The organism is Novosphingobium sp. DS6-6 (assembly GCF_057784975.1).
Window position 1 is genome coordinate 1 of sequence record NZ_JBYNTS010000011.1, and the last position, 114,354, is coordinate 114,354.

A 114,354-nucleotide genomic window follows, 5' to 3' on the forward strand; every position below is an offset into this window, starting at 1 on the left:
CGGACTGTCCCCGAACTCTGGGATGCCATTCGCGATGCGCTGCCACGCTTCACACCCCACGAATGCACAAATTACTTTATCGCAGCAGGTTATGAGCCAGAGTGATCGGAATCTGCTCTAGCCGTGTTCGGGCATGTCCGCACCACCTGCCGCGTCTTTGCGGTCGCGGCGGCTGGTCTCGATCTTGGCGGCACGGTCGGCAATGGCTTGCCATGCCTTTGCGGAAAGCAGATGACGTTCGCGCACGTTGGCCAGAAGGCTAACTTCGGCATCGCGCAGGCTCTGCTCGGCACAAGCTTGATAAAAGGCGCTGGTAGCAGTCATCGTTGTTCCTGTCGTCCTGGCGCCCGGTTTGGGAATGTGAAAAAGTCTGTTCAGTCCACCATATCGGCAACCAACCGGCGCATCTCGGCGGCGGGAAGGATCCCTGCCGGCAACGGTGCCGGAAACGGATGCTGACTGATCGAAGACTTGAAGGAAAGACGAAGTGATTTGAAAAACGTAAGCATAGTGGTCGTAAATTAACTCGAACGGTTGGCAGCCGTCTGGCTGCGATTGATGATATCAGATGAACACGGCCGCGCGTGACTGCACCGCGAAAGCGCGATCGAGCCCGGCGGCGCCCGCAGCCACATGACGTGGATCGGGCAGCCCGCTGGGCCCGTCATACGAAAGAACGTTTTCCTTCGCGGCGCAATTCCGGCGCCTTGCGAGCGCCGGAACTATCGGATCAGGCAGAAACGAGGTTGATCGCGGATTGCTTGCCACGACGATCGGTTTCGACCTCGTAGCTCACCCGCTGGTCCTTGTTGAGCGTAGTCATGCCGGCCTGCTGAACCGCGCTGATGTGCACGAAGCTGTCGTTGCCGCCGTTTTCGGGCGCAATGAAGCCATAGCCTTTGTCGGTATTGAAAAACTTGACGGTGCCGATGGGCATGGGATGTTTCCTTTCACGAAAACAAGAGAAACCACCCGCAAAAGCACGGATGGTGCCGGTAGCATGTGAAAGGAAGAATAACCGACCAGGTCGGAGTCAAATTCCGTTGCAGGCGACGTTAGCATTTATCCATATGGGCCAGCCCTGTGGAAAAGTCAATTTGAGACCATGATTTTTCTCGTGATGTCGATTGTTATGGCGACGCCCCACAATTTCGCCTAGCAGCCGGTTCATCCGATCTGCCCGGATCGGGATTTGCGCTGCCCAGGCGCTCGACACCCGGCAAAGTTCGCGACGTTTCGTGGATCGACCCGCGTTTCCGGTCGGAGTTCCATGCCATTCCCGCGACTTTTTCCCATCCCGTGACGACGGAATACGACCTTGTAGACCGTGCCCAGGTGCCCGATGGCGTCGAACTGCAACTGCTGCGCAGCGGCGACGACTTTGCCATCGTCTTTGGCCAGAACGAATTGATGAGCAGCGACGCTTTCGCTTCGGAAGAAGCGCTGGCGACGTTGACTTGCGCCAGAATCACCGGGCAGGCCGCCCCGCAGGTGCTGATCGGTGGTTATGGCATGGGGTTCACTCTGCGAGCCACGCTGGCGGCTTTGGGCAGGGATGCGGGCATCGTGGTGGCCGAGCTGGTGCCGCAGATCGTGGCCTGGGCGCGGGGCCCGATGCAACGGCTTACCGCCGGGTGCCTCGACGATCCGCGCGTGACGCTGGTGATCGACGATGTCGGCCTGCTGATCCATTCCGCGACGGATGGCTATGACGCCATTCTGCTGGACGTGGACAATGGCCCGGAAGGGGTAACGCGCCGCCGCAACGATGTGCTTTATTCACCCGCCGGGCTGGAGGCCAGCCACAAGGCCCTGCGCCGCGGCGGTGTGCTGGCCGTGTGGTCGTCCGATGGTGACGAGGCGTTTACCCGGCGCCTGGAACGTGCCGGTTTTGCCGTTACCGAGGCGGATGTCTGTGCCTTTCCTGACGGAAAAGGCACCAGCCACCATATCTGGTTCGCCCGGCGCCTATAACCGGAAGCGGACGGAATAGGCGGCGCCGATAGTGAACGTCAGACGCTGCCCGCGCGATTGGATGAGCGAAGTGCGCGCGGGGCGGTCTCCCAGCCGGTCGACGCCGCCGAACACCACCACCGCCTTGCGCCGGCTGAGCGGATGGATGACGTTGCCACCCAGACCCAGCGACACAAGCCCGCCGCCGGGACGCGACACGGCCAGGCCGGTGCGAGCCGATTGCGCGGCGTCGACGCCGAAATAGGTCTGCATGAAATCCCGGCTGGCAAACGTCGCGCGCGGCCCGATGGCGTAGAACGTGCGTCCCACGCGCCCGGCATAAGTCAGGGCGACATCGCCCACCACGCCTTCGTGGGCGCCGACGCCCTGGCGCACTTCGACTCGCGTGCGCCATTGCTGGCTTTGGCCGAATCGCTTTTCGATAAAGCCGCCCGCTTCGCCGGCTATTCCGATATTGCCCATACCGCGCAGTTCGGAACTGCTGCCCAGCACCTGGAAAGGCGAACCTCCGTCGTTTTCGTTCCGGCCGAAGCGGGGCTTGATCACCGGGCCGGCTCTCCAACCGTCGGCGTTCAGCGCATTCCATCCCAACCCGTCGGGTACCGAGAAGAACACGCTGTCGTTGTAATTCAGGCGAACGTCGGGAACCACGGCCAGCGCCGTGCCGCGCGATCCTGCCCAGGGCGATCCGAACAAGGTGCCGATACCAAGGGTAAGCACCAGGCCTTGCGGGGGCGGGAGGGCAGCCTGCAGCCCGGCGGGCGCGCCGGCCGGTGGCGGATTCGCCGCCTGGGCCATCGCCGCTTGCGGCATGGCCAGGGCAGCCATGACGGAAAGCCAGGCAGCTCTTGAAAGCACACCCGGCCGGTCCGAAACCTGGGTCCCGCGGCAAAAGCGCTCTGAATAGCTCATCGTTCGTTCACCTTCCTGCAGTGTTGGTCCGGCAAGACCTTAACGACGGCGATCAACCGAGATATCTGACGAAAAATTTTTCCGTTTGGTAAGTTGCGGTTTGGCGATTGCGAAACGAATGACGCTGGTCTTAGGTGGTCAGATCGTGATGTGGCAAGTGTCGATACCCGATGGTGCAGCGATAGTCGGCCGATTTTGCAGATCATTACCCCTGACCGGCAACGCCCGATGGTGGCTTTAGCCTTGCTGGGGATATAACATTCCGGCCTTCGCCCTCGCAATGATGCATCGACGCCTGAACGCGGCGCGCTGTGCGCACGCTGCCGCCCCGCACGAAATCGGTGATCGCGCCTTCGGGTGGGGTCAATCCGAGCAGTATCTTGCCGGTGCAAACCGCCTTTGTGGTGTTATCGATCCTGCCGGGCTTTCTGTTTTCGACAGCCAGGCCGAACCTGGCGAACAACCCTTCGACACCGGCACGTGAACGGGCAGGAAGTTGAACCCACCCGCGCCAGCGCCGATAACGATATGTTCGATCGTCAAGCTCTCGCCATGCGCCTGCTGCCGCAAAGAACCATTATGTGTTAATCTACTATCATATGAATGTTGGCGGAGCGCTCCGTGTCGCTACGATCGCTAATCCTGCTTTCGTATCTGCCCGACGATATTCTGGGCGCGCCCGTTACCGCCGGCAGGGGCAAGATCCATTATCCGATGTTCTTTCGGCTGATCGAGGAACTCGCCATGGGCGATCGCATCGAACCACCCGTGCCACGGCGCATGATGCGATCGTCATGCGGCCGCTGTGGGTGCTGATGAGCTGTCTGTTGCGCAGCGCCCTGCCACATAAACCTAAAGAGCCACGCAAACCTGAAAAGGCGCCGGCATCGGTGCTTTAGCCATGCGAACGGCAGCGCTTTTCAAGGATATTGGCCCAAAGCCGGAAATCGCATGCCCACACGGGACGGCGCGTGGTTCGATAATCTTGTTTGCGGATCAGGGCGTCGAGGGTTTGTCTGCCCGAAGTCCCTTGAGCACGACATCGATGATGAACTTCCGCAGTGCCGGCCGCCCCGGCGTATGCCCGGGAAGCACGGCCAGCATGCTGAGCACCAGAACGTCGCTTGCCCTGGCATCCTCGCGCAAGGTGCCTTCGCTCTGGGCTCTGACGATGAGCGTCTGCAGGTGCTTGGGCACGTCCTGGTTGATCTGCGGAACAGGATGAAACTGCCGAGACCATATCCTGCGCAGGATTTCGCGGTCTTCGTCGGCCTGTTGCGATGTCGCCGTGATGAAATAGGCGATCCCTTCGAACGGGTCGGGTGCCGTCGCCGCTTTGGCGGCAATGACTTCGATCTTGTTCATGCTTTCGACGATCAATGCCGATATCAGATGGTCCCGGCTGGGGAAGTGGCGGAACAGCGTGGGAAGACTGACCTCGGCTTTTGCAGCCACTTCGTCGAGCGGAACATCGGTGCCCGATTGACGGAAAAGCTCGCGAGCGGCACGAAGCATTGCCTCGCGGTTGTGCAGACGGTCAGAGCGTATGGCCCGCTTGCGCGGCTTGGCCGCGGGCGCTTCCTGTGCTTTCTGCGTGTCGTCGATCTTCGCTTTGCTCATGCCGTCGCTGTGACATCATCTGGCATCGATGGCCAGACCTTAACGACGCCGCCATGGGGTATCGGGAAAGCACCCGCATAATGCCGTTGACCAAGCCATTGGCTGAAAAGGAACTGGTCGGCCTTGTCGCCGGATTGATGGCGATGCTGGCCTTGTCCATCGATCTGATGCTGCCCGCGCTCAGCTTCATCCAACAGGAGATGGGCGTTCGACCGGAAAGCCGCGTGGCGCTTGTCATCGGCCTGTTTTCCATTGCCAATGGCAGTGCGCAAATCGTCTTCGGCCCGCTGGCCGATCGGTACGGGCGAAGACCCGTCCTGCTGGCGGGACTGGCCCTGGGCATGCTGACCGACCTGCTGGCCGCCGCCGCTCCGAGTTTTCTCGTCCTGCTGGCGGGGCGGCTGGCGGGCGGCATTGCTGTCGCATCGTTCCGGGTCTGCGCCAATGCCATGGTGCGCGATCGATTCAGCGGTGCGGCGATGGCCCGCATCGCCAGCCTTTCGATGTCGGTGATGATGATCGTCCCGATGATTGCCCCGGCGATCGGGCAACTCATTCTGTTTATCGGACCCTGGCGCCTGGCTTTCGGCCTGCTCGCCATTGCCAAACTGGGCCTGTTTCTCTGGGTCTGGTTCCGGGTGGCCGAAACGCTCGCGCCCGAACGGAAACGCCCGTTGTCGTTCGCCGGCATCCGCAGCGGATTGTCGGTCGTCCTGAGCAACAAGGTCACGACCCGGTATGTCGTGGCGACGGCCACGCTGCAGGGCGCCATGTTCAGCTATCTCAATTCCGTGGAGCCGATCTACGTCAAGATGTTCAAGGTCGGCCCATGGTTTTCGGTGCTTTTCGGGGTCACCGCCGTCTTCATGGCCGGTGCGGCCTGGATGAATGCACGCATCGTGATGCGCTTCGGCCCTCACAGGATTTCGCGGCTTGCGCTGGGCACGTTTATCGCATTGTCCCTCGTCCGCGCCGTCATGGTTCTGCTGGACATGGAAACGGTCGTCTCGTTCGTGCTGACGCAGTCGGCAACGATGGCCTGTTCGTCGTTGATAGGGGGTAATTTCTCGGCCATCGCCATGGAGAAAATGGGCCCGGTCGCGGGTACGGCGGCCGGCGTGCAGGGAACCATCCAGGCGGCCGGCGGCGCCCTGATCGGGGCGGTCGTTGGCCAACTCGCATCCGGCACGACCTGGCCACTGACCTTGGCATACCTCGGTTGCGGCACGATCGCCTGGCTGCTGACGCAGACCGGATACGCACGGCGCGAGCAGCAGCCCGAGAAACGCCATGGGGCACCCCCGCCCAGGGCCGGCGTGGACATCGGCGATATCGACACGTGATCCGGAATGTGAACTTCTCCGCACCAGCAAGAACGCCAAGCCGTTTCGCAGGCCAGTGATAAGCCCATTTCGCAACGGCCCGGCAGAGGCGAGCCATGCCTGGCAGACGCTGATGCGGTACATGGAGGCCCTGGTCACAACCTTACCGCGGCGCTTATACGGGCCTGTCGATCGCAGGTATCGCGCCGCTGCGCTGGCTTTCCAGGCCTTCAACCGGCTGGCGCCCTTGCCGGCAATGGCGTATTCGTTCCCGCGCCGCTTCCGGGAACAAGGATGATGCTCGGCGGGCCAGGCACTTGCGTTGACCGACGCTCAGTTCCCGGGCTGCGCGGCTGCACGGACGGTAAGGGTTCGCGACAGGATCAGGCCTGATGTTACGGCGACCACGCTGATCATCACTCCTGGCGTGGCCGCGGAATGCAACCAGCCTTGAAGCAGATAGGCGGCATAAGGCGCCGCGCCGCCGAATATCGCCGTTGCCGTGGTCGCGCCCAGCGCCAGACCGGAAAGGCGGATGTGCGCGGGAAACTGCTCCGCCGTGGCAACGGTGCCAACCGCCGAAACGCCCCCGGCGAGGGCAGCCAGCACGATGACGGCAAACAGCGAAACGTCCCTGTCACCGCCCGCGATCCCCACGAACATTGCCGCTGGCAGCACCGTGCCCAGCCCGCAGAGAACGAGCAGCACGCTTTTGCGGCCGATCCTGTCCGACAGCCAGCCGACGAATGGCGTCACCAGGATCACGACCACCGCCGCCACGGTCGACAGGTCAAGCGCCGCTGCATCCGTGGCCGAGCCGACAAGGCGGATGAAAGACGGCACGTAAGTGATGCCGACATAGTACGAGATCGAGCCCAGTGCGGAGATGGCGAAGCCGGTGCCGATGCCGCGCCGGGCGCGGAGCAGCGCTTCGCGCGTTGGCGAAACGGCCGGGCGCGCGTCCGGCCGTTCGCCGACGAAGCCGGGTGGCTCGGCAATGATCAACCGCAAGAGCCAGATCGCGGCGGCCAGCGCGGCACCGAACAGGAAGGGGATGCGCCAGCCCCAGCTATCGAGCGCCGCGGTAGGCAGCGTGGCGGTGAGCCACGAACAAAGCCCGACGGCCATAAGCCCGCCGATTTCGCTGGCCGCCGCGGCGCTGGAGGTGACGAGGCCGCGCCGATGGGCGGGTGCCGTCTCGAACAGATAGGCGACCACCGCCGGATACTCGCCGCCGACGCTGAAGCCCATCAGACAGCGCATGAGAACCAGCAGCCATCCGGCGATCGCACCCACCTGGCTGTACGTCGGCAAAGCCGCCAGCACCAGCATGGCGAGGGACATCAGCGTCATCGACAAAAGCAGCGTGGGCTTGCGCCCGTGACGGTCTCCGAACGCACCCAGGGCGATCGCACCGACCGGGCGCATCAGATAGGCGATTGCAAACCCCGCCAGGGTCTTGCCCAGGCTTTCCCCGTTCGTGCCGAAAAACACCCGCGACAGCGTCGGCGCGAAATAGAGGCACAGCGTGAAATCGTACCATTCCACAACCGTCGAAAAGCCAACGGCAATCATCGACCGCCATGATCGCGCAGGGGCAAGCGCGTTCATGCGCTGCCCCGCGCCAGCCCCAAGCCGTTGCACGGCCAACCCTGCCGGGGGGAGAGGCCGGGATAGCTCGCTCGCCCGTCTGTCACCGAAAGATGCATAGCGCAATGTGTCCGATGCCGCACAACGTCATTCGTTGCCGCCGGCCCGGCTTACCGTTTCGGACCCCGAACGTCGAGCGCGCATCGGGCAGGCCGGCTCGATCCGGAGCCTGACCGGCTTATCCCCAGATCGAATCGACCGTGCGTCGCTTGAACTTCCAGGCGCCGTCCACTTCGACCACGATATCGTCGATACGGCTGTTCTGCACGATTTCGGCAGGTTTTTCCGGCCCCGTCGCACTTTTCATGGTCAGCAGATAGCCCCGCACCCGGATGCCTTCCTCGCAGCGATCGAAAAAGAGATTGGTGAAATGATGCAGGTTGCGATCCTCGGCCATGTCGTTTGCCTGCACGATCATCGCGGCAAGCTGTTCCGGCCCCGAGATGCTCATGCCGGGAAAGCCGCCGGCCGGATGCGGCAGGAAATCGAAAACGCCGTCATGCGTCCAGCATTCCACCCACGCCGGGTCCCGTTTGTCGAACATCCAGATGGCGCGTGCATAGAGATCGCGCAGCAGGCGCTCTTCCTCGCTCGAAACGGGCATACCTTTCCTCTCCAAAGCTTGACGCATGCGCGGACGCGTACCATTACCGCTAATCAACTGTCATTTAATACGCCACAGGTCAACGCAAAGGAGGATGCGATGGAGGTGATTCACGGCAACCAGCGGCAGTGGGCGACCAGCGGCAAAGGACATCGCGCCGGCGGCGTCCTGTTCAAGCCGTTGTTTGCCGGGCGCCCGGGCGCCGGCAACTACTGGCTGACGCTGGTCCACGTCGACACCTATTCCACCCCGGCGCACAGACACAATTTCGATCAGGTCCGGCTCATGCTGGAGGGCGGCTTCAATTTCGGGCCGATGGACCAGCCGGAAGGCTCGATCGGTTTCTTCAGTGCCGGCACCGAATACGCGCAGCACGCGATCGGCCATAACGTGCACCTGCTTTTGCAGTCCGAAGGACCGGATGGCGGCCGCTATCTCTCGCAAAGCGAAGTGGAAGCGACGACCGAGGAACTCAAGAAGACCGGCACGTTCGCTGACGGCAGATATACGCCTCACGGGCCTGACGGCGTTACCAAGGACGGGTTCGAAGCTGTGTGGGAAGCGGCGTGCGGCGAGGACATCCAATACTCCGAAGGGCGTTTCGATGGCGCCGTCATCATGCATCCCGAGCGTTTCCGGTACAAACCGCTTGAGGGATCGAACGGCGCCTACACCAAGCCCATCGGCCAGTTTTCCGAAGAATGCCTGGCCATCCGCTATGTGAAAATCGATCCGCAAGGCCATGCGACATTGTCGAACAACGCCGGATTGCGGTTCGTTTTCGTGCTGAGAGGGCAGGGCGTGGCGGAGGCTGCGGACCAGACCGCGCCCTGGGAAGCCTACTCCGCGTTTCGTCTTGGCGAACACGAACAGCTTACGCTCTGCGCCCAAGAGGAAAGCGAATTTTGCATTCTGGACCTTGCCGAGAAGTTCCTGCAACGCGAGATCGGCTAGAAGTCGCACCGCAAGCCAAGGTTTTTGCCGGCACCTGTGGCGGCGATCCGGCCCGCCCGCTCAACTGCACGGAAGAAACAATAAATTGTCGGGCTCCGGCACGGCCCGCACGGCACGCCGGGTGACGATCTCGCTTCAATCCGAAACAAGCGCCGAAGAAACGAGCCGGTCTCCTTCGCCCGCAGGATCGTGTCGCAAAGGCGTGTGCGCCGCGGCCGTACCTGTCAGCGAGGGGTCCCTGTCAGCGAGGGATGCCTGTCAGCGAGGGATGCCCGTCGGTCGTTTCACCCGCCGCAGAACCAGCCTTTGCAAACTGCGGGGTTTCATCGCCACTACTGCCCCTTTCTGCATCGGCAGATCGTTGGTGGTGTGGATTTCCTCGATCATCTCATCCTTTTCGACGCGTAGCAAACTGATCAGGATAAGCGCGTCGTATTTGAACGGCGACACCAGAACGCCGCCCATCAGCCGCGCCGGCAGCCGGATCGCACCTCCTTCGGCAACATCGCCTTCGTCGACAAAGAGATCGTCGCCACCCGTTCCGCGGCAAAGCTTGTAGTCCTTGGTCGATTTGAGCACATCGCCTTCGAAATAGCGGGTGCGAAACGGGGTGCACGCGCCATCGCTGTCCGGCCATGACCCGATATCGCGCACCACTTTGATCTGCGGAGCGCCGGGGCGGGACGGGAAGTTCTCAAGCGTACCTTCCCATTGCCCCGCCCAGTCCGGCGAAGGCGGGGCCGCCTGCGCTGCCGATGCCGCCGCGACCAGCGCGATGGTCATCATCGTGGGGGCAACCGCCGCGCGTCTCACAGCCGTGTCCGCATGCCGGTATAGAAATAGCGGCCTATGCTGTCGAACTGAGCCCCGACCGAACCGGCGCCGTAAATGCTGAAAGGTGGCGTGACGTCACCCACGTTATCCACGCCGATGTAGAATTCGCGGCCTTTGCCGAACGATATGGCAAAGCGTAAATCGTTGTAAAAGCTGTCGCTCGTCTTGGTATATTCCTTGGGCCGGCGGTTGGGGTTGAGCGGCGCGATGCCGTTGACGGTTTCGTAGAACGCGACATCGTCATTCTTGTAATAGACGCCGCTAAAATAGCGGAGAGTATGTTCGAGCCGCACAGGGCCGACGCGCAAAGCCGTGTTGAAATTCGCCTGCCATCGCGGATTGCTTGGCGTTTCCACCACCTGGGTACGGAAATCGGGCTGGCTGGGCGAGCGGTAATCGTCGCGCCTGATCACGTAAGTGGCGATCGCGCGCAGATCGACGTGCGAGTCCTTGCCCACATCGAACCCGTAACGCGCGTCGAAATCCAGCCCGGATGCGACGAGGCGCGACAGGTTGATCGGATATTGCGAAACCTGGGTGATCAGGTTGTTGGCATTGCGCACCACCAGCCCGCAGAACGGATTGTCGATTGTCGGCGCATCGACGCACTGCGACGGGACGCGCGAAGGGTTGATGATGTTGCCGTTCGCCTGTGCGATCGCGCCTTTCAGATCGATATGGTAATAATCGACCGAGAAAGTGAACGCCCGCAGGAAGCCGGGATTGAATGTCGCGCCGAACGTGTAGGTATTGCCGCGTTCGACATCCAGGTTCGGGTTGCCGCTGGTGACGGTATTGATCGTCGTCGGGATCGTCGGCGCCCGGTAATTGGCCGGAATGCCCAAAGCCGCGCAATTCGCCCGTCGTGTCGAGGTGCCGTTGTTGATGAAACGGGCGTCGCATGGGTCGATGATCGACGTCTGCCCCGTCGTCCGCGGCGCGAAAAGCTCGCTGATGTTGGGCGCGCGCACGGCACGCTGATACGAGCCGCGCAAGGTAAGGGCACGCTGAGGACGATACATCAGGCCCAGCCCCCACGAATCCTTCGTTCCGACGCGCTGGAGGTTGTAGTGGCTCAGCCGGCCCGAAGCACTCAGCTCCAGCCTGTTGACGAACGGGAGATCGGCAAGCAAGGGCAACTTCAGCTCGCCATAGCCTTCGAACACTTCGACCGACCCGCTGGTCCGCTCGCCGCCCGCCAGCGTATTGCCGACCGTATCCCGCGGATCCGGGACGTAATTGGTGCTTTCCCGACGGAATTCGGTGCCGAGAACGAAGGCTACCGGCCCGCCCGGCAACATCAGGAAGCCCGAACTGTCGCCGGTGAGGAAGCCGCCCGCGAGATGCTGTTCGATGCGACCGCGCGACCGGGTGGTCAGGGTGATGTATTCACGTGCAGCCGCGCTGATATTGCCCACTCCGAAGTAGTTGGCCGGCTGGCACTGGGCAACATCGGGATCGGTGCTGGCGGGCGCGGCAAGCCGTGACGCGCACACGATAGCGCCGGGGGTGCCGAGCACGCCTGCCGTGTCGCGCACGGCATCCGATGCCAGGTCCGCCCGCCGCAGGTTCACATTGTTGACGAAATCGGTGGTGATGCTGGTGCGACCATAGCTGTAAGACACCTCGTAACGCAGATGGTCGTTGATCCTGCCTTTCCCGCCGATGACGCCCCGTATCGTTTCCCGCTTGTCGCGCTCGGCAAACACGCCAAGGTCGGGGAGCGACCGTTCGATGACGAAATTGGAGGAAGATGCGGTCGGACCATAGCTGTTGAGCACGTCCAGTGCCTGGGAAGACAGATAGGGATTGGACTTGCTGACGACGAATTCGCCCAGATATGAGGAGCCATAGGCCATCGAACGCTGGTTGATGTAGTCTACCTGACCGAACAGGGTGAGCGCGTCGTTGACATCGAAATGGCCGAGCAGGGTTGCCGACCAGCGGCTGTTTTCCGGCAGCAGCGATCCTTCCGCGATCGGGCTGAGACCGTCGCCACCATCGCTTATCCCCAGATTGGGATAGGCGCGGGTGCCGGTATTGGCAGGCCGCAGCGTGCCATCCGGCTGGAAGCGGTAATAGGGATCGCCATAGGGCAGGGTGCCGCCGGTGGAATAGGCGAGGTAGCGAATGTCGTTGATCGGGACGTTCGCCGGCTGGCCGGGCTGTCCGGCCGCCGGGTTATTGACAAAGTCCGACTGGCCCTTGGAAAATTCGCGATCGGTATAGCGAAGGCCGTCACGATTGGCATATTGCACCGACAAGGCGATATTGCCGCGGCCCTCCGCGAAATTCTTGCCTGCCACGATGCCGAATGTCTGCGCCCCGGCATCGCCGCGACCGCTGATGCCACCCTGAAGGTTGGCCTCCAGGCCTTCGAAATTGTCCTTGAGGACGAAGTTGACGACGCCGGCAATGGCGTCCGCCCCGTAAACCGACGATGCACCGCCGGTCAGGATGTCGACGCGTTCGAGCAGTTGCACGGGAATGGTGTTGGTATCGGGCTGCGACAATTGCTGCGTGCTGGAAACCAGGCGCCGGCCGTTCTGCAGCACGAGCGTCCGGGTGGTGCCCAGGCCGCGCAGATCAAGCAGGTTGATGCCGACCTGGCCCGGCGCCTGGGTTCCCACCTGGGTCGAGGCCGATTGGGTTTGCGTGGTGCGGAACTGGGGCAGGAGACTGAGCTGGTCGCCGACCGAAATGCCACCGTTGTTGCCCACGAAACGACTGGCGACGATTGTCGTGACCGGGTTGGGCGCGTCGAGCCCGGGGGTGCGGATGCGGCTGCCGGTCACGACAATATCGGCGTTTTGCTGATTTCCGGCCGGGCCGGCGTTTTCCCCTGCCGATGTCTGCCGCGCCGGGCGACGCAGCACGATGACGTTGCCGCTGTCGGAAACGATTTCCAGGCCGGTATTGGCGATCAAGGTCTTGAGCGCGGCGCGTGCGTCCTGCCTGCCCGTGACCGCCGGCGTCAGCACGTTCTCGAGCTGCTCGGCAGGCGCGATGATCTGGACACCGGCCTGCCGGGCAAATTCCGGAATGGAACGATTTGCAGCCTGGGCCGGCACGTTGAACGCGCGTTCCTGCGCATGGCTGGCGACGGGCACAGCCATGATCGACAAGGCAGTGCCGGCAAAGAAAGCTGTTCTGATCCTCATGATGTCCCCCGTTCCGTCCCCGTTGCGCGGCAATTGCCGTCGCTATCAAGGAAGATGCGCCGCTAACCGATTTCCTCCATGTTGCGAAAAAGCCACATTATGCCACATTCTGTTGCACGGTGCGCTATCCGGCCGGGTTGATCAGGATGCGAGTGTCACGCTGTCCCCGTTGTCGACCGCCCGGGCGCCGAGACCGATGGCGACGGCGCGCGCGAAGCCGCGCGGGTCGGTGGCCGAAAAGCGGCCGGTTATCCGGCGTTCGCCGAGCGCGGGATCGGCAATGCGGACGGCGATCTCGCTATAGGCCGCGAATTGTGCCGCCGCGTCGTCGAGGCGGGTCCCCTCGAACTCCAGCATGCCCTCGCGCCAGGCCAGGCGCCGCGATACATCCTGCGGTGTCAGCCGCTGCGGAGGGGCGATCGGGTGCGGGGCACCGGGTACCACCTCCACCTCGGTGTTCGCCTTGGCATAGATCGGCGCCACGCGGGACGCCGAAGCCAGCGAGCGGACCCGGACTTCCCCCTCGTGAACGAGCACGCGCGCCGCGCGGTCCGGCGCGGCGCTGACGCTGAAGCTGGTGCCGATCGCCGTGACTTCGGTTTCGCCGGCCCGTACCACGAAAGGACGGCCAGGGTCCCTGGCCACGTCGAACATCGCGCGGCCGGCAACCAGTTCGACATGACGTTCGGCCTTGTTGAACCGGGTCACGATCGATGTCGTTGTGTCGAGCGTCATCCGCGATCCATCGGGCAAGGCTTCGATGCGGATTTCGCCGCGCCGGGTTTCGACCGGATGCCCACCGTCGAGCCAGTCCCGGGCCGCCAGTATCGCGATCGATGCGGCGATCAGCCCGGTCCCTCCGCCAAGAGCGCGGCGGCGGGTAAACCAACGGGTTTGCCGCACAGGCTGGCTGGGAAGAGCCTGTGCCCGATCCATGCGCGCCAACGCCGCCTGCGCGCGGGCAAGTGCGCCCAGACGGCGCGAGTCCCCATCCAGCCACGCTTCCAACGCGCAGGTTTCCTCGTCGGAGAGCGCGCCCCGGTCGAGGCGCGCCACCCAGCGCGCGGCTGCCTCGGCGATCTTTTCGCTAGTCTCGCGCCGCATTGTTCCGGGGTGTCCTGATAGTGAAGCCATGCGCATGAGAGGCGCGGTCCCTGCCGGTTCCGCCACGTCCGAACCGGTCGGCCAGGATTTGCACGGCTTTGGCTATGTGTTTTTCGACCGTGCTTTCCGACAGGCCCATGCGCTCGGCAATCGCGCGCTGGCTCAGGCCTTCCACCTTGCGCAGGCGGAAAGCCTCACCGCACCGCGCGGGCAGGGCGGCAATCGCTTCGGCCACCCGTTGCAGTTCCTGACGGTCGGCGGCTTGCCGCTCGGGCGAGGGGGCGTCCGCCTCGATCCCCAGCAGTTCCAGATCGGCCAGGTCCTGAATCGAAACGATGCGAGATCGGCGTACCTGGCGCAGCAGCAGGCGATGCGCCGTGCGAAACATGTAGGCGCGCGGATTCTCGATGTGGTCGACGCTCGGCAGGGCCGCCAGCACGGCATAGCAATCCTGGACCAGATCATCGATATCGGAACCGGCTGCGCGCCCCAGCCACTTCCGCAATCCCGTTTCATGCGGCAGAATGGCATAGGCAAGCCAGCGGGCGCGGTCGGCGTCGAGCCCGCTCATGGCATGGCCGCTGATCCCGACGTCAGGATGCGGCGCAGGAACATCGTTTCGACCGCGCGGCGCAGCGCCTCGTTGGGCTCTTTGCGAAAGCCGTGGCCCTCGTCTGCAAACAGCAGATACCAGGTGGGAATACCGCGCTTGCGCAGTGCCGCGACGATCTGGTCGGATTCGCGCTGCGGCACGCGGGGGTCGTTGACCCCCTGCATGACCAGCAGCGGCTTGGTGATCTTGTCGACATTGTTGAGCGGCGAAATGCGTCGCAGCACCTCGCGCACTTCCGGCACCCGTTCGTCACCGTATTCCGGCCGGCGCAGATCACGGCGATAGGCGCTCGTATTCTCAAGGAACGACAGGAAATCCGAGATGCCGAAAGCCTCCATTCCGCCAGCCAGGCGGTCGGAATAATGCGTAAGCGACGCCAGCACCATATAGCCGCCATAGGATCCGCCACGCACGACCACGTGGCTGCTGTCGAGATCGGGCTGCTTGGCGATCCAGTCGATCAAGGCCCCGATATCGCGAACCGAGTCCTCTCGTTTAACCCCGTCGTCCAGCGTCATGTAGAGCTTGCCATAGCCGCTGCTGCCCCGCACGTTCGGCTGGATCACCACCGCGCCCGCCTGGCTGGTGATGTACTGGACATTGGGATTGAACCCGGGGCGCACCTGGCCCTCCGGTCCACCGTGAATGTCGATCACCACTGGCAGCTTGCCGCCGGGGCGATGGGCCGGGCGATAAACGAAAGCCGGGATCCGGCGTCCGTCGAAGCTTGGAAAATGCACCAGCGCAGGTTCGGTCAAGGTGTTCGCGTCGATCAGGCCAAGCTCGGAACTGGTCCACCGCTCCAGCCGCCCGGAACGGACATCGGCCACCCAGACGTCACCGGCGGAACCGGGCGATGACAAGCCCAGGGCGAGCCGGGCGCCATCGGGCGAGAATTTCAATCCGCCGATGACCCCTGTGGGAAGCCGCGGGGCAGGGCGTTCCCGGCCGGTGACGAGATCGAGCACGTGCAGGCGCGAGTAACCGTCCTCGTTGACCGAAAACGCCACGAGGCGTCCGTCCGGCGAGACGTCCGCGGTCTCCACGTCCCAGCGCAGGTCCGGCGTCAGCACGCGCTGTGCGCCCGTGGCGATGTCGATTTCGACGAGCCTCGCAAAGTCGCTGCCGACATTGCTGACGGCAATCAGCTTGCGGTTGCCGGGAAGGAAGATTGGCCATCGAACGGCCGCCCCCGCGCTTGCCACCAGCGGCCGCGCGACGCCGGTTTGCAGGTCCACGATAACCAGCGCCTGCTCCACCGACGAAATCTGGCGGCTCACGGCCAGAAGGCGGTTATCGGGCGAAAAGGCCGACGGATATGCCGATCCCTTGTCCTCGTAGACCGTCCGCCTGCTGCCGGGGACGGACGGATCGGCGATCAGCACGCTATAGCTGGACGATCCCCTGGCCGCGCTGGACCAGCCGATCAGGCGCCGGTCCGGGCTTACCGCGGTCAACAGGTTGCGCGCGTTGCCATCGGAAAGCGCGACGGGCTGCCCGGTCAGGCCTTGCGTGTAGACCTGGAACTGTTCGTCCCCGCCATTGTCTCTGATGAACGCGACGTGGAGGCCTTTCGTTGCATATCCGACGGCGACCGGCTCTGGCGCGAACGTCAACTGCGTTCGGGCCCCGCCTGGCGCTGTCACGCGGTGCAACTGGTCGACGGCGCCAAAGCGCGTCTGGATCAGGATCGTGCCGTCGTCAAACCAGTCTGCCAGTGACGCCGCGCGGGACGTTGCATAGGCGGCTGCGGTGCGACGGACCTCGTCCGGTATCTCGGGCACGTTCTCGAGACGCGCCGTCCCGACCTGGCGGACGGCAACATCGGGCGTGACAGCATCCTGCGCGGAAAGCGGCATGGCCGGCAACGCCGCAACGGCGATCCCCAATACTATCGATTTCAGGCGCATCCCCAATCTCCCCACGCAAGGCCCAATATAACAAGAGGCGGGGCATCGAAAAATCCGCCATGTCTGCGTTTGCGATAGCGGTTGCCGCGCCTTCGTGTCTCTATCGGATCAGAGGGAGGATGGACATGCACATCGGTCGACGCGGTTTTCTGGTTTCGACAGGGCTGGCGGCGCCGGTGCTCGCAAGGTCGGAAGTGCCGGCCAAAGGATTGTCGCGGGCAACGGCAGGCGATGCCGACGCCCGGTTGCGCACGGGCGAGGCGAGCGAGACCAGAACGGTGCACGGCGCCGTGCGCGGCTACTGGCGCGAAGGTGTCCATTGCTTCAAGGGCCTGCCCTATGCCGGTGCGCCCGTCGGGGCGCACCGCTTTGCCCGCGCACCGGCGCTTGCGCCCTGGGCGGACGTGCGAAACGCCTTCACCTATGGCCCGGTCTGTTCACGCACCGAGCGACCCGCCGACGAGGCCGCCAACGAATGGCCGTTTCTTCTGCCCCGCGGGCAGGCAAGCGCCATGCTCGAAGATTGCCTGCGCATCAACATCTGGACGCGGGGGCTTGCCGACAGCGCGCGGCGCCCGGTCATGCTCTGGCTCCATGGGCAGGGGTTCATGGGGGGATCAAGCCAGGATTTCCTTGCGACCGACGGCGAGAACATGGCGCGCACCCAGGATGTCGTCGTCGCCAGCATCAACCATCGCATCGGGCCGCTCGGCTACATGCATCTGGCCCGCTGGGGCGGGGACGAAGCGCTGGATTCGGGCAATGTCGGGATGCTCGACATCGTCGATGCGCTGGCCTGGCTGCGCGACAATGCCGCGGCATTCGGCGGCGACCCCGGCAACGTCACGATCTTCGGCCAATCGGGGGGCGGCTTCAAGGTCAGCGTTCTCATGGCCATGCCCGAGGCCAAGGGCCTGTTCCACAAAGCGATCATCCAGAGCGGTGCACGACTGAACGTCCATGATCCGGACGGAGCACACGCGCTGGCAGAAGCGACGTTCGCCGCGGCCGGACTTGCTGCGGGCGATGTCGCCGGCTTGCGCGCCCTGCCTGTCGCAAAGCTTCTGGAGGCGGTCGATCAGGCCACGGGCGCGGTCATGCGCAGCTCCCGGCGCAGCACCGATTACCGCCGCGCGCCGTCGTTCTACTGGATGCCGGTTTCGGGCGTGCCGAGCCTGCCGGCCCAGCCCTGGGACCCAGTCGCGCCCGAGGTTTCGCGCATGGTGCCGGTCATCGTCGGATCGACCACGCACGAGGCCTCTCCCGCCGTCAACGATCCCGGTCTCGCGCGGATCGGATGGGATGGCGTGGTGGCTCGGTTGACACCCCAGCTCGCCGACAAGACGGAAGCGGTCATCGCCGCGGCCCGCGCCGACCAGCCTGGGGCCGCCCCGGTCGATATCCTGGCGATGATCGAAGGGCGCGGCTTTCGCCTGTCGGCCGCGGCGCTGGCCCGCGCCCGCGTTGCCCAGGGCGGGGCGCCCGTCTACAATTACGTTTTCGCCTGGCGCACGCCCTCGTTCGACGGGCGACCCGGAGCCTTTCACACCGCCGACCTGCCGTTCGTCTTTGCCAACAGCCGCCTGGTCGACCAGATTTCGGGTGGGGGTTCGCGGGGGCAAAGCCTGGCAGACAGGATGTCGGGCGCCTGGGCCGCTTTCGCGCGCACCGGCCGCCCGGCGGCTGCGTCGCTGCCTGTTTGGCCCGCGGTGAGCGGCGGCAACCTCAACACGATGATATTCGACGATACGTGCTACGTGGATCCGGCACGGGACTCACGGTTGATCTCGCTTTTCGGATGACTAGGCGGCGCCTAGCAATGGCGCGGCTTCGTTCACGGCTTTGACGCCAGCCAGATACGAGAGCCATCCGGGCAATAGCTGCCCACGCATCGCGTATAATTCCTGGTCTCGCTGCAAAAGATCGTGCCCCTGTCATCAGGCAACGTGTGTTCAAGCTCCATCAATGGAGATTCGAGATCGCCTTTTCATTCGACAGTATGGCGGATTTCGGGTTTCATTACTGCGTTGCTGCATATAGAGAAAATCAAAATGCAATCTTGATGCAATAGCAATCGTGATGCATTTTAGATTCTCGATCCGGGAGAATCATATGTCGAAAGCAGCGCAAACCTACGGTCTCCAACTGTTCAGTGTGGCTTTCGAGATATTCGGAGACTTCGAAGCCGGCCTTGTCCGCGTGCGGGAAGCAGGCTTCACCTCGGTGGAGCTCCCTTCGATGTTCGGGCGGTCCGCCGTGGAGATGCGGCGGATGCTGGATGCTGCGGGGCTCGAATGCGTCGGCGTCCAGTACTTCGGGTTCGAAGCGCCGTCCGCCATTCCCGGCGCGTTGAATCTGTCCAGGCATGTCGAAGCGATCCGGGACGAGCTTGGCATCCTGGGTGCCAGATATGCGGTCATGGGGCTCCATCTCCTGCCCGAGGTACCCGGCATGTGGGAAAACCCGGACCCCTTCGATGCGTTGCGCACCGTGTCCCGGCAGATGTCGGTTGCAGAGTGGCAGGCAACCGCCAATCTGCTCAATACTGGTGGCGCGGTTTTCCGCGAAGCCGGTATCGGGATGGCATATCACAATCACTCCCGCGAATTTGCCGGCATCGGCGAAACCACCGGCTGGAACATCCTTCTGGCCGAGACCGATCCGGCGATCGTGGATTTCGAACTCGATATCGGCTGGGCCGCGGCTACCGGCCAGGACGTGATCGCACTGATGCGGGAAGCGGAGGACCGCATCCGTCTGATCCATCTCAAAGACTGCGGAAAGGCTACGGAGCCTGGGTTTGATTTCGTCATCGACCCGGTGCCCATCGGACAAGGCAAGATCGACTGGTCGCTGGTGCTGCAGCAGTGCGAGAACATGCCTATCGAGGCGCTGCTGATCGAGAACGAGCATATTCCGGATATGTCGGGCTTCGACGCCGCCGCCCAAGGGCTTGCGCATCTGCGGCGGATAGGGGGGTGAACCCGATGCCCGGCATTCCGTATCCCGTAACGCAGCAGCAATCGTCGCGAGCGGACGTTTTCCGAGGACGGGGATGATGCGCGCTATCTCGATCCGCCGGTCGACGTGGCTGAGCGGCATGGAAATGGAGGTATGATCCTACTGCCGTCAGTCGAGGCGCGTTTCATGCCGCGAGAGCGCGCGCCGATTTCCGGACGCGCGCCCTCCCTGGCTTGTCAGTAACGCACCGTGGCAATGAAATTCCACTGCCGCGGCGGGGCCGGGTTGCCGATGATCGCGCCGTTGGCGGCCGTGGTGCCGGCAAAGATGTTGGCGTAGTATTCCCGGTTGGTGAAGTTCGAGACCGTGCCGGCCAGCGTCAGCTTGTCCGAAGGCGCGGTCCACGCGATGCGGGCATTGCCGATGGCATAGGCGCGCTGGTCCGAACCGGCCGTGTTGCGGGCATCGAAATAGACTCGGTCGCGGAAGCTGTAATCGGCGTGAAGGCTCAGCGTCCCGTTGCGCTCGCCCAGCGGCAGGTCATAGGTCGCACCAACCGAGTAGGTCCACCTGGGCGTGCGGGGCAGCAATTTCGAATAGGCGTCCCGGCTTTGCGCCGCAGATCCGGTGAAGGTCGTGCCATCGCTGCCGCAGGTGGAGGCCGAGGCATTGGCCAGGTAACCGATGACCTGGCAGCTCAGCGCGCGATATTCGCCATCGGTATAGGCCGCCGTGCCGTTGAGCTGAAGGTGCGAAACCGGCTTGACGATGGTTTCCACTTCCACGCCGCGGATGCGCGCCCGACCGCCGTTCAGAATGAAGGTTTCGAGCGTGCCGGAACTCGTCCCGGCCGAACCGTCGAGCTGGATGTTGCGGTAATCGTTCCAGTAGGCCGCAATGTTGAGGCGGGCGCGGCGATCGAAGAAATCGCTCTTGATGCCGATTTCATAGGCGTTCAGCCGCTCGGGATTATAGGGCTGGAGATAGGTGAGCGACTGTGCGCGCCCGTTGAATCCGCCGCTTTTGAAGCCTTTTGAATAAGACGCGTAGATCAGCACGTTCGGCGCTGCCTTGAACGCCAGATCGGCGCGCGGATCGACCGAGTCCCAGCTCTGCCGCACATTGAACACGCAGTTGTTCGGCGTCGCAGAGATCGGCTGATAGGTATAAGGCGCCGGAACGCAGGTGCTGGTCAGCGTTTCGGTCTGGCTGAACGCCAGGGCCTTGCGCTCGTGCGTGTAACGCACGCCGCCGGTCAGCGTCAGCTTGTCGGAAAGATGCCAACTGGCCTGCCCATAGGCGGCATAGCTGTTGACCGACACGGTATTCGCCAAACGATAGTTCAGGGCGAAAACGGCCGGCGTCGGAATGCCGAACTGGTTCTGGAACGCCGTCTGGCCGATCTGGTTGTAAATGCCCGTCAGCGCCTGATAAAGGCCCGGGAAGTTGACGGTCTGCGAAATGTAGCGCGGCTTTTCATAGAAGTAGAAAAGCCCGGTCGTCCAATCGATGCTGTTGTTGAACGCTTTGCCCGTGGCCTGGAGTTCCTGGCTGAACTGGCTTTGGCGGTCCTCGTCCGACTGGGTGTTGAGCCCGGCGGACGACGCCGAGTTGTCGTGATCGTAGAACGCGGCCTGCTTGCGATAGGCGGTGATCGATTTGAACGTCGTCGAGCCCAGGTTATAAACCGCGGTCAGCGAAACGCCGCCGGCATCGAGGTCGCTGCGCGTGCCGCCCGTGGAGTTGCTGGTATAGATGCTGGAGGTGATCTGGTTGGCGCCGAACGTCACGCCCGAGGGCAGGCCGACGAGCTGGTTCCACAGGAACGTCGGGTAATTGGCGCTGCCATCGGGGAAAGAGCCTTGCTGGATTGCCACGATATGCTGGGTCGCCGGGTTCTGCCGCCGGCTCTGCCCGTCGAGCGCAAGAGTGAACTCGAGATTGTCGGTCGCTTTGTACTGCAGCGCGAAACGGCCGATCCAGGCGTCTTCGTTGTTCGTGCGCACCCCGCCGGACTGCAGCCCGTAACCGCCATAGGTCCGCCGCGCGACCGACAGCTTCGCCGAGAGCTTGCCCGGAATGATCGGCCCGGATACCGCCGCCGACAGGTCTGCCCGCCCAAAGGACCCGGCGGTGAACTGCGCGATCGCGGTAAGCTCGTCGCTCGGCGCCGTGGTGGTTACGTTGATCGCGCCGCCCAGCGTGTTCTTGCCGAACAGCGTGCCCTGCGGGCCGCGCAGCACTTCAAGCGTCTTGATGTCGAGCAGGTCGAATACCGAACCGACCTGGCGCGCATAATACACGCCATCGACATAGAGCCCCACGCCCGGATCGGAGGTCGGCAGGAATTCGTTCTGGCCGACGCCGCGAATGTAGATCGACGAGGTGAACGCGTTGCCCGAAATGCCGCCGCCGATATCGAACTGCAGGCCCGGCGTCGCACGCACCGCATCTACCACGGACCGCGCGCCGGTGCGTTCGATGTCGGCCGAACTGATGGCCGTAATGGCGATCGGCAAGGTTTGCGAAGCTTCCGCCCGGCGCCGCGCCGTCACCACGATATCCTGAATTTGGTCGCCATTGTCGGCGGCCGTGGCCGTGGCTGTCGCGGTTGCCGAGGCATCCTGTGCCTGTGCCGGAACCGCCAGTGCCATCGCCAAACTTGCGCAAGATACGCGCCCGACCCAATGCTGCATTTTCTGCATCCTCCATCCTGATCTTATTTATTGTCTTGGCAAGAACATCGCCGTTTCAGGCCATGTCATTGATCCGCAAAAACTCTAATTCGTTAAACCGGCGGGCAGTAATGGTTTACTGGCCTGCGCGATCGTCGTTCCTCACTTTGGCAGTCGAGCGACAATATCCGCTCTTAAAATCATCGATATCCTGTTCTTGTGCACAAGGCGAAGGGCGGTGAAACCCGTTTCAGTCACCTGAATGGCAAGAACCGTGAAACAGATTGCAAAGAACCGGCGTGCCGACCTGGCCATCCCTGCGAGATCTAAAGGAGGGCAAGAGGCATCCATGCGAACCGCAACAACAATGCAACCCTGAAGCATCAAAATCTGCTATCATGTAGGACAATCCGAAGGGTCTATTAGCGCCCATTGCGATCAAAAACCAGCGCTATTTTGCATCGGATGCGAGAAGGCGCATTTTCCTACGCGCCTCAATGTAACGCATTATCTCTCCCGGCGATGTTTTGTCGGACGACTGCATGCCCGTTTGGGCAGGTCGTGGCTATTGGCGCCATTGTCAGGCTCCCCGCCCGCCCTGCCGTCGGTCGGGTGTCCCGGCCAGGCTTGAGATGGTTCAATCGCCTTATCAGCGATGCTCGTTATCGTCCGGCGGCGTCATGGCTCTAGATGCCTGTGCAATCAGGAGATCCAGTGATGACAGAGCACCGCCAGCTGCATCTTGGCGCCATTCTCGAGGGTGTCGGCACCGATCAGTTTTCGTGGCGCGATCCGGCGTTGCCCGCCAATGCCAGCGTCAGCATCGACTGGTATGTCGAACAGGCGCGCTTGGCCGAAGCGGCCAAGTTCGACCTTGTCTTCATTGTCGACAGCCCGTTCATCACCCCCGACACCGCGCCGCATTTCCTCAACCGGCTGGAGCCGCTCACGCTGCTTTCGGCGCTGGCGCTGGCGACCAGCCGCATCGGCCTGGTCGGCACGCTGACCACGTCCTATTGGGAGCCCTACAACGTGGCGCGGCAATTCGGGTCGCTCGACCATATCAGCAAGGGCCGCGCCGGGTGGAACGTGGTGACCACGGGCCTGGAAGGCGCAGCGGGCAACTATGGCCGTACGGACCATTTCCCCCATGCCGAACGCTATGCCCGCGCGCGCGAGTTCGTGGAAGTGGTCCAGGGCCTGTGGGACAGCTACGAAGACGATGCGTTCGTCGCCGACAAGGCCAGCGGCCTGTTCCTCGACAAGGCCAAGCAGCACCGCCTCGATCACAAGGGCGCGTTCTTCTCGGTGGCCGGGCCGCTGGCGCTCACCCGGTCGCCGCAGGGGCAGCCGGTGATTTTCCAGGCCGGCGACAGCGCCGAGGGGCGCGATCTGGGGGCCGCGATCGCCGACGGCACGTTCGCCTCGGCCGCCGATTTCACCGCGGGGAAGGCCTATTATGCCGATCTCAAGGCGCGCGCCGCCGCGCTGGGGCGCAATCCCGATCATATCAAGGTGTTGCCCGGCCTGTTCCCGGTTATCGCCGAAACCGACGAAGAAGCCCAGGCGATCGTGCGCGCCCAGGACGAAGCGCTCGATTTCGGCAAGCTGCTGGTGCAACTGGGCCGGGCATTCAACTATCACGATTTCGCGCAATACGATCCCGATGCGCCGTTCCCCGATGTGTCGGGTCTTTCGCTCAACAGCTACAAGGGCCAGGCCGAACGGATCGTGGCCACCGCCCGGGCCGAGCGGCTCACGCTGCGCCAGACGGCCTGGCGCTTCGGCCAATGGCGCAGCCCCTTCGTCGGCTCTCCCGAAACCATCGCCGACGAGATCGAGCGCTGGTTCGTGGGCCGCGCCGCCGACGGGTTCAACCTGCGCGTGACCCGGCCGGGGGAATTCGCTCTGTTCCGCGAAAGGGTCGTGCCGATCCTGCAGAAACGCGGTCTGTTCCGCACGGACTATACCGCGCAAACGCTGCGCGGGCATCTTGGCGTTCCGGTGCCGGCTCACCGCCATGCCGCGCCGGTCTTTGCCGAAGCCGCCGAATGAATTCTCCGCCGCTGACCTTGCGCACCGATGTGCTGGTGATCGGCGGGGGCATGGCGGCAGCCTGGGCCGCGCTCGCGGCTGCGAGCGAGGGCGCTGCGGTTACGGTGGTGGACAAGGGCGCGATGGGCACCAGCGGCGTTACCGCGACGGGCGGCCCGGGCCATTGGTTCGTGCCGCCCGAAGGGCGCGAGGCCGCGATCGCGCGTCAGGTCGATCGGGCCCAGGGGCTCGCCGATCAGGCATGGATGGAGCGCGTTCTCGATCTGACCTGGCGTTATCTGCCCACTATCGCGCCCTGGTATCCCTTCGGCAGCGATGGGCGGGGCGGGCGGTACATCCAGGGCGTGCGCGGGCCGGAATATATGCGCGCCCTGCGCCGTGCCTGTCTTGCGGCCGGGGTCACGCTGCTCGATCATCACCCCGCGCTGGAATTGCTGGCCGATGACGACGGCGCGATAGCTGGCGCGCGGGGTCTCGCCCTGGCCCATGGCGGCGAGGAATGGGAAATCCGCGCCGGTGCCACCATCCTCGCCACCGGCGGCTGCGCGTTCCGGTCGGGCCTGATCGGCAGCCATACACAGACCGGGGATGGCTTGCTGATGGCGGCCGAGGCCGGGGCGGTGCTGTCCGGCATGGAATTCTCGATCTCGTACTCGCTCTCGCCGGCCTGGGCCTCCACCCGCACTCTGCCGTTCACCGCCGCCCGCTTCTTTCGCGAGGATGGGCAGGAACTGGTCGTTCCCTCGGCCAGAGCGGGGCATGCGCATTATCAGGCGTTGGGGGCCGCGATGCTGCAAGGACCGGTGTTCGCCGATCTCGGCGCCGCGCCGGCGGCTCTGCCGGCCGTCTTGCGCCAGATCCAGCCCCTGACCATGGCCGCTTTCGAACGGCGCGGCATAGACCTGTTCCGCCACCGCTTTCCGGTGCGGCTCTATGGCGAGGGCACGATCCGCGGCACGGGCGGCATTGCCCTGGCCGACGAGGCTTGCGGCACAGGCATTCCGGGCCTCTATGCCGCAGGCGATGCGGCCTCGCGCGAGTTGGTGGCAGGCGCGATCAGCGGGGGCGGGGCGGTCAATTCCGCCTGGGCGCTGTCGTCCGGCCGCATTGCCGGGGCCGCTGCCGCCCGCCATCGGCGCCCGGCCGCCGGTGGGCGGGTGCGGCCGCTGGGCGAAGCGGGCCTGCGCCCATCTACCGGAAGATTGCCGATCGCCGCCACGCCCCTCCAGCAGGCGATCGAAGCCGAAGTGCACGGGCTGGACCGCGCGCTTTGGCGCCGCGCGGCGACATTGCGGCAATCGGCACAGGTGCTTGACGAGGTCTGGAACGAGATCGCCACCCGTGCGCCGCCGGGCGATCCGCACGGCCGGCTGGAATGGCGGGCAACCGCCGCCATGGCGGCCACGGCCCGGTGGTGCACGGCAGCGGCCGCAGCGCGGCAGGAAACGCGCGGGATCGCGGCGCGCGCCGATTTTGGCGGCGCCGATCCGGCCCAGGCGCGCCGGCTGTTGACCGGCGGACTGGCGCAAGTATGGACGCGGCCGCTGGGCGCGGACCGTCCGGCAGAGGTCGCGCTGTGATTGCTGCGCTGGTGGCAAAGCGCTGCACCGGTTGCATGGCCTGCGTGGACCAATGCCCGACGCGCGTGTTCGAGCCGGGGGAAACCGGCGTCCCGGTGATTGCCGCCCCCGATGCCTGCCAGACCTGCTATTTGTGCGAGCTGGCGTGCCCGGTCGATGCGCTCTGGGTCAATCCCGATGCGGGCAGCCGCGCCGCACCGCCCGAGGAAACCCTCGTCGCGTCGGGCCAGCTTGGCCAGGTCCGCCGCGATCACGGCTGGGACGAACCATTCGATGGCGGGCAGCTCGATGCCTATCGCCTGCTGGGTCCCTTGCTCAACGAAGGGGTTGAGATCGCCGCCCGCCACTATGACACGCTGGTCCGCCGCGCCTGATCCGTCGAATGTTTGCCGGCGCGGCGGATCGGGTGCCGGCTGCGTTCAGAACGTCACCCCCACGCGCGTATAATAGAAACCGCCGGACAGGCCGAAAGGCGCGAAATTGCCATAGGCGCCCGAACCGTCAAAGGCGACGATGCCGTTGCGATCGGGATAGACGTCGAACAGGTTGTTGGCGCCCACCGACAAGCTGACCTTGTCGGAAAGCCTGTAGCCAAGTTCGAGATCGGTGACCCACTTGGCGCCGAACGTTCGATCGCTGGCGGCCACGTTGCTGCTTTCGGTATAGCGGCCATAGCGGGTGGTGCGAACCAAGGCGCTTATCCGGTCCAGGCTCCAGTTGGCCGAAAGCACGACTTTGCTTTGCGGCACGGCCACCAGCAGGTCTTGCTGCACCTGCCGGCCGAACAGCACGACGTTGAGCGAGGAGAGCTGCGAAGGGTTGGCGATAACGTGCAGGATCCTGGTGTCGAAATAGCTCCACGCCGCGTTGAGGCGGGCCGTGCCCAGGCGGCGGGTGTGCAGCGTATATTCGGCCACCACGTCCACACCGCGTGTGCGCGTGTCGATGGCGTTGGTAAAGAACTGCGCGCTGTCCACCCCGGTCACGCCATTGGCGACAAGGATGTCTCTGATCGCGCGGCCGCCGTTGGACGCGGTCCCGAGGAAATCGGTCTTGACGATGCGATCGTCGATGCGGATCTGATAGCCGTCCACCGTCAGTCGCACGGGGCCGCGCTCGAACGTGATGCCCGCGGTGAAATTGAGCGACCGTTCGGGTTTCAGCGGCTGGGCGCCGAGCGCGCGCGCTGCGGCAGAATCCACCGGCAGGAATTTTGACGTGGTCAGCACGCGTTCGTTGCCCACCACGGTTGCGGTGTTCTGGGTGGTGGAAAAGGCGGTCTGCGCCAGTGACGGCGCGCGAAACCCGGTGTTCACCCCGCCGCGTATTGCCAGGCCGGGCGCCAGTTCATAGCGCGTGGTGATCTTGCCCGAAGCGGTGTTCCCGGCGCTGTCGGAATAGTGCTCGAACCGCCCGGCCACGCCCACGAACCACGCCGGGGTCAGCTTGGTCGAGATGTCGATATAACCTGCCACGTTGTTGCGCGAAACCTGTGCGGCATCGGCCGGCGAAGTGCCGGTGAACGAGGCCAGGCCCGGCGAAGGCGATTGGCCGCCATAGAGCGTGCCGAACGGCGTGCTGTCGCGCGGGACGACATAGCCGCCGTCGCGATAGCTGTCGGGCTCGCCCGCGCGGTTGGCGAACTGTTCGAAGCGGTGCTCGATCCCTGCGGCCACGTTCAGCTTGTCGGCCAGCCCGATCTCGAACCCCTTGGAGACGTCGAGGTTGTTGACCCACAGGGTCTGGATCTGGCGGCCCATGTAGAACGCGGTCTTGCTGGTCGGCCCGATCGAGGGATTAAGCGTGTTTTCCGCCCCCAGCTTGACCGAATCCCGGCCGAAGCTGGTGGAAAGATCGGCGCTCCAGCCGCCCAGCGCGCTGCGCAGGCCCCAGGTGGTCTGATAGTCCCATTCCCAGATCCGGCGATAGGCCTGGAAACCCGATGGATAAATCTCGGGCAGCGCGGCGATCGAGGTGGCCGGCACGAAGGCGCCGCGCGCATCCTTGATGTCGCGATAGCTGAGCGTCGAAAAGGTATAGAGGCGCGTGGTGTCCGAAAGCGGCGCTTCGGCATTGATGCTGCCATTGATGATCTTGTCGCGGTTGGACCGGCCATAGCCGCCGGCAATCACCTTGTTGGCATTCGCTTCGCGCGGATCGGGCTGGCCGTTCACCAGGGGATAGACGCGCGCAACCGGATCGGCCGAACTCTCCGCGCGGTCATGGTACTTGCCTTCCACCGCCACGCGCACGAAGCCATCGGTGCCCAGCCGCGTGCCGTATGACAACGTCTGCTGCAACAGCGCGCCGCCGCGTTCGTAAAGCTGGCCGGCGGTGCTGTTGAATTCCCCGCCCTGCGGCGCATCGTCGAGGATCAGGTTGATCACCCCGGAAATGGCGTCGGACCCGTATTGCGCGGCCGCCCCGTCGCGCAGCACCTCGATCCGGCCCACCGCGTTGGTGGCGATCAGGTCCACGTCGACCGGGGTGGAGCCACCCGCCACGCGGCTGAGGTTGTTGATCAGCGATGTCGTGTGCCGCCGCTTGCCGTTGACCAGCACCAGCAGATAGTCGCCCGACAAGCCGCGGATGGCGATCGGCCGCACGCTGGCCGAGGTGCCGCCGCCGCCCAGCGCCGGCATGGTCAGCGAAGGCACGATGTTGCTCAGGATTTCCTTGAGGCCGGTGCGCCCGGTCTGCTTGAGATCGGCCGGCGTGATCACGTCGATCGGCACGGGGCTGTCGGCCACGGTGCGGGGCGGGCCGCCGCGCGTGCCGGTCACGACGATGGCATCGCCTCCGGCTTGGTCGGTCTCGGCCGCGTCGGGCGCGCCGGCCGGCGCAGGCGCCTGGTCGGCTTGTGCGGCAAGCGCCGGCACGGATGCCGACGCAGGCGCCAGCACCCCGGCCAGAGCCGTCGTGAAAAGATACGATCGCATGAAAAGTCCCCGTCTCGATTGATAAAGCACCGATGGTGCGAGCGGGGCCGGTTTGCGAAATTATACTCAACCGATCCAATTGAGTATTGTTGATCGTCTATGATCTCTGGCAATAGGCGAAACTAGACGAGCGGCGCGAAAGCCCCGGCGAGCGGACGTGGCGCTTTCACTTCGCCGGCCTTGCTGAACGTGTCGAGCACGCGCTGCTGCGCCGCGATGAGCGCGGCATCGATCGGCGCGCGCTGCCGACGGTTGCGCTCCACGGTGCCGCGGGCAACCTCAAGCGGCAGCCCGGTCTCGCGCGAAAGGACAGCCGAATAGGTATCGCTGTGGCTGGCCGCCCAGGCCAGGGCGCGGCTTTCGCGGGCCAGGAAGTCGGTCAGCAAGGCGCGCTTGGTTCTGACCGCACCGGCAAATGCCACGTCAAAGCCCGTGCCATTGGAAAACGGGCGCCCGTCGACCACAATGCGCGCGCCTTGCGACAAGGCGGTCACGGTATAGGGCGTCCAGGTGGACCAGGCATCGATCGCGCCGGTCTGGAGCGCGGCCTGGCTGTCGCTGGGGGAAAGGAACACCATTCGCACCGCATCCTTGGCAAGGCCGGCGTCCTCCAGGGCGCGCAGGACCAGGAAATGGCCGACGCTGCCACGGGTAGAGGCGATCTTCTTGCCCACCAGATCGTGGATCGAGCGGGCCGGGGACCTTTCCGGCACGATGATCGCCAAGGCGCCGGGCGGCGTGGGCCGTTCCACGGCCATGGCGCCCACGGCCACGATCGGGCTGCCCGCCTGATAGGCGAACTGGAACGGCGCATCGCCGGCAAGGCCAAGATCGACCGCGCCCGATCCCAGCGCTTCGAGCAGGTTCTGCGCGGCCGGAAATTCCGACCATTCGACGCGATAGGCCGCCCCGTCGAGCACGCCGGCCGCCAGCATCAGCGCCTTGGTCGTGCCGCGCTGGTTGCCCACACGCAGCGTATCGGATGCGGCCTTGCCCCGGTCGCAGGCGGCCAGGGCAAGGAACCCGCCCGCCGCCAGGATGGCGTGGCGGCGGGAAAAGGAGGGGTTGACGCGGCTTTGCGCGGTCACAGATCGGCCCATAGCGGTTCATCGGCAATCAGCACGCGGTGCAGTTCGCGCGGGAAATCGCCATAATTGCGCACGGCGTAATGCACCGTGGCGCGGTTGTCCCAGAAAGCCACGGAATTGCGGCGCCAGGAAAACCGCACCTGCAATTCCGGCCGCTTGTACTGCTGCAGGATCTGCGCGAGCAGGTCGCGGCTCTCGGCCAGTTCCACGCCCAGGATCTGCGGCTGCTGCGAGAAATTGACCCACAGCGTCTTCCGGCCGGTTTCGCGGTGGGTGCGGACCACGGGATGCGCCACGATCGGATATTCGTGCCCGGCGGCTTTCAGTGCGCCCAGGAAGTTGTGCGTGACGTGAAGACCTTCAAGCCGCGTCTTGAGCGCTTCGGGCAGGCTTTCCCAGGCAAGATGTGCATCTACCCAGATGGTATCACCGCCGGTTTCGGGCAGCGTCACGTCGCGCAGCACCGCGCCCCAGGTAGGCACCAGGCGCCAGCTTGTGTCGGTGTGATAGGCATCGCCCTTGTCGAGATGCTCGATATAGCGGTCGCCCGCCCGCTTAAGGTCCTGCGCGGCAATGGCGTGGATCGGCTTGATCCCGGCACTGTGGCGCGTCGTTGGGTGGGTATAGAGCGGGCCGAACTGGCCGGCGAAGGCCGCCTGCTGCTCGTCGGTCAGGATCTGGTCGCGAAAGAAGATCACTTTGAAGCGCAGCACGGCGGCACGGATCGCCTCGCGCTGAAGCGGGGTGATCGGGCGCGACAGATCGATGCCCGAAACCTCTGCCCCGATCGTGGGCTGCAGGCGGGCAAAGGCAAGGCCGTGGTCGGTCCGGTCGAGGATGTCGGTCGTCATGGGGTGTCTCCTCAGGCAGCGCTGCGCGCGCTGCGGGCGATGGTGTTGCGGTTGGGGGGAATGGGCAGGCCCAGCGTGTCGCGGAATGTCCGCCCCGGATAATCGGTCTTGTAGATACCGCGCTGCTGCAGGATGGGCACCACTTCGTCCACGAACAGCTCAAGCTGTCCCGGCAGGCTTTCGAACAAGGTAAATCCGTCGGCGGCGCGCTGATCCAGCCACTGCTGGAACCGGTCGGCAATCTGCTCGGGCGTGCCCACGAAATGGCCGCGCGGGGTGGCGGTGCGCAGCGCGATTTCGCGCAAGGTCAGGCCCTGGTCGGCCAGCGCCAGCACCCGGGCCGACTGGCTCTGGTTGCTTTTCTGCCCTTCGGCGGCGACATGGCGCGGGAACGGACCGTCGGGATCATAGACGCTGAAGTTGTGATCGTTGAAGCCGCGGCCCAGCGCGCGCAGGGCATTTTCCAGATTGCCCAGCGCCACCAGCTCGCGATAGCGCGCCTCCGCTTCGGCCTGGGTGCTGCCGATGAACGGCCGTGCGCCGGGAATGATGAAGACCTGATCGGGATCGCGGCCGAACCCGCGCGCGCGGGCCTTGACATCGGCATAGAACGCCTGGGCCTCGGTCAGGCTGTCCTGGAACGTGAAGATCGCCTCGGCATGTCGCGCGGCAAAGCTGCGCCCGTCCTCGCTCGATCCGGCCTGGAAGATGACCGGTTGCCCCTGCGGCCCGCGCGAAATGTTGAGCGGCCCTTTGACTTTGAGGAACGCGCCCTCGTGATTGAGTTCGTGCAGCTTTTCAGAGTCGAGGAACTGCCCGCTGGCCTTGTCGCGCACCAGGGCTTCGTCTTCCCAGCTGTCCCACAGGCCCTTGACCACATCGAGGTATTCGTCAGCCAGGGCATAACGCGTGTCGTGCGCCAGGTGCTCTTCCTTGCCGAAATTGGCGGCGCTGCCTTCCAGCCAGCTCGTGACCACGTTCCACCCCGCGCGGCCGCCGCTGATGTGATCGAGCGAGGCGAACTGGCGCGCCAGATTGTAGGGTTCGGTATAGGAAACCGTGACCGTGCCCACCAGGCCGATGCGTTCGGTCACCGCGGCCAGCGCCGACAGGATGGTCAGCGGCTCGAAGCGATTGAGATAATGCGGGCTTGAGCGAGCATTGATCGAAACGCTGTCGGCCACGAACAGGTAATCGAACTTGCCACGCTCGGCGGTCTGCGCCTGGCGCTTGTAGAATGCGAAGTTGGTGCTGGCGTCGACCAGCGCGTCGGGGTGGCGCCAGTCGTCCCAGCCCGGGCCGACTCCGTGGAGAATAAATCCCAGGCGCAGCTGTCTTGCGATGGTCATGGCGCGGTCCTTTCGATCTGCCTGGCGGGCTTTCCCGGTCACGTCCATCTTAGGCGCCAGTGCCGCCACGGCGACCGAGAGCTGCTCAACTCTATTCGAGAATCGCCAAACCCTTGCCGCGCTGCCGGGCAGGCCTGGGGCTCAAAGCGCATAGGCGGCTTTGAGGAACACGGTGCGAGGCGGGTTCTGCGCGCCTTGCAGCAGCTGCGTTCCCGCATAGGGTCCGGACCGGATCGGCGCGCCCACCGGCGTAAGCGAGGTAAAATAGAACGAATTAGCCAGATTGCGCACCGTGAGCGTGAACGTCCACCGCTCGTCGGCCGTGGCATAGCTGGCAAAGGCATTGGCAAAGCCCTGCGCCCCGATGCGGTATGCGGCCGTGTTGAGCGCGTTCGAAAAGTACGAGGTCTGGAAATTGCCGCTTGCGCCAAGCTTGATTTCGCCCGGCACGGCCAGTGGCACGGTCCAGGTGGCCGAGGCAAAGTAATGCCACCTGGGCTGCAGCGGAAACTGGTTGCCGGTATAGGTATAGGCCGGAACGGTGCCATAGGCGGGCGCGGCGTAGTCGTCATACCGCGTGGCGAGATAAGTCACGTTGAACGCCAGCGCGAGCCGGCGCCATGGCTGGGCGGCGGTCTCCAGCTCGAACCCTTCGGTATGGGCCGCGGGGGCATTGCCGCGCGTGCTCACGTAAGTGCCCGACACCGGGCTATAGGCCGAGACGGCGGTTTGCAGGTTCTTGTAATCGTTATAGAACCCCGTCAGGTTGATGCGCAGTTTGCGATCAAACCATTCGGTCTTGAGGCCCAGTTCATAGGTTCCCACCGTCTCGGGCTCATAAGGCAGGGCCGTTGCCAGGTTGAGCGCGCGGTTGTTGAAGCCGCCCGCGTTGAACCCTTTGGCATAGCTGGCGAAGAAGAAGGCGTCGGGTGCCGCCTGCCATGACAGGCCGATCTTGGGCGTGAACGCATGCCACGTCCTGGTATTGAGAATGCCGGCATTGTCGAAATTGACCTGCGCGGGCGACACCGTCACGCCCAGCGCGGGTATGGCGCCGCCATTGCGCACCTGCGGATAGACCAGCGGATCGATCGGGTTGCCGTCCAGGTCATAGTTCACGCCGCGAAATGCGAAAGTGCGGCGCTGGATGATATAGCGACCCCCGGCGGTGAACGTCAGGCGCTCGCTCAGATGGACGTTGCCCTGCAGGTAGGCCGAATAGTTGAAGCTGCGGGTGCGGCCGATCTGGTCGAACGGCGCGGCGGGCAGGGCTGTGTCGGACTGCGGCAGACCCGTGACGTAACCCAGGCGGTCGCTGGCGAAATCCTCGAACAGGTAATAGAGCCCGCCGGTGAAATCGAACGTCCGCCAGGTGCCCTGCAGTTGCAACTCCTGCGTGAACTGGTGCTGGCGATAGGTGATGAAGTTGTTCGAGATGTCGACGGCGCGCGGTTGTGCCGTATTATAGGGCAGTCGCGCCTGGCCATCGTTGTTGTAATTGACCGGCAGTTGGCTGAAAGCCCGCAGCGCGCTGATGCTGTGCAGCGTGAGATGGTCGTTCACCGCGTAATCGATCCGCGCGGTCACCCCGCCCGCGCGCGACGTGTTGGTTGGATAGCGCCCGGCATAGCTCACATTGGGTCGGTACTGGGAAAACGAGGTCGGGCTGTAGAGCGTGCCGCCGGTGATCGCGCCCAGGCCGCTGAGTGACGGGTTGCTGGCATGATAAGTCGTGGCGACGTAGCTGGCGGTCTGCGAATGATCGATCGTGCCGTCGGCGGTCAGGGTCAGCTTCAGTTCCGGCGCCGGGGCAAGCACCAGCTTGATGCGCCCGCCGGTGGTGTTCTGGTTGTTGACGTCGCGGTTCAGCGTCGGGTTCCAGGTATAGCCGTCGCGCTGATTGTGGGCGATCGCCACGCTGCCCACCAGCAGCCCGGGCACCAGTGCCCCTGCCACATAGCCGTGGGCGTTGACCGTATTGTAATTGCCGTAGCCGATGTCGCCGCGCATATCGAACCGCTCGGTCGGCGTCCGCGTGACATAACGGATCGCGCCGCCCGACGAATTGGCGCCGAACAGGGTGCCCTGCGGGCCGCGCAGCACTTCCAGCCGTTCCACGTCGGTCAGATCGGCCATGCCGTTGATTGCGCGGGCGAGGTAGACGTCGTCGATGTAAGTGCCGACAGTCGGATCGAAGATCGGATCGCTGTTGCCGATGCCGCGGATGAAGAACGTGTTGGTAAGCGGCGTGATGCCGCTGGGCGCGGTGTAGAGGCCTGGGATCTGACCGGCGAGATCGCGCACGGTGATGACGTTCTGTTGCGCGCGATATTCGGGGCCGATGACGCTGACGGCCACGGGCGTCTGCTGCAGGCGGGTTTCGCGCCGGGTGGCGGTGACCACGATATCCTCGCGCGGACTTTCTTCGGCCGCAGGTCCGGCATCGGCCGTAGACGGAGCCACGGCGGCCGGCGCCTGATCGGCGCGTGCTTCTGCGGCTATCGCCGGCGCCAGATGGAGCAAGGCGGCGGTGCTGGCGAAAAGCACCGGCAATCGTGCGGATCGGATCATGGTTCCCCCTGAAGGTTTGTTGCCGCCGGTTACCGGGCTCGCGGCCATGCGTCCTATTTAAACTCAACTAAGATAGTTGAGTTATCATCAAGCGCTTGGATACATTGCCGATGCTCATGAAGGTCAAGCAAATCTCATTGGTCGCCATTAAACTCAACATATATGGTTGAGTTATGCGTCGGACGATCGATTTCCCTCCCTCGGGTGCTGACATGGCCCGCCGTACGTTCATCGCCGGCACCGCTGCCGCGCTCCTGGCCGGCTGTTCGGGTACGGCCAGGGCCGCCGCACTGCGCGTGGCGATCACCGGCAAAGGAGAAACCGACAACCGTGCCATTTTCGCCGCCGCCGGCATCGCGCCTGATTTTCCGGTGCATTATGCGGAATTCGAGTCCGGCCACCTGGTGGTCGAGGCGCTCAATTCCGGCGCGATCGACATCGGCGGGATGAGCGAGATCCCGCCCGTCTTCGCGGCGGCCTCCACCGTGCAGAGCTTTCGCCAGATCGCCGTCTATCACGGCGACGTCAACAACCAGGTGGTGCTCGTGCCGCAAGGCTCGCCCCTGCGCACCCTGGCCGATCTGAAAGGCAAGCGGGTCGGCTATGTGCGGGCCACCACCACGCAATACTTTCTTATCCGCATGCTCGAGTCCGTCGGCCTTGGCTGGGGCGATATCGAGCCGGTGGCAATGACCGTGGCCGATGGCGCGGCCGCGTTCGGCAACGGATCGCTCGATGCCTGGGCAATCTACGGCTTTTCGATCCAGCGCGCCCTGGCCACTCAGGGTGCGCGCGTCCTGCGTACGGCACAGGGCTTTCTTTCGGGCAACTATATCCTCGCCGCGCATCGCGATGCCATTGCCGATGCCCAGCGCGCCGATTGGATCGCGCGCTATCTGCGGCTCACCCAGCAAGGCTATGCCTGGACGGCGGCCAACCAATCCACCTGGGCCGGCAAGGTGGCCGAGGCGATCGGCGTGCCGGTGGCCTATGTCAGAGACCAGTTCAGCCGGCGCAGCGATCCCTTCACGCTGCGCCGCGTCACCGACGCAGCCATCGTTTCGCAGCAAGAGGTGGCCGATGTCTTCAGCAAAGCCGGCCTGATCGGCCGCCGCGTGGATATGCGCCCCTTGTGGGACAACCGTTTCAACCCCCAGATCAAGGAGGCGTGAGCCATGGCCACGCATGCGCTGACTGCCGATCACCCCGACCTTTCCGGCCCCGCGCTCGATCGCCTCACGCGCGAGCTTGCCCATCGTGCCCAGGATTACGATCGCGATCCGCGCTTCCCGCGCGAAAATTTCGATATCCTGGCGCGCGAGGGGCTGATCGGCCTGACGGTCGACCGACGGCTGGGCGGGGCCGGGGCCGGCTTCGTCGATGCTCTGCGCGTTCTGGGTGCGGTCGCCAAGGGTGAGCCTTCGACGGCGCTGATCCTGTTCATGACCTATGCGTTCCATGCCGCCCCGGAAAAAAACCGCCGCTGGGACCGCGCGCTCTACGAGCGCCTGGCACGCGAGGCCGTGGCCGGCCGCGGCCTGGTCGGCACGTTGCGGGTGGAGCCGGACCTGGGCACCCCGGTGCGCGGCGGCCTGCCCGATACGGTGGCGCGGCGTTCGGCCGATGGCTGGCGACTTTCGGGCGAAAAGATCTATTCCACCGGGTCAACCGGGCTTGACTGGTTCGCGGTATGGGCCAGGACGGACGAAATCCCGCTGCGGCTGGGCCTGTTCCTGGTGCGTCCCGATAGCGCAGGCATCACCATCGTTCCCGAATGGGATCACCTGGGAATGCGCGCCACGGTCAGCCACAAAGTGGTCTTTGCCGACACTCCCGTGCCGCCGGCCCTGGCGGTGGATCTGCGCGCGCCCGACGAATGGGCGCCCCGGCCCGATGACGATGTCAGCGCGTTGCTGTGGAACGCCCTGGCCATCGCCACCATCTATGACGGCGTTGCGCGGGCGGCGCGCGATTGGCTGGCCGGCTATCTCCATGCGCGCAAGCCGGCCAATCTGGGCGCGGCACTGGCCACCCTGCCGCGCGTGCAGGAAAAATTCGGCCAGATCGAAAGTCTGCTCCTGACCAATCGGGTCCTGATCGAAACGGCCGCGCGCGCCGCCGATGCGGGGCTGCCGCCTTCGCCCACCGAGGCCAACCTGATCAAGCACCTGGCCAATGCCAATGCCATTCAGGCGGTGGAGATCGGGCTGGAACTTACCGGCAATCCGGGGATCAGCCGCAACAATCCGCTCGAACGCCATTATCGCGACGTGCTGTGCAGCCGCATCCATTCGCCGCAGGCCGATACCGTGCTCGTCGCGGCGGGGCGCGCGGGGCTCGCCCGATGAGCGCGGGCTTCGGCGGTCTGGTCATCGCCAGCCAGCTCGAACCGGAATTCAACGCCGCGATTGCCGATCATCCGCTGCGCCCGCGCGTGATCGTGGCGCCCGAGGACGAACCGTGGCGTGCGGCGGCCGATGCGGATGTCTTGCTCGTGCGGCCGCATCCGTCGTGGGCGCCAGTCCGTGCCGTGCCGGCGCCGCCGGTCTGGTCCGGCCGCTTGCGCTGGGTCTGCGCCACGACCGCCGGCATCGATTTCTATCCGCCCTGGCTGCTCGATGCGCCGCTGGTCAGTTGCGCGCGCGGTATCGCCTCGGAGGAAATCGCCGATTACGTGATTGCCGCGATCTATCGCCAGGCCAAGGACCTTGACAGCGTGGTGGCGCGCGGACCGGCCGATTGGTGCAGCACGCCGACGGGCCAGGTGCTGGGCAGCACGATCGGCCTTGTCGGTTTTGGCGCGATCGGCCAGGCCGTCGCGCGCCGTGCCCTGGCCTTGGGCGCGCGGGTGGTGGCGGTGCGGCGCAGCGGCGCACCGCCCGATGGCGTGCCGGGCGTCGAACTCGTCGGCCGCGTGGAAGACGTGGTGGCACAGGCGGACCATATCGTTCTGGCCGTGCCGGCAACGGCGCAGACGCGGCACATGATCGATGCCACGCTGCTGGCCCGGACCAGGGCCGGTGCGCATCTGATCAACGTGGCACGCGGCAGCGTGGTGGATCAGGCGGCGCTGCTCGAAGCGCTCGATCGCGGGCATCTGGGTTTTGCCACGCTCGACGTGACCGAGCCCGAACCCCTGCCCGCCGGGCATCGGCTCTACAGCCATCCGCGCGTGCGGCTGACCCCGCATCTTTCCTCCAACTATACGGTGGCGCGCAAGAAGCTGCTGGACAAGGTTCTGGGTGACATCACCCGCTTTGCCCAGGGCCAGCCGCCCAGCGATGTGGTCGATACCACGCGGGGCTATTGAGCGCTGCTTGAGCACAATCAATAGGTTGCTGCCAGAACTCAATTGCCATGGTTGAGAAACGGGCAGAGACCAAGGCAATATCCAACGGAAAGGGCAAGGCCATGACGATCCGGTTCATCGGCTATATCGGGTTCAACAACACCTCCGAGATCCACGGCACCCCGCGCCGCGTGCTCGATCGCGCCTATGTCGAGGACGCGGCCCGCGCGCAGGAAGCCGGCGGGTTTGACCGGGTGCTGATCCCGTTCGGTTCCAATTCGCCCGAAAGCCAGATCGTGGCTGCGCATGCCGCGGCGCTGACCAGGCGGCTGGGATTCCTGGTGGCGCACCGGCCGGGCTTTACCCAGCCCACGCTGGCCGCGCGCCAGCTGGCCACGCTCGATCAGCTTTCGGGTGGCCGCGTGGCCGTGCATATCATCACCGGCGGCGCCGACGAGGAAATGGCCCGCGATGGTGATGTCGGTCACACCAAGGCCGAACGCTATGCCCGCACCGACGAATATCTCGACGTGCTCAAGCAGGAATGGAACGCCACCGTTCCATTCGATCACAAGGGCCGCTTCTATGAAGTGCGCCAGGGGATCAGCGCGATCCGGCCGGCCAATCTGCCGGTTTTCTTCGGCGGCTCATCGCCCGAGGCGATCGCCGTTGCTGGCCGCCATGCCGATGTCTATGCGTTGTGGGGCGAAACCCAGGCGCAGGTTGCCGATGCCGTGCGCCAGGTGCGCCATGCCGCGGCGGGCCACGGGCGCAAGCCGGGCTTTTCGCTGTCGCTGCGCCCGGTGATCGCCGATACAGAGGAGGCCGCCTGGGCCAAGGCGCGGGACATCGAAGAGCAGGTCCGCGCCGTGCGCGAGGCCGCCGGCCTGCCCACCAGCGGCCATCGTCCGCCCAATGCCGGGTCGCTGCGGCTGCTCGAAACCGCCACGGGCAACCGCCGCGATGCCCGGCTGTGGACCGGCGTCGCCGCGCTTACCGGCGCGCAGGGCAACAGCACCGGCCTGGTCGGAACGCCCGAACAGGTGGCCGACGCCATGCTGTCTTACGCCGATCTGGGGATTGACCATTTCCTCATCCGCGGCTTCGATCCGCTGGGCGATGCGATTGCCTATGGCCAGCATCTGATTCCGCTGGTCCATGCCAAGCATGCCGCCCGCCAGGCACGCCCGGTGGCGCTGGCCGGTTGAAGGAACCGACTCATCATGGCCACCGTTCTCGATCGCCTCGTCGCGGAAAATCGTGATGGCCCCGACGGCATCGCCGCCGCCGAATGGGCCGTGCGGACAGACCTTGCCGCCTTCTATCGCATCGCCGCGATCTATGATTACGATGATTTCCTCTATACCCACGTCACCGCGCGCGTGCCCGGCCCGGACGCCCATTTCCTGATCAACCCGTTCGGTCTGGCGTTTGACGAAATCACCGCGTCGAGCCTGGTCAAGGTCGATCTTGACGGCAACGTGATCGGGGAGAGCGAATACGGTATCAACTATGCCGGTTACGTGATCCATTCGGCGATCCATGCGGCACGTCCCGATGCCCACTGGATCGCCCATTTCCACACGCGCGACGGCATGGGCGCCTCGGCCCACAAGGACGGCCTGCTGCCGTTGTCGCAGCGCGCGCTCTACATCATCCCGCGTCTTGCCTACCATGACTACGAAGGCGTGGCACTGAACCTTGACGAGCGGGAACGGCTCGTTGCCGATCTGGGCGACAAGCAGTTCATGCTGTTGCGCAACCACGGAACGCTGGCCGTGGGCCGTACCCCGGGCGACGCCTGGGCCGCGATCTATGGGCTGGAAGAAGCCTGTTCGGTGCAAGTGGCCGCTCTTGCCGGCGGGCGGGACAACGTGCTTCTGGCGCCGGCCGCGGCGCAGGAAGAGGCTTTGCGGCAGATATCCGCCCGGCCGGCCGCCGCCAAGGCTGCCGAGGGGCGCAAACCGCACCATCAGCTGGCTTGGGAGGCCGTGCTGCGCCGCGTGGGCCGCGATCTCCCCGGCTACGACGTCTAGGCGGCGACGACGGCGGTGGCGGCGGCCGCCGCCGGTGCCAGGGCAAGATGATCGGCCAGGCGCTGTGCCTGCAGGCGGATATCGGGCACCGCCACCATTTCCCAGCTCAGGCCTTTCGACAACGCGCCCATGGCATGGATGGCCAGCGGGGCGTGTCCGTGCACATCGCGCAGCCGCCACTGCGCATCCACGTCAAGCCCCAGATGAAGCGGGCAGGAGCGTGCTAGCCCCGCCGTCAGCAGCGCGCGCAGCAAGGGATCGCGGCTCTGCGTGGGATCGCTGCCGGGGCCGGTACAGACCACGACGTGATCGACCGCAAGGTGCGCCAGATCGTCGCGGCCGCGCGGGCGCCACTGCGCCAGCAGCCCGCCATGGCTGCGGCGTTCCACCCGGGCCAGGCTGCCGGCGACCACATCGAGCCGCCCGCCCAGGCGCAGCGCCTCGATCCTTTGCGCGATCGCCGGGGCCATGCGGTGGCGGTGCACATCCCACCAGGGGCGGGCGTGGCGCAGGAAACGCGCCTGCGCCGCGGCATCGTGGGCCTGCCACAGGGCATGGGTATGCGGGCGCAGCTCGTCGATCGCATGGCGCCAGCCCACTGCCCGCGCCCGGTCGCGAATATGGCGCAGCAAGGCGCTGCCGCGCGCGGCGGGCATCGGCTGCGGGGTAACCGCCGGGCCGCTGGCCGCATGCGCGCGGGGCACCAGGCCGCGCCGCGATAGCGCCACGATCGGCCCGCGATGGCCGCGCGCTTCAAGCGACTGGATCACGTCGATCGCCGTAAGCCCGGTGCCCAGCAGCAGGACGCCGGCATCGGGCGCAATCGCATCGAGCGCCCCGGGCGCCCATGGATCGGGCAGGGCCAGCGGCGCTGCCAGGCCTGCCAGCGCGCGGTGGCGCTGCGGCGGCAGATTGCCCTGGGCCAGAACGACCGCCCGGGCATGAACGCTCGCTCCATCGTCGAGCGTCACGCGCAGCGTGCTGTCAGCCTGGGGGCACAGATTCCGCGCGCCGGCAATGACGATGGCCAGGCGATCGGGCATCGTGGCCCGCGCGGTGGCAAGCAGGCTGGCGATATAGGCGCCATACGTGGCGCGGGGGGCAAAGCGGTTGGCGGCATCGGCCTCCGCATGGCCCAGCCAGCGCAGGAAATGACCGGGATCGTCGGGAAACGCACTCATGTTGCCGGCACGCACATTGAGCAGATGGTGCGGTCCACAGGCGCCATATGCCAGACCGTGCGCCAGTGCCTGCGGATCGCGCTCCACGATCACCACGCGCGAACCGCGCCGGGCCAGATGGATTGCCAGCAGCGTGCCGCTGAATCCGCCGCCGATGATCGCTACAGGCAAGTCATGGAACGCAAAGGAATTTGCCATAACTCAACTTTCAAGGTTGAATTTAGGCTGACAAGTTTTGCCTCAGGGGTCAATAGCCAATCTTTAAAGCGTGGCCGCTTCGTGACGGACGCGGCGCGCCCTTTTGCTAAATCACGAAAAAGCCGTGCGTTCCGTCGCGGCGCAATTGGTCGACCAGGCCGAATTCCCAGTCGAGGTAGGCCTGCATGGCCGCTGCGGCATTGTCGGTGCCTTCATAGGGACGCTTGTACCGGCCTTGCGGCCCGCGCGGTGTCGGCGCGCCATCAGGGCCGGTTTCCAGGACGGCGTCCTGCGGCCAATCCAGTACGGCCACCTCCCAGCCCAGTTGCGCCAGCCAGGATGCCGTCATGTCGGCGCGCGGGCCGATATCGTCGGCAAGGACGATGCGCGCGCCGCGCACGGGGGCGAAATGATCGGTTTCCTGTACCAGTTGCCCACCCTGCGCATTGCGGAATCCAGACAGATGGCCGGTGGCATAATCCTCGGGCAGGCGTACGTCATAGAGGTACAGCGTACGGGTCGCATCGGCGCGCAGGTGTGCCAGTTCGTTAAAGCGGATATGCCTTACGCCGGCGCGATAGGCGACATCGCGGGCGCGGGCGCGGGCCTCGTCGGTCCAGCTTTCGGCCGGCTCGGGCAATGGCGCGCGGCGTTGCTGCCCGGTCTCCAGGCTCTGACCCGCCAGAGTCCAGCCGATCGTGCCGTTGCGCAGGGCATAGATGCGGTTGGGCAGCCCGGCATTGATCAGCGATTGCGTGCCGATGATCGAGCGGGTGCGCCCGGCGCAGTTGACGATGATCGTGGTATCGGGATCGGGCGCCACGGCCGGTGCGCGCAGCACGAGTTCGGCGCCCGGTGTGCTGATCCCGCCCGGAATGCTCATCGTCGCATATTCGTCGAACCGGCGCGCGTCGAGAACGGCGATATCGGCTTTCTCTTCGATCAGCGCGGCCACGTCGGGCGCCGGCAGCGATGGCGTGTGGCGGTAATGCTCCACCAGTTCGCCAAAGGCCTTGGAATAGGAATTGACGTCCTCGAACAGTTCGTATCCCTGCGCACGCCAGCCGGCGAGGCCGCCTTCAAGCGCGGAAACCGCCGTGAAACCAAGGTTTTCCAGGATTTCGAGTGCCGGTTCGACCAGCCCTTCGCCGTCATCGTAAACCACCACCGGCACATCCTGGCGGGGCAGGCGCCAGCGCGCTTCGATTGCCAGCCGGCGCAGCGGGATCTGCGCGGCGAACAGCGGGTGGCCCAGGGCGAACACGGCTTCCTCGCGCAGATCGACAAGCGCGATTTCCTGCCGGGCAAGCAAGGCCTGGCGTATGGCCGCGGCCGTCGTGGCGCGCACGCTGGTCAAGGTGCTCATGGATTTTCCGAACGGTCCCACAGGTTGGGCGTGAAGGCGCTGGCATAACCCGAGACGAAGCGGCGGGCCGTGCCGTCGAGCGCATAGGTCGCGCGCTCGACCGCGCCGATGTTGGCGCCATAGACATGGATCGAAACAGACGGGCCATCGGCGCTGGCGTTGCTCACGCGGTGAATGTCGCCTTGGCGCGGGCTCAGCGCTTCCACCGCGCCGGCGCGCAGGATTTCGGCGTCCCCGTCCGGCCTGAGACTGCCATCGGCCTGGCGGACGAAGCGTTCGGACCGTTCCGCACCGCGCAGCACGCCCACCAGGCCCCAGGTGCGATGATCGTGGATCGGCGTGCCCTGGCCCGGCGCCCACACGAACGAGACGACGCTGAAGCGTTCGCGGCTGTCGCAATGAAGCAGATATTGCTGATAGCGATCGGGATGGGGTACGGCAAAGGCGGGCGGCAGCCAGTCATCCTGGGCAACCAGACGGGACAGCAGCTTGGCCCCTGTCTGCAAGATCTCGGTTTCATCGCGCGTGGCGTTGAGCAGTTCGGCAAGGCTGGTCACGAAACCGCGCAACCGGGCGATCCCGGCGCGTGGCACTGCCGGGCTCGCCGGCTGCGGCAGGGCAATGGGGGCAATGGCCTGCGTCGCCACGGGCCTCAGGCTCCGGTCGCGGTCTGTGGAAAGGGAATGACGTGATCGGCCAGCGGCTGTGTTCCACCCAGGATGCCGAGCAGCTTGGCCTTGAGCGAATGCGTCAGTTCACCGCGCGCGCCGCGGGCAATGCCGATGCGTTCCTGCGCCGCGATGCGGCCGCCATCGAGCACGAGAATGCGATCGGCCAGCGCCACGGCCTCGTCCACATCATGCGTGACCATCAGCACCGCGCAGCCATGCGCGCGCCATAACGCCAGCACCAGTTCGTGCATGCGCAGGCGGGTCAGCGCGTCGAGCGCGGCGAAAGGCTCGTCGAGCAGCAGCAGTTCCGGTTCGCGCACCAGCGCGCGCGCCAGGGCAACGCGTTGCGCTTCGCCGCCCGACAGCGTCAGCGGCCAGGCATCCAAGCGATGGCCAAGGCCCACTTCCTTGAGCGCGTGCTGCGCGCGGGCGCGAATATCCGCGCCTTTCAGGCCCAGCGCGACATTGCGCCAGACCTTTTTCCACGGCAGCAGGCGCGCATCCTGAAAGACCACCGCGCGCGCCGCGGGAACCGACACGTCCTGCCCCTCGGCGCCGTCGAGCCCGGCCAGCGTGCGCAGCAGCGTGGTCTTGCCCGAGCCCGAGCGGCCGAGCAGCGCGACGAACTCGCCGGGCTGGATCGTCAGTTCCAGCCCTTCGATCACGGTCACGTCGCCGAACCGGCGGGTGAAGTTCGACAGGCGGACGATGGGCCGGGCCGCGGGTGCGGGAACTGCATCTTGGGCAAGGAACCGGAGGCGGGCGTCCATGGGTCTTACTCCTTGAAGCGACAGGGGGAAGGCGGGCCGGTCAGGCTTTGACCAGGGAGGGGCGCCAGACGAGCGCGCGGCGCTCGATCGTGCGGACCAGCGCATCGGCACCCAGACCCAGCACGGCGTAGACCATCAGGCACACCACGATGATGTCGGTGCGCAGGAAATCGCGGGCATTGTTGATGAGATAGCCAAGCCCGGCCGAGGCGTTTATCTGTTCGGCCACTACCAGAACGAGGATGGCTAGAGACAGCGAATAGCGCAGGCCGACCAGCAATGCAGGCAGGGCGCCGGGCAGGATGACATGCCAGATCAGTTCAGCCTGGCCGAGGCCGAAGCTGCGCGCCCCTTCCAGCAGGCGCACATCGACCCCGCGAATGCCGCTGTAGAGGTTGAGATAGACCGGGAACATCGATGCAAAGGCGATCAGGGCAACCTTGGGAGTTTCGCCGATGCCGAACCAGACGATGAACAACGGCGTGAGCGCCAGCGTGGGGATCGTGCGCTTGATCTGCATGATGGGATCGACCATCGCCTCGCCCTGGCGTGAAAGTCCGGCCAGCAAGGCCAGAACCACGCCCACGGATACGCCGATCGCCAGGCCGAACCCCACCCGCCAGAACGAAACCAGAAGGTTCTGCGGCAATTCGCCGGAAACGAGCATGGTCCACAAAGTGGCGATCACGGCCGATGGCGCGGCCAGCGTGCGTTCGGGGATGATTCCGGAACGCGATGCAAGCTCCCACGCGCCCAGCAGGCCGAGCGGGGACGACCAGCGCGAGCGGCCGAGCCGCCCGATCAGGGCAGGCGGTGCAATGCGGACGGAAACGCGGTTGGGCATGGTGGCAGACCTGAATGGCGGAATCTTGCTGACAGCAGAACCTGCATTGTCTATTCAATCAATTGAGTTTTGATCCCCATTCATTTGCAGCGCTCATAGATGGCGGCCAAGCGAAGCATTTCGGCGGGGAACCGCGCCGACAAACACTTCCTTTAGCATTTTAAATGTCTACTATTTTGATAGATAAAATAGGTGGCTGTAGCTGTGAGGAATTGCCTGCCCTTTCCAACTTGCCCGCCCCTTCCAACTTGTCCGATGGTGCCTCATGCCGGTCAACCTGCCCACCAACCTGCTGCGCAGCTTCGTTGCCATCGTCGATACCGGTTCGATGCTCAACGCCTCGGAAAAGGTGTTCGTCACCCAGTCGGCACTCAGCCTGCAGATCAAGCGCCTGGAAGAACTGCTGCAGCAGGCGCTGTTCCACCGTGATGGCCGGCGTCTTACTTTGACTCCGGCGGGCGAACTCATGCTCGATTACGCGCGCAAGGTATTGACGTTGCATGACGAAGCCGTCGCGGCGGTGAGCGCTGGCCAATACAACGGCCCGGCGCGGATCGGGATGGTGCAGGATTTCGCCGAGCTGCTGCTTTCGGGCCTGCTGGCGCAGTTTGCCGAACTGCATCCCGAGGCGCAGATCTATTCGCGCATCGCGGGTACGGCCGAACTGCTCGGCCAGCTCGAGCGGCGCCAGCTTGACATCGTGCTGGGTTATGGTCTGCCCAGCGACGAAAACGCCGTGGCCACGGCCGACATGGCCTGGTTCGGCGAGGCGGGCCTTGCCGGGCGCGAAGTTATTCCGCTGGCCGTGCTCGAGCAGCCCTGCCGCTTCCGCGAGGCGGCGATCCGCGCGCTGGAGGATATCGGCCGCACTTATCGCATCACCGTGGAAACGCCCAACCTGACGACCCTGCGCGCGGCAGTGCAGGCCGGGCTGGGGCTGACCGTGCGCACGCCGCTGTTTTTGCCCGATGCCCTGCTCGACAGTGGCCCGCTGCCCGCGCTCCCGCGTGTCTCGTGCATTCTCCAGACCGCCGGCGCGCTCGATGCTGCCACGGCGCGGCTCGCCGAACTGGCGCGGCAAACCGTGGCCACGCTGTAGTATTGCAAAGTCTCATGCATGGCGGCGCTGATCTCGATGGTCGGCACAAAGCGGCAGGTCTAGCGGTCGAAGCGGAACCTCAGCACAGGAATGCGATCATGACCCAGCCCGCTAGCCTTGCCCAACGCTTTGCCGATCTTGCCGCCGAGCGCGCGCGGACCTGGGCGCCCGAGCAGCTGGCCCGCAATGCCGAACAGCGGCGCCTGCTGGTGGAACGGCATGATCCGTCTCGCCACCCGGCGCCCGGCACGCGGCTGGCGCCATTCCGCCTGGTGGACGCGCAAGGGGAGACGCAGGACAGCGACGCCCTCCTTGCGGATGGCCCCGCCGTGCTGATCTTCTTCCGCTTTGGCGGCTGCCCGGCCTGCAACATCGCGTTGCCCTATTATGACGAGGCCTTGCGGCCCAGGCTCGACGCGGCGGGTATTCGCCTTCTGGCCGTCAGCCCGCAGATCCCGGTCGATACGGGGCCGAAAGAGCGCCATGGCCTGCGTTTCCCCACGTTTGCCGATCCCGGTTATGCCCTGGCGCGGCAGCTCGGTATCACGTTCTTTCCCGATGACCAGCCGGCGGTGGCCCCGGGCGCGCCGTGGATCGGGGCGACGCTGGGCACGCATAGTTATGAGATGACTCAGCCGGCCGTGGCGATCGTGGCGCCCGATCGCACTTTGCGCTTCCTTGCGGTAAGCCCCGACTGGCTCGACCGGCCAGAGGCCGAGACCATCCTGGCGCAGCTACCCGAGACACGGATAGACGTGGCCGCGACCGCAGGCTGAACGGCGCGGCGCGGGGTGGCGAGCGTTCCGGACGGCCCGCTGCCCATCGCGGCGGCCGGAAGGCCAGCCCGTGGGAAAGCCTGCCGGTGCCCGTGAGAAGGCCTGTCAGTGATAACGGCGCAGAAGGCCTGCCAGCTTGCCTTGCACTTCCACTTCGTTGGGCGCGTAGAATTGCGGATCATGGGCCGCATTGGCCGGATCGAGGCGGATCATGCCCTTCTCGCGGTGGAGATACTTGAGCGTCGCTTCCTCGCCGCGCACCAGCGCAACGACGATCTCGCCATCGCGCGCGGTACTGGTGCGCCGCACGAGAGCATAATCGCCATCGAGAATGCCGGCCTCGATCATGGAATCGCCTGAAACTTCGAGCGCATAGTGCTCGCCGGAACCGAGCAGCGCCGCCGGCACGGGCAGGACGCCCGACCCTTCCAGCGCTTCGATCGGGGCGCCAGCGGCAATGCGGCCGTGCAGCGGAATCTCGATCACGTCGTTCGCCGCGGCGGGGATCGGGTGACCGGTGTTGGCCGGGGCAAGCGCCGGGCGTGGCATGGTGGCGCGCGGGGCGGCCTTGGTGGCCAGGCTTTCAGGCTCGCGGATCACTTCCAGCGCCCGCGCGCGGTTTGGCAGGCGGCGGATAAAGCCCCGTTCCTCAAGCGCGGAGATCAGGCGGTGGACGCCGGACTTGGACTTGAGATCGAGCGCTTCCTTCATCTCCTCGAACGAGGGGGAAATGCCGGACTCATCAAGCCGCGTCTGGATGAATGAGAGCAGTTCGTGCTGCTTGCGCGTAAGCATCCGCAAGTCTCCTCTAGCGAACGAATGCGGAACGAATAAGCAACCAAACCGAACCCGTCAAGCAAATCCGCCAAAATCGAGCAGATAGACCGGAACGGGCGTTCCCTGCGGTTGCGGGGCCACGCCGGCTTCGCGCTTGACCAGGCAGTTGGCGCGGGCGATAGGGCTGATGGCACCGGAATCCTGCAGCGGATCGAGCGTCACCGTCACGCCGTCCCATCGCGCGCGCAGGAATTCGGTGCGGCCGCCGCCGGCGGGCATGGGCCGGGCAAGCGGGGCGTCAAACGGCATGGCGAGTGGCTGGGCCGCGCCCAGCGCCGCCCGCAGCAGTGGCAGCATGAACAGATGCGCGGTAACGAATGCCGAGGCGGGGTTGCCTGGCAGCCCGAGAATGATCTGCGGCACTCCCGTCATCCCGGCCGGGCGATGGCCCACCAGCAACGGTTTGCCGGGCTTGATCGCCACGCGCCAGAAATCGATCTGCGCCCCCGCGGCTTCGAGCGCAGGGCGGACGAGATCGTGATCGCCCACCGAAGCACCGCCACTGGTCACCACCACATCGGCATCGCGTACGGCGTCGAGCACAGCGGCGAGCCGGGCAAGGTCATCGGGCACAGGGCCGATCCGCTGCACGTCGACCGGCAAGGCGGCCGCCATGGCCGCCAGCATCGGGCCGTTGCTGGCCGGGATCTGGTGCGGCAGCGGGGCGTGCCCCGGCGCGGCCAGTTCGTCGCCGCTGTCGATGATCGCCAGGCGCAGGCGGCGGTGCACCGCCACGTGGCCATGCCCGGCGGCCAGGGCCAGTGCGATCTGCGCCGGTCCCAGCCGCGTGCCGGTGGCGAGCAGCAGGTCATGCGCGGCAAAATCCATGCCCGCGGGGCGAATATGCCGCGACGGCGGATCGGGCGGCACCCCCTGCAGTGTGAGCAGATCACCGTTGCGCGCCGTGTCTTCCTGCAGAAGCACGCAATCGGCGCCGGCGGGCATGGCCGCCCCGGTGCTGATCCGCACCGCTTCGCCCGGGTTCACCACCCCGGCAAAGGGATGGCCGGCCGCGCTTTCTCCCGTAACGGACCAGGGGCCGGGCAGATCGGCGGCACGCAGGGCATAGCCATCCATCGCCGAAAGCGCGGTTGCCGGCTGGGTGCGTGCCGCCACCAGCGGCGCGGCAAGGTAATGACCCAGCGTCTCTGCCGTGGCGCGATGTTCGATCGCCAGATGCGGCGCCAGGGCGATCAGCCGCGCCTGGGCCTGTTCGAGCGGCAGCGGCGCCGGGCGCGAACCGTCATGCGCGCCGTTCATGGCGCAGACCAATCGCCCGACTTGCCGCCCCGCTTGGCCACCAGGCGCACGGCCTCGATCACCATGCCCTTGTCCACCGCCTTGGCCATGTCATAGATTGTCAACAACGCCACGCAAGCGGCTGTCATCGCTTCCATCTCGACGCCGGTCCGGGCGGTGAGAGAGGCGGTGGCGGTGCATTCGACGCCCTCGTCCACGAATGCGAATTCCACCGCCACGGCATCGAGCGCGAGGGGGTGGCACAGGGGGATCAACTCGCCCGTCTTCTTCGCGGCCATGATCCCGGCAATGCGGGCGGTGGCCAGCACGTCACCCTTGGGCACGGTGCCGTCGCGGATCGCCGCCAGCGCCGTGGCCGACATGCGGATCAGGCCCTGCGCTACGGCCACGCGATGGGTGGGCTGCTTGGCGCCGATATCGACCATGCGGGCGTGGCCCCGGGCATCGAGATGGGTAAGCTGCGTCATGCCACGGTCATGCCACGCGGGCGGCCAGGCGCAAGCCCTCTTCACCGATAAGCGGTTGGGGCGGGGCCAGGCCATCACGCGGATGATCGAGCGCGATGCCGGCCAGGTTCTGCGCGCGGCCGACATGGCGCAGGCGAACACGGGAAAATGGAACGATGCCGTTCCAATAGGCGGCAAGGCAATCGGCAGCGGCGGGGTGAGGGGCCGTGCAACCCCTGATCTGGTCGATCACGAAAGCCGAATCCCCGCAGAATACCACGTCCGTTTCCTTCAGCGCACGGGCCAGATCGACCGCAGCAAGCAGGGCCAGCCATTCGGCACGGTCGCTGTTGCCTTCTCCGCAATCGGCCGTGAACCAGGTGCGCCCGCGCGTGACGACAGCGGTTTTCATGCGGCCCGGATTGGGGCGGCAACCGCCGTCGAACCACAGTTTGCGTGCCACGCCTCGTCAGCCCTGCAGCAGGGCCCTGGTCGCGGCGGCAAGGTCGTCCTGGCGCATCAGGCTTTCCCCCACCAGGAACGTACGCGCACCGCAGCCGGCCAGGCGCAGAAGATCGGCATGCGCATCGATGCCGCTTTCGGCCACCAGCAAAGTGCCTTCCGGCGCAAGCGGCGCCAGGCGTTCGGTCGTGGCGATATCGGTGACGAAGCGTTTGAGATCGCGGTTGTTCACACCGATGAGGCGCGAGCGGAGACGCGCGGCGCGTTCCATCTCGGCCTCGTCGTGCACTTCGATCAGCACGTCCATGCCGGCCTCGCGCGCGGCGGCCTCGATCTCGGCCATCTGGGCATCGCCCAGCGCGGCGACGATGATGAGGATGGCATCGGCGCCGATCGCGCGCGCTTCGGCCACCTGCCAGGGATCGACCATGAAGTCCTTGCGCAGTACCGGCAGAGTGCAGGCAGCGCGTGCGGCGACGAGAAAATCCTCGTGCCCCAGGAAATAGGGGCCGTCGGTCAGCACCGAAAGGCACGTGGCGCCGCCCGCCTCATAGGCACGGGCATGGTCGGCCGGCCGGAAATCGGCGCGGATCAGGCCCTTGGAGGGGCTGGCTTTCTTGATTTCGGCAATCAGGGCAAAGCCATTGACGGCCTGGGCGCGCAGCGCCGCTTCGAAACCGCGTGGCGCGCTTTGTGCGCCGGCGCGCGCGGCAAGGTCTGCCAGTGAAGCATGCGCCTTGCGCTGCGCCACTTCACCGCGCTTGGTCGCGCATATCTCGGCAAGCTTGTCAGTCATGAAATGCGGATGCCCTATTTCAACGCATCGATCCAGCAGCGCAGCAAGGCAAGGGCCAAACCCTTGTCGAGCGCTTCGGCGGCTTCCTCCACCCCGTCGTGCCAATTCGCCGCTTCACCCGCCACGATCAGCGCCGCGGCGGCGTTGAACAGCACGGCATCGCGATAAGGCCCCGGTGCGCCTTGCAGCAGGGCCATCAGCGCGGCGGCATTGTAAGCTGCGTCTCCGCCCCGAATGGCCTCGATCGGCGCGGTGGCAAGGCCGGCATCGGCCGGCGCCACCCGGCGCAGCCGAATGCTCTGCCCCTCCACGTCGGCGAGATCGCTGCCGCCGGCAAGGCTCAACTCGTCCAGCCCCTCGTCACCGGCGACGACGAACGCGCGGTCCGTGCCCAGCCGGGCAAGAGCATCGGCATAGATCGGCACATAGGCACGCTGCGCGATGCCGACGAGCTGGCGCGTCACGCCAGCCGGGTTGGCCAGCGGCCCCACGAGATTGAAAATCGTGCGGCGGCCGATGGCGCGGCGGACCGGCATGATCCGGCCCATGGCGGGATGGTGCCGCCCGGCGAAGAGAAAGCAGATGCCAAGATCGCCCAGCGTTGCCTCGGCGGTTTCGACCGCGCGATCGAGATCGAGCCCCAGCGCTTCGAGCGTATCGGCAGCCCCGGCCCGGGAACTGGCGGCACGGTTGCCGTGCTTGGCCACCGGCACGCCGCAGGCGGCCACCACCAGGCTGACCGCGGTGGATACGTTGAGCGTGTGGTGCCCGTCGCCGCCCGTGCCGCAGACGTCGATGGCGTTTTCAGGCGCGGCGACACGGATCATGCGCGCGCGCATCGCCTGCGCGACCCCGGCAATCTCGCCGGCGCTTTCGCCGCGATCGGCCAGAGCGACGAGAAACGCGGCGATGGCCGCGTCGTCCACCGTGCCGTCGAGAATGGCGGCGAAGGCGGCTTGGGCTTCATCCTGGGTCAGCGGAGTTTCGCCAACCGGGGGCAGCAGGCTCATGCCGGCATCCGCGCGTCGATCCCGCACAGGGCCAGGAAATTGGCAATCAGGGCGTGGCCATGCTGCGTGGCGATGCTTTCGGGATGGAACTGCACGCCGTGGATCGGCAGGCTGGCATGGCGGAAGCCCATCGTGTGGCCATCGTCGGACCGGGCGTTGACGATCAGGCATTCGGGCACGTCTTCGACCACCAGCGAGTGATAGCGCGTGGCGGTAAAGGGCGAGGGCAGGCCGGCGAACACCCCGCTGCCGTCATGCGCGACAGGTGAAGTCTTGCCGTGCATCAGCCCGCCCCGCACCACTTTGCCGCCGAAGTGCTGCCCGATCGACTGGTGCCCCAGGCATACCCCCAGCAACGGCAGCCCGGCCTGCGCCGCGGCAGCGACCAGATCGAGGCTGACGCCGGCCTCGTTGGGCGTGCAGGGGCCGGGCGAGAGCAGGAAGCCGCTGGCGCCCGAGGCCAGTGCCTGCGCGGCGGTGATGGCATCGTTGCGGACGACACGGACCTGCGCGCCCAGTTCCATCACATAGTGGACGAGATTCCAGGTGAAGCTGTCGTAATTGTCGATGACGAGAATCATGGGGCGTTTCCTATTGCCCGAACGCCGGCTCTGCCGCGACGCGGATCGCTTCGCGCGCGGCGGCGAACAGGGCGCCGGACTTGTGCTCGCATTCGCGCTGTTCGGCGGCCGGATCGCTGTCGGCCACGATGCCCGCCCCGGCCTGGACATGCATGACGCCGTCCTTGAGCACGGCGGTGCGCAGCACGATGCAGCTGTCGACGGAACCGTCGGGCGCGAAATAGCCGACCCCGCCGGCATAGGCGCCGCGCGTTTCCGGCTCGAGTTCGGCGATGATCTCGCACGCGCGGACCTTGGGCGCGCCGCTGACGGTGCCGGCCGGAAAGCCGGCCAGCAGCGCATCGACCGAATCCGCACGCGCCGTGTCGAGCCGGCCCACCACGTTGGAAACGATGTGCATCACGTGGCTGTAGCGCTCGACCGTGTAGCTTTCGGTGACTTTCACCGTTCCCGCGGCAGCCACGCGGCCCACGTCGTTGCGCCCCAGGTCCAGCAGCATGAGATGCTCGGCCCGCTCCTTGGGATCGGCCAGCAGGCTTTCCTCGTTGGCCTGGTCTTCCTGCGCGGTTGCGCCGCGCGGGCGCGTGCCGGCAATGGGCCGGATGGTCACTTCCCCATCGCGGATGCGCACCAGGATTTCCGGGCTCGATCCGATCAGCGCGAAACCGGGCAGATCGAGAAAATAGAGGAACGGCGACGGGTTGATGCGGCGCAACGCGCGGTAGAGGGCCATGGGCGGCAAAGGGAAAGGGGCCGTGAAACGCTGCGCCAGCACCACCTGGAAGATATCGCCGGCGGCAATGTAATCGCGCGCGCGGGCGACCATCTGGCCATAGCGTTCGCCCGTCATCCGCGGCTGGCGGTGCAGATCGAGCGGGCCGGGCAGGCGCGGATCGGCCGGCAGCGGGCCGTGCAGGCGGGCCAGCGCCGCATCGATGCGATCGGCCGCCCGCATGACCAGGGTATTGGGCGTGCCCGCTTCGGGCCAGACTGGCGCCACCACGGTGAGTTCGTCGGTCAGCCGGTCGAAGACCAGCACCAGTGTCGGGCGCACGAACAGCATGTCCGGCAGTTCGAGTTCGCTCTGCGGCGGGCGCGGCAGCTTTTCCACCAGGCCGATGGTTTCGTAACCGAAATAGCCGACCAGGCAGGCAAGCGCCGGCGGCAGGCCGGGGGGCACATCGATCCTGCAGCGTTCGACCAGAGCGCGCAGCTCGGCCAGGCTGTTGCCGGGCAGATCGGCAAAAGCGGCCCGATCGGTCTGCCAGACGGAGTTGATCCGCGCGGCCGGGCCGCTGGCGCGGAACACCAGATCGGGATCGAGCCCCACCAGGCTGTAGCGCCCGCGCACTTCGCCGCCCTGCACCGATTCCAGCAGGAAATCGCCGCGTTCGGGCACGAACAGCTTGCGTGCGGCGCTGACCGGGGTTTCGCTGTCGGCGATCAGCTTGCGCCAGACCAGCGCCGGCTGCCCGGCGGCGAGCGCGACCAGGGCGGCCGCGCTGTTTTCAGGCTGGACACCGGCACCCGGCGCGGGCCGCGACAAGGTTGCGGTCATGGCCTTACTGGTTACCGGAAAGCTTGGCGTTAAGCGTGCGCAAGGCGGTTTCGTTGCGCTTCACCCCCACCTCGTTGCGGATTGCCACGCGCAGCTGCTCGGCCAACTCGCGCCCCATGTCGAGCCCGAACTGGCGTGCGGCCTCGGCCAGGAACGGATCGCCCGGCGGGATCACGCCCGGCGTGACGGCCTTGAGCGACACGATGTAGACACCGGCCCTGTTGGGTGCGTCCAGCGGTTTGGCGGTGCCTTTCGACATGGCGAACAGCAGCACGAGCGGCGGCGGCAGCGGGCGCCCGCTCTGCTGCATGGCAGCCAGCTGTTCGCGGGTGAGGCTGATCGGCTGGGCCGGCGGCAACGTCAGCCCCAGGCTCTTGAGCGCATCGGCAAGCGACGTGCCCTTGGCCATGGCGGCGAGCACTTTGGCGGAAGCCTCCTTGGCCTTGGCCACGCCCTGCGCCGCAGCATAGTCGCGCGCCACCAGATCCTTGATCTGATCGAGCGGGGCTGGCGAGGCGGGGGTGATCTGGCCGACATCGAAAATCGCAACGCGCTTGCCGTCGGCAAGCGGGGCAACTTGCGCCTCGCCCTCGCGCTCCATGGCAAAGGCCCCCTGAAGCAGCGCGGCAACATCGGCCGGGGCCTTCTGTCCCGGCTGGCCGAACACGCTTCCGTCGGCGGTGAGCGCCGGCGTCGTGCTCAGCGTCACGCCCTGGGTCTTGGCGACATCGGCAAGGCCGGAACGGTTTTCAAACTGTTCCTCCAGCCGGGCCGAAAGATCGAGCAGCGCGGCGTGGCGCTTTTCGGCTGTAAGCTCGGCCATGATTTCGGGGCGCGCCTGGTCCAGCGTCTTGCCCGGCTTTCTGGTGACGGCATCGATGCGGATCACGTGCCAGCCAAGGCCACTGCGCGCCGGCTGGGCGATCTTGCCCTGGGCAGCCGCGAACACGGCATCGGCCACCGCGGCCGAACTTTGCGCGGCCAGCTTGTCCCGCGAAAGATCGGCGATCCGGCTGGCGGCCAGGCCTTTGGTTCGGGCCGCCGCCTCGATCGGCGTACCGCCGGCTATTTCTGCCGCCAGTGCCTGGGCCGCGGGCTGGGTGGGCACGACGACCTGGGTGACGCTGCGCGTTTCGCTGGGAGCGAAGAGATCGGCCTTGGCCTTGTACCGCGCGGCGATATCGGCATCGGTGGGCGCGGGCACATTGGGCAGGGTCGCCTCGTCGATCACCGCATAGCGCAGCGTGCGCCGTTCGGGTTGCCGATAACGGGCCGCGTTGGCCTTGTAAAAGGCGGCGATGGCTGCGTCGGTGGGCTTGTCGCTGCCGGCAAAGGCGAGGCTGGGCAGGAAGCCGATCTCGCCATCCCGCGTTTCCTTGAGCATCGCGGCATAGCGCGCCACGGCAGAGGCGGGCATGGCCGTGCCAGGCGAAACCGGTGACAGAACCTGGCGCACGATCAGGCTTTGCGTGATCGATTTGCGCACCGCGGCATCGGTCAATCCGCGCTGGGCCAGAAAGGCGCGATAGACCGCATCGCTGAACTTGCCGTCCGGCCCCTGAAAGGCGGACTGCTTGGCGATCTCGCTATCGACCAGCCGGTCGCTCACGCCCATCTGCTGCCGCGTTGCCCATTCCTGCATGGCGGCGCGATCGGCAAGGCCCGAGAGCGCATCGGCAAGGACACCCTGTGCCAGGAACTGCTTCATCGTCAGCGTCGGGTTCTGTTCGCGCTCCTGCTCGAACGCCGTGGTGACGGTCTTGTCCAGTTCCGCCACGCCCACCTGGCCGCGGCCGACCGTCGCGGCCGCCTCTGACCCGCCGCTCTGGCCGACGCGCAGGCCGGTGACGTCGGCACCGGCAAAAGCCAGGGCGAGAAGGCCGATGAACACCAGCGCGAACACGGCGCCGATGCGGGAATGGATCAATCTACGAAACAGCGAGAGCATGGGAAGCGATCAAATCCGCAAGATACCAGGTGCGCCTGCCTTAGGCGGCGTGGACAGATTCCGCAACGCCTGTGGCCCGCCGGGGCGTCCGGGCGCTTTCGTCGCGCGCCCCTTGCGCTGGCAGGGCAATTGCAGGCAAGGGAAAGGTAAAGATTCGGGATTTTGCTTTCGCCTGCCGGCCTTGTCGCCGCGCGCGTGGCAGCCGATGACCGGAAAACAAGCACAGGGATACAGCTTGCCATGGTGCAACGACCATACATCGTCGGAAACTGGAAAATGAACGGAAACCGATCCATGTTGGCAGAGGCCCGGGCGATCGACCGGGCCGCCGCGCGCCATCCGCAGGTGGACATCGCGCTGGCACCGCCTTTTCCCTTGATTGGCCTGCTGCGCGAAGCGGTGACCGGGATCGGCGTCGGCGGGCAGGATTGCCATACCGAGGTCAAGGGCGCGCATACCGGCGACGTGTCGGCGGCCATGCTGGCCGATATCGGCGCGGATTTCGTGATCCTGGGCCATAGCGAGCGCCGCCGCGATCATGGCGAGCGCGATGCCCTGGTTCGCGCGAAAGCCGAGGCGGCGCTGGCGGCGGGGCTGGGCGTGATCATCTGCGTGGGCGAAACGCTGGGCGAACGCGATGCGGGCCGCGCGCGCGATGTGGTGGCCGGCCAGGTCGATGCCTCGATTCCGGCCGGCGATGCCGCACTCGAAGCGGTTGCCGCGGGCAAAGTGGCGATCGCCTATGAACCGGTCTGGGCGATCGGCACTGGCCGGGTCGCCGCTGTCGAGGACGTGATCGCCATGCATGCCGCCGTGCGCCAGCGGCTGGGCGCGGCTTACGGCGAGGCGGGCAGCCGGCCGCGCATTCTCTATGGCGGTTCGGTCAATGCGGGCAATGCGGCGGCCCTGCTGGCCGCGCCCGAAGTGGGCGGCGCCCTGGTCGGCGGTGCCAGCCTGACGGCCGATGCGTTTCTGCCGATCGTGGCCGCGGCGGGCGCGGGCGAGGCTTGACTCCCGCCTGCGGCCCTCTCCGGCAACCCCGGCGAGGCGGCCCCTTGCGCTGGGGCGCCATGCACTCTAAGTGCGCGCCAACAGTTTCAGGCGGAACCCCATGTCGCTTTTCATCTTCCTTGCCGTTGTCCAGGCGCTGATCGCAGCCGCGCTGGTCGGCGTCATCCTTATCCAGAAGTCCGAAGGCGGCGGCCTGGGCGTGGGCGGCAGCCCGGCCGGTTTCATGTCGGCGCGCGGCGCGGCCGATTTCCTCACCCGCGTGACTTCGATCCTGGCGGTGCTGTTCGTGGGGCTCAGCATCGTGCTGGCGGCCATGGCGGTGAACACCGGCGGCACCCGCACGCTCGATACGTCGTTGCAGCGCACGGCCGATCCCCTGGCCGGGCAGGCTCCGCCGGCAGCCGCCCCGGTCGTCCCGGAAGCCGATCCTTCGGCCGCCCCGGCCCCCGTGGTCCCGGCCGATCCGCTGGGCTCCGCCACAAAGCAGTAATATCCTGTCAGCATGAAGCAGCAGATATAGGGCCGGCGTTCCGCCAAACAGGGTGGGGGCGCCGGCTCGTCTGGCTTTCCACTTTCCCTGCGACGACACGCAGGGGCTGATCGTTCGCCTGCCGCACCTGTGGATTGTCGCCCCCCCCAGGCGATGGTCCCACTTGCGCATCCGTCCCCTCTGACGTTAAGGCCCAAATCCCATGGCGCGGTACATTTTCATCACCGGCGGCGTGGTTTCCTCGCTCGGCAAAGGTCTTATGGCGGCAAGCCTGGCGGCATTGCTCCAGGCGCGCGGCTATCGCGTGCGGATCCGCAAGTTCGATCCCTATCTCAATGTCGATCCGGGCACGATGAGCCCCTATCAGCACGGTGAAGTCTTCGTGACCGACGACGGCGCGGAAACCGATCTCGATCTAGGCCACTACGAGCGTTTCACCGGCGTGTCCGCACGCCAGGCCGACAACATCACCTCGGGCCGCATCTATCGCGATATCATCGCCAGGGAACGCCGCGGCGCTTATCTGGGCGCCACCGTCCAGGTGATTCCCCATGTGACCGACGCAATCAAGGAATTCGCCCAGGCCGAAACCGACGATCTCGATTTCGTGCTGTGCGAGATTGGCGGCACGGTGGGCGACATCGAAGGCCTGCCGTTCATCGAGGCGCTGCGCCAGTTGCACAACGAGCTGGAACGCGACCGGACCTGCTTCGTCCACGTCACGCTGGTGCCTTACATCGCCGCGGCTGGCGAGCTGAAGACCAAGCCGACCCAGCATTCGGTGCGCGAGCTGACCGGGCTCGGCATCCAGCCCGACATTCTTCTGTGCCGCTGTGAAAAGCCGCTGCCCGATGGCGAACGGGCCAAGATCGCCCAGTTCTGCAACGTCCGCAAATCCGCCGTGATCCCGGCGCTGGACGCCAGCAGCATCTATGCCGTGCCGGTGCAATACCATGCCGAGGGGCTGGATGCCGAAGTGCTGCGCCATTTCGGCCTCACCGCCCCCGAACCGGACATGACGCGCTGGGACGATATCGTCGATCGCTATCACAATCCCGAAGGCGAAGTGACGATCGGCGTGGTGGGCAAGTATGTCGGCCTGCAGGACGCCTACAAGTCGTTGAATGAAGCCCTGGCCCATGGCGGCATGGCCAACCGCGTGAAAGTCAACATTCGCTGGATCGATGCCGAACTGTTCGAGCGCGAAGACAGCGAGATCGCGGCCCATCTCGAGCCGATGCACGGAATTCTGGTGCCCGGCGGCTTTGGCGAGCGCGGATCGGAAGGCAAGATCGCCAGCGTGCGCTTTGCCCGCGAACGCCATGTGCCGTTTTTCGGCATCTGCCTTGGCATGCAGATGGCCTGTATCGAAGGCGCGCGCAACACGGCGGGCATCGCCGCGGCATCGTCCACCGAATTCGGCCCGACCGACGAACCGGTGGTTGGCATCATCACCGAATGGATGACGCCCGAAGGCCTGGAAAAGCGCGAGGCCGATGGCGATCTGGGCGGGACGATGCGGCTGGGTGCCTATGAAGCGCATCTGGCCGGCAACAGCCATGTCGCCAGCATCTATGACGCCACCACGATCAGCGAGCGCCACCGCCACCGTTATGAAGTGAACGTTGCCTATCGCGAAGCACTGGAGCAGGGCGGGCTGCGGTTTTCGGGCATGTCGCCCGACGGCCTCTTGCCGGAAATCGTCGAGCGGCCCGATCACCCGTTCTTCATCGGCGTGCAGTTCCATCCCGAACTGAAAAGCCGCCCGTTCGATCCGCACCCGCTGTTCAAGGGCTTTATCGCCGCCGCCGTGAAGCAGGCGCGGCTGGTCTGATTGCCGCCGTTGACGGCCTTGTGCCGTAACGGGAAAGGGCGGTGCCGTAACGAAAAAGGGGCGCCGGCCGCATGGCCCGCGCCCCTTCGCATGTCAGCGGGCCGGTGGATCAGGCCGCGGCGCTTGTGTCGCCGTCCACCACCGACAAGGCCTTCTGGTTGCCGATCAGCACCTTCTTGGGCTTCATCGCCTCGGGCACTTCGCGCACCAGGTCGATGGTCAGCAGGCCATCGGCAAGGTCGGCCGCCTGCACCCGCACGAAATCGGCGAGTTCGAAACGGCGTTCGAAGCTGCGGTTGGCGATCCCCAGATGCAGGTACTGCTTATCGGCCAGATCGGCCTTGCTGCCTTTCACCACCAGCAGATTCTGCTGCGCGGTGATATCGAGGTCTTCCGGCTTGAAACCGGCCACGGCCAGCGTGATGCGATAGGCATCCTCGCCCTGCCGCTCGATATTGAAAGGCGGATAATTGTCGCCGGCATTGGCGCGGGCCTGGCGTTCGAGCAGATCGAACAGGCGATCGAAACCCACGGTGGTGCGGCGATAGGGGGTGAAATCGAAACGGTTCATGGCAATATCCTCGTCAAGAGCAATCTGCACATGCCCCGGCCCGGGAAACTCCGGCGCAGGGGCGGGTTGAAATGACGAGCCCGTCTTGCGGCGCGCGTCACGAACGATCATGTGTGCGTTGCGAGCGCCATTTCAAGACCTGTCGTTTTCACCTTTCCGATCGGAGCGAACATGAGCCAGTCCCCCCCAGCATCTTCGGCACCCAAGGTGGAGATCTACACCAAGTGGGGCTGCCCCTATTGCGCCCGGGCCAAGCAGTTGCTCGATGCCAAGGGCGTCGCCTATGAGGAATACGATGTGACGATGGGCGGCCCCAAGCGCAGCGAAATGCAGGCGCGCGCGCCGGGCGCGGCCACCGTTCCGCAGGTTTTCGTCAACGATCAGGCGCTGGGCGGCTGCGACGACATTCACGCGCTCGATCGCGCCGGCAAGCTCGACGCGCTGCTCGGCCTGGCATGAGCGCCGGCGCTCCCGTCCGGGTCGGCCTTTTGCAGATGACCAGCGGCATCGATCCGCTGGCCAATGCGAACACCATTGTCGAGGCCGTCGCTCGCGCCGCCAAGGAGGGGGCGGCCATGCTGTTCACCCCTGAAATGGCCGGGCTGATCGATCGCGATCGCGCCCGCGCGGCACCACACATCGTGACCGAAGCGGAAAACCCGGTGCTTGCCGCCGTGCGCGAGGCGGCGGCGCGCCATGGCCTGTGGGTGCACCTGGGCTCGCTGGCGATCCGCCCCGACGATACCGACGGCCGCTGGGCCAACCGCGCTTTCGTGATCGATCCAAGCGGGCAGATCGCCGCGCGCTATGACAAGATGCACATGTTCGACGTGGATCTTGCCACGGGCGAAAGCTGGCGCGAATCCGCGGCCTATCGGCCCGGCGAGGCCGTGGTGACAGTGCAGGCGCCGGTGGGCCGGCTGGGCCTGGCAATCTGTTATGACATCCGCTTTCCCGCCCTGTTCGAGGCGCTGGGCCAGGCGGGGTGCGACTGCATCGCGGTTCCCGCCGCGTTTACCGTGCCCACCGGCGCGGCCCACTGGCACCTGATGCAGCGCGCCCGTGCGGTGGAAGCCAGCGCCTTCGTCATCGCGGCGGCGCAGACCGGGCATCATGCAGACGGGCGCGAAACCTATGGCCACAGCCTGGTGATCGATCCCTGGGGCGATGTGCTGCTCGACATGGGGCAGGCGGCGGGCCTGGGTTTTGCCCTCATCGATCCCGCCCGCACGGATGCGGTGCGCCGGCAGTTGCCAAGTCTTGCCAACCGGCGGCCGGTTCCCATATCGCAACCGTCATGATTGTCTTCGATCTGCAATGCTCCGGCGGCCGGCACCGCTTCGAAGGCTGGTTCGCCTCGTCGAGCGACTATGCCCGCCAGCAGGAGCGCGGGCTGGTGACTTGCCCGGTTTGCGGCAGCGGCGATGTGGTCAAAGCGGTGATGGCCCCGGCCGTGGGGCGCAAGGGCAACCAGGCCCCGGCGCTGCCCGCCTCGCCACAGGTGGCCGGCCAGGCCGGCCATGCGCGTGAGCCTGTCGCGCTGATGCCGCCACCCGCCCCGCCTCTGCCGCCCGAAGCCTTGGCAATGCTCCGCGCGGTGGCCCTGGCCCAGGCCGAGGCGCTCAAGACCTCTACCTGGGTGGGCGATTCCTTCGCCGAAAGCGCCCGGGCGATGCACTATGGCGAAAAGGACGCGGTGCCGATCCATGGCCAGGCAACGCCCGAGGAAGCCCGGGATCTGCTGGAAGAAGGCATCGCGGTCGCCCCGCTGCTCGTTCCCGTGGCTCCGCCCGGCGAGGTGAACTGAAACCGCCCGATGCACATTGCCATGCCGCAACGACGCTCGTAAGAGAAGCCCGGGCGCCCGTAGCTCAGCAGGATAGAGCATCAGATTCCTAATCTGGGGGCCATGGGTTCGAATCCCGTCGGGCGCACCATTTCGGTTCAGAACCACGAACGCCTAGCACCGCCGCCTCTACACCGGAGCCGGTGCTTACGGTTCTTGGCAATTGCTGCGCAGAATGCGGATGTGAACCTCGGTCTTGCTGACGATAGCGACTCGCTGAGCGACAACCCGGATGTGATTGTGCGCGAACGCGCCGTTGCGACTTGCCAACGCGCGGCCCGGCACATGCTCCGCGCAAACGTACGTGGAAGCTCGGGGTGAAACATTCGACGAGAAGCCGGAGACGTTGATCTACAGTGATGCTGGTAACGGCGCGATCCGGACGCCCCCCGTCGCAGAGAACAGCGTGATCGCCAGCGACTGGGACGGCAAGCCGGTGAGCGATATTGAGCCAAAGGGTGAGGGCAAGCCGGTACTCGCGCAAGCAGCAGATCGTAGGACCTTACGGGGAAGTGAGTTGGTTCAAATGCGGTCATCGCGGCGGCTGCGTTTCACCCGCTGTGTAGTTCATTACGATCGATGCGGCCCGAAAAGGGATAATCGTTCACCGTCTCACCCCGCGCTCATTCAGATAGGATCGAACCCGTTTATTCCCTTGACACCGGCACGAGCATCCGTCCCCATCCGCAACGACGGAGGAGCGCGATGGACGTGAAAACTGGTGACATGCGCGGGCAATGCCCGTTCCACGACAAGGATGGCGGCGTTCGGGCGTTACTGGGCCGGACGAACCGCGACTGGTGGCCCGATGCGCTGCAGCTCGACATTCTCACTCAAAACGGCGTGTCGCCCGATCCCATGGGCCCCGACTTCGCTTATGCCGAGGCGTTCAAGGCGCTCGATTACCACGCGCTCAAGGCCGATCTTCACGCCCTGATGACGGATTCGCAGAGCTGGTGGCCGGCCGACTATGCGCACTACGGGCCGTTCTTCATCCGCATGGCATGGCATTCGGCGGGGACCTATCGCACGGCGGACGGACGTGGCGGCGCAGGCAGCGGGCAGCAGCGTTTCGCGCCGCTCAATTCGTGGCCCGACAACGGCAACCTCGACAAGGCGCGCCGCTTGCTTTGGCCGATCAAGCGCAAGTACGGCAAGCATGTCAGCTGGGCTGATCTGTTCATCCTGGCCGGTAATGTCGCAATCGAGTCGATGGGGGGGCCGGTGTTCGGCTTTGGCGGCGGCCGCCCGGACAGCTTCGAGCCCGAGCGCGATGTCTATTGGGGCACCGAAGAAGCCTGGGTCGATACCGGCGCCCAGACCCGGATTCAGCCCGACAAGGGCTGGGAGCTGGAAAGCCCGTTGGCGGCGATCCAGATGGGCCTGATCTACGTGAATCCGGAAGGCCCCGGCGGGGTGCCCGATCCGTTGCAATCCGCCCGCGACATGCGCGTGACGTTCGAGCGCATGGGCATGAACGACGAGGAGACGGTTGCGCTGACCGCCGGCGGCCATGCCTTCGGCAAGGCGCACGGCGCGGTGCAGCCCGATCGGCTCAGCGGCGCGCCGGAATCCGAAGCGATGGAACTCATGGGCTTTGGCTGGGCAACCGATGCTGAACAGATCGCGAAGGGCCACATCACCACCTCGGGCCTGGAAGGATCATGGACGCCGAACCCGACGCGGTGGGGTGGCGACTATTTCCGCCTGCTGTTCAAGTACGATTTCGAACTGGTGCGCAGCCCTGCCGGCGCGCAGCAGTGGCAGCCGGTGAACCCCGATCCGGAGGACATGGCCCCCGATGCGCGCGATCCTGCCAGGCGCGTACCGACGATGATGACCACGGCCGACATGGCACTGAAAATGGACCCGGACTATCGTCAAATCGCCGAGCGTTTCCGTGACGACCAGTCCGCACTCGACGATGCCTTTGCCCGCGCCTGGTTCAAGCTCACCCATCGCGACATGGGCCCCAAGGCCCGCTACCTCGGCCCCGAGATCCCCGCCGAGGACCTTATCTGGCAGGACCCGGTGCCCAAGGGAGCAATGCCATCCGATGCCGCGGTTGCGGCGTTCAGCGCGGCGATCCTGGCAAGCGGGCACGGGGTTGCCGAACTGGTCAAGGCAGCCTGGGCTTCTGCCTCGACTTATCGCCGGTCGGACCATCGCGGCGGCGCCAACGGCGCGCGCATCCGCCTGGCGCCGCAGAACGGCTGGGCGGTGAACGATCCCGAGGAACTCGCCCGGGTGCTTGCCACGATCGATCGCCTGCGCGGGGATCTGTCGATGGCCGACGCGATCGTGCTGGCCGGCTCGACCGCGGTGGAAAAGGCGGCGCGCGATGCCGGGTTTGACGTGACCGTGCCGTTCACCGGGGGGCGCGGCGATGCAAGCGCAGCGCAGACCGACGCGGACAGCTTTGCCGTGCTGGAGCCGCGCGCCGATGCCTTTCGCAACTATCTCGCGACGCGGCAGACGGTAAAGACCGAGGAGATCATGCTGGACCGCGCGCATCTCCTGGGGCTGTCGATCCCGCAGATGGCCGTCCTTGTCGGCGGGCTGCGCGTGCTCGGCGCAACGGCGGGGAACACGAAGCTGGGCGTGCTGACGGATCGCCCGGGGCAGTTGACCAACGATTTCTTCGTCAACCTGCTCGACATGGGCACGACGTGGAAGACGGTGGACACCAGCGGTGACGAGGAGTTCGCAGGCAGCGATCGCGCCAGCGGCGTCGAACGCTGGCGCGCGACCCGCACCGATCTCGTGTTCGGCTCGAACGCGCAACTGCGCGCCGTGGCGGAGGTCTATGCCGAGAACGGCAACGAGATGAAGTTCGTGACCGACTTCATTGCCGCCTGGTGCAAGGTGATGAATGCCGACAGGTTCGATCTGGCCTGATCGTTACCGATGGCCCCGGCCGAAACCCGGGGTCATCGCCATGGGAATGTTGGTTACAGGCGCCATTCCTTTTGATCGCCCGCGCGCGATCCACGACATCGCGCGGTCGCGATTGCGCGCAAGGCCGTCGCGCCGGGCGCCGCCGTCGCGTCGATTGCGTCAGGATTCTTCGGCAAACCCGGCGCTCCCCGTGGCTTGTGGGCCTCTTCGATGAGCGCAACGGAACACAATCACGGTATTTATCATCAATGCCAACGGCGCCGCCCGCGCGGTTGACTAAGGCGCTGGGCCAAGCAATGAAAAGAAACCTCCAACCCGGGCCGCTTGCATCAAAGATAAAAGATCACAGGGTCGATGCGGCGATTTCGTTCAGGGCGAAAGCGGCACAAGGGGTGGAGCGACGTTACGCCTGGTTCGCATTTTCCGTGCCGTTTGAGGGGATGCACGCGCGCCGCGCTGGCGGCGCAAGCTCTGGAAGGCCGATACCGTGCCTTTAGACCGGAGTTCCTCATGCGTTCACAACACAGATCGCCTCGTTTCGTAACCGCTCTTCTGGGATGCTGCATCGCCATTCCGGCTGCCGCGCTGGCACAGGAACCCGCGACCGAGGATGAGCCGGCGCCGATGGTCACGGTCACGGGCCGGCGCATCTCGCAATCGGCCGAGGCGATCGGCGAAAACAAGATCAGCAACGTCATCGCCGTAACCCGCGAAGCACTGCTGTCGGCGCCATCGGGGATTTCCGGTCTCAAGATGCTGGAGCAGTTGCCGGGCTTCAACGTCCAGACGGACGGCGCGCTTGGCCTCTACGAATTCGGCAACAGTGTGCAGACCCGGGCTTTCAATCTCGATCAGATCGGTTTCATAGTCGATGGCATCCCCACCGGCCGGAGCGATGCCTTTGGTGGAAGCCCGATTTTCCGCTATGTCGACAACGAGAACCTAGGCGTGGTGGAAGCGGCCGTGGGCGCCGGCGACGTGTCGCTGCCCAGCTATTCCACGCTGGGTCCCGTGGTGCAGTACAACAGCATCCAGCCGCAGAAGGATCTGGGCCTGTTCGTTTCGCAGACCTTTGGCCAGTTCAACACGCGGCGCACGTTCATTCGCGCCAGCACCGGGCAGGTCGGCCCGCTGCGCGCCTATCTCAGCCGCACCAAGCTCAATACCGATCTGTGGCGCGGGCCGGGTTCGGTGGACCGCGAACATTGGGAAGCGCAGGTCCATGCCGATCTGGGCGGCGATAGCTGGGCGCGGTTGAAATTCGTTTCCAACGACTTCTTCGATTACGATTCGCCGCCGATCAACCGCGCGCAGTACAATTGCACCACGCGCAGCGCGGTGGGCGCCTGCGGGCGCGATTATGCCTATATTGAGAACGTGCCCAACACGACGCCGGGCTTCGCGCCGACCACGCCGGGGGTCTATTATTCCAATCCCCTCTATGCCCAGGTCTATAACCTGGCGATCAACGTGCGGAAGGACCGGCTTTACGGCGCCACGTTCCATGCCGGCATCGCCGACGGCGTATGGGCAGAAACGACACTCTACTGGGAAGACAAGGGCGGCTATGGCGTTTCGCCAGATACCTACCCCTTTTCGCTGAACCAATACCAGAGCCAGGTGGCGGTGGGTCTGCCGGTCACCGCGCCCAAGGGCATCCAGTACGGCCGCTCGGGCGTGGGTGGCGACCGTTACGGGGTGACAGCCAAGCTGCATTGGGACCTGGGCGTCAACACCCTCGAAGCGGGGGTGTGGGCCGAAGTCGACAAGTACCACCGCACCCAGGCGCGCTACAACACCACCGACGGCGCGCCCGACAGTGCGCCAAACCTCAACGAACTGGTCTATCTTCGCCGCGACTATCGCTCCAAGCGCGATACCTTGCAGATTTTCGTCAAGGATACGCTGAAGCTGGCCGATGATGCGCTGGTGCTCGATCTAGGCTTCAAGGGCCTGATGCTCGATTACTACTACAACGGCTATCGCGATTTCAACGATTACTACCGGATCGTGGGCCAGAGTACCGTTGCCGGCTATGGCCCCAGCCGCAACACCGCGCATTATAACGACCTGTTCCTGCCGATGGCCGGGCTGCTCTACAAGATCGACCAGCGCACCCAAATCTTCGCCTCCTATGCCGAAAACATGGCGCTGCCCAAGGGCATGGACGATATCTATTCCGTGATCCGCCCCGGCGGCGCGCTGGTGCCCCAGCCGGCAGCCGAGCGCGCCACCAATATGGAACTGGGCATCCGCACCAATCAGGGGCAGCTCTATGCCTCGCTGGCCGGTTACTACACCCGGTTCAAGAACCGCATCCAGTCGATCGCCAGCGCCGTGCCGGGCAGCAACGGCAACGCCACCGAAACCTTTTTCCAGAACGTGGGCCGGGTGCGGGCCTATGGCTTCGAGTTTTCCGGCACGTACAAGCCCGCGTTCCTGCACGGGCTGCTCTATGGCAATCTCAACGTCACGTACAACAACGCCAAGTTCCAGGATGACGTCGATGCGGCACCGCGCATCTTCACCGCCGGCAAGTATCTGCCCGACAGCGCCAAGTGGATCGTGGGCGGCGGCCTGACCACCGAACCGGCGAGCTGGCTCGTCGCCAACCTGTCGGGCCGCTATACCTCGAGCCGCTGGTCGACGTTCGAGAACACCGCAGGATCGAGCGTGCCGGGCTTTGCCGTGTTCAGCACCTATGTCGATATCGGCGACGGCTGGCGCCTTGGCCCGGTGAAAAGCATCAAGGCGCGCTTCAACATCGACAACCTGTTCGACAAGGACACGCTGTCGTTCATCTCGGTGTCTGTAAGGGGCGATGGAACGTTCCGCCCCCTGTCTCCCCGCACGTTCCAGTTCACCATCACCGGGGAAATCTGACCTGCGCCAGGTGCAATGCCGGGGGCAGCGGTGAAACTGCCCCCGGTACGGCCCCTGGTTGACAGCACGGCGCGCCAAATCCTAGTTGACGCGATGAACTTGAACAGCGAGCCGGTGCGCCAGGCCCGGGTGGATCTGGCGGCCTGTTTCCGGATGGCGGAAAAGCTGGGCTATGCCGAGGGTGTCTGCAACCATTTTTCGGTTCTGGTGCCCGGCTGCGACAACCTGTTCCTGGTCAATCCGATCGGGCTGGGCTTTGACGAAATCGGCGCGGATGACCTGCTGATCTGCGATTTCGACGGCAATGTCGTTGCCGGGACTGGTCAGCCGGAAGCGACGGCGTTCCATATTCACGCGCGCATTCACATGCAGGTGCCACGCGCGGTAGCGGCATTTCACACGCACATGCCCTATGCCACCGCCCTGGCGATGGTGGAGGGGTCACCGTTCAGCTGGGCCATCCAGTCGTCGCTGGTGTTCTATGATCGTGTCGCGGTTCTCGAACGGTATGGCGGGCTTGCTCTGGACGCAGCCGAGGGCGATGCGATCGCCGCGTCGCTGCATCACGCCGATGCGGTGTTTCTGCGCAACCACGGCGTGATCGTGTCCGCGCCGAGCATCGCTGAGGCCTGGTACAATCTCTATTATCTTGAGCGGGCCGCCCAAGCCGAAGTGATCGCCTTGAGTACGGGGCGCAAGCTCGTGCCGATATCGGCCAACATCGCCACGGCGACCGCAAAACAGATTGCCGATGCCAAGCCCGAAAGCGCCGCGCTCTTTCTGGATTACGTGAAACGTACTGTCGGGATGCGGTAATGCCTTGATGTGGCCGGCATGGCGAACGCCGCGGCATTGGGCGTGCAATGCGCTTCCAACGAGTCCAAGCCGCGAATCGGATGGGTGCCGGCAGATGAGCATTGCCATCCGCGCATGTTGCGATGCACAAGGTGTTCATGCGGATAGCTATCGTCGATGAAAGCGCAACGCGCGCTGCGGTGATCCGCGAAGGCCTGGCCATGCTGGAAGACTGCGAGGTGATCGTGGTTACCGAGCGGCGCGGGCTGGTGGCGCGAATCAGCGAAATCGCACCCGATATCGTGCTGATCGACCTTGGCAATCCATCGCGCGACGTGCTGGAGGAATACTTTGCCGTCAGCCGCGTGCTGGCCCGGCCGATCGCCATGTTCGTCGATGAATCGGACGAGGACGCGATCGCCGCTTCGATCGACGCCGGCGTATCATCCTATGTAGTCGATGGTCTGGCGCCGCATCGCATTCGCCCCATTCTCGACCTGGCGATCCGCCGTTTCCACGCATTTTCCCGCCTGGAGGCGGATCTGGCCGAAGCACGCGGCAAACTGGCCGAGCGCGACACGATCGACAAGGCCAAGCGCATCCTGATGGACAGCCGCGGCCTGGGCGAGCCACAAGCCTATGCCGAACTGCGCAAGACCGCGATGAACCAGGGGCGGCGGATCATCGACATTGCCGAGGCGGTCGTGACCGCACACAAACTGTTGGGAGGCCCGTGATGGCTGAGGAATTGACGATCGGGTTCCTGCCGCTGGTCGATGCCTGCCTGCCGATCCTGGCGCACGAACAGGGCTTTGCGCGCGAAGAAGGCCTGTCGCTGCGCATGGCCCGCGATACCAGCTGGGCGACCGTGCTGGATCGTCTGCTCTATGGGCATTCCGACGTGGCGCATATGGTCGCGCCGCTGGCGCTGGCCACGACCCTGGGCCGGGGACGCCCCGCCCAATCGCTGGCGGTGCCGTTCGTCCTCGGGCTGAACGGCAATGCGATCACCATGCGGCCCGACCTGGCGGCGCAGGTCTGCCCGCCCGGCGTGCTGGGCGATCCCGCGGCGGTAGGCACGGCATTGCGCGGGGTGGCGCTGGCGCGCAAGGCGGCCGGCGTGCCGCTGCGCTTTGGCGTGGTGCATCGCTATTCCAGCCACAACTACATGCTGCGCTATTGGCTTGCAGCCAGTGGCATCCGTCCCGATCACGACGTGGAAATCGCCACCATCCCGCCGCCGTTCTGCGCCGATGCCCTGGAACAGGGGGAGGTGGACGCGGTTTGCGTGGGCGAGCCGTGGAACAGCGTGGCGGTGGAGCGGGGTGCGGGCGTCATCGTGCTGGTCACCGCGCAGATCTGGCGGCGCGGGGTGGAAAAGGTGCTGGCCCTGCGCGAACGGGTGCTGGACGAACGCCGCCCCGCCATCGAGGCACTGATCCGGGCACTGCTGCGCGCCGGGCGGCATTTCGTTGACCCGGCCAACGCCCGCGAAAATGCGCAGATCCTGGCGCGGGCTGAATATCTCGACGGCAATGCCGCCCTGATCGAGCGGGCGATCACCGACCGGCTGCTGCTGCACAAAGGCGGCGATCTGGTTCGTTTTCCCGATTTCATGTTTCAGTACCGCGAAGCGGCCAACTTCCCCTGGATCAGCCAGGCGCAATGGCTTTACAGCCAGATGGTGCGTTGGGACGGGATGGCTTTCGACCCCGCAGCGGCGGGCAAGGCGGCACGCGTGTTCCGGCCCGACGTTTACCGCAGTGCACTGAAAGGAACGGCAGAACCACTGCCGGCAGCAAGTGCCAAAGTGGAAGGCAGCCTGCGCCAGACCACCGCCGTGGGCACGCAACAAGGTACGATCGTATTGGAAAAAAACATCTTTTTTGATGGGCAGATTTTTGATCCCGATGATCTTCCGGGGTATCTGCGGGCGCTTGAAAAAGTGAAATGATGCGGCATTGCAAAAAAGCCCTTTACGGCGACGGTACGAATCGCATAGCCTGACACCAACGATGTTCGCGTCATCCAAAGGGGGATGACGATACGCGACGTCGTCATTTCAACATTGCGTGGCAACGGTGCCGCCCGATCTGACCTTGAACAGGGGTCAAGTCGAGGCGGCTTTTGCGCGTTCGAGAAACGCGAACCGGGTCACGCCGCAAAGGCGGCACGATCGGCATGGGCAGGTGGGTATCAGGAACGGAACAGCAGCGCGGCGATCAGCGCGATCGCCAGCAGCGCGCTGACGCCCTGCCAGAACCGCACCGGGTGGCGCTGGATCAGCGGCAGCGGCCGGCGTGGGGCGATAGTAAGCGGGCCGCCGCTTTCCAGAACGCGCAGCAATTCAACCACATCGGCAAAACGCCGGTCGCGATCGGGATGGATTGCGGTGCGGATCGCCTCGTCCAGCCAGCTGGGAATTTCGGGGCGGTGTTGCGCCATGGGCGGGGGCGGGCCGAAACGGGCGCGCTGGAACGCTTCCTGTTCGCCGAACGGCATCTGCCCCGTGAACCAGCGATAAAGCGTGACGCCCAGCGCGAACTGGTCGGTCAGCGCGTCGCCGGCGTTGCCTTCGAACTGCTCGGGCGCCATGAAACCGGGCGTGCCGGGAATATCGTCCGAAACGAAATCCTCCACGCGGGGCAGCCGGGCAATGCCGAAATCGATGAGTTTCAGGCCGCCGTCCTGGGTCAGCATGACATTGTCGGGCTTGATATCGCGGTGGATGATGTCCAGCCGGTGCAGGGCGGCAACACCCCGCGTCAGGCGAATCGCCTGGGCAAGACCGACGGCCAGCCCGGGAACGCTGCGGTGCAAGCGTGCAGCCATCGTTTCGCCGGCAAGGAACGGCTGCACATTGTAGAGCGCGGTCCGGCGTTCGGGCGCCAGCGGCACGCCGGCGATCACGAACGGGCTGGCGACACGTTGGCCCACCAGGATTTCCCGTGCGAAGGCCTGACGCATCGCACGATCGCTGGCAGCGCCGACGCGCGGGAATTTGAGCACCACGCCGCCACCGCCATTGCCGTCGCGGGCCAGGGCGAGCACGGCATAGCGCCCGGTGCTGAGCAGGCGCTCGATCCGGTATCCGTCGATGCTCTCGCCCGGTGCGGGCGGGGTGATGACCGGCAACCCGGCCAGGCTGGCGGCGATGCCGTCAAGATCGGGTGCCGGCAGCCGGACCACGTCGATCACCAGCGCGGTCGCGTTGTCCTGGCCGCCCGCCGCCAGCGCGGCTTCGACCAGATCTTCGGCCGTTGCTTCGGCACTGGCTTGGCGGGCCAGGATCGCGGCGATGCGCCGTGCCGGCAGCGGGCCATGGACCCCGTCGCTGGTCAGAAGCAGCCGGTCACGCTCGGCCAGTTCGATCACCGTGTGATCGAGCCGTACTTCGCTGTCGAGGCCCAGCGCGCGAACCAGCACGTGGCCCATTTCGGGTTCGGGGCGGACGTGATCGGTCGTCAGGCAGGCCAGCCGTCCGCCCCGGAAACACCAGGCGCGGCTATCACCGACATGGGCGAGATGGCACCGCCGTCCGCGCAGCGCCAGGGCGGTGAGCGTGGTGGCGCCATGGCGCATCGCTTCACCCCGCCCCTGTGCGTGAAGCCAGCGGTTGTAGGCGGCCAGCGGCCGGTGCATGGCGCGTGCCGGGCCAAGCGTTTCGGGCACGGCATAAAAGCCTTCGATCAGCGAACGCACCGCGAGTTCGGCCGCCACGCGACCCTGCCGGCCGCCCGAAACGCCATCGGCCACCGCCGCCAGCACCCCGTGGCGCGCGGCATCGTGCCGGGCGGGAACATGAATTCCCCCGAAATCCTGGTTGTCGGCCCTTGGCCCCTGCGCGCTGGCAAATCCGGCAACCACGGCCAGTTCTCCGTCATCCCGCATCGCTCCTGCTTCTCCGCCCTTCGATTTTCGTGCCTGCGGCCTGATGCGCGCACGCACGAGCATCGGGGGTGAACCCGTCACGTCAAGTCTGGAAGGAACGTTTTCATGTCGAGTGCAGCCTCATCATTGGCCCCCGGCCGGGCCCTGCCCGCCGCCAAGGGCGCGCCGCAAGCCAAAGGTTTCTGGCAATCGGGCCATGCGCCCACGCTGATCGCCGCGTTTCTCTATTTCGACGTCTCGTTCATGGTCTGGGTCATGCTCGGCCCGCTGGCGCCGATCATTGCCGGGCAGATGCATCTCGACGCCGCGCAGAAGGGCTTCATGGTCGCGCTGCCCACCTTGGCGGGCGCGGTCCTGCGCGTCGTCAACGGCATCGCGGCTGACCGGATCGGCCAGAAAGTGACAGCGATCGTCAACCAGATCATCGTGATGGCCGGCCTGTTCACGGCCTGGTATTTCGGCATCGCCACGTATAAGGGCGTGTTGGCGCTTGCCGTGATCCTGGGCTTCGCCGGCGCCAGTTTCGCCATCGCGCTGCCGATGGCCGGCCGCTGGTATTCGGGCGAACACCAGGGCAAGGCCATGGGCATTGCCGGGATGGGCAATTCGGGCACGGTCTTCGCGTCGTTATTCGCCGCGCTGCTGGCCCGCTCGTTCGGCTGGACGAACGTGTTCGGCCTGGCACTTGTCCCGCTGGGCATCGTCTTCGTCTATTTCCTCATCGCCGCCAAGGACAGCCCCGACCAGCCCGCGCCGATGAAGCTTTCGGCCTATGCCAAAGTGCTGGGCGAGGGCGACGCCTGGTGGTTCATGCTGTTCTACTTCGTGACGTTCGGCGGGTTCGTCGGGCTGTCCAGTTCGCTGCCCACGTTTTATGTCGACAGCTTCAAGGTGACGCCAGTGATTGCCGGCTATTGCACGGCGGCCTGCGTCCTCATCGGCTCGCTGCTCCGCCCGCTCGGCGGCGCGCTGGCCGATCGCTTCGGCGGCATCCGCACCTTGACTTTCGTCTATCTTGTCGCCGCCGTGCTTCTGGCCGTGATCAGCGCGGTGGGCACGCAGGCCTTGCCGCTGGCGGTGACACTGTTCGTTGCGGCGATGGGTACGCTCGGCCTGGGCAACGGTGCCGTGTTCCAGCTGGTGCCGCAGCGCTTTCGCAATCAAATCGGCGTGATGACCGGCCTGGTTGGCTTTGGCGGCGGCATTGGTGGGTTCTACCTCGCCAGCTCGCTGGGGCTGATCAAGCAGATGACCGGCAGCACGTCCATCGGCTTCCTGATCTTTTCGGGCCTGGCGCTGATCGCGGTGGCCGGCCTTACCGCGGTCAAGCGCCGCTGGCGGACGACCTGGGGCGCGGCGGCAACCGGCGTGCGGATCTGACCGCGCCGATCACCCAAGAGCCGGAACACCGGCCGGGGAGAGGATGGCCTGATCGGCCCAATCCGGAATAATCATGAGGGAATACCATGTTGAAACTGCGCGCGATTGCCGCGATGACTTACGGCGCCGCCGCCTGTGCGACGGCAGCGTCAGCCTTTGCCGGAGAGGCCAGGCCGCTTGTCGCGCCCATGCCTGTCGGCGGGGACTTCACGATCAAACCGGTGCTGGCCAGCAGGCTGCGCTGGGAAAGTGTCGATCAGCCGGCCAAGGCGCTTTCCGCCGATGCGGTGACGCTGCGGCTGCGCGCGGGGATCGAACTGGCAGACAAGGCGGTGCATCTCGCGTTCCTGGTCGAGGCGGCGGGAACGCTGGCCCTTGGCGATCGCTATAATGCCTTTCCGTACAAAAACATCGGCTCAAGCCAGTATCGCCCGACCTATGCCGTGGTGGCAGACCCGGAAAACGTCGCGCTCAACCGGTTGCAACTGCAATATCGCCACAAGGCGGTCACGCTCACGCTGGGCCGGCAGCGCATCACCCTGGATGACGAACGCTGGGTCGGGCCGGTGGGCTGGCGGCAGAACGAACAGACATTCGATGCCGCCCGCGCCGAGGTGAAGCTGGCCCCCGTCAATCTCGACCTGACTTATGCCAACAGCCAGCGCACGATCTATGGCACCGACGGCGGGATCAAGACCGCGCTCGGCGGCCGGTTCTGGCTGCTGGATGCCGGCATCAAGACCGGGCCGGTGATGACCAAGGGCTTTGCCTATCTGCTCGATTACGATGATACTGCAGCCACGCCGCAGACCGTGCGGGGCCAGACCAACGGTTCGCAGACCTATGGCATTCGTTCGAACGGCAGCATCAAGCTGGCCCGGGCCCTTGCCTTTTCGTTCGACGCAAGTTTTGCCCGGCAGACCAACTACGGCCGCAATCCCTTGCGCTACAGGGCGGATTACTATGCGCTCGATGCAGCCATGGCCCTGGGCCTGCTCACCGTGAAAGGCGGCTATGAAGTGTTGGGTGCAGATGCCAACGCGGCTGGAGGGCCCTGGGCGGTGCAGGCGCCGCTGGCCACGCTGCACAAGTTCAACGGCTGGGCAGACCTGTTCCTGACCACGCCCACGCGGGGGTTGACCGACAGCTATGGCGAGGTCGGCGTCAAACTGCCGATGGTCAAGCTGGTCAAGGGCCTTAACGCCCAGGTGATCTACCACCAGTTCCACAGCGATATCGGCGCGATCAATTTCGGCCACGAATGGGACGGGGCAATCAGTTTCAAGACTGGATCGGTGGCCTGGCTCGCCAAATATGCCGATTACGTCGCGCGGGGCGGGGGCACCACGAATACGCGCCGGTTCTGGCTTCAGGCCGAGTTCGGATTCTGACAACGAAGGATGTTGCGTCGCAAAAAACGCTTGCGGGCGACAGGTTGATTGGGTTAACTTCCCGAAATCGAAGTTGCGACGTCCAACGGCGGACGATCTGCTCGCAGCTTCCTTCTCGACATCATTGCGTGGCAACGACGCCGCCCGTTCCGACCTTTCATCAGAGGTTCGTTCGTGGCGGCTTTTTGCATTGCGCGCGTTTCAGGAGATGTTTGGTGAATGCCTCGATAGTCATCGACCGGGCCAACGACCCGATCATCGCGCCCCTGACGGGCGCCGCAGAGCGGCTGGTGGTCATCGGCAACGGCATGGCCGGCTGCCGCGCTATCGAGGAAATCCTCGCCCGGGAAGGCGTGTCGCCGAAAATCACGATTTTCGGCGCCGAGCCACGCGTCAATTACAACCGCATCATGCTGTCCCCCGTTCTGGCCGGCGAAAAGACGTTCGACGAAATCGTCATCAACGGCCCGGAATGGTATGCCGCGCACGATATCACGCTGATCGCCGGCGATCCGGTGGTGGCGATCGACCGTGCCCGGCAGACCGTCACGGCCAGATCCGGCCGGGTCGAAGCGTATGACCGGCTCTTGATTGCCACGGGTTCCGATCCCTTCATCATCCCCGTGCCCGGTGCCGACCTGGCCGGCGTCGTCACGTTTCGCGATCTGGACGACGTGGAGCGCATGCTTGCCGCGGCGCAAGCGGGCGAAGCCAAAGGCGGCGGCAATGCCGTCGTCATCGGCGGTGGCCTGCTGGGGCTGGAAGCGGCGCACGGGCTGTCGCTGCGCGGCATGAACGTGACCGTTATCCACCTGATGCCCACGCTGATGGAGCGCCAGCTGGACGAAGCGGCCGGCTGGCTTTTGAAATCCGAACTCGAACGGCGCGGCCAGACGATCCTGACGGGGGCCGATACGGCCGAGATCGTCGGCCGCGACGCCCATGTTGCGGCGGTGCGCCTGAAAGACGGGCGCGAAGTTCCGGCCGACATCGTGGTCATGGCCGTGGGCATCCGCCCGGCCGTGGGCCTGGCCCGCGCGGCCGGGCTGGACGTGGAACGCGGCATCGTCGTCGACGATCACATGATCACGTCCGACCCGGCGATCATGGCCGTAGGCGAATGCGTGCAGCACCGGGGCGCGTGTTACGGCCTGGTGGCGCCGCTGTGGGAAATGTGTCGCAGCCTGGCCGATGCCGTGGCCGGAACACCGACCGGGTTTTCCGGCACGGTGACCTCCACCAAGCTCAAGGTATCGGGCATAGATCTTTTTTCCGCCGGCGATTTTTCCGGTGGCGCGGGGTGCGAGGACATCGTGATGCGCGATGCCGCGCGCGGTATTTACAAGCGCGTGGTGGTCAAGGACAACCGGCTGATCGGCTGCGTTCTCTATGGCGATACCGCCGACGGCAGCTGGTATTTCGATCTCTTGCGCAAAGGCGAGGATATCGGCCCGATCCGCGAGGCCCTGATATTCGGCCAGGCCTTCGCCGCGGGAGGCGGCGCCCTGGCGGACCCTAATGCCGCCGTTGCGGTCCTCTCGGACGATGCCGAGATCTGCGGGTGCAACGGCGTTTCCAAAGGCAAAGTGATGGCGTGCATTGCCGGCGGCGCGCAGAGCCTGGATGCCGTGCGCGCCGCGTGCAAGGCTTCGGCGTCGTGCGGATCGTGCACGGGCCTTGTCGAAAGCCTGTTGCATCTGACGCTGGGCGCAGACGTGCAATCCGGCCCGAAGACGCTGTGCAAGTGTACTAGCTTTACCCATAGCGATGTCCGTCGCCTGATCGTGGAAAAGAACCTGAAAGTCATTCCCCAGGTCATGCACGAACTGGGCTGGTCAACGCCCGATGGCTGCGCGTCGTGCCGCCCGGCGCTCAACTATTACCTGCTCTGCGCCTGGCCGGGCGACTATGTCGACGATCAGCAGAGCCGCTTCGTCAACGAACGGCTGCATGCCAATATCCAGAAGGACGGCACCTATTCGGTGGTGCCGCGCATGTGGGGGGGGCTGACCAATCCGCGCGAATTGCGCGCGATCGCCGATGTGGTGGAAAAGTTCAACGCGCCGATGGTCAAAGTCACCGGCGGCCAGCGGCTGGATATCTTCGGCATCCGGAAAGAGGATCTGCCCGCCGTATGGGCCGATCTCAACGCCGCGGGCATGGTTTCGGGGCATGCCTATGGCAAGAGCCTGCGCACCGTGAAGACCTGCGTGGGTTTGCAATGGTGCCGCTTCGGCACGCAGGATTCGACCGGGTTGGGCGTCAAGATCGAACAGATGACGTGGGGCAGCTGGATGCCGCACAAGTTCAAGATCGCCGTCAGCGGCTGTCCGCGCAACTGCGCCGAAGCGACGATCAAGGACTTTGGCGTGGTCTGCGTCGATTCCGGTTATGAACTGCACGTGGGCGGCAACGGCGGTATCAAGGTCCGCGCCACCGACCTTTTGTGCAAGGTGGAAACGGAGGAGGAAGCGATGGAAATCTGCGCGGCCTTCATCCAGCTTTACCGCGAGCAGGCCTGGTATCTGGAACGCACCGCGCCATGGATAGAGCGCGTCGGCCTGGCCCACGTCAAATCCGCATTGTTCGACGATCCGCGATCCATCCCCTTGCTGGCGGCGCGGTTCCGGCATTCGCAGCGCTTCATGCAGGATGACCCCTGGGCGCGGCGCGTGGCCGGCGCCGATGCCGAACTGCATCAGCATCTGGCCGAGTTCCGCCCCCTGGCCGCGGAGGTCGTGCAATGATCGGCGAATGGCTCGATATCGGCCCGGTCACGCAGATCAGCCCCGGCAACGCCCGCACCATGCCGGTGCGCGTCGCTGGCAAGACCATGCGCGAAATCGCGATTTTCCACACGCTGGACAATCGCTTTTATGCGCTTCTCAACCAGTGCCCGCACAAGGCGGGACCGTTGAGCCAGGGGATCGTGCATGGCGATGTGGTCACCTGCCCGCTGCACAACTGGAACATCTCGCTCAAGACCGGCGAGGCCCTCGGCCCCGACAAGGGCTGCGTCCCCACCGTGCCGCTGCGGGTCGACGCCGGCCGGCTCTATCTGCTGCGCATGGCAGTGATGGATGCGGCCGGCGCTGCCCATGCCGAATGATCCGCCCGTGATCCGCACCACCTGCGCCTATTGCGGCGTGGGTTGCGGGATTGCGGCGCGCGTGACCGGCCCCCGCAGCGTGGCGATTGCGGGCGATGCCGTGCATCCCGCCAACCACGGGCGACTGTGTTCCAAAGGCACGCACCTGGGCGAAACCGTGGGGCTGGAAGGGCGCCTGCTTGCCCCGATGATCGGCCCCGCCGAAGTCACCTGGGACCAGGCGCTTGACGATGTCGCGGCGCGCATGCGGACGGTGATCGATCGGCATGGCCCCGGCAGCGTGGCGTTCTATGTCTCGGGCCAGTTGCTGACCGAGGATTACTATGTTGCCAACAAGCTGATGAAGGGCTTCGTCGGCAGTGCCAATATCGATACCAACAGCCGCCTGTGCATGGCGAGCGCAGTTGCCGCGCATAATCGTGCGTTCGGCGAGGATGTCGTGCCGTGCAGCTACGAGGATTTCGACGATGCCGATCTGATCCTGCTGGTCGGCAGCAATACGGCCTGGTGCCACCCGGTGATCTGGCAACGGCTTGAACAGGCCCGCGAGACGCGCGGCGTGCGGCTGGTGGTGATCGACCCGCGCCGGACCGAAACCGCCGATCTTGCCGATCTGCATGTGCCGGTTGCGCCCGATGGCGATACCGCGCTGTTCAACGCCCTGCTCGCCGCGCTGCGCCAACGCGGCCTTACCGATGCGGCGTTTCTGGATGCCAGCGTGACCGTGCCCGAAGGGTTCTGGCAGGGCCTGAGCGAAGACCACGGGATCGATCCGGTGGTCTTCGCTCATCTTGTCGATCTTGTGGCCGAGCACCCGCGCATGATCACCCTGTTCAGCCAGGGGGCCAACCAGTCGATCGGCGGCACCGACAAAGGCAACGCGATCATCAATCTGCATCTCGCCACCGGGCGGATCGGCAAGCCCGGCGCCGGGCCATTCAGCGTGACCGGGCAGCCCAATGCCATGGGCGGGCGCGAGGTGGGCGGTCTGGCCAACATGCTGGCCTGCCACCTGGGCTTTTCCGAAAGCGAACGCGCCGATGTGGCTGCGTTCTGGCAGACGGACCGCCTCTGCGCCGGGCCTGGCCTCAAAGCGGTGGACATGTTCCGCGCAGTTCACGCGGGCCGCATCAAGTTCCTTTGGATAATGGCGACCAATCCGGCCGTATCGATGCCCGATGCGGGCTTCGTGCGCGAGGCATTGGGGCGCTGCCCGAACGTTATCGTGACAGACTGCATGGCCGATACCGATACCGCGCGCTTTGCCCACGTGCGCCTTCCCGCGCTTGGCTGGGGCGAAAAGGATGGCACGGTCACCAATTCGGAACGCCGCATCAGCCGCCAGCGCGCGCTGTTTCCCGCCCCCGGTGCGGCGCGCGCCGATTGGCGCATCATCTGCGACGTGGCGGCGCGCCTGGGGCACGGGCCGGCCTTTGCCTATGGCAACGCCGCGGCGATCTTTCGCGAGTTTGCGGCGATGACCGCGCTTGCCCGGCGCCATGGCAAAGTGCTGGATCTCACGGGCCTGGCTGCTTTGGACGACGCGTCTTACGCCGCGATGGAGCCTGTGCAATGGGGCGCCCGCCATCCGTTGGGCGGCCGGTTCCCTACCGCCGATGGCCGCGCACGCCTGATTGCCGTGTCGCCACCCCCGCCGCGCGCGGTGACCGATGCATTTCCGCTACGCCTCAACACCGGGCGTTATCGCGATCAGTGGCACACCATGACGCGAACCGGCCTGTCGCCCACGCTGTCGCAGCATCGGCGCGAACCGCTGATCGAAATTCATCCGCTTGACGGGCAAGGCGCCGGTCTCGTCGATGGGGGCTTTGCCAGGGTATTGACGCCCACCGGCAGCGCCCTTTTCCGCGCGGCCTTCAGCGAGGGGCAGCAACGCGGCCAGGTCTTCGTGCCGATGCACTGGGCGGATACGTTCGCGGCGCAGGCCCGTGCCAACCGCCTTGCCGATCAATCGGTCGATCCGGTTTCGGGCCAGCCCGGCTTCAAGAACACGCCTGCGCGAGTGGAAGCCGTGCGCCCGGCATGGCAGGCGTTCCTGGTGGCGAGGGAAGCCGCCCAGGTTCCGGCCGGGCTGCTGTGGTGGACCCGGGTGCGCATCGCCGGGGGATGGCTTGACGAAATGGCCGGCGCGGACGAACCGGCGCTCGACAGGTTGCTGCCCGACGGCGCCCGGCTTGAGGCAGCCGATGATGCACGCGGCATGCGGCGCGTTGCGGTTCTCGATGCGTCGGGCGCATTGCTGGCGGCGCTTTATCTGACGCGCCATGGCCGGTTGCCCGCGCGGGAATGGGTCGCCGGGCTGCTTGGCGAGGGGGGCGGCACCCGAGGTCGACCCGCCGCGGCCGAGCTGCTGGCGGCGCGCCCCATGCAGGCCGCGCCCGATCCCGGCCCGATCGTGTGCGTATGCCATGGCATCGGTACCAAGGCCGTTCTGGCCGCTGCCGATGCCGGCGCGGAAAGCGTGGCGCACGTGGGCGCAGCAACCCGCGCCGGAACGAATTGCGGCTCGTGCCGCCCGGCGATCGCGCGCCTGCTGGCGCAATGGCAGAAAACCGCATCGGAGTTGGCGCAATGAGCGAATTTTCCGCAGGCACGGTATGGCTGGTGGGGGCAGGGCCGGGCGATCCCGATCTGCTGACGCGCAAGGCCGCGCGACTGATCGGCCAGGCGAGCGTGATCTTTTACGACGCCTTGATCGCAGAAGACGTGCTGGCCCTGGCGGCGCCTGGCACGCGGTGCGAATATGTCGGCAAGCGGTCGGGCCGCCATTCCAGGGATCAGGCCACGATCGACCGGCTGATTGTGGCGGCAGCGCTTTCGGGCGAACGTGTCGTGCGCCTGAAAGGCGGCGATCCGGCAATCTTCGGCCGGATGGCGGAGGAACTCGACGCCTGCCGCCGGGCGGGCGTGACAGTGCGGATCTGCCCCGGCGTGACCGCCGCCAGCGCGGCGGCGGCAAGCCTTGGCGCCTCGCTGACTCTGCGCGGCCATGCACGCCGGCTGGCGCTGGTCACGGCCCATGCCCGGCAAGGCGAAGAGCTGGAACTCGATTGGCAGGCATTGGCGGATCCTGCCGCCACCACGGCGATCTACATGGGCAAGGCGGCCGCGCCGATCGTTGCCCAGCGCTTGATGGAAGCCGGCCTTGCCGGCAGCACGCCGGTTGCTCTGGTGGAAAACGCCAGCCTGCCGGGCGAACGCCAGTGCCGCACCCGGCTCGACCTTCTGGCGCTGACCGCGCGCCTGGCGCTGGGCGATGGTCCGGCGATCCTGCTGATCGGCATGGCCATGGCCGGTCCGCCGGCGCAGGCCGATGGTGCCATCGGAGCGCCCGCCGCGCGCACCGCCGTGGCCCCGGCTATGGTTACGCCTTCGCGCCGATAGGCCGCGCGTCGGGCGCCGGGTTGCCAAGATCGTCGGTCGGCACGTTCTGCTGGTTGAATGCGGCGAAGTATGCGGCCCATTCCGGTTCGCCCAGATCGACAAGCAAGGCGCCGTCCTGCCACACGTCGTTATGGTCGTTGCGATCGCTGCCCGGCTGATGGATATAGCTGCCGCCCGATCCCTGGTTCATGTGGGTATCGTGGATGCCCAGGTCGCCGCCGGTATAGAAACGCCCGAACAGATAGACATCGCGGCTTTCGGTCTGCGCCCGGCCGAGCAGGCGGATCAGCGAGGCGGCCGGTTCGACCGCGTGCGAGCCATCCATGACCCCGCTGTCGCGCCAGGGACCGGTGCCATCGAGCACGTCGCTGCGTAGGAAATCGAGCGCGGGCAGGGCGTTCCGGCCGGTAAGATCGGCCTTGCCCGGGGCCGCGGCAGCCAGCGTCTGGATCAGCGGATGGCGGTAATCGTAGACCAGCTTGTACTTGAGCAGATCGTCGCTGTCGCTGGTGCCGACGTTGATGGCCACGTCCCAGGTCTGCCCCGCCACGTCGAGATCGCAATGCAGGTGATACTGCACTTCGTTGCGGTGCCTGTCGTGGCCCCGGCTGCCTTGCAGCCTGGGCGCGGACACGACCTTTGCTTTCACATACCCGTAACCCAGCGTCATGATCAGTCCTTACCGAGAGGTGCCTTTGAAACACCGTTTGAGCCCATCCAGAATTGCAGTTCGGCATGGCGCGCGCCGCCCGGCTGCCAGCCGGTGAGGGGGGTGTAGATCGTATCGGGCGCGCCGCCGGCTTCGAGAAAGGCGCGCCAGGAATAGCTGTCGTAAACGCCGTTGATATGCACGGCATAAGCCTGCGCCAGTTTCCGGTTGCCGCGCACGATCACCAGGTTTTCATCGTTCCGGCGCGAGGCGCTGACCGAGAAATTGTGCGATCCGGTGATCACGGCACAATCGGGGCTGAAGGGATCGACGACGATCACTTTCGAATGGACGATGGCGATCAGCCCCGCGTTCCTGATTTCCGCCACTGTGAATTCGGCTTCGGCCCAGCTTGGCCGGTTATCGTCGGGAACGCCGCCAGGCACCAGCACATCCCGGTGAAACGAGGCCGGATCCTGGCCCGATTTGATCACCTGGCTGCCCACCCTGACAATGCCCTCTCCGCTCGCCTGCACCGTGGAAACGACGCCGCGCACATAAAGATCGCCCTGCTGCGCCCGGGAAAGCACCGCTTCGAGCAGCGGGGAATTGCCCGGCATGAACATCAGCGAAAGCACGCCCTGTCGCGCGCCGTCGATCAGCGCCTTGGCCGCCTCAATTTCGGGGCCGGCGGCGGTGGCGGCAAAGAACAGTTCGATGGGGCCGTCGCGCGTCTGCTGCGCGTTGCTCTCCTTGAGAGAAGCCGGCATGTCATCGCCGGCGGCGACAAGCGCCTGCCATTGCTGCCAATAGCGCGCGGCAACAGGCTGGCTCTGCATGATCAGCACGTTGTTGAGCTGGGTACACAGACCGGACACCGTCCAGTTGGTGCTGCCGGTGAGGACGCGCAGCGGCTGCCCCTGGGCGCTGACTTCGACAACGAACTTGTTGTGCACGCTCGGGGAACTGCGGCCCTGGCGGCTGAGGTCCCGGTGCCTGACTTCGAGGCCGGCGTCGGTCAGCGTCGATGCGACCCAGTCTGCGGTGGCGCTGCCGTTGCCGATCAGGATATGCCCACGATCGCCGAACGGCGTTAGGGCCTGGACCAGCTCCCTGTCGTTGATCTCGTAGATCGCGGCATGGATAGTGCTTCCCCGCCGATCGGCATCGGCCAGGAAATCGAGCATCTTGTGCCGTGCGTCGCCACCGAGATAGCGCCGCGCGGCAAATCCGGGATTGCCCAGTTGCGCCACGAAAGCCCGCAACCGCTCGCTCGACACGTCGCCTTTCACGAACCGGCTCACCACTTGCGACATCAGGGTGCCACGGTTGAAATAGGTTTCCAGCCCATCGCCCATGTCGCCGGTGACCACGACCGGTTCCGTCCACGCCGAAACGGTCTGCGCATCTGCGACGAAGCCGCCCTGGCCATCATCGCGCATGGCGGTGACCCGGTAGCATAGCTGTTCGGCCGCCGTGACGCCGTGATCGATCCAGATGCAGCGCCGGATGGGCGATAAGGCGGAAGAGATGCCGCCCGGTGCAACGGGTCCTGCGCCGGGTTGCGGAGGAATACGGTTGTTTACCGTCGCTATGGCCCCGCTTTGCCGATCCATGCGCTCCAGCGCGAAACCCGCAAGGTCCGCGGGCCAGCTGTCGGGCTCCCACGCCAGCAGCACGTCGTCGGCATTCGCAAAAGCCTTGATCGTGATCGCCATGGCCGTTCCATTCTTCAGCGCCGCATGCTGCGGCAATAGAGGTGCGCCCCGATTGCGACAGAGCCGTGACGTCGCCCGCGGCACCCGGGCATTTACCTGGGCGAGGGCCACCCATTATCCCGATAGTGCCGATACCGACGATACCGACGTGTGGTGCAAAGAAACTTCCCACGCCATCAGGCATTGATGGCGTGGGCGAATGGCCTCTGCAACGAGGATGGCATGGGCAATTCAGAGCAACAGGGCGCACTTTCCGGGGAAACGGAAACACTGGCGCGCGCGGCGTTGCGCGCGCTAGCCAGGGGGCGCGCAGGGCGATGCCTTTTCGAAGCGAAGCAGGGCAATCTGGGGATCACGCTTGCGCTTGACGCCGATGCCTTGTGGATCATCCTGCGTCGCCCGGGCGCGGACGACGGCGGATTGGCCTTGCGCCTGCCTATTTTCGGTGCGGAAACCCGCGCGCGCCTGGTGCCCCATGACGATGCGATCGCCGTGGTGGAATGCCACACCACGCTGGGCCAGGCGCGCCTCGAATTAACAGGCGATCCTTTTGGCCTGGAGCAACTGCGCGCGATCTGGAGCTTCGCCCCGGTCCGCAATCTGCGCATCGGCATGCTCGAGCGCGATCTGGTGCCGTTCGGCCCGGACGGCGAGCCAGGTGCCACGTGCGTGACAGTCGAGGCGCAGCAGCGCAAGATGAACACCGGGCTGTTGTACTTCACCCTGTCCGAGCCGGCATTCGGCAAGGTGCTGTACCTGCAGAATTTCAGCGCGCTCAATCCCTATTTCGCGGCGACCGGGACCAAGCCTGAAAACGCCGTGCAGGGCGATGGGCCGGACATGGGCTATCGTCCGCCGGTCGATGCCGAGAGCGGGTATGTGACGCTGCCTGCCGCCCGCGAACTGGTGCTTTACGATACGATCCTTGCCATTCGCGCCTATCCGCAGGGGGAAGAGGCGGACAGCGCCTGGCAATTCCTCGACATGATCGGGGGCATCTACCCCTGGCTATCGCCCCCGCATGCCGAGTTCCGGCACTGGCCCAAGCGTGCAGAAGCGACGGCGCACGATCTCGTCCATGCGCCAGAGGCGCGGATCGAACATTTCGGGCACGTCTATTTCCATCCTTACACGGCCAGCGAATATCCCGATGTCATGGTGCAACTGGCCATCGCATCGGCGCTTGACGATTGGGGGCGCTGGCAAGGGAAGCCCCATCCACTGGTGCGCGAGATCCTGAGCGGGATCGACGCGTTCCACGATACTTCGCTTGGTACGCTGCGCCGCTATCTGCCCAACGTGGGGATGGACAAGAACGCCAACGCGGTCGACAGCTGGTATCTCTATCATCCGATGCTGAACCTCGCCAATCTGGCGCTGGCCGGCCACGACGATGCGCGGGCGCTGTTTCTTGCCACGATCGATTATGGCATCCACGCCGCGCGCCATTTCGCCTATCGCTGGCCGATCCTTTACGACCTGCGCGATTTTTCGATCATTCAGGCGGTGGCCGATGGCGATGGCCGCGGGCAGACCGACGTGGGCGGTATCTATGCCTGGGTCATGCTTCAGGCTTTCGAACTGACGCTCGACGTGCGGTTCGTGGAAGAAGCGATGCGCGCGATCGACGCCGCATGCGGGATGCGCTTCGATCTCAATTATCAGGCCAATCTGACGGCATGGGGCGCGGCCGCGTGCATCCGCCTGTGGCGGATCACCGAACGCAAGGACTATCTCAAGCAAAGCTACGTCTATCTGGCCAGCTTCTTTCACAACAGCCAGATCTGGCAGAGTGAAATCGACCTAGCTCGGAACTGGCGCAACTTCCTGGGTGTCACCTGCCTGCACGATGCGCCCTATATGGCGGCCTACGAATGCTTTGACAGTTTCGCGGCGTTCGAACGCTATCTCGATTACGGCGGCCCGGACCTAATCCCGTCGGTGCGGCTGCTGCTCAGCGAATATTGCCGGCATGCGCTGAACCGTGGCTGGTTCTATTATCCCGATGCCCTGCCGGAAGAGGCGGTGGCGGAGGAGGATATCCGCAACGGCTATATCAACCGCGCGCTCAGCTTTCCGCTCGAGGACATCTATCCCGATGGCCAGCGCGCCGGCCAGGTAGGGCAGGAAATCTATGGCTGCGGCGGCGCGATGATCTATGCGACGCGGGCGTTCCGCCGGATCGACGGTGCGCCGTTCCTGTTGTGGTGCGATGTCTTCCTGCGGGCGGTGCACCAGATCGACGCGAACACCTTGAGCCTGCGCATCGACGGGCCGGCCGGCTCGGAAGCCCGGCTGGCGCTGGTGGCTAAAGAGGGCGATCTGCCCCCCGGACTTTCGCCCCGGCTGGCGACCGCCGACGGACAGATCATGTCTTTTTCAGAGCAGGGCAATCGGCTGGAAGCGCGGCTGCCGGCCGACGCCTCGCTGATCTTGACCTGGAACGGGGACGCGCAATGAAAGCGGCGATCAAGACCGACGATGGCACGTTCGCCGTTGCCAGGCGCCTGAACCGGCGCCGTGTTCATCGCGGTCGAGATGTAGCAGGAAGGGAAAGGCGCGGGGCCGGCGAGGTCAACCGAGCGTGATGTCAAGCACGCACATCACGGCAAGCCCCCCGGCAAAGGTAAAGGCAGGCAGGTTGGCCGATCGGCGCGGTGCGCGGCGCGTCTGCTCTCGCATGTGCCCGACCAGATCGGGAATGATTTGGCAGAATACGATCAGCAGCATGGCGCCGGCGGCCAGCGCCAGCCCCCATGGCAACAGGCGCTGCACGAGCGCGACCAACACCGCGCCGGCCGCGCCTGCGACCGGTTCGACCAGGCCCGATGCGGCCCCGCCGGCAAATGCGCGCAGCCGAGACAGGCCCACCCCCGCCAGGGCACAGGCCACCGCAAGGCCTTCGGGCAGGTTCTGCACGCCAATGCCGATGGCGGTGGAAAGGCCGCCCTGCAAATTTCCGCCGGAAAAGGCCATGCCCACGGCGGCGCCTTCGGGAATGTTGTGCAGCACGATCGCCAGGCACAGCACCCACACCGGACGCGGCACGCCCAATGATGACGCGCAGAGCCCGGGGCCGGGCGCTGCCGCCGCGATGCCTTTATCCCCGGGCCGGGGTGCCTCGGCAATGCCGTCTGGCACGGGGCCGTCGGGCACGGGCAGCCAGCGCCCCAGAAGGACCATGATCCCTGCGCCGATCAGCGTTGCCAGCAGCACCAGCGCGATCGCCTGGTCCCCGGGAAATCCCTGCGCCCGCGCTGCGACGATTGCGGGCAGGATCAATGAAAAGACCGATGCCGCCAGCATCACGCCGCCGGCAAAAGCCAGGTAGGCGCGTTGCCGGTCTGCATCGGCGGCGCGCAGGCCCAGCACGGGCAACGCACCGATGCCGGTTGCAAGGCCAGTGCCCAGGCTGGCCAGACAACCGGCGGCAATGGCGCCACCGATCAATGGCTTGCAGGGCGCCGCGACTGGGCCATCTCGCGTGCTTCGGCCACGTTGGCCGCCCCGCCGAAATCCTGATCGTCGACTTTGCCCGCGCCAGGTCCGGCGCCCAGGCTTACCCCCGTAGCCAGATCAAGCGCCGGATTGGACTGAAGCCGCGTCATCATCGCGCCGGCGTTGGCCTGGTCCGCGGCGTTCAGGGAAACGGTTGCCTGACCGTCACCGTCATCGACCGGCAGGTTGCCGGCGATGTCGTCAAGCTTGATCCATTGCTCGCCCTGGTTCCACGGCCCCACCGCATCGCCTTCGCCCTGCGACGCGTTGACATAGATATCGGTGTAGGGCGCAACGCCCGGCAACTTGCCCGGGGGAAAATTGTCGGCGATCGAATAGAGCGCCTTCTCAAAGCTTTTCTGGTGGGCGATCTCGCGGGTCATGAGAAAGCCGAGGGCGTCCTTGATGCCCGGGTCATCGGTAATGGCGATCAGCCGTTCATAGATGATCTTGGCCCGGCTTTCGGCCGCGATGTTGGAGCGCAGATCGCAGGTCGGATCGCCGCGGCTGTCGATATAGGCCGCCGTCCAGGGCACGCCGGCGCTGTTCGTCAACGAAGGGCCGCCGCCATAGAGCAGGGCTTCGGTATGGCTCACACCGCCCGCATTCAGCGCCATGAACAGTTCGGCCTCGCCCATCGCCGCCTCGGCAAGCGCGCCCTTGGCACCCTTGTTCAGCATCGCCACGATCGAGCCGATCACTTCGAGATGGCTCAGTTCCTCGGTGGCGATGTCGAGCAGCATGTCCTTGCGGCCGGGGTCCTCTTCGGACAACCCCTGCGTGAAATAGCGCATGGCAGCGGCCAGTTCGCCGTCGGGGCCACCGAATTGCTCAAGCAGCATGGCTGCCAGCGCCGGATTGGGTTCGGCCACGCGCACTGTGTATTGCAGACGCTTGTTGTGCATGAACATGACAGGGTCCTTGTTTGGATGCGAATGATTGGCCACATCCATGGAATGCGGCCCGCACGTGGTGCGTTGTCCAGCAGCCAATGGACCTTTGCCGGCCTCGTTCCGGCCTACACGGGCGGGCGCTTACCTGTGTAAGGACAATGCCGGCCGCGGCACTCACCGTGCCCGCACTATGGAACGATGGTCCGCAGCAAACGTTCGATGGTCGATTTTCCCTATTTCGAAAGGACCTGCTCGTGATCGGTCAAATCGTTTCCGCCGTGGTCGGCAAAAAGCTTGCCGAACGCACCCCGGGCATCAGCGAGGGTGGTGGCGCGCTGCTTGGCCTTGCCGCTTCGACGCTGGCGCGGCGCCTGGGGCCACTCGGTATCGTCGCCATGGCAGCTGGCGGCTGGATCGCCAGCCGCCAGATGGCCAAGCGCCAGAACCGCCAGTCCGGGTCTTACTGAGTTCCTGATCAGGCCCTCCCGGTCTCAAGGCTTTCGCAGGCCCGCACATCCGCAAGCCGGGCGCCGGGCCTGCGCCGACCTGTAGCGAAACGGCGGGCGCAAAGCGCGCTTGTGGCAACGATCGCTATTGCCGGCAGGGCAGCAGGGCTGATCGTCTCGCCCAAAAACAGTGCGGCCATGCCAAGGCCGATGAACGGCTGAACCAGCTGCAATTGGCCCACGCTGGCGATCCCGCCCAGATCGAGGCCACGATACCAGAAAATGAATCCTACCAGCATCGAAATTACCGAAACATAGGCCACCCCGACCCAGCTTTGCCAGCTTACGCCGGCAAGCGCCGCCGCCCGGGGGTGCAGAGCCAGGGTGCCCACGCATGCCGCGGGCAGGCACAGCACCAAGGCCCAGCAAATCACCTGCCAGCCGCCCAGCGCACGGGTCAGCACCGCGCCTTCGGCATAGCCCAGCCCGCAGACCACTACGGCGGCGACCATCAGCCCGTCGCCAAGCAGCGAACCGCCACCGCCTCGCGAAAGTGCAAAGCCGGCCACCGCCAGAGCGCCCAGAACCGCAAAGGCCCAGAAGGCGGCGGGCGGACGTTCCTTGCCACGCAGCACGCCGAATGTGGCGGTGCTCAAAGGCAGCATGCCGGTAAACACGAGAGAGCGCGACGCCGAAATATGCTCCAGCGCCATCGCGGACAGCAGCGGGAAGCCGAGTACGCAGCCCCCGGCGACAATGACCAGCGCGCGCCATTGCCGCCGCGTGGGCACGGGCTGGCGGCTCAAGGCCAGCGCAGCCCCGGCAATGAGCCCGGCGATCAATGCACGCACGCTGGTCAGCAGCAGCGGAGCAAGGCCGAGAACCGCCAGCCGCGTCGCCGGCATGGAGCCGGCGAACATGATCACGGCGACCATGCCGTTGGCCCAACCCCGTTGTTTCGCGTCCATTTTGCAGTCTGTCCTTCGCCATGCACCACGCAGGCTTCAATGCCCCCAAAACCGGTGGCGTTGCCAGATACAGAGCGATACAGTTGGATCATTCTGTACCAGTCAATGGGGTAATACAGTCAATGGCCGAAACCCGCATCAATCACGTGGTGCAAGGCATTCGCAACCGCATCGCCGCGCGCCTGCTTTGTGCCGGCGACCGTTTACCCTCGGTGCGACAAAGCGCGCGTAACTTTGGCGTTTCGCCGGCGACCGTGGTTGAAGCTTATGACCGGCTTGTGGCCGACGGGCTGATCCAGGCCGTGCCGCGGTCGGGGTTCTTCGTCAGCCATCTTGGCAGCGCGCCGCAAAGCCCCTCGGCCCGGGGGCCGCGGCGCGACCACGCGATCGATCCGTTCTGGGTGTCGCGACAATCGCTGGACAACAGCGGCGCTTTTTCCATGCCCGGCTGCGGCTGGCTGCCGGCCGAATGGATGCCCCAGGCCGCCTTGCAGCGCGGCCTGCGCGAGGCTGCGCGCGATCCGGCCTGTCTGCTGCACTATGGCACGACGGCTGGCGATCCGGCACTGCGCCGCCAGATCGCGCTACGCTTCGCCGCCGACGGGCTGGTGTGCGACCCTGATCAGATCCTGCTGACGACATCGGGATCGGCGGCGATCGATCTCATCTGCCGCTTGCTACTGCGCCCGGGCGATACTGTGCTGCTCGATGATCCCTGCTATTTCAACTATCAGGCGCTGGTGGCGGCGCACGCGGTGCGCGCGGTCAGCGTGCCGTTCGGCCCCGACGGGCCAGACCCGGATGCTTTTGCCGCGGTGGGCGCGGCGGAACGGCCGCGCTTGTATCTTACCAATTCCAGCCTGCACAATCCCACCGGTGGCCGGCTGACTCTGCCCACCGCGCACCGCCTGCCCGCCATTGCCGCGGCGCACGGGATGGTCATCGTCGAAGACGACATCTTTGCCGATTTTGCGCCGGGCCGCCCGACGATGGCCGCGCTCGACGGGCTTGCCGGCGTGATCCGCGTGGGCAGCTTTTCCAAGACCATCTCGGCATCGGTTCGCTGCGGCTACATCGCCGCCCGGGCGGAGTGGATCGCCGCGCTGGCCGATCTGCAACTGGCCACCGGTTTCGGCGGACCCAGCCCGCTGGCCACCGCGGCACTGTGCCACGTCCTGGCCCACGGCGCCTATCGGCGCCACATCGACCAGCTGCGCCGCAAGCTTGCCCGCGTCCGGCGGCAGGTAGCCGGCCAGCTTGCCGGTCTAGGCATCGTTACACCCATGTCCACCGGCGACGAGGCTGGGGGTTTCACGCTATGGTGCCGCCTCCCGGCTGGAATGGACAGCGCCGTGTTGGCCCGGCACTGCCTTCGGCAGGGCGTGATCCTTGGCCCGGGCAACGTGTTCAGCCCCAGCCAAAGCGCGGCGTCGTTCATGCGCTGGAACGTCGCGCATACCAGCGATCTCGCGCTGACGACATTGGCCCGCGCCATGGCGGCCCCAGCCGAACAAACGGTTGCGGAATGAAGCGGTTATTTCGCCGGTTCCAAGTGTCCGCCAAAGCCGAAGCGCATGGCCGACAGCACCTTGTCGCCAAAAGTCGTCACCGTGCGACTGCGATAGCGGGCATAGAGCGCCGCCGAAAGGACATAGGCCGGAACAGCCTCTTCCATCGCGGCTTCCACCGTCCAGCGACCTTCGCCCGAATCCGCGACGATCCCGGAAAAGCCTTCGAGTGTGTGGTCGCGCGCCAGGGCATCTGCGGCCAGATCGAGAAGCCAGGAGGAGACCACGCTGCCCCGGCGCCAGGCCTCGGCAACGTCGGGCAGATTGAGTGCGAAGCGCTCGTCTTCGGGCAAGGTGTCCGATGCCTTGGACCTGAGCAGATCGAACCCTTCAGCAAATGCCGCCATCATTCCGTATTCGATGCCGTTGTGCACCATCTTGACGAAATGGCCAGCGCCCGCCGGCCCGGCATGCAGATAGCCCATTTCCGGGCGTGGATCGGCATCGGCAGCGCGGCCGGGCGTGCGCGCCGCCATACCCGGGCCTGGGGCCAACGCTTGCAGGATGGGGTCGATCGCGGCCACCGCATCGGCCGGCCCGCCCACCATCATGCTGAACCCGCGTTCGAGCCCCCAGACGCCGCCGGACGTGCCGATATCGATGTAGTGGATGCCTTTTGCCGCCAGAGCCCGTGCGCGGCGGATGTCGTCCTTGTAAAACGTATTGCCGCCATCGATCACGATATCCCCGGGTCCGGCGATTTCGGCCAGCGCGGCAATCGTGGTTTCGGTAATGGTGCCTGCCGGCAGCATCGCCCAGAAGACGCGCGGACCATTCAGCAATTGTGCGGCATGCTGCAACGATGTTGCGCCTTGCGCACCCTGGGCGACAGCGTCCGCGACCGCCTGCTGTGAAATGTCGTAAGCGACGATTTCATGCCCGGCACGCATCAGACGGCGGGCAATGCCCGCGCCCATCCGGCCCAGACCGATAATGGCAAGACGCATGCAAATCATCTCCTGCGAAACAGCAACTTGAGCGTAACTTGCAAGGTCACGGCGGGCAACAGGAGACGCGCCGGCGCACTGGCGTCGGCTTGCCCAAGGCATAAGGTTGTTGTTGCGGCTTAACGCAACGGTTGCATGTATCGTGCTATTGATGCACGGATCGCGCATGGACCGCACCGATCATCGCATCCTTGCGCATCTTCAGGCCAATGCCGCAGCCAGTCACGCCGAATTGGCCGAGGCGGTGCATCTTTCACCCTCGCAATGTTCCCGGCGTATTGCCCGCCTGCACGAAACCGGCGTGATCAGAGGCCAGGTGGCCTTGCTCGACGAAGCCGCGCTGGGGCTGGGGGTGGAAGCTTATGTCATGGTGACGATGGCATCCTATGGCCGCGATGTGGTTGGCGGTTTTCACGAGCGGATCGCCGGGCTTGCCGCCGTGGTCGACTGCTGCGCGCTAACAGGCGACGCGGATTACCTTCTGCGCATCGTGGCCACGGATCTGGCGGCCTTCACCCGTCTGCTCAATGAAGAAATCCTGGGTCATGGCGATGTCGCCAGCCTGCGTTCCTCGATCGTACTCGATCGGATCAAGCGTACAACAGCGCTGCCCCTGCCTGAGCCGCATGGTTGACGCGCAATATGCAGATTTGATGCGTAATCTTTGCGTTTATGCCAGTTATCGGTAAAAACTTCGCGCGGACCTTGCATCGACTTTGCGTTAGATTACATGCATCGAGCTGGTCATGAAGCGTGGCCGGCGCCTTGCTGATGGAGAGCTTGCCGTGGCCGCATCGACCGATCTTTTCGATAATCCCCTGGGCCTCGATGGTTTCGATTTCATCGAGTTCGCCAGCGCCGATCGCGGCAGCCTGGGCCCGGTGTTCAGCCGCATGGGCTTTACCCATGTCGCCAATCACCGCAGCAAGGACGTGGAGCTGTGGCGTCAAGGCGGCATCAATCTGATCGCTAACTATCAAAAAGGCAGCCCGGCAGCCTATTTTGCCGCCGAGCATGGCCCTTCGGCCTGCGGCATGGGTTGGCGCGTGCGCGACGCGGCCAAGGCCTTTGCCGCCGCGGTCGAGCGTGGGGCCGAGCCGGTGGACGTGCAGACGGGGCCGATGGAATTGCGCATTCCGGCCATTCGCGGCATCGGCGGTTCGATCATCTATCTGGTCGATCGTTATGCAGGCGGCCAGTTCGGCGATCTTACCATCTATGACATCGATTTTGTCTATCTGCCCGGGGTGGATCGCCATCCGGTGGGTGCGGGCTTCACCACGATCGACCATCTGACGCACAACGTTTATGGCGGGCGCATGGCGCATTGGGCGGGTTTCTACGAGCGGGTATTCGGCTTCCGCGAAATCCGTTATTTCGACATCAAGGGCGAATACACGGGCCTGACCAGCCGCGCGATGACCGCGCCTGACGGCAAGATCCGCATCCCGTTGAACGAAGAATCGCAGAAGGGTGGCGGACAGATCGAGGAATTCCTGCGCGCCTACAACGGCGAAGGCATTCAGCACATTGCCTTTTCCTGCAACGACCTGATTGCCGGCTGGGATCACCTCAAAGCCATCGGTACGCCATTCATGACAGCGCCGCCGGCCACCTATTATGAAATGCTGGAAGAGCGCCTTCCCGGCCATGGCGAGCCCGTGGAGGAACTTCAGAAGCGCGGCATCCTGCTCGATGGTTCGACCGTGCAGGGCGATCCGCGCCTGCTGCTGCAGATCTTTTCGGAAACGCAGATCGGGCCGGTGTTCTTCGAGTTCATTCAGCGCAAGAAAGACGAAGGCTTTGGCGAGGGCAACTTTACGGCCCTGTTCGAAAGCCTGGAGCGCGACCAGGTGCGTCGTGGCGTGCTCAAGGTGGGGGAGGACGCCTGATGACCGCCTCGCAAAACCAGATTCCGCAGCTTGCCGGGGTGCATCACGTCGCCTATCGCTGCCGCGACGCCAAGCAAACGGTGGAATGGTACAGCCGCGTTCTGGGCATGACCTATACAACCGCCTTTGCCGAGGATCATGTGCCTTCGACCGGCGAATTCGATCCCTACATGCACATCTTCCTCGATGCAGGGAACGGCAACGTGCTGGCCTTTTTCGAGTTGCCGAACCAGCCCGAAATGGGCCGTGATCCGGCAACGCCCGCGTGGGTTCAGCATCTGGCGCTGAAAGTGGCCGACGAAGCCGCCCTGCTGGCGGCCAAGGCGCATATCGAGGCGCAAGGGGTGGACGTACTCGGACCCACCTGGCACGGGCTGTTCAAGTCGATCTATTTCTTCGATCCAAACGGGCACCGGCTGGAACTGGCTTGCGATATCGGTACGGCCGAACAGCTTGAAATGGCACGCGCCGTCGCACCGGCCATGCTTGACGAATGGGCCGAGACCCGCCGCGCCCCTCGCCACGCCGCCTGGCTGCACGCGCAGCCGGCCGACGAAGGTGGCGAGGGACAGACCGTATGATCGACCATACCCACGATCCGCGAGCCACCAGCTGGGTGGAAAGTGCCAATGGCCACGCGGATTTTCCGGTGCAGAACCTGCCGCTGGGGGTGTTTTCGCCCGCCGGCGGCGGGGCGCCGCGCATCGGCACCGCGATCGGCGATCGCGTGCTGGATCTGGCCGGCCTTGCCGCCGATGGTGCGTTGCCGTCGAGCCTGGCCGACGCCCTGGCACAGCCGACGCTCAATGCACTGTTCCGCCTTCCGGTGGCAGAGCGGGTGGCATTGCGCCATGCGCTGTTCGCGCTGTTGACCAGCGAGCAGAGCCGGCTGCAAGTGACGCCGCACCTTCACGGCGGCGCCGACGTGACGCTGCACCTGCCGTTCGCGATCGGCGATTACACCGATTTCTATGTCGGCATTCACCATGCCACCAGCATCGGCAAGCTGTTCCGGCCCGACAACCCCTTGCTGCCTAACTACAAGCACGTTCCGATCGGCTATCACGGCCGCGCTTCGTCGGTGCGCGTCTCGGGTGCGCCGGTGGTGCGTCCATGGGGTCAGCTGAAGGCGCCTGATGCCGACGCGCCGGTGCATGCTCCCTGTCGCCGGCTGGATCATGAACTGGAACTGGGCCTGTGGATCGCGGGTGACAATGCGCTGGGCGAGCCGGTGCGGATCGACCGGGCGTGGGACCGGATCGGCGGGCTCTGCCTGCTCAACGACTGGTCGGCGCGCGATGTCCAGGCCTGGGAATATCAGCCGCTGGGGCCGTTCCTGGCCAAGAATTTCTCCACCACGATTTCGCCCTGGGTGATCACCGCGCAGGCACTGGCGCCGTTCCGCGTGGCCGCCGCTGCCCGGCCGGAAGGCGATCCGCAACCCTTGCCCTATCTGCAGGAAGCAGGCGACGGCGCGCTGGCGATCATGCTGGAAGCGAGCCTGCAAACCGCCGCCATGCGTGCGGCGGGCCTTGCGCCCCACAAGCTGAGCCAGGGCCGCACGGAACAGGCGATGTATTGGACGGCAGCGCAGATCGTCACGCACCATGCATCGAACGGCTGCGATCTCCATGCCGGCGATCTGCTCGGCACGGGCACGTTGTCCGGCCCGACGCCGGAAAGCGCCGGCAGCCTTATGGAATTGAGCCAGGGCGGCAAGGCACCGATTGCCCTGCCCAATGGCGAAACCCGTACTTTCCTTGAAGACGGTGACGAACTGGCGCTTCATGCCCGGGCCGAACGCGACGGCTTTGCCAGCATCGGTTTTGGCCCCTGCACCGGCCGGATATTGCCGGCCCGCCAGCCCTGGGGATGACACCGTGGGCCTGACACTGCACGGCTATTGGCGCTCGGGCGCGGCATGGCGGGTGCGCATCGCCCTGGCGCTCAAGGGATTGGATCATGCGGACAGCACGCACGATCTGCGCACTGGCGCCCAGCGGGACGCTGCCTATCTGGCAGCCAATCCGCAGGGCCTGGTGCCCGCGCTCGACGTGGGGCAGGGCGACGAACCGCCGTTGACCCAATCGCTGGCCATTATCGAATGGCTTGACGAAACCTACCCCACGCCGCCGCTCCTGCCAGCCGACGCTTTGGGCCGCGCACGCGTGCGGGCCATGGCGCAGGTCATCGCCTGCGATGTCCATCCCCTGGGCAATCTGCGCGTGCTGCAGGCCTTGCGCGGCGATCTTGGTGCAACGGATGCGCAGGTTCAGGACTGGTTGTCGCGCTGGATGGGTACTGGCCTGGGCGCGCTCGAAACGATGACGGCGCGCTGGGGCGGGGCCTTCGTCCACGGCGATGTGCCAGGGCTGGCCGATTGCTGTCTCGTGCCGCAGATCTATGCGGCGCGCCGGTTCGGCGTGGACCTGACGCCCTATCCGCGGTTGCTGGCGATAGACGCGCGCTGCGCCGAGCATCCTGCCTTTGCAACGGCGCATCCCTCTGCGCAGGCTGACGCCGATCAGGCCTGATCGGTGGCGGGGGGCGCAGGCGGCCCGGGAAAAGGAAAGCGGCCGTCTTTCTCTAAAGTCTGTTCCAAAGTGCTGGCGTTCAGGATCAGCCCTTTTTCCGTCACCACCCGAAAGCTTTTGCGGGTATCCTTGTCCCAACGGAGCATGAGCCGCACGATCTTGGCAAGCGGTTCGGGACGCACGCTTTCGACGCGCTGAAAGACCGCGGACCGATCATCCTCGGGGGGCGACGCCGACCATTCCAGCCAGGCACGTTCGGTCCAGTCGATCGTCACAGACGGCCCCGTGTCATATTGCGATGCCAAACAAACCTGCTGCACAGCAAAAAATTGCAGTTCCCTAGCAAAAACTATACGATTTGCGGGAAATTGCAATTGCTCGCTCTCAATCAAGCAACATGGCACAGGAATTACGCTGCAATGCAGCAGTGCATCGCCGCGATGGCGTGCAATCGAGGCGCGCAGCGATACTACGGTCGCGGCGCGGGCGCCGGGGGGCTGCCGTCGGCATTGGCCGGGGGCTGGGCCGGCGGCTGATCGGTCCAGCGGCCGCCCACCGCCTGGGCCAGAGCGATCGCCGCGGTCTGGCGATCGATCACCGATTGAATTTCCGTTTGGCGCGATGTCAGCGCGTTCTGCTGAGCGGTGATCACCGTGTTGTAATCGATGATCCCATTGCGATACTGGTTGAACGTGACGGTTTCGGCCTGAATTGCCGCGGCGGCCGCCTCGCTGCGGCGAGCGGCAACTTCGGCCAGGATCCGCGTGCCGGCCAGATTGTCTTCGACCTGCTGGAAAGCTGCCAGCACTGTCTGGCGATAGTTGGCAACGGCCTGTTCGTATTGCGCTCGCGCCTGTAGCACATTGCCGCGCCGCGCGCCGAAATCGAGCAGAGTCATGGTGGTGCTGGCGCCGATCGACCACAGGCTGGTCGCTGCGCGGAACAGCTGGCTCAGCATGCCGCTGTTCGTGCCGAGGCTGCCCGAAAGCGTGGTGTTCGGGAAATAGCCGGCTTTCTGGATGCCGACATTGGCATTGGCCGCCGCGACACGCCGCTCGGCCGCGGCAATATCCGGGCGGCGTTGCAGCAGCGCCGTGGGAACCTGCGCCGGAATTTCCGGCACCACGGGTTTCCAGTCCACCGGGGCAATTGAAAACGTCGACGGGTTCTCGCCCACCAGCACGGCAATGGCATGTTCCAGTTGCGCCCGCTGCCGGTCGAGATCGGCGCGCTGGGCCTGGGCATTGCTCAACGTCGTTTGCGCCTGGAACACATCGGCATGGGAAACCGTGCCGGCATTGTAATTGTTCGTCGTGATGGTCAGGGCCTTGATGTAATCGGCCACGGTGCGATCCAGCAGCAGGCGCTGGGCATCGATGCCGCGCAATTGCACATAGTTGGTGGCAAGTTCGCCCTGCGCGGACAGCGTGGCGTTGGCCAGATCGCCGGCGCTCGCTTGGGCTGATGCCTTGGCCTGGTTGACCGCGTTGCCCAGCCGCCCCCACAAATCCGGCTCCCAGCTGACGCCGATGGACAGCGAATAGCGCGAGACGACGGCGCCGGTATTGGTAAGCGTGGCGCCCCCGTTGCCCACCACATTCTGGCCCGCCAGCGTTTCCGAACGGGTTTCGCTGGCCGATCCGGTTACCGAGGGAAAAAGCGCCGAACGCTGCACCTGCACCAGCGCGCGCGCCGCCTGATAGGCCGCGCGGGAGCTTGCCACGTTCTGGTTGGTGACCTCGACACGGCGTTCCAGCGCATCGAGCACCGGATCGCGGAACAGGTCCCACCAGGCGCCACGGGCCACCGCGTCCGACGGCACGGCAACGGACCAGCCCGGCTCCTCCTTGAATTGCGCCGGCATCGCGCCGATTTCGGGCCGTTGATAACGCGGCGCCATCGAGCAGCCGGCGAGGCAGAAAGCCGGAATCACGAGCACGGAAAAGCAGTGCAGGCGTGTGCGCATCAAGCGGGTGCTCCTTGAGCGGGCGGGGGCGGGGTCACGCGGCGGCGGCGGCCCCGGCGACGAAAGCGGTCGAGCGCCAGATAGACCACGGGCGTCGTCATCAGGGTCAGCACCTGGCTGGCGACCAGGCCGCCGAAAATCGCGATGCCAAGCGGACGGCGCAGTTCGGCCCCGTCGCCAAAGCCGATAGCCAGCGGCAGGGCGCCCAGTGCCGCGGCCAGCGTGGTCATGAGGATCGGGCGAAACCGCTTGAGGCACGCCTCGCGCACGGCTTCCACCGGTGCAAGGCCCTGGCTGCGCTCGGCTTCGAGCGCAAAGTCGATGATCATGATCGCGTTCTTCTTGACGATGCCGATCAGCAGGATGATCCCTATCAGGGCGATGATATCGAACTGTCCGCCGCTGCCGATCAGCGCGATCATCGCGCCCACCCCGGCCGAGGGGATCGTGGAAAGGGCGGTCAGCGGGTGAATCGCGCTTTCGTAGAGCATGCCCAGCACGATGTAGATCGTCACCAGGGCCGCCACGATCAGCAGTGGCAGCGTGGCGGTGGATTGGGCAAAGACTTTTGCCGTGCCGCCGAAATCGCCATGGACGCTGGCCGGCAGGCCAAGGCTGCCCTGCACCTGCGCAATCAACTGCGAGGTCTGCCCGAGGGAGACGCCAGGCGGCAGGTTGAACGAGATCGTTGCCGACGGTTCGCCATCGGAATGATTGACCTGCGCATTCGTGGCACGCACATCCCAGTGCGCGATGGCCGAAAGCGGCGTCATCGTGCGCGCGGTGGTGCTGACCGCGCTGCCGCTGGCCACCGTCGCGCCACCCGATGCGGTGCCACTCCGACCGTTGAGGTTGGCCGACGAGACCGGCGAACTGATAGCGCTGCCCACGGGGAGATAGATGTTGTCCAGCGCTTCGGGAGAACCGTTGAACTGGCGCGCTGCTTCCATCACCACGTGATACTGGTTGAGCCCGGAATAGATGTTGGCCACCTGGCGCTGCCCGAAGGCATCGTAAAGTGTGGCATCGACCGTCTGCATCGGGATGCCCAGCCGTGCCGCAGCATCGCGGTCCACCGCGACAAAAGCCGCCGCGCCGGCGTCCTGCTGATCGATATCGACATCGGTGATGAGATCGCCGTGGGTCTTTAGCGCATCGACCAGCTTCTGCCCGGCGGCTTTCAGAACATCGGCATGATCGGCCTTTAGCACGTATTGATAGGTGCTGTTGGTCTGCCGTCCACCGGCCTGGAGATCCTGCACCGGATTAAGGAACAGGCTGACCCCGCGCACCCGCGCCAGCTGGGGACGCAGCCGGGCGATCACTTCGGTAACGGACGGCCGCTGCGACCGGTCCTTGAGCGTGGCGAACAGGAATCCGCCGCCCGCGCGTGACCCGCCGGCAAAGGCGACCACGGTCTCGATAGCCGGATCGGATTTGACGATGCGGGTTATCCGCGTCAGCTTTTCCTGCAGGTCGTTGAACGAAATGGCCTGGTCTGACCGCAGACCGCCCACCAGGCCGCCGGTGTCCTGCTGCGGGAAAAAGCCTTTGGGCGATACCGCAATCAGCCACACGTTGAGCGCCACGGTGAGCACCAGCACCAGCATCACCAGGCCGCGGTTGGCCAAGGCCCAATCAAGATTGCGGGCATAGCGCGCTTCCGACCATTCCACCCAGCGGCGCGCCGTGCGCATCACCCAGCTTTTGTTCTGGCGCCCGTCGAGCAGGCGGGCCGCCAGCATCGGCGTGGTGGTGAGCGAAACGACCAGGCTGATCGCCACGGCAACTGCCATGGTGACTGCAAATTCCTGAAATAGCCGCCCGACCAGCCCGCCCATGAAAATCAGCGGCACGAACACCGCCACGAGGCTCACCGAGATGGAAAGGACGGTAAAGCCCACTTCGCGTGCGCCTTTCAGCGCCGCGGCAAGCGGAGGCATGCCGTCCTCGACATGGCGGTTGATGTTTTCGACCACGACGATGGCATCGTCCACCACGAAGCCGGTGGCGACGGTCAGTGCCATCAGTGAAAGATTATCGAGCGAATAGCCGGCAAGGTACATCACCGCCAGCGTGCCGAGCAGCGAGGCGATCACCGCCACCGCCGGAATCAGCGTGGCCCGCCAGGATTGCAGGAACAGCCCCACTACCAGCACGACGAGCAGCGTGGCGATCAGCAGCGTCACTTCCACCTCATGCAGCGAGGCGCGGATCGTGCCCGTGCGGTCGGCCGCGATCGAGAGGTGGATATCGGGGGGCAGAGCGTCCTGCAACGGGCCCATCTGCGCTTTTAGCGCGTCGACCGTTTCCACGATATTGGCGCCGGGCTGGCGGCTGATCAGGATCGGCACCGCGCGCTCGCCGTTGAACAATCCCGTCGTGCGGATGTCTTCGGGCCCGTCGCTCACCGTGGCGATGTCGGAAAGGCGCACGGCCGCGCCGTTCCGCCAGGCGATCACCGTATCGCTGTAATCCCTGGCGTAGCGCCCGGCCTGGTTGGAATAGACCTGGAAACTGCCGTTCCCGGTATCGAGCACGCCGCGGGGGCGGTTGGCGCTTTCCGATTGCAGCGCGGTTCGCACGTCCTCGAGCGCGATGCCGGCGCGCGCCAGGGCAAGCGGATTGACTTCGACCCGCACCGAGGGAAGCGCCGCGCCGCCCAGTTCCACGTTGCCAACGCCCTGCACCTGAAGCAGCTTTTGCTGCACGACGTTGGAAACCGCATCGTAGATTTCCGACGGGTTGCGCGTGTCCGACGTCAGCGCCAGGATCAGTACCGGCGCTTCGGCGGGATTGACCTTGCGATAGCTGGGGTTGCTTCTGAGCGTGGCGGGCAGATCGGCGCGCGCGGCGTTGATCGCGGCCTGCACATCGCGGGCGGCCCCGTCGATATTGCGCGAGAGATCGAACTGCAGGATGATCTGCGTCGATCCCACGCTTGATCGCGAAGTCATTTCGGCGACGCCGGCGATCGTGCCCAGCCGCCGCTCGAGCGGGGAGGCCACGCTCGATGCCATGGTCGAGGGGCTTGCGCCGGGCAGATTTGCCTGGACCAGGATCGTGGGAAAATCGACTGCCGGCAACGGCGCGACGGGCAGGTTGAAGAATGCCGCCACGCCCGCCATCATCAGCCCGATCGTCAGCAGGATCGTGCCGACCGGGCGCCGGATGAAAGGCGCGGAAATGTTCATGCGCGGCCTGGTTCGGGCGTCCCGGCGGGGGCATGGCGCGCCGCTTCGCGTCGCTCGCGCCAGCGTTCCAGGGCAAGGAAGATCACCGGCGTCGTGAACAGCGTCAGCACCTGGCTGAAAATCAGGCCGCCGGCGATGGCAATGCCCAGCGGTTGGCGCAGTTCATGCCCCATCCCGCCGCCAAAGATCAGCGGCAAGGCGGCAAACAGCGCGGCAAACGTGGTCATCATGATCGGGCGGAAACGCAAGTGTGCCGCCTGGCGGATCGCATGATCGGGATCGGCGCCCTGCGTGCGCATCGCCTCGAGGGCGAAATCGATCATCATGATCGCGTTCTTTTTCACGATGCCGATCAGCAGGACGATACCGATGATGCCGATCACGCCCAGCCCCGATCCCGTCAGCCACAGGCCCAGCAGCGCGCCGATCCCCGCCGAAGGCAGCGTCGAGAGGATAGTGATCGGGTGGACGAAGCTTTCGTACAGCACGCCCAGCACGATGTAGACCACCAGAATCGCGGCCAGGATCAGCCAGACCTGGTTGGAAAGCGAAGACTTGAAAGCCGAAGCGGCGCCTGAGAAGTTGGTGGTGACAGCAGCAGGCATGCCGATGTTCCGCTCGGTCGTTTCGATCGCGGCAACGGCTTTGCCCAGCGAGACGCCGGGTGCCAGATCGAAGCCGATGGTTGCGGCGGGAAACTGTGCCTCGCGCGAAACCACGAGCGGGGTGGGGCCGGTGCGGATCGTGGCGACGGTGGACAGCGGCACGGTGGTGTTGTTGGGCAGCGGAATGCGCAGATCCCCCAACGCCTGAGGACTGGTGACCGAACCGGGTTGCGCTTCCAGAATGACGCGGTTCTGGCTCGATTGGGTGTAGATGGTCGAAACGATGCGCTGGCCGAAAGCGTCATAGAGCGCATTGTCGACCGTGAGCACCGAAAGACCGAGGCGCCCGGCGATATCGCGGTTGATGTCAACCGTCACGGCCTGCCCGCCGCTCATCACGTTCGAAGTGACGTTGCGCAGATGCGGATCGTCGCGCAAGGCTTGCGCCAGCTTGTCGCCCCATTGATCGACCAGCGCCTGATCCGCGCCCTGCAGCGAGAACCGGTAGGCGTTCACGCCGGTCGAGGTGTCGATGGTCAGATCCTGCACGGGGCGGAAAAAGACCTTGACGCCGGGGATGCCGGCAGTTGCCTGGGTCAGGCTGTCGATCACGTGGGCAAGATCGCCGCGTGTGCGCTCGCTCTTGAGATTGACGACCATGCGCCCTTGCGAAAGCGCGGGATTCTGCCCATCCACCCCGACGGACGAACTGAGGCTGTCGACCGCCGGGTCGGCCAGCAGCGCCTGCGCCACCTGGCTTTGCAATGCCGTCATGCGGGCATAGCCGATATCCTGCCCGGCCATGGTCGTTACCGCGATCTGCCCGGTATCCTGTTGCGGAAACAGGTCTTTGGGAATGATCCAGAACAACAGCCCGGTGATTGCCAGCGTGGCGGCGAAGACCGCCAGCGTGAGGCCGCTGCGCGCCATGACCCAACCGAGTGCATGCATGTAACGGGCGGCGAGGCGGTCGAACCAGGCCCTGGTCGCCTGCGTCAGGCGGAATTGTCGTTCCTCGTGTTCCGGTTTGAGCCAGCGCGCGGAAAGCATGGGGACGAGAGTCAGCGCCACCAGCGCGGAAATCAGAATGGTGACGGCCAGCGTCACCGCGAACTCGCGGAACAGGCGGCCCACCACATCGCCCATGAACAGCAGCGGGATCAGCACCGCGATCAGCGAAACGGTGAGCGAGATGATAGTGAAGCCGATTTCGCTCGCGCCTTTGAGCGCGGCTTCGAATGGGCGCATGCCGTCCTCGATATGGCGCGCGATGTTCTCGAGAACGACGATGGCATCGTCCACCACGAAGCCCGAGGCGATGGTCAGTGCCATCAACGTCAGGTTGTTGATGGAAAAATCGAGGAAATACATCGCGGCAAAGGCACCGACCAGGGAAAGCGGCACGGCGATGCTGGCCACCACCGTGGCGCGCAACGAACCCAGGAACAGGAAGATCACCAGCGTGACGAGAACCACCGCCAGGATCAGTTCCAGCCGCACGTCGGCCACCGAGGCGCGGATGCCGGCGGTCCGGTCGGTCAGCAGCGTCACGTGGACGTCGGCCGGCAACTGCGCTTCCAGTTCGGACAGCGACGCCTTGATCGCATCGACCGTGCCGATGACATTGGCGCCGGGCTGCCGCTGCACGTCGATCACGACGGCCGGTTCGCCGTTCATCCACGAGGCGATGCGCGTGTTTTCCGTTGCCTGCACCACGTTGGCCACGTCCGCAAGGCGGACCGGCGCGCCATTGGCAAAAGCGATGACCAGATCGCGATAGCTGGCGACATCGGTCAACTGATCGTTGGCATCGATCGTCCAGCTTTTGGTCGGGCCGTCGAAGCTTCCCTTGGCGGCATTGACGTTGGCATTGGCAATCGCGCTGCGGATCGATTCCAGCGAAAGCCCGCGTGCGGCAAGGGCCGGCGCGTTGGCCTGGATCCGCACGGCCGGCCTTTGCCCGCCGGACATGGACACCAGCCCCACGCCGGAAACCTGGGCGATCTTGTTGCTGAACTGCCGTTCGACAATGCCCTGCACTTCGCCCAGCGAGCGGGTTTTCGAAGTGATCCCCAGCGACAGGATCGGCGCATCGGCGGGATTGACTTTGGCATAGATCGGCGGGGCAGGCAGATCGGAAGGCAATAGGTTGTTGGCTGCATTGATCGCCGCCTGCACTTCCTGTTCGGCGATATCGAGCGGCAGATCGAGGCGGAACTGCATGGTGATCACCGATGCCCCCGCGGACGAGGCCGAGGTCATCCGGGTGAGGCCGGCCATCTGGCCGAACTGCCGCTCCAGCGGAGAAGTGACGGTCAGCGCCATCACGTCGGGGCTGGCGCCAGGGTACAGCGTGGTGACCTGGATCGTGGGATAATCCACCTGGGGCAGCGCCGAAAGCGGCAGGATGCGATAGCAGACGAGGCCGGCCAGGAAGATCGCCACCATCAGCAGCGTGGTTGCCACCGGGCGCAGGATGAACAGCCGGGACGGCCCGCCGGGCTGGGCAGGGGCGGTTTCATCGGGCGCGGACGTGCTCATCCCGCGTTGCCGTTGCGACGCTGGCCCCGGCCGCCGGCCCCATTGCCGCCCCTGCCGCCAAGGTTGATCCTGGCCCCGTCTTCCAGCCCGTCCGCCCCCGCGGTCACCACTGGGGCACCCGCCGCAAGACCCGAAAGGATCGCCATGCGATCACCCGTCGAAGGCCCCGCCTTGACGACCGTGAGCTTGACCGTGTTGTCGGGCCTGACGACGAACACGAAATCGCCCTGGCTGCCGTGGCGCACGGCGCTGACCGGCACGGTGACCACGTTACGGAGCGTCTGCACCAGCATCGAGACATTGACGAAAGCACCGGGGAACAGAACATTGCCGGCATTGGCAAAGCGCGCCTTGGCTTTTACCGTGCCGGTCGTGGCGTCGACCTGGTTGTCGAAAGTCAGGAAACGGCCGGTGGCAAGGCGCGCGGCATTGTTCTGATCGCTGGCATCGACGCGCAGGCCGCTGCCAGCACCCGCGCTGTGCCCGATGGCCGCGAGTTGGGCCTGGGGCAGCGCGAAATTCACGTCGATCGGATCGACCTGAGTCACGATCACCACGCCGTTGGTGTCGGAAGGCGCCAGGTAGTTGCCGATGTCCACCTGGCGAATGCCGACCCGGCCCGAAATCGGCGCTCTGATCGAGGTATATTCGAGGTTCAGTTCGGCCGTGCCGATGGCGGCGCGATCGGCCGCGACCGTGCCCATCAGCTGTCCCACCGTGGCGCGTTGCGTATCGACTTGCTGGCTCGCGATCGAATCCTGTTTCAGCAGCGTGATATAGCGCTCAAGGTCGAGCCGGGCAGCTTTGAGCTGTGCCTCGTCGCGTGCCAGATTGGCGCGGGCCTGGTCCAGGGCCAGGCGATAGGGACGCGGATCGATCTGGGCCAGGACCTGGCCCTTGCGAACCATCTGCCCTTCCTGGAACAGGATATCGAACAGCACGCCGGAAAGCTGGGTGCGAACGGTGGCGGTGACGATGGGTTGCACCGTGCCCAGCGCGTTGACCGTCACCGGCACGTCTGCCAGGGCGGCTGGCGCGATATTGACGGCAGCTGGCGGGCGGCCGCTCGGCCGATCGCCGCCGCGCTTGGCCACCCAGCGGGCACCTAGCGCCACGGCCAGAAAAGCTGCCAGAATGGCAAGGGCGATCAGCCACTTGCGCTTGCGGCTTGTCGAACGATGAAAAGGCGGCTCTTGCTCCGGGGAAATAGGAATATTCGCTTCGGCAGCGTTCATCTAGAAAACCCTTGCATCACCATCGAATCGACTGCCCAAAGCGAGCCGCCCGGTTTTCGGCCATGGTCTGGCAGGGCGCAAGGAAACTTGTTTCTCGATTTGTATCAGCGATCTTGCGCCGATCGGAGGCGCGGCGGGCATGGCGCGGGGTCAGGCCAGCTGCTGGTGGTCGCAGCGGTCGGTTCGTTGGTCAAAACGCGGCATGTGCAAATAGCGCGGGGCAAAGCCGCAGAGCCGGGCCAGGCGTTCCGGATCGGGAAGCGTGATCGTACGGCCTTGCCATTGCAACAGACCCCGTGCGCGTAGGTCCTGGATCACGCGGTTCACGTGGACCGATGTAAGGCCGGTGGCCTCGGCAAGACTGATCTGGGTCAGCGGCGCGGTGAACGCCCCGTCCCGGGTCAATTCCAGCGCGTCCAGCCGGTAATGCAGCTCGCACAACAGATTGCCGATCCGGTTCAGCGCCGGGCGAGCCGCCAGATTGAGCGTCCATTCACGCTGGATGCCCAGCATGGCGCAACTGTCGAAAGCCAGCGCCTGACGCAAGCCGTCCGAACGCTGGCACACGCGATCAAAGGCTTCGGGCGCGATCAATGCGCATTGCATCTCGCTCATCGCGCCGATGGAATGATCCATCTCTTCGACAACGAGCGCGTTGGGATTGCACATGTCACCAGGCAACAAAAAAGCCACGATCTGGCGCCGTCCGTCTTCGAGCAACTTGTAACGGCAGCCCCATCCTTCGGTGATCACTTTAAGGAAGTGGATGGGCGCGCCCTCGCGGATCAGGTCGGTTCCGGCAGGAACGATGCGGCGTTCCGCACGCAAAAGCCCGTCGAGCAGATCGCAATCCATGCGATCGAGCGCGACATAGCGCGAAAATTTCATCCGTAGCGCGTTCATTGGCCCCTGCGTCGGGGCCTGCCCGTATATGGCCCCGAGACCTGCAGAACCGACGGAGGAACCGCCTGTTCCCGGTGCTAACCGATGTTTGTTTCGCGGGGCGATCCTGGCCCGTGCGGGTTGACCACTGCTGCAAGGCCTTTTGCTTTGGAAGAAAGGATGCCCCCGCATGCCGGATCGTTCGCCTCCCCAGCCCCCGGTCCCGCCGCGTGAGGTGCGGGGTACCCCATTCGATCAGCAGGGTGTCAGCCAACAGGGAGCCCGCGAGGAAGAGCGTGCCAATCCGGGCCAGCTGACCGAGGGCACCGGCGGCATGGGCGCGCCACCGCCAACGCCCACCGATATCGGGGAGCATGCGCCCGATCCTGTGCCGCTGCCGCCCGGCAGCCATGGCAAGGATGGCGCCGATGGCCCTGAAAGCGAATCTCCGCGCAATCCGGGAGCCGCAGCCGGGCAGAATGCGGGCCCAGGCCGGCGCTTATGAACCGTCCGTGGATCAGCGAGGGGTGCAGCGACCTGCAGCAAGCCTGCGCTCAGGATGCGGCACCCCTGCTTGACAGGGCGCGGCGCATTCTGGCTTTGGCGGCAAGCCACGGCGTGACCATCGCCACAGCCGAGAGCTGCACCGGCGGCCTCATTGCATCGCTGTTTACCGATATCGAGGGATACGGTCGCTGGTTCGACCGCGGGTTCGTTACCTATTCCATGGCCGCGAAAGCGGAAATGCTGGGTATCGATCCGATCGAGTTGCGGCGGCATGATCCGGTAAGCCGCGCCATTGCCGAAGCGATGGCGCACGGGGCATTGGCTAACAGCCGCGCGGATCTGGCCGTGGCGGTGACCGGCAACGCCGGCCCTGGCGGCCCGCGGGACGAGCCGGGCCTGGCCCATATCGCGGTGGTGCGGCGGGGCGCGCCGGCCCTGGTGCGCGAGTGCCACTATGGCAGCCGCACGCGCGATGCGGTGCGGCTGGAACTGGCAGGCGCGGCCATGGCCATGATGGAAGACATGTTGGGTACGGCCGGCAGGTAGCGCTGCCGGCCGTGTTCCAAGCTTAACGGCTGTGGTGGTGGCCAGCCTTGCCGTGCCCCTGCTGGCCGTCCAGCTTGCCCAGCATGTCGGCATGATGCGCCACGACCGTCGCGATGGCGTTGGCCGTCGTGCGCAGGGCCGGCTTGTCGCCGCTTTGAGCATAACTGCGATGCAACGCAAGCCCGGTGGCATGGGCATCGCGCTGGCCGGCCAGATAGACCTGCTCCGCCGCCGTGCCTTCGGCCTGGCGCAGTCCGTCGAGAGCAGCTTGCTGCGCCGGATCGAGCACGGGCGAGGGAGCGGCAAGCCCGTCCTTCCGCGCCGCTTCGGCGAGGCGGGCCGTGGACCGGCTATGATCCTGGATCATGCTGCGGGCGAAATTGGCCACTTTGGGCGAGGGTGACTTGGTTAAAACCAGGCGAGAGGATTCGATCTCGAACCGGTCGCCAGCGGCGGCCTTGGCAAGATAAGTGGGCGTGTCGAGAGACGTCGCGGCGGCATTGCTGGGCGATTCGATGCTTGTATCTGGCTGGGCTGAAGCGGCAAAAGCAGCGGACCCGGCGATCAGCGGCAGCAGAACGGCATATCTGGCAAACTTGGGCATGGCGATTTTCCTCATCGGCGTTGAACGGGTTCGTCAGTGCCTGGCAGGCGAGGGGGCGATGCGGATCGCCGCTGGCGAAAGCCCGGGCCACTTCTCGGTGCCTGGACAGGGCATGTGATCCTGCCAGCGATCGAACGGAACGGGCGGGGCAGGGGGGCGGATAGCAGGCACGGGTTCAGGCATGGATCGTCTCCCGATAATTTTGCATCCACAACGATCCATCCCCGACGCCGTTGCGCCACTCCAACATGGGTGAACAAAACCAACGTCACGCCAAACAGAACGGCCCCATGCTGAGGCTGGTCTGTTTTCGGGCATATCGCCTCAGTAACGGTTTTCCCAACCCCCGGCGCCAGGCGCGGGCTGCGAAAGAAGCACATGTCGTGATGGAATGCCCGCATGCTTGTCACGCATAAGCAAATGATACGTTGCACTTTGCAAAACTGCGATCTGTCTTGACGAGGGAACGTCTGACCCCGCAAAGGTGATTTTGCCAACTTATGTGAATTATTCGGGGTAGCCTGTTCTTAAAGTCTTTATCGATCCGCCAAGGCGGGAAACCGATCAAGGGACAGGACATGAAGCTTGATATGAACCGCACGCCCGACCAGGCGTGCACCTTTCGTCGCCACGAATTTCTGGCCAGGGCCGGCGAAACCAAAGACAGCGTGCTGCGTATCGAAGAAGGCTGGGCTGTCCAGTACCGGCTGCTGGCGGACGGGCGGCGCCAGATTATCACGCTGTTCCTGCCCGGCGATTATTGCGAGCCGCAGTGGCTGCTGCAGGGCCGGGCCACGCTGCCGATCGTGGCGCTGACCCGGGTACGGGCGCGTCTTCTGCCTCATGGCCGCATCCAGGCCCGCCCGCCGCATGATGAAGACAGCATGACCCGGGTGCTCGAGGCCATGCTGAACCTGCTGCGCAACCGCGAAAAATGGATCTTCAACTTGGGGCGGATGACCGCGACCGAGCGTTTGTGCAACTTGCTGTGCGAGCTTCATGACCGTCTCAAGGCACGCAATCGGGTGGTGCAGGATCGCTGCGCGATGCCGCTCACCCAGTACGATCTGGCCGATATCGTGGGAATTTCACCGGTCCACGTAAACCGCGTTCTGCAAACGCTGCGCGCCGAAGGACTGATCGATCTCAAAGGACGATGGATGCAGGTGCGCAATCTGCCGGCATTGCAACGCCTGGGCGAAGTGGCATCCGATCCTGCCGTTTCGCTGTCGCGCGCGGCGTGACCAGGTTTCAAGCAGGCACCGGGTTCCAAGCAGGCACCGGGTTCCAAGCAGGTGACGTGCCCGCCGTGCCGTGATCGGCATGGCGGGCTTTGCATTATCCGTTGACTACGGTGCCGCCGTTGGGGTGCAGCACCTGGCCGGTCATGTAGCTGCTATCGGCACAAGCCAGGAACAGGAACGCCGGCGCGACTTCGTTGGGTTCTCCCGGGCGTCCCATCGGCGTATCTTCGCCAAAGTGGCGCACCGTTTCGGGATCGGACCCGCCATAGGGGTTGAGCGGGGTCCAGATCGGGCCAGGCGCCACGGCGTTGACGCGGATGCCCTTGTCCGCCAGGTTCTGGCTGAGCGAACGGGTGAACGCGGTGATGGCGCCTTTGGTGGCGCTGTAATCCAGCAGTTGGGGCGCACCCTTGTACATCGTCACGCTGGTACAATTGATGATCGCGCTGCCTGGTTCCAGATGTTCCAGGGCCGCCTGCACCAGGTAGAACATGCCGAAGATGTTGGTGCGGAACGTGCGCTCGAGTTGATCGACGCTGATCTCCCTGATATCGGCGGCCGGGTGCTGTTCGCCCGCGTTATTCACCAGCACGTCAAGCCGGCCGAACCGATCGATAACGGTATCGACAACATGCCGACAGAAACCCGGATCGCCGACATCGCCCTGCAGGGTGATCGCCTGGGTTCCTTCCCTGTTGATCATGGCGGCGGTGTTATCGGCATCCTGTTCGTCTTGATGATAGACGATGGCGACATCGGCCCCTTCGCGCGCGAACAGCACGGCAATGGCGCGTCCGATGCCACTGTCCCCGCCTGTCACGACCGCCACTTTGCCCGACAGGCGCCCCGACCCCGGATAGACCGGCTGCCATTTCGGTTCGCGCTGCAGTGCCTGTTCATGCCCCTGCATGCTGGATGGGGCATTCGCAGCGGTGGCAGCATCGGCGGTCTTCGCATCGTGGTCCTGTTGGATTTCGCCCACTTTGCCCAGGCTGGCGACGTCTGACTCGGTCATAAAGGTTGTCCTCGCGATCGGATAAGACAGCGCGCACCTGGCGCTGCGGATGATCTGGAACCCCTGGACCCGAGAAAAGGTGCCCGTGCTTTACATATGTGAATGAGGGTTTGTGACGGTCATTTCAGTGCGCGCTGTTCGATCCCGTCCATTTCGCGCCACTGGCGGGCTGAGCTGAAGAACACGCGTCACGACCGACGCGATGCAGTGCATGCAATCAACGGGCCGGAGAAACGAAAACGCCGGCCGCGCCGCAATGGCGAGGCCGGCGCTTCGGCAATATCGGCGGGATCAGTACGGGTATGAAAGTCCGTAATGCGAATAGACCTGCCGCCCATAGTTGAGATCGTGGTTCGGTTCGTCCGCGTCGCTGTAGTGCGGTCCGCTTTCCAGCGTCTCGCGATCCAGATCGACGACATAACCACCCTGTCCGGTGTCATAGTTCAACGTGTTCCAGGGCAGCGGGTAATAATCGCTGCCGAAGCCCAGTACGCCGCCGAATTGCAGCACCGCATATTCCACCTGCCCGGTGCGCTTGTTGACCATGAAATTGTAAACCGAGCCCAGCTTTTCGCCGTTGGGGCTGTAGACTGCAGTGCCTTCAACCTTGTCCGATGCGATCAACCGGCTGGTTTCTTCGGTGGCAACGTGGCGGGTATCCTCACTGGCAAGAAAATCGGCCATGTGGTCTCTCCTATACGGGTTTGACCGTTCAACTGCCGAGATAGGAGCACGGCGCCGGGCAAAGGGACGTACGGTGCATGTCACGCGCCAGGCAGAGCATGGCGCTGATCCATGCAAGCCTGCGGAGTCCTATGCACTTATGGCGGCGAGCAGTTTTTCGCTATAGCGGGCATCTTGAGGATTGAACCCGCCAAAGACACGCGCGGGTTCGGACGTGAGCACCACATCGCGCAGGCCGGAAAGGCGGAACGTGCCGAGCTTTTCCTCGGCCGGGGCCACCCCGTCGCGTCGATGGACCACGGCATCGACATGCGGCGCGCCATGCCGTTCGAACAGGGCGTGGGGCGCCAGCGTCACTTCCCCGCGGTTGTAAACCGCGCGCACGCACAGCCTGTTGGCAATGGCAAAGCCGAGCATGTGGACCGACTGTTCGATATCGGGCGCACTGTCCGCAGGCCCGGCGGTGCTGGAAGACATCTGATTCTGCTGCATCGCAGCAGACTAGATCAAGACAGGCGCCGGAGCAATCAATGCACGAAGCCCGGCTTGTTTCATTGCAGGATAGACTGCCTTGCGCCCTGCCATCAGGCCCCTAGAGCGTCACGCGCGCGCTAACGGCGCATAAAATGGGCGCCAATGCACGTACCGAATACCGCCAGGCTCAGAGCCACTTGCAGGCGCTGGTCGGGCATAAGGGTCATCATGACCAGCACGCTCACGATGCCGCCCGCGGCAAGGTATGACAGCAGCGGAAACGCCCAGACCCTTACCGCCAGCTTTTCGCCAGCTGCCTCCAGCCGGCGGCGCAAGGCGATCTGGCTGCCCGAAATGAGCAGATAGACGCACAGGATCGTCGCCCCCGACGATTGCAGCAGAAAGGTGAACAACCCGTCGGGAGAGAAGACCGAAGTGAGCACCACCGCAAAGCCGGCGATACCCGAAACGATGATCCCCAAGGCGGGCACGCGACGGGCCGAGACCTGGCCGAACGCCGCCGGGGCATCGCCGCGGCCGGCCATTTCGAACAGCATGCGCGAGGTGACGTAGATGGCCGAATTGAGGCAGGAAACGATAGCCGTGAAAATCACCGCGCCGATCAACGCTTGCGCGCCGGGCACCTTGATGATCGACAGGGCCGCCACGAAGGGCGACTGCCCTGAAACGACCTTGTCCCACGGCAGGATCGCCAGGATCACCGCGATTGATCCGATGTAGAAGAACATGATGCGCAGCGTTACGGTGCGTGCGGCACGCACCACGTTGCGGGCCGGGTCCTCCGTTTCGACGGCGGCAATGGTCGCCACCTCGGAACCCATCATCGAGAAGATCACCACGGGAATGGCGATGAAAGCTGCTCCCAGGCCGGTGGGAAGCGCGCCGCCGTGCCCGGCAAAGACCGTGGCCAGTTGTGCCAGCCCGGGGCCGAAGCCGAAGATGTAGGCCAGCCCCAGCGCCATGAAGCCTACGATGGTGATCACTTTGAGCGATGCGAACCAGAACTCGAATTCACCATACGTTTTGACCGAAAACAGATTGACCAGAGTCATCGCCAGGATCAGCAGCGCGGCAAGCGCCCACATCGGCAGGGGAACGAACGGCATCAGCATGGTCGCACCCGCGATCGCTTCGACCGCGACCGTGACCACCCAGAAATAAGAATAGAGCCAGGCCGTGGTGAACCCGGCCCAAGAGCCCAGGCCGAGCGCCGCATAGCCCGTGAACGAGCCGACGCCGGGCCGCGCCGTGGCCATTTCGCCCAGCATGCGCATGATCACGAAGATCAGCGTCCCGCATAACGCATAGGTCAGCAGCACGGCCGGCCCCGCGATCTGGATGGCTGCGCTCGATCCCACGAAAATGCCCGCGCCGATGATCCCGCCGATAGAGATCATCGTCACATGGCGTGGCCTGAGCGAATGGGCGAGCGTGTTGTCGGGGGAATGTGCAGACATGGTCAATGGTTCGCTTTTCTGGCGGGCCGCTGCGCCTGGTGCCCCCCGGCGCCGCTGGGCGATGAGATGGACATGAATGGCGGCAACATCGGCTTTTGTCACTACATCGTCAAAGCGCATATGCCCATCGGCGCCGACGCTGGCCAGTGCGCTCGTTGCTTCATGACGGCTGAAGTACCAGATCATAATGCGCGTCGTCGGGGTTTGTCGGGTTCAATTGCGGGCAGGGCGCACTACCCGGGCGCGCAAGCCGGAATAAAGGCGAGGCGTCGGCTTTTGAAACCCGATCTGGACGAAGGCCCGATCATCGGGCAGCATCTTTCGACGGTGGATCATGCCAATACGGTGGATGATCTGATCGCACAGAGCCGGGAAACCGCAAGCCGCGTCCTGGCCCGCGCGGTCAAGGCCCATTGCGAGCATCGCGTGATGGGTCGACGGGGCCGGGTTGACGCGGGCCGGGTTCACGTCCATCCCCACCGCAACACCGCAACGATCGGTATGGCAGGTGGCGATCTGTTGCATGTCTTGGAGCGCTGGAATCACCCCGCGATCGTGTCAGGTATTCCGGAGCGGCCATGACCGTCAGCACGTTTGATTTGTTCAAGATCGGCATCGGGCCGTCCAGTTCGCACACCGTCGGCCCCATGGTGGCAGCGCGCCGGTTCACCCAGGCTCTGGACGCGGCGGGCCTGTTGCCGCGCACCGCGCGGGTTTCGGTCGATCTTTACGGGTCGCTGGCCCTGACGGGCAAAGGCCACGCCACCGACGTGGCCGTGGTCCTGGGTCTTGCGGGACACGTGCCGGCCACTGTCGATCCCGACGCGGTGCCCGGGATCGTCGCGGCGGTGGAACGATCCGGTCGCGTGGCCCTGCTGGGGCGGTACGACGTCGCGTTTGCCCCGGG

Annotated in this window: 97 protein-coding genes, 1 tRNA gene and 1 pseudogene (1 of these 99 only partly in view); 49 read left to right on the top strand and 50 right to left on the bottom strand. The window is 65.3% G+C overall.

Annotation, left to right across the window (positions count from 1 at the left end; all coding sequences use genetic code 11):
• A pseudogene (locus AC3EDY_RS12890) lies at positions 1–105 on the top strand (IS630 family transposase); the annotation flags it as partial.
• Between the two features lie 12 nt (positions 106–117).
• On the opposite strand, the gene AC3EDY_RS12895 reads toward AC3EDY_RS12890, so the two are convergent.
• Both AC3EDY_RS12895 and AC3EDY_RS12900 read right to left on the bottom strand, forming a co-directional pair.
• Positions 118–324: a hypothetical protein gene (locus AC3EDY_RS12895; protein WP_488572905.1), complete on the bottom strand. Its 207-nt coding sequence runs from the start codon at positions 322–324 to the stop codon at positions 118–120.
• Positions 325–730: 406 nt separating this feature from the next.
• Positions 731–937: a cold-shock protein gene (locus tag AC3EDY_RS12900; protein ID WP_488572906.1), complete on the bottom strand. Its 207-nt coding sequence runs from the start codon at positions 935–937 to the stop codon at positions 731–733.
• A gap of 362 nt (positions 938–1,299) precedes the next feature.
• Here AC3EDY_RS12900 and AC3EDY_RS12905 point away from each other — a divergent pair, with 362 nt between their 5' ends.
• The gene (locus AC3EDY_RS12905) at positions 1,300–1,974 is read left to right on the top strand and encodes a spermine/spermidine synthase domain-containing protein (protein ID WP_488572907.1); all 675 of its coding nucleotides are present in this window, start codon (positions 1,300–1,302) and stop codon (positions 1,972–1,974) included.
• Here the strand turns inward: AC3EDY_RS12905 and AC3EDY_RS12910 are convergent.
• Entirely contained in the window at positions 1,969–2,886 is a 918-nt protein-coding gene (locus tag AC3EDY_RS12910; RefSeq protein WP_488572908.1) for a MipA/OmpV family protein, read from the bottom strand. The genes AC3EDY_RS12905 and AC3EDY_RS12910 overlap by 6 nt on opposite strands.
• A gap of 311 nt (positions 2,887–3,197) precedes the next feature.
• On the opposite strand from AC3EDY_RS12910, the gene AC3EDY_RS12915 reads away from it, so the two are divergent.
• Together AC3EDY_RS12915 and AC3EDY_RS12920 are read left to right on the top strand one after the other, a co-directional pair.
• The gene (locus AC3EDY_RS12915) at positions 3,198–3,386 is read left to right on the top strand and encodes a hypothetical protein (protein WP_488572909.1); all 189 of its coding nucleotides are present in this window, start codon (positions 3,198–3,200) and stop codon (positions 3,384–3,386) included.
• Positions 3,387–3,507: 121 nt separating this feature from the next.
• Positions 3,508–3,702 carry a hypothetical protein gene (locus tag AC3EDY_RS12920; RefSeq protein WP_488572910.1) on the top strand — a complete coding sequence of 65 codons (195 nt, stop codon included), beginning with the start codon at positions 3,508–3,510 and terminating at the stop codon, positions 3,700–3,702.
• A gap of 180 nt (positions 3,703–3,882) precedes the next feature.
• On the opposite strand, the gene AC3EDY_RS12925 is transcribed toward AC3EDY_RS12920, so the two are convergent.
• Entirely contained in the window at positions 3,883–4,506 is a 624-nt protein-coding gene (locus AC3EDY_RS12925) for a TetR/AcrR family transcriptional regulator (protein WP_488572911.1), read from the bottom strand.
• An 80-nt stretch (positions 4,507–4,586) separates the two neighbouring features.
• On the opposite strand from AC3EDY_RS12925, the gene AC3EDY_RS12930 reads away from it, so the two are divergent.
• Complete coding sequence (locus tag AC3EDY_RS12930) at positions 4,587–5,849, top strand: multidrug effflux MFS transporter (protein WP_488572912.1); 1,263 nt, start codon at positions 4,587–4,589, stop codon at positions 5,847–5,849.
• A 312-nt stretch (positions 5,850–6,161) separates the two neighbouring features.
• Here the strand turns inward: AC3EDY_RS12930 and AC3EDY_RS12935 are convergent, their stop codons facing one another.
• Positions 6,162–7,403, bottom strand: a complete 1,242-nt coding sequence (locus AC3EDY_RS12935) for an MFS transporter (protein ID WP_488572913.1) — start codon at positions 7,401–7,403, stop codon at positions 6,162–6,164.
• Between the two features lie 253 nt (positions 7,404–7,656).
• The gene (locus tag AC3EDY_RS12940) at positions 7,657–8,109 is read right to left on the bottom strand and encodes a nuclear transport factor 2 family protein (protein WP_488572914.1); all 453 of its coding nucleotides are present in this window, start codon (positions 8,107–8,109) and stop codon (positions 7,657–7,659) included.
• A 72-nt stretch (positions 8,110–8,181) separates the two neighbouring features.
• Here AC3EDY_RS12940 and AC3EDY_RS12945 point away from each other — a divergent pair, with 72 nt between their 5' ends.
• Positions 8,182–9,036 (top strand): hypothetical protein, encoded by an 855-nt coding sequence (locus tag AC3EDY_RS12945; RefSeq protein ID WP_488572915.1) that lies wholly within the window; start codon positions 8,182–8,184, stop codon positions 9,034–9,036.
• A 258-nt stretch (positions 9,037–9,294) separates the two neighbouring features.
• On the opposite strand, the gene AC3EDY_RS12950 is transcribed toward AC3EDY_RS12945, so the two are convergent.
• The 5 genes from AC3EDY_RS12950 to AC3EDY_RS12970 form a co-directional block, all read right to left on the bottom strand.
• Positions 9,295–9,822, bottom strand: a complete 528-nt coding sequence (locus tag AC3EDY_RS12950; protein WP_488572916.1) for a hypothetical protein — start codon at positions 9,820–9,822, stop codon at positions 9,295–9,297.
• Positions 9,823–9,845: 23 nt separating this feature from the next.
• Entirely contained in the window at positions 9,846–13,031 is a 3,186-nt protein-coding gene (locus AC3EDY_RS12955; protein WP_488572917.1) for a TonB-dependent receptor domain-containing protein, read from the bottom strand.
• A gap of 141 nt (positions 13,032–13,172) precedes the next feature.
• The gene (locus AC3EDY_RS12960) at positions 13,173–14,135 is read right to left on the bottom strand and encodes a FecR family protein (RefSeq protein WP_488572918.1); all 963 of its coding nucleotides are present in this window, start codon (positions 14,133–14,135) and stop codon (positions 13,173–13,175) included.
• Positions 14,119–14,706 (bottom strand): RNA polymerase sigma factor, encoded by a 588-nt coding sequence (locus AC3EDY_RS12965; RefSeq protein WP_488572919.1) that lies wholly within the window; start codon positions 14,704–14,706, stop codon positions 14,119–14,121. The genes AC3EDY_RS12960 and AC3EDY_RS12965 overlap by 17 nt, the downstream gene beginning before the upstream one ends.
• Positions 14,703–16,658, bottom strand: coding sequence for a S9 family peptidase (locus tag AC3EDY_RS12970; protein ID WP_488572920.1), 1,956 nt, complete (start codon positions 16,656–16,658; stop codon positions 14,703–14,705). Before AC3EDY_RS12970 ends, AC3EDY_RS12965 begins: the two co-directional genes overlap by 4 nt.
• A gap of 125 nt (positions 16,659–16,783) precedes the next feature.
• Here AC3EDY_RS12970 and AC3EDY_RS12975 point away from each other — a divergent pair, with 125 nt between their 5' ends.
• Both AC3EDY_RS12975 and AC3EDY_RS12980 read left to right on the top strand, forming a co-directional pair.
• On the top strand, positions 16,784–18,460 hold the full coding sequence (locus AC3EDY_RS12975) for a carboxylesterase/lipase family protein (RefSeq protein WP_488572921.1): 1,677 nt from the start codon (positions 16,784–16,786) through the stop codon (positions 18,458–18,460).
• Between the two features lie 310 nt (positions 18,461–18,770).
• On the top strand, positions 18,771–19,640 hold the full coding sequence (locus AC3EDY_RS12980) for a sugar phosphate isomerase/epimerase family protein (RefSeq protein ID WP_488572922.1): 870 nt from the start codon (positions 18,771–18,773) through the stop codon (positions 19,638–19,640).
• Positions 19,641–19,855: 215 nt separating this feature from the next.
• Here the strand turns inward: AC3EDY_RS12980 and AC3EDY_RS12985 are convergent, their stop codons facing one another.
• A complete protein-coding gene (locus AC3EDY_RS12985; protein ID WP_488572923.1) occupies positions 19,856–22,273 on the bottom strand; it encodes a TonB-dependent receptor in 2,418 nt (805 codons plus the stop codon).
• 738 nt (positions 22,274–23,011) lie between these two features.
• Here AC3EDY_RS12985 and AC3EDY_RS12990 point away from each other — a divergent pair.
• From AC3EDY_RS12990 to AC3EDY_RS13000, 3 genes are read left to right on the top strand one after another with little or no spacing between them, the layout of a single operon-like run.
• A complete protein-coding gene (locus AC3EDY_RS12990) occupies positions 23,012–24,349 on the top strand; it encodes an LLM class flavin-dependent oxidoreductase (protein ID WP_488572924.1) in 1,338 nt (445 codons plus the stop codon).
• Positions 24,346–25,929: an FAD-binding protein gene (locus AC3EDY_RS12995; protein WP_488572925.1), complete on the top strand. Its 1,584-nt coding sequence runs from the start codon at positions 24,346–24,348 to the stop codon at positions 25,927–25,929. Before AC3EDY_RS12990 ends, AC3EDY_RS12995 begins: the two co-directional genes overlap by 4 nt.
• A gap of 11 nt (positions 25,930–25,940) precedes the next feature.
• The gene (locus tag AC3EDY_RS13000; protein WP_488572926.1) at positions 25,941–26,303 is read left to right on the top strand and encodes a 4Fe-4S dicluster domain-containing protein; all 363 of its coding nucleotides are present in this window, start codon (positions 25,941–25,943) and stop codon (positions 26,301–26,303) included.
• A gap of 45 nt (positions 26,304–26,348) precedes the next feature.
• On the opposite strand, the gene AC3EDY_RS13005 is transcribed toward AC3EDY_RS13000, so the two are convergent.
• The 5 genes from AC3EDY_RS13005 to AC3EDY_RS13025 all read right to left on the bottom strand — a co-directional run bounded on the left by AC3EDY_RS13005 (position 26,349) and on the right by AC3EDY_RS13025 (position 34,727).
• Entirely contained in the window at positions 26,349–28,868 is a 2,520-nt protein-coding gene (locus tag AC3EDY_RS13005; RefSeq protein WP_488572927.1) for a TonB-dependent receptor plug domain-containing protein, read from the bottom strand.
• Between the two features lie 122 nt (positions 28,869–28,990).
• A complete protein-coding gene (locus tag AC3EDY_RS13010; RefSeq protein ID WP_488572928.1) occupies positions 28,991–29,968 on the bottom strand; it encodes an ABC transporter substrate-binding protein in 978 nt (325 codons plus the stop codon).
• Positions 29,953–30,807, bottom strand: coding sequence for a TauD/TfdA dioxygenase family protein (locus AC3EDY_RS13015; RefSeq protein ID WP_488572929.1), 855 nt, complete (start codon positions 30,805–30,807; stop codon positions 29,953–29,955). The genes AC3EDY_RS13010 and AC3EDY_RS13015 overlap by 16 nt, the downstream gene beginning before the upstream one ends.
• Before the next feature lie 11 nt (positions 30,808–30,818).
• A complete protein-coding gene (locus AC3EDY_RS13020; protein WP_488572930.1) occupies positions 30,819–32,156 on the bottom strand; it encodes an LLM class flavin-dependent oxidoreductase in 1,338 nt (445 codons plus the stop codon).
• Positions 32,157–32,297: 141 nt separating this feature from the next.
• Positions 32,298–34,727 (bottom strand): TonB-dependent receptor, encoded by a 2,430-nt coding sequence (locus AC3EDY_RS13025; RefSeq protein ID WP_488572931.1) that lies wholly within the window; start codon positions 34,725–34,727, stop codon positions 32,298–32,300.
• Positions 34,728–34,939: 212 nt separating this feature from the next.
• On the opposite strand from AC3EDY_RS13025, the gene AC3EDY_RS13030 reads away from it, so the two are divergent.
• From AC3EDY_RS13030 to AC3EDY_RS13050, 5 genes are all read left to right on the top strand, one after another.
• Positions 34,940–35,899: an ABC transporter substrate-binding protein gene (locus AC3EDY_RS13030; RefSeq protein ID WP_488572932.1), complete on the top strand. Its 960-nt coding sequence runs from the start codon at positions 34,940–34,942 to the stop codon at positions 35,897–35,899.
• Between the two features lie 3 nt (positions 35,900–35,902).
• Positions 35,903–37,075 (top strand): acyl-CoA dehydrogenase family protein, encoded by a 1,173-nt coding sequence (locus AC3EDY_RS13035; RefSeq protein WP_488572933.1) that lies wholly within the window; start codon positions 35,903–35,905, stop codon positions 37,073–37,075.
• A complete protein-coding gene (locus AC3EDY_RS13040; RefSeq protein WP_488572934.1) occupies positions 37,072–38,037 on the top strand; it encodes an NAD(P)-dependent oxidoreductase in 966 nt (321 codons plus the stop codon). The genes AC3EDY_RS13035 and AC3EDY_RS13040 overlap by 4 nt, the downstream gene beginning before the upstream one ends.
• A 101-nt stretch (positions 38,038–38,138) precedes the next feature.
• The gene (locus AC3EDY_RS13045; protein WP_488572935.1) at positions 38,139–39,224 is read left to right on the top strand and encodes an LLM class flavin-dependent oxidoreductase; all 1,086 of its coding nucleotides are present in this window, start codon (positions 38,139–38,141) and stop codon (positions 39,222–39,224) included.
• 15 nt (positions 39,225–39,239) lie between these two features.
• On the top strand, positions 39,240–40,052 hold the full coding sequence (locus AC3EDY_RS13050; protein WP_488572936.1) for a class II aldolase/adducin family protein: 813 nt from the start codon (positions 39,240–39,242) through the stop codon (positions 40,050–40,052).
• On the opposite strand, the gene AC3EDY_RS13055 is transcribed toward AC3EDY_RS13050, so the two are convergent.
• The 5 genes from AC3EDY_RS13055 to AC3EDY_RS13075 all read right to left on the bottom strand — a co-directional run bounded on the left by AC3EDY_RS13055 (position 40,049) and on the right by AC3EDY_RS13075 (position 45,082).
• On the bottom strand, positions 40,049–41,431 hold the full coding sequence (locus tag AC3EDY_RS13055; protein ID WP_488572937.1) for an FAD/NAD(P)-binding protein: 1,383 nt from the start codon (positions 41,429–41,431) through the stop codon (positions 40,049–40,051). The two genes, AC3EDY_RS13050 and AC3EDY_RS13055, sit on opposite strands and share 4 nt — an antisense overlap.
• 106 nt (positions 41,432–41,537) lie before the next feature.
• The gene (locus AC3EDY_RS13060; RefSeq protein ID WP_488572938.1) at positions 41,538–42,797 is read right to left on the bottom strand and encodes a rhodanese-like domain-containing protein; all 1,260 of its coding nucleotides are present in this window, start codon (positions 42,795–42,797) and stop codon (positions 41,538–41,540) included.
• Positions 42,794–43,390 (bottom strand): cysteine dioxygenase family protein, encoded by a 597-nt coding sequence (locus tag AC3EDY_RS13065; protein ID WP_488572996.1) that lies wholly within the window; start codon positions 43,388–43,390, stop codon positions 42,794–42,796. The genes AC3EDY_RS13060 and AC3EDY_RS13065 overlap by 4 nt, the downstream gene beginning before the upstream one ends.
• 59 nt (positions 43,391–43,449) lie before the next feature.
• Positions 43,450–44,238 carry an ABC transporter ATP-binding protein gene (locus AC3EDY_RS13070; RefSeq protein WP_488572939.1) on the bottom strand — a complete coding sequence of 263 codons (789 nt, stop codon included), beginning with the start codon at positions 44,236–44,238 and terminating at the stop codon, positions 43,450–43,452.
• Positions 44,239–44,278: 40 nt separating this feature from the next.
• A complete protein-coding gene (locus AC3EDY_RS13075; RefSeq protein ID WP_488572940.1) occupies positions 44,279–45,082 on the bottom strand; it encodes an ABC transporter permease in 804 nt (267 codons plus the stop codon).
• 265 nt (positions 45,083–45,347) lie between these two features.
• Here AC3EDY_RS13075 and AC3EDY_RS13080 point away from each other — a divergent pair, with 265 nt between their 5' ends.
• Together AC3EDY_RS13080 and AC3EDY_RS13085 are read left to right on the top strand one after the other, a co-directional pair.
• Positions 45,348–46,181: a LysR substrate-binding domain-containing protein gene (locus tag AC3EDY_RS13080; protein ID WP_488572941.1), complete on the top strand. Its 834-nt coding sequence runs from the start codon at positions 45,348–45,350 to the stop codon at positions 46,179–46,181.
• Positions 46,182–46,279: 98 nt separating this feature from the next.
• Positions 46,280–46,957, top strand: coding sequence for a peroxiredoxin-like family protein (locus tag AC3EDY_RS13085; RefSeq protein WP_488572942.1), 678 nt, complete (start codon positions 46,280–46,282; stop codon positions 46,955–46,957).
• Between the two features lie 105 nt (positions 46,958–47,062).
• Here the strand turns inward: AC3EDY_RS13085 and lexA are convergent, their stop codons facing one another.
• The 9 genes from lexA to AC3EDY_RS13130 are packed head-to-tail and all read right to left on the bottom strand — an operon-like array spanning position 47,063 to position 55,855.
• A complete protein-coding gene (gene lexA / locus AC3EDY_RS13090) occupies positions 47,063–47,752 on the bottom strand; it encodes a transcriptional repressor LexA (RefSeq protein ID WP_488572943.1) in 690 nt (229 codons plus the stop codon).
• Positions 47,753–47,809: 57 nt separating this feature from the next.
• A complete protein-coding gene (locus AC3EDY_RS13095) occupies positions 47,810–49,054 on the bottom strand; it encodes a molybdopterin molybdotransferase MoeA (protein ID WP_488572944.1) in 1,245 nt (414 codons plus the stop codon).
• Positions 49,051–49,521, bottom strand: a complete 471-nt coding sequence (gene moaC / locus AC3EDY_RS13100) for a cyclic pyranopterin monophosphate synthase MoaC (protein WP_488572945.1) — start codon at positions 49,519–49,521, stop codon at positions 49,051–49,053. Before moaC ends, AC3EDY_RS13095 begins: the two co-directional genes overlap by 4 nt.
• 7 nt (positions 49,522–49,528) lie before the next feature.
• Positions 49,529–49,963, bottom strand: coding sequence for a reverse transcriptase-like protein (locus AC3EDY_RS13105; protein WP_488572946.1), 435 nt, complete (start codon positions 49,961–49,963; stop codon positions 49,529–49,531).
• 6 nt (positions 49,964–49,969) lie between these two features.
• On the bottom strand, positions 49,970–50,758 hold the full coding sequence (gene trpC / locus AC3EDY_RS13110; RefSeq protein ID WP_488572947.1) for an indole-3-glycerol phosphate synthase TrpC: 789 nt from the start codon (positions 50,756–50,758) through the stop codon (positions 49,970–49,972).
• 14 nt (positions 50,759–50,772) lie between these two features.
• Positions 50,773–51,768 carry an anthranilate phosphoribosyltransferase gene (gene trpD / locus AC3EDY_RS13115; RefSeq protein ID WP_488572948.1) on the bottom strand — a complete coding sequence of 332 codons (996 nt, stop codon included), beginning with the start codon at positions 51,766–51,768 and terminating at the stop codon, positions 50,773–50,775.
• Entirely contained in the window at positions 51,765–52,349 is a 585-nt protein-coding gene (locus AC3EDY_RS13120) for an anthranilate synthase component II (RefSeq protein ID WP_488572949.1), read from the bottom strand. Before AC3EDY_RS13120 ends, trpD begins: the two co-directional genes overlap by 4 nt.
• A gap of 10 nt (positions 52,350–52,359) precedes the next feature.
• On the bottom strand, positions 52,360–53,907 hold the full coding sequence (trpE, locus tag AC3EDY_RS13125) for an anthranilate synthase component I (RefSeq protein ID WP_488572950.1): 1,548 nt from the start codon (positions 53,905–53,907) through the stop codon (positions 52,360–52,362).
• A 4-nt stretch (positions 53,908–53,911) separates the two neighbouring features.
• The gene (locus AC3EDY_RS13130; protein ID WP_488572951.1) at positions 53,912–55,855 is read right to left on the bottom strand and encodes a peptidylprolyl isomerase; all 1,944 of its coding nucleotides are present in this window, start codon (positions 55,853–55,855) and stop codon (positions 53,912–53,914) included.
• 240 nt (positions 55,856–56,095) lie between these two features.
• Between AC3EDY_RS13130 and tpiA the strand changes: the two genes are divergently transcribed.
• From tpiA to pyrG, 3 genes are all read left to right on the top strand, one after another.
• Positions 56,096–56,866, top strand: coding sequence for a triose-phosphate isomerase (gene tpiA / locus AC3EDY_RS13135; protein ID WP_488572952.1), 771 nt, complete (start codon positions 56,096–56,098; stop codon positions 56,864–56,866).
• A 100-nt stretch (positions 56,867–56,966) separates the two neighbouring features.
• On the top strand, positions 56,967–57,356 hold the full coding sequence (secG, locus tag AC3EDY_RS13140; RefSeq protein ID WP_488572953.1) for a preprotein translocase subunit SecG: 390 nt from the start codon (positions 56,967–56,969) through the stop codon (positions 57,354–57,356).
• A gap of 202 nt (positions 57,357–57,558) precedes the next feature.
• Complete coding sequence (gene pyrG, locus AC3EDY_RS13145; protein WP_488572954.1) at positions 57,559–59,190, top strand: CTP synthase; 1,632 nt, start codon at positions 57,559–57,561, stop codon at positions 59,188–59,190.
• Between the two features lie 109 nt (positions 59,191–59,299).
• Here the strand turns inward: pyrG and AC3EDY_RS13150 are convergent, their stop codons facing one another.
• On the bottom strand, positions 59,300–59,761 hold the full coding sequence (locus AC3EDY_RS13150; protein ID WP_488572997.1) for an Hsp20 family protein: 462 nt from the start codon (positions 59,759–59,761) through the stop codon (positions 59,300–59,302).
• Positions 59,762–59,932: 171 nt separating this feature from the next.
• Between AC3EDY_RS13150 and grxC the strand changes: the two genes are divergently transcribed.
• From grxC to AC3EDY_RS13195, 9 genes are all read left to right on the top strand, one after another.
• Positions 59,933–60,220 (top strand): glutaredoxin 3, encoded by a 288-nt coding sequence (grxC, locus tag AC3EDY_RS13155; RefSeq protein ID WP_488572955.1) that lies wholly within the window; start codon positions 59,933–59,935, stop codon positions 60,218–60,220.
• Complete coding sequence (locus AC3EDY_RS13160; RefSeq protein WP_488572956.1) at positions 60,217–61,062, top strand: carbon-nitrogen hydrolase family protein; 846 nt, start codon at positions 60,217–60,219, stop codon at positions 61,060–61,062. Before grxC ends, AC3EDY_RS13160 begins: the two co-directional genes overlap by 4 nt.
• Positions 61,059–61,568 (top strand): DUF1178 family protein, encoded by a 510-nt coding sequence (locus AC3EDY_RS13165; RefSeq protein WP_488572957.1) that lies wholly within the window; start codon positions 61,059–61,061, stop codon positions 61,566–61,568. Before AC3EDY_RS13160 ends, AC3EDY_RS13165 begins: the two co-directional genes overlap by 4 nt.
• A gap of 53 nt (positions 61,569–61,621) precedes the next feature.
• A tRNA-Arg gene (locus tag AC3EDY_RS13170) sits at positions 61,622–61,698 on the top strand.
• A 614-nt stretch (positions 61,699–62,312) separates the two neighbouring features.
• Complete coding sequence (katG, locus tag AC3EDY_RS13175; RefSeq protein WP_488572958.1) at positions 62,313–64,505, top strand: catalase/peroxidase HPI; 2,193 nt, start codon at positions 62,313–62,315, stop codon at positions 64,503–64,505.
• A 510-nt stretch (positions 64,506–65,015) separates the two neighbouring features.
• Positions 65,016–67,388 carry a TonB-dependent receptor gene (locus AC3EDY_RS13180; RefSeq protein WP_488572959.1) on the top strand — a complete coding sequence of 791 codons (2,373 nt, stop codon included), beginning with the start codon at positions 65,016–65,018 and terminating at the stop codon, positions 67,386–67,388.
• A 93-nt stretch (positions 67,389–67,481) separates the two neighbouring features.
• Entirely contained in the window at positions 67,482–68,204 is a 723-nt protein-coding gene (locus tag AC3EDY_RS13185; RefSeq protein ID WP_488572960.1) for an aldolase, read from the top strand.
• 137 nt (positions 68,205–68,341) lie between these two features.
• Entirely contained in the window at positions 68,342–68,920 is a 579-nt protein-coding gene (locus AC3EDY_RS13190; RefSeq protein ID WP_488572998.1) for an ANTAR domain-containing response regulator, read from the top strand.
• On the top strand, positions 68,920–70,137 hold the full coding sequence (locus tag AC3EDY_RS13195; protein ID WP_488572961.1) for a CmpA/NrtA family ABC transporter substrate-binding protein: 1,218 nt from the start codon (positions 68,920–68,922) through the stop codon (positions 70,135–70,137). Before AC3EDY_RS13190 ends, AC3EDY_RS13195 begins: the two co-directional genes overlap by 1 nt.
• A gap of 242 nt (positions 70,138–70,379) precedes the next feature.
• Here the strand turns inward: AC3EDY_RS13195 and AC3EDY_RS13200 are convergent, their stop codons facing one another.
• The gene (locus tag AC3EDY_RS13200; protein WP_488572962.1) at positions 70,380–72,074 is read right to left on the bottom strand and encodes a bifunctional protein-serine/threonine kinase/phosphatase; all 1,695 of its coding nucleotides are present in this window, start codon (positions 72,072–72,074) and stop codon (positions 70,380–70,382) included.
• Between the two features lie 105 nt (positions 72,075–72,179).
• Between AC3EDY_RS13200 and AC3EDY_RS13205 the strand changes: the two genes are divergently transcribed.
• The 6 genes from AC3EDY_RS13205 to cobA all read left to right on the top strand — a co-directional run bounded on the left by AC3EDY_RS13205 (position 72,180) and on the right by cobA (position 81,359).
• Positions 72,180–73,454 (top strand): nitrate/nitrite transporter, encoded by a 1,275-nt coding sequence (locus AC3EDY_RS13205; RefSeq protein ID WP_488572963.1) that lies wholly within the window; start codon positions 72,180–72,182, stop codon positions 73,452–73,454.
• Between the two features lie 86 nt (positions 73,455–73,540).
• Positions 73,541–74,845 carry an alginate export family protein gene (locus AC3EDY_RS13210; protein WP_488572964.1) on the top strand — a complete coding sequence of 435 codons (1,305 nt, stop codon included), beginning with the start codon at positions 73,541–73,543 and terminating at the stop codon, positions 74,843–74,845.
• A gap of 233 nt (positions 74,846–75,078) precedes the next feature.
• On the top strand, positions 75,079–77,592 hold the full coding sequence (gene nirB, locus AC3EDY_RS13215; protein ID WP_488572999.1) for a nitrite reductase large subunit NirB: 2,514 nt from the start codon (positions 75,079–75,081) through the stop codon (positions 77,590–77,592).
• Complete coding sequence (gene nirD, locus AC3EDY_RS13220) at positions 77,589–77,954, top strand: nitrite reductase small subunit NirD (protein ID WP_488572965.1); 366 nt, start codon at positions 77,589–77,591, stop codon at positions 77,952–77,954. Before nirB ends, nirD begins: the two co-directional genes overlap by 4 nt.
• Positions 77,944–80,550, top strand: coding sequence for a nitrate reductase (locus tag AC3EDY_RS13225; RefSeq protein ID WP_488572966.1), 2,607 nt, complete (start codon positions 77,944–77,946; stop codon positions 80,548–80,550). The genes nirD and AC3EDY_RS13225 overlap by 11 nt, the downstream gene beginning before the upstream one ends.
• Positions 80,547–81,359: a uroporphyrinogen-III C-methyltransferase gene (gene cobA / locus AC3EDY_RS13230; RefSeq protein WP_488572967.1), complete on the top strand. Its 813-nt coding sequence runs from the start codon at positions 80,547–80,549 to the stop codon at positions 81,357–81,359. Before AC3EDY_RS13225 ends, cobA begins: the two co-directional genes overlap by 4 nt.
• On the opposite strand, the gene AC3EDY_RS13235 is transcribed toward cobA, so the two are convergent.
• Positions 81,340–82,029, bottom strand: coding sequence for a DUF2278 family protein (locus AC3EDY_RS13235; RefSeq protein ID WP_488572968.1), 690 nt, complete (start codon positions 82,027–82,029; stop codon positions 81,340–81,342). The genes cobA and AC3EDY_RS13235 overlap by 20 nt on opposite strands.
• Positions 82,030–82,031: 2 nt before the next feature.
• Entirely contained in the window at positions 82,032–83,726 is a 1,695-nt protein-coding gene (locus AC3EDY_RS13240) for a phospholipase D-like domain-containing protein (RefSeq protein ID WP_488572969.1), read from the bottom strand.
• A 186-nt stretch (positions 83,727–83,912) separates the two neighbouring features.
• Between AC3EDY_RS13240 and AC3EDY_RS13245 the strand changes: the two genes are divergently transcribed.
• A complete protein-coding gene (locus AC3EDY_RS13245; RefSeq protein WP_488572970.1) occupies positions 83,913–86,186 on the top strand; it encodes a hypothetical protein in 2,274 nt (757 codons plus the stop codon).
• 114 nt (positions 86,187–86,300) lie between these two features.
• Here AC3EDY_RS13245 and AC3EDY_RS13250 read toward each other — a convergent pair whose 3' ends face one another.
• Both AC3EDY_RS13250 and AC3EDY_RS13255 read right to left on the bottom strand, forming a co-directional pair.
• Positions 86,301–87,176 (bottom strand): ZIP family metal transporter, encoded by an 876-nt coding sequence (locus AC3EDY_RS13250; RefSeq protein ID WP_488572971.1) that lies wholly within the window; start codon positions 87,174–87,176, stop codon positions 86,301–86,303.
• Positions 87,173–88,135, bottom strand: a complete 963-nt coding sequence (locus AC3EDY_RS13255; RefSeq protein ID WP_488572972.1) for a manganese catalase family protein — start codon at positions 88,133–88,135, stop codon at positions 87,173–87,175. Before AC3EDY_RS13255 ends, AC3EDY_RS13250 begins: the two co-directional genes overlap by 4 nt.
• 236 nt (positions 88,136–88,371) lie before the next feature.
• On the opposite strand from AC3EDY_RS13255, the gene AC3EDY_RS13260 reads away from it, so the two are divergent.
• Positions 88,372–88,584: a hypothetical protein gene (locus AC3EDY_RS13260; RefSeq protein WP_488572973.1), complete on the top strand. Its 213-nt coding sequence runs from the start codon at positions 88,372–88,374 to the stop codon at positions 88,582–88,584.
• Positions 88,585–88,592: 8 nt separating this feature from the next.
• Here AC3EDY_RS13260 and AC3EDY_RS13265 read toward each other — a convergent pair whose 3' ends face one another.
• Positions 88,593–89,531: a DMT family transporter gene (locus AC3EDY_RS13265; protein ID WP_488572974.1), complete on the bottom strand. Its 939-nt coding sequence runs from the start codon at positions 89,529–89,531 to the stop codon at positions 88,593–88,595.
• 122 nt (positions 89,532–89,653) lie between these two features.
• Here AC3EDY_RS13265 and AC3EDY_RS13270 point away from each other — a divergent pair, with 122 nt between their 5' ends.
• On the top strand, positions 89,654–91,060 hold the full coding sequence (locus AC3EDY_RS13270; RefSeq protein ID WP_488572975.1) for an aminotransferase-like domain-containing protein: 1,407 nt from the start codon (positions 89,654–89,656) through the stop codon (positions 91,058–91,060).
• 5 nt (positions 91,061–91,065) lie between these two features.
• Here the strand turns inward: AC3EDY_RS13270 and gnd are convergent, their stop codons facing one another.
• Positions 91,066–92,046: a phosphogluconate dehydrogenase (NAD(+)-dependent, decarboxylating) gene (gene gnd / locus AC3EDY_RS13275; RefSeq protein WP_488572976.1), complete on the bottom strand. Its 981-nt coding sequence runs from the start codon at positions 92,044–92,046 to the stop codon at positions 91,066–91,068.
• A gap of 166 nt (positions 92,047–92,212) precedes the next feature.
• Here gnd and AC3EDY_RS13280 point away from each other — a divergent pair, with 166 nt between their 5' ends.
• The 5 genes from AC3EDY_RS13280 to maiA all read left to right on the top strand — a co-directional run bounded on the left by AC3EDY_RS13280 (position 92,213) and on the right by maiA (position 96,472).
• Positions 92,213–92,680, top strand: coding sequence for an Lrp/AsnC family transcriptional regulator (locus AC3EDY_RS13280; RefSeq protein WP_488572977.1), 468 nt, complete (start codon positions 92,213–92,215; stop codon positions 92,678–92,680).
• Between the two features lie 112 nt (positions 92,681–92,792).
• Positions 92,793–93,938 (top strand): 4-hydroxyphenylpyruvate dioxygenase, encoded by a 1,146-nt coding sequence (gene hppD, locus AC3EDY_RS13285; RefSeq protein ID WP_488572978.1) that lies wholly within the window; start codon positions 92,793–92,795, stop codon positions 93,936–93,938.
• The gene (locus AC3EDY_RS13290) at positions 93,938–94,519 is read left to right on the top strand and encodes a VOC family protein (protein WP_488572979.1); all 582 of its coding nucleotides are present in this window, start codon (positions 93,938–93,940) and stop codon (positions 94,517–94,519) included. Before hppD ends, AC3EDY_RS13290 begins: the two co-directional genes overlap by 1 nt.
• Complete coding sequence (fahA, locus tag AC3EDY_RS13295; RefSeq protein ID WP_488572980.1) at positions 94,516–95,814, top strand: fumarylacetoacetase; 1,299 nt, start codon at positions 94,516–94,518, stop codon at positions 95,812–95,814. Before AC3EDY_RS13290 ends, fahA begins: the two co-directional genes overlap by 4 nt.
• 10 nt (positions 95,815–95,824) lie before the next feature.
• Positions 95,825–96,472: a maleylacetoacetate isomerase gene (maiA, locus tag AC3EDY_RS13300; protein WP_488573000.1), complete on the top strand. Its 648-nt coding sequence runs from the start codon at positions 95,825–95,827 to the stop codon at positions 96,470–96,472.
• Here maiA and AC3EDY_RS13305 read toward each other — a convergent pair.
• The 6 genes from AC3EDY_RS13305 to AC3EDY_RS13330 all read right to left on the bottom strand — a co-directional run bounded on the left by AC3EDY_RS13305 (position 96,463) and on the right by AC3EDY_RS13330 (position 106,901).
• Positions 96,463–96,864, bottom strand: coding sequence for a hypothetical protein (locus AC3EDY_RS13305; RefSeq protein ID WP_488572981.1), 402 nt, complete (start codon positions 96,862–96,864; stop codon positions 96,463–96,465). The two genes, maiA and AC3EDY_RS13305, sit on opposite strands and share 10 nt — an antisense overlap.
• A 77-nt stretch (positions 96,865–96,941) precedes the next feature.
• A complete protein-coding gene (locus AC3EDY_RS13310; RefSeq protein WP_488572982.1) occupies positions 96,942–98,438 on the bottom strand; it encodes an efflux transporter outer membrane subunit in 1,497 nt (498 codons plus the stop codon).
• On the bottom strand, positions 98,438–101,632 hold the full coding sequence (locus tag AC3EDY_RS13315; protein ID WP_488572983.1) for an efflux RND transporter permease subunit: 3,195 nt from the start codon (positions 101,630–101,632) through the stop codon (positions 98,438–98,440). The genes AC3EDY_RS13310 and AC3EDY_RS13315 overlap by 1 nt, the downstream gene beginning before the upstream one ends.
• On the bottom strand, positions 101,629–104,778 hold the full coding sequence (locus tag AC3EDY_RS13320) for an efflux RND transporter permease subunit (protein WP_488572984.1): 3,150 nt from the start codon (positions 104,776–104,778) through the stop codon (positions 101,629–101,631). Before AC3EDY_RS13320 ends, AC3EDY_RS13315 begins: the two co-directional genes overlap by 4 nt.
• Positions 104,775–106,013 carry an efflux RND transporter periplasmic adaptor subunit gene (locus AC3EDY_RS13325; protein ID WP_488572985.1) on the bottom strand — a complete coding sequence of 413 codons (1,239 nt, stop codon included), beginning with the start codon at positions 106,011–106,013 and terminating at the stop codon, positions 104,775–104,777. Before AC3EDY_RS13325 ends, AC3EDY_RS13320 begins: the two co-directional genes overlap by 4 nt.
• A gap of 150 nt (positions 106,014–106,163) precedes the next feature.
• On the bottom strand, positions 106,164–106,901 hold the full coding sequence (locus tag AC3EDY_RS13330; RefSeq protein WP_488572986.1) for a Crp/Fnr family transcriptional regulator: 738 nt from the start codon (positions 106,899–106,901) through the stop codon (positions 106,164–106,166).
• Positions 106,902–107,085: 184 nt separating this feature from the next.
• On the opposite strand from AC3EDY_RS13330, the gene AC3EDY_RS13335 reads away from it, so the two are divergent.
• Both AC3EDY_RS13335 and AC3EDY_RS13340 read left to right on the top strand, forming a co-directional pair.
• On the top strand, positions 107,086–107,400 hold the full coding sequence (locus AC3EDY_RS13335) for a hypothetical protein (protein WP_488572987.1): 315 nt from the start codon (positions 107,086–107,088) through the stop codon (positions 107,398–107,400).
• Positions 107,397–107,948 carry a CinA family protein gene (locus tag AC3EDY_RS13340; RefSeq protein ID WP_488572988.1) on the top strand — a complete coding sequence of 184 codons (552 nt, stop codon included), beginning with the start codon at positions 107,397–107,399 and terminating at the stop codon, positions 107,946–107,948. The genes AC3EDY_RS13335 and AC3EDY_RS13340 overlap by 4 nt, the downstream gene beginning before the upstream one ends.
• A gap of 22 nt (positions 107,949–107,970) precedes the next feature.
• Here AC3EDY_RS13340 and AC3EDY_RS13345 read toward each other — a convergent pair whose 3' ends face one another.
• Positions 107,971–108,552 (bottom strand): DUF4142 domain-containing protein, encoded by a 582-nt coding sequence (locus AC3EDY_RS13345; RefSeq protein WP_488572989.1) that lies wholly within the window; start codon positions 108,550–108,552, stop codon positions 107,971–107,973.
• Between the two features lie 578 nt (positions 108,553–109,130).
• Between AC3EDY_RS13345 and AC3EDY_RS13350 the strand changes: the two genes are divergently transcribed.
• The gene (locus AC3EDY_RS13350; protein WP_488572990.1) at positions 109,131–109,796 is read left to right on the top strand and encodes a Crp/Fnr family transcriptional regulator; all 666 of its coding nucleotides are present in this window, start codon (positions 109,131–109,133) and stop codon (positions 109,794–109,796) included.
• Between the two features lie 94 nt (positions 109,797–109,890).
• Here the strand turns inward: AC3EDY_RS13350 and AC3EDY_RS13355 are convergent, their stop codons facing one another.
• The 4 genes from AC3EDY_RS13355 to AC3EDY_RS13370 form a co-directional block, all read right to left on the bottom strand.
• Complete coding sequence (locus AC3EDY_RS13355; RefSeq protein WP_488573001.1) at positions 109,891–110,706, bottom strand: SDR family oxidoreductase; 816 nt, start codon at positions 110,704–110,706, stop codon at positions 109,891–109,893.
• A 396-nt stretch (positions 110,707–111,102) separates the two neighbouring features.
• On the bottom strand, positions 111,103–111,495 hold the full coding sequence (locus AC3EDY_RS13360) for a PRC-barrel domain-containing protein (RefSeq protein WP_488572991.1): 393 nt from the start codon (positions 111,493–111,495) through the stop codon (positions 111,103–111,105).
• A gap of 129 nt (positions 111,496–111,624) precedes the next feature.
• The gene (locus AC3EDY_RS13365) at positions 111,625–111,972 is read right to left on the bottom strand and encodes a hypothetical protein (RefSeq protein ID WP_488572992.1); all 348 of its coding nucleotides are present in this window, start codon (positions 111,970–111,972) and stop codon (positions 111,625–111,627) included.
• A gap of 134 nt (positions 111,973–112,106) precedes the next feature.
• Positions 112,107–113,447 (bottom strand): amino acid permease, encoded by a 1,341-nt coding sequence (locus AC3EDY_RS13370; protein ID WP_488572993.1) that lies wholly within the window; start codon positions 113,445–113,447, stop codon positions 112,107–112,109.
• 72 nt (positions 113,448–113,519) lie between these two features.
• Here AC3EDY_RS13370 and AC3EDY_RS13375 point away from each other — a divergent pair, with 72 nt between their 5' ends.
• Positions 113,520–114,029, top strand: a complete 510-nt coding sequence (locus AC3EDY_RS13375) for a hypothetical protein (RefSeq protein WP_488572994.1) — start codon at positions 113,520–113,522, stop codon at positions 114,027–114,029.
• On the top strand, positions 114,026–114,354 hold the 5' end (the start) of the coding sequence (locus AC3EDY_RS13380) for an L-serine ammonia-lyase (RefSeq protein ID WP_488572995.1). It continues 1,048 nt past the right edge of the window; 329 of the gene's 1,377 nt are visible here — the first part of the coding sequence; it begins with the start codon at positions 114,026–114,028; the stop codon falls past the right edge of the window. Before AC3EDY_RS13375 ends, AC3EDY_RS13380 begins: the two co-directional genes overlap by 4 nt.

Excerpts from the sequence above, each read along its gene's own strand:
- AC3EDY_RS12895 (WP_488572905.1), bottom strand. The coding sequence starts at position 324 with ATGACTGCTACCAGCGCCTTTTATCAAGCTTGTGCCGAGCAGAGCCTG.
- AC3EDY_RS12900 (WP_488572906.1), bottom strand. The coding sequence starts at position 937 with ATGCCCATCGGCACCGTCAAGTTTTTCAATACCGACAAAGGCTATGGC.
- AC3EDY_RS12910 (WP_488572908.1), bottom strand. The coding sequence starts at position 2,886 with ATGAGCTATTCAGAGCGCTTTTGCCGCGGGACCCAGGTTTCGGACCGG.
- AC3EDY_RS12925 (WP_488572911.1), bottom strand. The coding sequence starts at position 4,506 with ATGAGCAAAGCGAAGATCGACGACACGCAGAAAGCACAGGAAGCGCCC.
- AC3EDY_RS12930 (WP_488572912.1), top strand. The coding sequence starts at position 4,587 with ATGCCGTTGACCAAGCCATTGGCTGAAAAGGAACTGGTCGGCCTTGTC.
- AC3EDY_RS12935 (WP_488572913.1), bottom strand. The coding sequence starts at position 7,403 with ATGATTGCCGTTGGCTTTTCGACGGTTGTGGAATGGTACGATTTCACG.
- AC3EDY_RS12940 (WP_488572914.1), bottom strand. The coding sequence starts at position 8,109 with ATGCGTCAAGCTTTGGAGAGGAAAGGTATGCCCGTTTCGAGCGAGGAA.
- AC3EDY_RS12945 (WP_488572915.1), top strand. The coding sequence starts at position 8,182 with ATGGAGGTGATTCACGGCAACCAGCGGCAGTGGGCGACCAGCGGCAAA.
- AC3EDY_RS12950 (WP_488572916.1), bottom strand. The coding sequence starts at position 9,822 with ATGATGACCATCGCGCTGGTCGCGGCGGCATCGGCAGCGCAGGCGGCC.
- AC3EDY_RS12955 (WP_488572917.1), bottom strand. The coding sequence starts at position 13,031 with ATGAGGATCAGAACAGCTTTCTTTGCCGGCACTGCCTTGTCGATCATG.
- AC3EDY_RS12960 (WP_488572918.1), bottom strand. The coding sequence starts at position 14,135 with ATGCGGCGCGAGACTAGCGAAAAGATCGCCGAGGCAGCCGCGCGCTGG.
- AC3EDY_RS12965 (WP_488572919.1), bottom strand. The coding sequence starts at position 14,706 with ATGAGCGGGCTCGACGCCGACCGCGCCCGCTGGCTTGCCTATGCCATT.
- AC3EDY_RS12970 (WP_488572920.1), bottom strand. The coding sequence starts at position 16,658 with ATGCGCCTGAAATCGATAGTATTGGGGATCGCCGTTGCGGCGTTGCCG.
- AC3EDY_RS12975 (WP_488572921.1), top strand. The coding sequence starts at position 16,784 with ATGCACATCGGTCGACGCGGTTTTCTGGTTTCGACAGGGCTGGCGGCG.
- AC3EDY_RS12980 (WP_488572922.1), top strand. The coding sequence starts at position 18,771 with ATGTCGAAAGCAGCGCAAACCTACGGTCTCCAACTGTTCAGTGTGGCT.
- AC3EDY_RS12985 (WP_488572923.1), bottom strand. The coding sequence starts at position 22,273 with ATGGCACTGGCGGTTCCGGCACAGGCACAGGATGCCTCGGCAACCGCG.
- AC3EDY_RS12990 (WP_488572924.1), top strand. The coding sequence starts at position 23,012 with ATGACAGAGCACCGCCAGCTGCATCTTGGCGCCATTCTCGAGGGTGTC.
- AC3EDY_RS12995 (WP_488572925.1), top strand. The coding sequence starts at position 24,346 with ATGAATTCTCCGCCGCTGACCTTGCGCACCGATGTGCTGGTGATCGGC.
- AC3EDY_RS13005 (WP_488572927.1), bottom strand. The coding sequence starts at position 28,868 with ATGCGATCGTATCTTTTCACGACGGCTCTGGCCGGGGTGCTGGCGCCT.
- AC3EDY_RS13010 (WP_488572928.1), bottom strand. The coding sequence starts at position 29,968 with ATGGGCCGATCTGTGACCGCGCAAAGCCGCGTCAACCCCTCCTTTTCC.
- AC3EDY_RS13015 (WP_488572929.1), bottom strand. The coding sequence starts at position 30,807 with ATGACGACCGACATCCTCGACCGGACCGACCACGGCCTTGCCTTTGCC.
- AC3EDY_RS13020 (WP_488572930.1), bottom strand. The coding sequence starts at position 32,156 with ATGACCATCGCAAGACAGCTGCGCCTGGGATTTATTCTCCACGGAGTC.
- AC3EDY_RS13025 (WP_488572931.1), bottom strand. The coding sequence starts at position 34,727 with ATGATCCGATCCGCACGATTGCCGGTGCTTTTCGCCAGCACCGCCGCC.
- AC3EDY_RS13030 (WP_488572932.1), top strand. The coding sequence starts at position 34,940 with ATGGCCCGCCGTACGTTCATCGCCGGCACCGCTGCCGCGCTCCTGGCC.
- AC3EDY_RS13035 (WP_488572933.1), top strand. The coding sequence starts at position 35,903 with ATGGCCACGCATGCGCTGACTGCCGATCACCCCGACCTTTCCGGCCCC.
- AC3EDY_RS13040 (WP_488572934.1), top strand. The coding sequence starts at position 37,072 with ATGAGCGCGGGCTTCGGCGGTCTGGTCATCGCCAGCCAGCTCGAACCG.
- AC3EDY_RS13045 (WP_488572935.1), top strand. The coding sequence starts at position 38,139 with ATGACGATCCGGTTCATCGGCTATATCGGGTTCAACAACACCTCCGAG.
- AC3EDY_RS13050 (WP_488572936.1), top strand. The coding sequence starts at position 39,240 with ATGGCCACCGTTCTCGATCGCCTCGTCGCGGAAAATCGTGATGGCCCC.
- AC3EDY_RS13055 (WP_488572937.1), bottom strand. The coding sequence starts at position 41,431 with ATGGCAAATTCCTTTGCGTTCCATGACTTGCCTGTAGCGATCATCGGC.
- AC3EDY_RS13060 (WP_488572938.1), bottom strand. The coding sequence starts at position 42,797 with ATGAGCACCTTGACCAGCGTGCGCGCCACGACGGCCGCGGCCATACGC.
- AC3EDY_RS13070 (WP_488572939.1), bottom strand. The coding sequence starts at position 44,238 with ATGGACGCCCGCCTCCGGTTCCTTGCCCAAGATGCAGTTCCCGCACCC.
- AC3EDY_RS13075 (WP_488572940.1), bottom strand. The coding sequence starts at position 45,082 with ATGCCCAACCGCGTTTCCGTCCGCATTGCACCGCCTGCCCTGATCGGG.
- AC3EDY_RS13080 (WP_488572941.1), top strand. The coding sequence starts at position 45,348 with ATGCCGGTCAACCTGCCCACCAACCTGCTGCGCAGCTTCGTTGCCATC.
- AC3EDY_RS13085 (WP_488572942.1), top strand. The coding sequence starts at position 46,280 with ATGACCCAGCCCGCTAGCCTTGCCCAACGCTTTGCCGATCTTGCCGCC.
- lexA (WP_488572943.1), bottom strand. The coding sequence starts at position 47,752 with ATGCTTACGCGCAAGCAGCACGAACTGCTCTCATTCATCCAGACGCGG.
- AC3EDY_RS13095 (WP_488572944.1), bottom strand. The coding sequence starts at position 49,054 with ATGAACGGCGCGCATGACGGTTCGCGCCCGGCGCCGCTGCCGCTCGAA.
- moaC (WP_488572945.1), bottom strand. The coding sequence starts at position 49,521 with ATGACGCAGCTTACCCATCTCGATGCCCGGGGCCACGCCCGCATGGTC.
- trpC (WP_488572947.1), bottom strand. The coding sequence starts at position 50,758 with ATGACTGACAAGCTTGCCGAGATATGCGCGACCAAGCGCGGTGAAGTG.
- trpD (WP_488572948.1), bottom strand. The coding sequence starts at position 51,768 with ATGAGCCTGCTGCCCCCGGTTGGCGAAACTCCGCTGACCCAGGATGAA.
- AC3EDY_RS13120 (WP_488572949.1), bottom strand. The coding sequence starts at position 52,349 with ATGATTCTCGTCATCGACAATTACGACAGCTTCACCTGGAATCTCGTC.
- trpE (WP_488572950.1), bottom strand. The coding sequence starts at position 53,907 with ATGACCGCAACCTTGTCGCGGCCCGCGCCGGGTGCCGGTGTCCAGCCT.
- AC3EDY_RS13130 (WP_488572951.1), bottom strand. The coding sequence starts at position 55,855 with ATGCTCTCGCTGTTTCGTAGATTGATCCATTCCCGCATCGGCGCCGTG.
- tpiA (WP_488572952.1), top strand. The coding sequence starts at position 56,096 with ATGGTGCAACGACCATACATCGTCGGAAACTGGAAAATGAACGGAAAC.
- secG (WP_488572953.1), top strand. The coding sequence starts at position 56,967 with ATGTCGCTTTTCATCTTCCTTGCCGTTGTCCAGGCGCTGATCGCAGCC.
- pyrG (WP_488572954.1), top strand. The coding sequence starts at position 57,559 with ATGGCGCGGTACATTTTCATCACCGGCGGCGTGGTTTCCTCGCTCGGC.
- AC3EDY_RS13150 (WP_488572997.1), bottom strand. The coding sequence starts at position 59,761 with ATGAACCGTTTCGATTTCACCCCCTATCGCCGCACCACCGTGGGTTTC.
- grxC (WP_488572955.1), top strand. The coding sequence starts at position 59,933 with ATGAGCCAGTCCCCCCCAGCATCTTCGGCACCCAAGGTGGAGATCTAC.
- AC3EDY_RS13160 (WP_488572956.1), top strand. The coding sequence starts at position 60,217 with ATGAGCGCCGGCGCTCCCGTCCGGGTCGGCCTTTTGCAGATGACCAGC.
- AC3EDY_RS13165 (WP_488572957.1), top strand. The coding sequence starts at position 61,059 with ATGATTGTCTTCGATCTGCAATGCTCCGGCGGCCGGCACCGCTTCGAA.
- katG (WP_488572958.1), top strand. The coding sequence starts at position 62,313 with ATGGACGTGAAAACTGGTGACATGCGCGGGCAATGCCCGTTCCACGAC.
- AC3EDY_RS13180 (WP_488572959.1), top strand. The coding sequence starts at position 65,016 with ATGCGTTCACAACACAGATCGCCTCGTTTCGTAACCGCTCTTCTGGGA.
- AC3EDY_RS13185 (WP_488572960.1), top strand. The coding sequence starts at position 67,482 with ATGAACTTGAACAGCGAGCCGGTGCGCCAGGCCCGGGTGGATCTGGCG.
- AC3EDY_RS13190 (WP_488572998.1), top strand. The coding sequence starts at position 68,342 with ATGCGGATAGCTATCGTCGATGAAAGCGCAACGCGCGCTGCGGTGATC.
- AC3EDY_RS13195 (WP_488572961.1), top strand. The coding sequence starts at position 68,920 with ATGGCTGAGGAATTGACGATCGGGTTCCTGCCGCTGGTCGATGCCTGC.
- AC3EDY_RS13200 (WP_488572962.1), bottom strand. The coding sequence starts at position 72,074 with ATGCGGGATGACGGAGAACTGGCCGTGGTTGCCGGATTTGCCAGCGCG.
- AC3EDY_RS13205 (WP_488572963.1), top strand. The coding sequence starts at position 72,180 with ATGTCGAGTGCAGCCTCATCATTGGCCCCCGGCCGGGCCCTGCCCGCC.
- AC3EDY_RS13210 (WP_488572964.1), top strand. The coding sequence starts at position 73,541 with ATGTTGAAACTGCGCGCGATTGCCGCGATGACTTACGGCGCCGCCGCC.
- nirD (WP_488572965.1), top strand. The coding sequence starts at position 77,589 with ATGATCGGCGAATGGCTCGATATCGGCCCGGTCACGCAGATCAGCCCC.
- AC3EDY_RS13225 (WP_488572966.1), top strand. The coding sequence starts at position 77,944 with ATGCCGAATGATCCGCCCGTGATCCGCACCACCTGCGCCTATTGCGGC.
- cobA (WP_488572967.1), top strand. The coding sequence starts at position 80,547 with ATGAGCGAATTTTCCGCAGGCACGGTATGGCTGGTGGGGGCAGGGCCG.
- AC3EDY_RS13235 (WP_488572968.1), bottom strand. The coding sequence starts at position 82,029 with ATGACGCTGGGTTACGGGTATGTGAAAGCAAAGGTCGTGTCCGCGCCC.
- AC3EDY_RS13240 (WP_488572969.1), bottom strand. The coding sequence starts at position 83,726 with ATGGCGATCACGATCAAGGCTTTTGCGAATGCCGACGACGTGCTGCTG.
- AC3EDY_RS13245 (WP_488572970.1), top strand. The coding sequence starts at position 83,913 with ATGGCGTGGGCGAATGGCCTCTGCAACGAGGATGGCATGGGCAATTCA.
- AC3EDY_RS13255 (WP_488572972.1), bottom strand. The coding sequence starts at position 88,135 with ATGTTCATGCACAACAAGCGTCTGCAATACACAGTGCGCGTGGCCGAA.
- AC3EDY_RS13265 (WP_488572974.1), bottom strand. The coding sequence starts at position 89,531 with ATGGACGCGAAACAACGGGGTTGGGCCAACGGCATGGTCGCCGTGATC.
- AC3EDY_RS13270 (WP_488572975.1), top strand. The coding sequence starts at position 89,654 with ATGGCCGAAACCCGCATCAATCACGTGGTGCAAGGCATTCGCAACCGC.
- gnd (WP_488572976.1), bottom strand. The coding sequence starts at position 92,046 with ATGCGTCTTGCCATTATCGGTCTGGGCCGGATGGGCGCGGGCATTGCC.
- AC3EDY_RS13280 (WP_488572977.1), top strand. The coding sequence starts at position 92,213 with ATGGACCGCACCGATCATCGCATCCTTGCGCATCTTCAGGCCAATGCC.
- hppD (WP_488572978.1), top strand. The coding sequence starts at position 92,793 with ATGAAGCGTGGCCGGCGCCTTGCTGATGGAGAGCTTGCCGTGGCCGCA.
- AC3EDY_RS13290 (WP_488572979.1), top strand. The coding sequence starts at position 93,938 with ATGACCGCCTCGCAAAACCAGATTCCGCAGCTTGCCGGGGTGCATCAC.
- fahA (WP_488572980.1), top strand. The coding sequence starts at position 94,516 with ATGATCGACCATACCCACGATCCGCGAGCCACCAGCTGGGTGGAAAGT.
- AC3EDY_RS13310 (WP_488572982.1), bottom strand. The coding sequence starts at position 98,438 with ATGCGCACACGCCTGCACTGCTTTTCCGTGCTCGTGATTCCGGCTTTC.
- AC3EDY_RS13315 (WP_488572983.1), bottom strand. The coding sequence starts at position 101,632 with ATGAACATTTCCGCGCCTTTCATCCGGCGCCCGGTCGGCACGATCCTG.
- AC3EDY_RS13320 (WP_488572984.1), bottom strand. The coding sequence starts at position 104,778 with ATGAGCACGTCCGCGCCCGATGAAACCGCCCCTGCCCAGCCCGGCGGG.
- AC3EDY_RS13325 (WP_488572985.1), bottom strand. The coding sequence starts at position 106,013 with ATGAACGCTGCCGAAGCGAATATTCCTATTTCCCCGGAGCAAGAGCCG.
- AC3EDY_RS13330 (WP_488572986.1), bottom strand. The coding sequence starts at position 106,901 with ATGAAATTTTCGCGCTATGTCGCGCTCGATCGCATGGATTGCGATCTG.
- AC3EDY_RS13335 (WP_488572987.1), top strand. The coding sequence starts at position 107,086 with ATGCCGGATCGTTCGCCTCCCCAGCCCCCGGTCCCGCCGCGTGAGGTG.
- AC3EDY_RS13340 (WP_488572988.1), top strand. The coding sequence starts at position 107,397 with ATGAACCGTCCGTGGATCAGCGAGGGGTGCAGCGACCTGCAGCAAGCC.
- AC3EDY_RS13345 (WP_488572989.1), bottom strand. The coding sequence starts at position 108,552 with ATGCCCAAGTTTGCCAGATATGCCGTTCTGCTGCCGCTGATCGCCGGG.
- AC3EDY_RS13350 (WP_488572990.1), top strand. The coding sequence starts at position 109,131 with ATGAAGCTTGATATGAACCGCACGCCCGACCAGGCGTGCACCTTTCGT.
- AC3EDY_RS13355 (WP_488573001.1), bottom strand. The coding sequence starts at position 110,706 with ATGCAGGGGCATGAACAGGCACTGCAGCGCGAACCGAAATGGCAGCCG.
- AC3EDY_RS13360 (WP_488572991.1), bottom strand. The coding sequence starts at position 111,495 with ATGGCCGATTTTCTTGCCAGTGAGGATACCCGCCACGTTGCCACCGAA.
- AC3EDY_RS13365 (WP_488572992.1), bottom strand. The coding sequence starts at position 111,972 with ATGTCTTCCAGCACCGCCGGGCCTGCGGACAGTGCGCCCGATATCGAA.
- AC3EDY_RS13370 (WP_488572993.1), bottom strand. The coding sequence starts at position 113,447 with ATGTCTGCACATTCCCCCGACAACACGCTCGCCCATTCGCTCAGGCCA.
- AC3EDY_RS13375 (WP_488572994.1), top strand. The coding sequence starts at position 113,520 with ATGAATGGCGGCAACATCGGCTTTTGTCACTACATCGTCAAAGCGCAT.